Source organism: Pirellulaceae bacterium (genome assembly GCA_029243025.1).
Lineage (GTDB): Bacteria > Planctomycetota > Planctomycetia > Pirellulales > Pirellulaceae.
Map to the genome: position 1 here is coordinate 1 of JAQWSU010000004.1, position 95668 is coordinate 95668.

66 protein-coding genes and 1 tRNA gene are annotated in these 95668 nt (G+C 53.0%); 42 read left to right on the plus strand and 25 right to left on the minus strand.

Annotated elements, in window-relative coordinates; translation table 11 throughout:
• The 7 genes from P8N76_01370 to P8N76_01400 all read left to right on the plus strand — a co-directional run.
• A partial coding sequence (locus tag P8N76_01370; GenBank protein ID MDG2380300.1) for a hypothetical protein occupies positions 1–1066 on the plus strand: 1066 nt, incomplete at its 5' end.
• Positions 1063–2124: a hypothetical protein gene (locus P8N76_01375; protein MDG2380301.1), complete on the plus strand. Its 1062-nt coding sequence runs from the start codon at positions 1063–1065 to the stop codon at positions 2122–2124. The genes P8N76_01370 and P8N76_01375, both read left to right, overlap by 4 nt.
• 82 nt (positions 2125–2206) lie before the next feature.
• A complete protein-coding gene (locus tag P8N76_01380) occupies positions 2207–3424 on the plus strand; it encodes an NPCBM/NEW2 domain-containing protein (GenBank protein ID MDG2380302.1) in 1218 nt (405 codons plus the stop codon).
• Positions 3421–5232, plus strand: coding sequence for a trypsin-like peptidase domain-containing protein (locus P8N76_01385; GenBank protein MDG2380303.1), 1812 nt, complete (start codon positions 3421–3423; stop codon positions 5230–5232). Before P8N76_01380 ends, P8N76_01385 begins: the two co-directional genes overlap by 4 nt.
• A complete protein-coding gene (locus tag P8N76_01390; protein MDG2380304.1) occupies positions 5232–6347 on the plus strand; it encodes a S1C family serine protease in 1116 nt (371 codons plus the stop codon). Before P8N76_01385 ends, P8N76_01390 begins: the two co-directional genes overlap by 1 nt.
• Before the next feature lie 23 nt (positions 6348–6370).
• Positions 6371–8344 carry a PDZ domain-containing protein gene (locus P8N76_01395; protein MDG2380305.1) on the plus strand — a complete coding sequence of 658 codons (1974 nt, stop codon included), beginning with the start codon at positions 6371–6373 and terminating at the stop codon, positions 8342–8344.
• A gap of 100 nt (positions 8345–8444) precedes the next feature.
• Complete coding sequence (locus P8N76_01400) at positions 8445–8810, plus strand: hypothetical protein (protein ID MDG2380306.1); 366 nt, start codon at positions 8445–8447, stop codon at positions 8808–8810.
• A 73-nt stretch (positions 8811–8883) separates the two neighbouring features.
• On the opposite strand, the gene P8N76_01405 is transcribed toward P8N76_01400, so the two are convergent.
• The 5 genes from P8N76_01405 to P8N76_01425 form a co-directional block, all read right to left on the minus strand.
• Positions 8884–9720 carry a sugar phosphate isomerase/epimerase gene (locus P8N76_01405; GenBank protein MDG2380307.1) on the minus strand — a complete coding sequence of 279 codons (837 nt, stop codon included), beginning with the start codon at positions 9718–9720 and terminating at the stop codon, positions 8884–8886.
• A 152-nt stretch (positions 9721–9872) separates the two neighbouring features.
• The gene (locus P8N76_01410) at positions 9873–11651 is read right to left on the minus strand and encodes a Gfo/Idh/MocA family oxidoreductase (protein MDG2380308.1); all 1779 of its coding nucleotides are present in this window, start codon (positions 11649–11651) and stop codon (positions 9873–9875) included.
• 12 nt (positions 11652–11663) lie between these two features.
• Positions 11664–12512 (minus strand): DoxX family protein, encoded by an 849-nt coding sequence (locus tag P8N76_01415; GenBank protein MDG2380309.1) that lies wholly within the window; start codon positions 12510–12512, stop codon positions 11664–11666.
• A gap of 222 nt (positions 12513–12734) precedes the next feature.
• A complete protein-coding gene (locus P8N76_01420; protein MDG2380310.1) occupies positions 12735–14174 on the minus strand; it encodes an MATE family efflux transporter in 1440 nt (479 codons plus the stop codon).
• Positions 14175–14254: 80 nt separating this feature from the next.
• On the minus strand, positions 14255–14377 hold the full coding sequence (locus P8N76_01425) for a hypothetical protein (protein MDG2380311.1): 123 nt from the start codon (positions 14375–14377) through the stop codon (positions 14255–14257).
• 8 nt (positions 14378–14385) lie between these two features.
• Between P8N76_01425 and P8N76_01430 the strand changes: the two genes are divergently transcribed.
• Positions 14386–15447 carry a D-2-hydroxyacid dehydrogenase gene (locus P8N76_01430; GenBank protein MDG2380312.1) on the plus strand — a complete coding sequence of 354 codons (1062 nt, stop codon included), beginning with the start codon at positions 14386–14388 and terminating at the stop codon, positions 15445–15447.
• Positions 15448–15557: 110 nt separating this feature from the next.
• On the plus strand, positions 15558–16688 hold the full coding sequence (locus P8N76_01435) for a serine/threonine-protein kinase (protein ID MDG2380313.1): 1131 nt from the start codon (positions 15558–15560) through the stop codon (positions 16686–16688).
• Here the strand turns inward: P8N76_01435 and P8N76_01440 are convergent.
• Complete coding sequence (locus P8N76_01440) at positions 16685–17875, minus strand: LD-carboxypeptidase (protein MDG2380314.1); 1191 nt, start codon at positions 17873–17875, stop codon at positions 16685–16687. The two genes, P8N76_01435 and P8N76_01440, sit on opposite strands and share 4 nt — an antisense overlap.
• A 39-nt stretch (positions 17876–17914) precedes the next feature.
• On the opposite strand from P8N76_01440, the gene P8N76_01445 reads away from it, so the two are divergent.
• Together P8N76_01445 and P8N76_01450 are read left to right on the plus strand one after the other, a co-directional pair.
• The gene (locus P8N76_01445; protein MDG2380315.1) at positions 17915–18229 is read left to right on the plus strand and encodes a hypothetical protein; all 315 of its coding nucleotides are present in this window, start codon (positions 17915–17917) and stop codon (positions 18227–18229) included.
• Between the two features lie 152 nt (positions 18230–18381).
• Positions 18382–18654 (plus strand): hypothetical protein, encoded by a 273-nt coding sequence (locus P8N76_01450; GenBank protein ID MDG2380316.1) that lies wholly within the window; start codon positions 18382–18384, stop codon positions 18652–18654.
• Between the two features lie 564 nt (positions 18655–19218).
• Here the strand turns inward: P8N76_01450 and P8N76_01455 are convergent.
• Both P8N76_01455 and P8N76_01460 read right to left on the minus strand, forming a co-directional pair.
• The gene (locus tag P8N76_01455) at positions 19219–19824 is read right to left on the minus strand and encodes a hypothetical protein (protein MDG2380317.1); all 606 of its coding nucleotides are present in this window, start codon (positions 19822–19824) and stop codon (positions 19219–19221) included.
• Between the two features lie 179 nt (positions 19825–20003).
• Positions 20004–20447 (minus strand): hypothetical protein, encoded by a 444-nt coding sequence (locus P8N76_01460; protein ID MDG2380318.1) that lies wholly within the window; start codon positions 20445–20447, stop codon positions 20004–20006.
• A 125-nt stretch (positions 20448–20572) separates the two neighbouring features.
• Here P8N76_01460 and queG point away from each other — a divergent pair, with 125 nt between their 5' ends.
• Positions 20573–21688: a tRNA epoxyqueuosine(34) reductase QueG gene (queG, locus tag P8N76_01465; protein MDG2380319.1), complete on the plus strand. Its 1116-nt coding sequence runs from the start codon at positions 20573–20575 to the stop codon at positions 21686–21688.
• A 16-nt stretch (positions 21689–21704) separates the two neighbouring features.
• Here the strand turns inward: queG and P8N76_01470 are convergent, their stop codons facing one another.
• Positions 21705–22757: a tRNA-dihydrouridine synthase gene (locus P8N76_01470; protein ID MDG2380320.1), complete on the minus strand. Its 1053-nt coding sequence runs from the start codon at positions 22755–22757 to the stop codon at positions 21705–21707.
• Between the two features lie 255 nt (positions 22758–23012).
• Here P8N76_01470 and P8N76_01475 point away from each other — a divergent pair, with 255 nt between their 5' ends.
• Entirely contained in the window at positions 23013–23579 is a 567-nt protein-coding gene (locus P8N76_01475; GenBank protein MDG2380321.1) for a DUF2726 domain-containing protein, read from the plus strand.
• Positions 23580–23619: 40 nt separating this feature from the next.
• Here the strand turns inward: P8N76_01475 and zwf are convergent, their stop codons facing one another.
• The 6 genes from zwf to P8N76_01505 all read right to left on the minus strand — a co-directional run bounded on the left by zwf (position 23620) and on the right by P8N76_01505 (position 30306).
• Positions 23620–25068 carry a glucose-6-phosphate dehydrogenase gene (zwf, locus tag P8N76_01480; GenBank protein ID MDG2380322.1) on the minus strand — a complete coding sequence of 483 codons (1449 nt, stop codon included), beginning with the start codon at positions 25066–25068 and terminating at the stop codon, positions 23620–23622.
• Between the two features lie 16 nt (positions 25069–25084).
• A complete protein-coding gene (locus tag P8N76_01485) occupies positions 25085–25903 on the minus strand; it encodes an SDR family oxidoreductase (protein ID MDG2380323.1) in 819 nt (272 codons plus the stop codon).
• A 62-nt stretch (positions 25904–25965) separates the two neighbouring features.
• Positions 25966–27420 (minus strand): NADP-dependent phosphogluconate dehydrogenase, encoded by a 1455-nt coding sequence (gene gndA, locus P8N76_01490; protein ID MDG2380324.1) that lies wholly within the window; start codon positions 27418–27420, stop codon positions 25966–25968.
• 8 nt (positions 27421–27428) lie between these two features.
• Positions 27429–28295, minus strand: a complete 867-nt coding sequence (locus P8N76_01495) for an HAD hydrolase-like protein (protein ID MDG2380325.1) — start codon at positions 28293–28295, stop codon at positions 27429–27431.
• Between the two features lie 67 nt (positions 28296–28362).
• Positions 28363–29658, minus strand: coding sequence for a diphosphate--fructose-6-phosphate 1-phosphotransferase (locus P8N76_01500; GenBank protein MDG2380326.1), 1296 nt, complete (start codon positions 29656–29658; stop codon positions 28363–28365).
• A 315-nt stretch (positions 29659–29973) separates the two neighbouring features.
• Positions 29974–30306 carry a hypothetical protein gene (locus tag P8N76_01505; GenBank protein MDG2380327.1) on the minus strand — a complete coding sequence of 111 codons (333 nt, stop codon included), beginning with the start codon at positions 30304–30306 and terminating at the stop codon, positions 29974–29976.
• Positions 30307–30617: 311 nt separating this feature from the next.
• Between P8N76_01505 and P8N76_01510 the strand changes: the two genes are divergently transcribed.
• Positions 30618–30689 (plus strand) — tRNA-Cys (locus tag P8N76_01510).
• Between the two features lie 192 nt (positions 30690–30881).
• Positions 30882–31076 (plus strand): hypothetical protein, encoded by a 195-nt coding sequence (locus P8N76_01515; GenBank protein ID MDG2380328.1) that lies wholly within the window; start codon positions 30882–30884, stop codon positions 31074–31076.
• A 499-nt stretch (positions 31077–31575) separates the two neighbouring features.
• On the opposite strand, the gene P8N76_01520 is transcribed toward P8N76_01515, so the two are convergent.
• Positions 31576–32310 (minus strand): hypothetical protein, encoded by a 735-nt coding sequence (locus tag P8N76_01520; GenBank protein ID MDG2380329.1) that lies wholly within the window; start codon positions 32308–32310, stop codon positions 31576–31578.
• 639 nt (positions 32311–32949) lie between these two features.
• Between P8N76_01520 and P8N76_01525 the strand changes: the two genes are divergently transcribed.
• From P8N76_01525 to P8N76_01540, 4 genes are read left to right on the plus strand one after another with little or no spacing between them, the layout of a single operon-like run.
• Positions 32950–34026, plus strand: a complete 1077-nt coding sequence (locus P8N76_01525; protein ID MDG2380330.1) for a radical SAM protein — start codon at positions 32950–32952, stop codon at positions 34024–34026.
• Positions 34027–34072: 46 nt separating this feature from the next.
• Positions 34073–35083, plus strand: coding sequence for a hypothetical protein (locus P8N76_01530; GenBank protein ID MDG2380331.1), 1011 nt, complete (start codon positions 34073–34075; stop codon positions 35081–35083).
• The gene (locus P8N76_01535) at positions 35080–36135 is read left to right on the plus strand and encodes a hypothetical protein (GenBank protein ID MDG2380332.1); all 1056 of its coding nucleotides are present in this window, start codon (positions 35080–35082) and stop codon (positions 36133–36135) included. The genes P8N76_01530 and P8N76_01535 overlap by 4 nt, the downstream gene beginning before the upstream one ends.
• On the plus strand, positions 36126–37196 hold the full coding sequence (locus tag P8N76_01540) for a hypothetical protein (GenBank protein MDG2380333.1): 1071 nt from the start codon (positions 36126–36128) through the stop codon (positions 37194–37196). The genes P8N76_01535 and P8N76_01540 overlap by 10 nt, the downstream gene beginning before the upstream one ends.
• Here P8N76_01540 and P8N76_01545 read toward each other — a convergent pair.
• Complete coding sequence (locus tag P8N76_01545) at positions 37193–38380, minus strand: hypothetical protein (protein MDG2380334.1); 1188 nt, start codon at positions 38378–38380, stop codon at positions 37193–37195. The genes P8N76_01540 and P8N76_01545 overlap by 4 nt on opposite strands.
• Before the next feature lie 1220 nt (positions 38381–39600).
• Between P8N76_01545 and P8N76_01550 the strand changes: the two genes are divergently transcribed.
• From P8N76_01550 to P8N76_01575, 6 genes are all read left to right on the plus strand, one after another.
• A complete protein-coding gene (locus P8N76_01550; protein ID MDG2380335.1) occupies positions 39601–40587 on the plus strand; it encodes a hypothetical protein in 987 nt (328 codons plus the stop codon).
• Between the two features lie 80 nt (positions 40588–40667).
• Entirely contained in the window at positions 40668–41003 is a 336-nt protein-coding gene (locus tag P8N76_01555) for a hypothetical protein (GenBank protein MDG2380336.1), read from the plus strand.
• Between the two features lie 508 nt (positions 41004–41511).
• Positions 41512–41763 carry a hypothetical protein gene (locus P8N76_01560; protein MDG2380337.1) on the plus strand — a complete coding sequence of 84 codons (252 nt, stop codon included), beginning with the start codon at positions 41512–41514 and terminating at the stop codon, positions 41761–41763.
• A gap of 55 nt (positions 41764–41818) precedes the next feature.
• A complete protein-coding gene (locus tag P8N76_01565; protein MDG2380338.1) occupies positions 41819–42343 on the plus strand; it encodes a type 1 glutamine amidotransferase in 525 nt (174 codons plus the stop codon).
• Positions 42344–43167: 824 nt separating this feature from the next.
• Complete coding sequence (locus P8N76_01570) at positions 43168–44385, plus strand: MFS transporter (protein MDG2380339.1); 1218 nt, start codon at positions 43168–43170, stop codon at positions 44383–44385.
• Positions 44386–44479: 94 nt separating this feature from the next.
• Positions 44480–45376, plus strand: coding sequence for a sulfotransferase (locus P8N76_01575; GenBank protein MDG2380340.1), 897 nt, complete (start codon positions 44480–44482; stop codon positions 45374–45376).
• A gap of 9 nt (positions 45377–45385) precedes the next feature.
• Here the strand turns inward: P8N76_01575 and P8N76_01580 are convergent, their stop codons facing one another.
• On the minus strand, positions 45386–45889 hold the full coding sequence (locus P8N76_01580; GenBank protein ID MDG2380341.1) for a hypothetical protein: 504 nt from the start codon (positions 45887–45889) through the stop codon (positions 45386–45388).
• A gap of 127 nt (positions 45890–46016) precedes the next feature.
• Between P8N76_01580 and P8N76_01585 the strand changes: the two genes are divergently transcribed.
• Together P8N76_01585 and P8N76_01590 are read left to right on the plus strand one after the other, a co-directional pair.
• Positions 46017–47033 (plus strand): methyltransferase, encoded by a 1017-nt coding sequence (locus P8N76_01585; protein ID MDG2380342.1) that lies wholly within the window; start codon positions 46017–46019, stop codon positions 47031–47033.
• 223 nt (positions 47034–47256) lie between these two features.
• Positions 47257–48072 carry a hypothetical protein gene (locus tag P8N76_01590; protein ID MDG2380343.1) on the plus strand — a complete coding sequence of 272 codons (816 nt, stop codon included), beginning with the start codon at positions 47257–47259 and terminating at the stop codon, positions 48070–48072.
• A 15-nt stretch (positions 48073–48087) separates the two neighbouring features.
• Here P8N76_01590 and P8N76_01595 read toward each other — a convergent pair whose 3' ends face one another.
• Both P8N76_01595 and P8N76_01600 read right to left on the minus strand, forming a co-directional pair.
• Complete coding sequence (locus P8N76_01595; protein ID MDG2380344.1) at positions 48088–48810, minus strand: phosphatidylcholine synthase; 723 nt, start codon at positions 48808–48810, stop codon at positions 48088–48090.
• Positions 48800–50389, minus strand: coding sequence for a sodium:solute symporter family protein (locus tag P8N76_01600; GenBank protein MDG2380345.1), 1590 nt, complete (start codon positions 50387–50389; stop codon positions 48800–48802). The genes P8N76_01595 and P8N76_01600 overlap by 11 nt, the downstream gene beginning before the upstream one ends.
• A gap of 240 nt (positions 50390–50629) precedes the next feature.
• Between P8N76_01600 and P8N76_01605 the strand changes: the two genes are divergently transcribed.
• Positions 50630–51496, plus strand: coding sequence for an alpha/beta fold hydrolase (locus P8N76_01605; GenBank protein ID MDG2380346.1), 867 nt, complete (start codon positions 50630–50632; stop codon positions 51494–51496).
• Positions 51497–51517: 21 nt separating this feature from the next.
• Here P8N76_01605 and P8N76_01610 read toward each other — a convergent pair whose 3' ends face one another.
• Entirely contained in the window at positions 51518–52291 is a 774-nt protein-coding gene (locus P8N76_01610; GenBank protein MDG2380347.1) for a hypothetical protein, read from the minus strand.
• A 16-nt stretch (positions 52292–52307) separates the two neighbouring features.
• Positions 52308–52940 carry a response regulator transcription factor gene (locus P8N76_01615; protein MDG2380348.1) on the minus strand — a complete coding sequence of 211 codons (633 nt, stop codon included), beginning with the start codon at positions 52938–52940 and terminating at the stop codon, positions 52308–52310.
• A gap of 513 nt (positions 52941–53453) precedes the next feature.
• Here P8N76_01615 and P8N76_01620 point away from each other — a divergent pair.
• Together P8N76_01620 and dusB are read left to right on the plus strand one after the other, a co-directional pair.
• A complete protein-coding gene (locus P8N76_01620; protein ID MDG2380349.1) occupies positions 53454–56759 on the plus strand; it encodes an FG-GAP-like repeat-containing protein in 3306 nt (1101 codons plus the stop codon).
• Positions 56760–56818: 59 nt separating this feature from the next.
• Positions 56819–57886, plus strand: coding sequence for a tRNA dihydrouridine synthase DusB (gene dusB, locus P8N76_01625; GenBank protein MDG2380350.1), 1068 nt, complete (start codon positions 56819–56821; stop codon positions 57884–57886).
• A 58-nt stretch (positions 57887–57944) separates the two neighbouring features.
• Here the strand turns inward: dusB and P8N76_01630 are convergent, their stop codons facing one another.
• Positions 57945–60110: an alanine/glycine:cation symporter family protein gene (locus P8N76_01630; GenBank protein ID MDG2380351.1), complete on the minus strand. Its 2166-nt coding sequence runs from the start codon at positions 60108–60110 to the stop codon at positions 57945–57947.
• A gap of 271 nt (positions 60111–60381) precedes the next feature.
• On the opposite strand from P8N76_01630, the gene P8N76_01635 reads away from it, so the two are divergent.
• The 10 genes from P8N76_01635 to P8N76_01680 all read left to right on the plus strand — a co-directional run bounded on the left by P8N76_01635 (position 60382) and on the right by P8N76_01680 (position 71949).
• Positions 60382–61071, plus strand: a complete 690-nt coding sequence (locus P8N76_01635) for an ArsR family transcriptional regulator (GenBank protein ID MDG2380352.1) — start codon at positions 60382–60384, stop codon at positions 61069–61071.
• Between the two features lie 91 nt (positions 61072–61162).
• Positions 61163–61789 carry an NADH-quinone oxidoreductase subunit B gene (locus P8N76_01640; protein ID MDG2380353.1) on the plus strand — a complete coding sequence of 209 codons (627 nt, stop codon included), beginning with the start codon at positions 61163–61165 and terminating at the stop codon, positions 61787–61789.
• 50 nt (positions 61790–61839) lie between these two features.
• Complete coding sequence (gene sufC / locus P8N76_01645) at positions 61840–62661, plus strand: Fe-S cluster assembly ATPase SufC (protein ID MDG2380354.1); 822 nt, start codon at positions 61840–61842, stop codon at positions 62659–62661.
• 60 nt (positions 62662–62721) lie between these two features.
• The gene (gene sufB, locus P8N76_01650; protein ID MDG2380355.1) at positions 62722–64134 is read left to right on the plus strand and encodes a Fe-S cluster assembly protein SufB; all 1413 of its coding nucleotides are present in this window, start codon (positions 62722–62724) and stop codon (positions 64132–64134) included.
• Between the two features lie 104 nt (positions 64135–64238).
• Positions 64239–65552 (plus strand): Fe-S cluster assembly protein SufD, encoded by a 1314-nt coding sequence (sufD, locus tag P8N76_01655; protein MDG2380356.1) that lies wholly within the window; start codon positions 64239–64241, stop codon positions 65550–65552.
• A gap of 8 nt (positions 65553–65560) precedes the next feature.
• On the plus strand, positions 65561–66391 hold the full coding sequence (locus P8N76_01660) for an iron-sulfur cluster assembly protein (GenBank protein MDG2380357.1): 831 nt from the start codon (positions 65561–65563) through the stop codon (positions 66389–66391).
• A gap of 719 nt (positions 66392–67110) precedes the next feature.
• Positions 67111–69228 carry a hypothetical protein gene (locus tag P8N76_01665; protein ID MDG2380358.1) on the plus strand — a complete coding sequence of 706 codons (2118 nt, stop codon included), beginning with the start codon at positions 67111–67113 and terminating at the stop codon, positions 69226–69228.
• On the plus strand, positions 69228–70250 hold the full coding sequence (locus tag P8N76_01670) for an ATP-grasp domain-containing protein (GenBank protein MDG2380359.1): 1023 nt from the start codon (positions 69228–69230) through the stop codon (positions 70248–70250). The genes P8N76_01665 and P8N76_01670 overlap by 1 nt, the downstream gene beginning before the upstream one ends.
• Before the next feature lie 20 nt (positions 70251–70270).
• Positions 70271–71284, plus strand: a complete 1014-nt coding sequence (locus P8N76_01675) for a hydantoinase/oxoprolinase family protein (protein MDG2380360.1) — start codon at positions 70271–70273, stop codon at positions 71282–71284.
• Positions 71285–71286: 2 nt separating this feature from the next.
• The gene (locus P8N76_01680) at positions 71287–71949 is read left to right on the plus strand and encodes a hypothetical protein (GenBank protein ID MDG2380361.1); all 663 of its coding nucleotides are present in this window, start codon (positions 71287–71289) and stop codon (positions 71947–71949) included.
• Here P8N76_01680 and P8N76_01685 read toward each other — a convergent pair.
• Positions 71946–73301: a DUF1598 domain-containing protein gene (locus P8N76_01685; GenBank protein MDG2380362.1), complete on the minus strand. Its 1356-nt coding sequence runs from the start codon at positions 73299–73301 to the stop codon at positions 71946–71948. The two genes, P8N76_01680 and P8N76_01685, sit on opposite strands and share 4 nt — an antisense overlap.
• A 499-nt stretch (positions 73302–73800) precedes the next feature.
• Here P8N76_01685 and P8N76_01690 point away from each other — a divergent pair, with 499 nt between their 5' ends.
• Positions 73801–75813 carry a sigma 54-interacting transcriptional regulator gene (locus P8N76_01690; GenBank protein MDG2380363.1) on the plus strand — a complete coding sequence of 671 codons (2013 nt, stop codon included), beginning with the start codon at positions 73801–73803 and terminating at the stop codon, positions 75811–75813.
• Between the two features lie 39 nt (positions 75814–75852).
• On the opposite strand, the gene P8N76_01695 is transcribed toward P8N76_01690, so the two are convergent.
• Entirely contained in the window at positions 75853–76542 is a 690-nt protein-coding gene (locus tag P8N76_01695) for a TIGR04283 family arsenosugar biosynthesis glycosyltransferase (protein MDG2380364.1), read from the minus strand.
• Between the two features lie 1083 nt (positions 76543–77625).
• Here P8N76_01695 and P8N76_01700 point away from each other — a divergent pair.
• On the plus strand, positions 77626–95668 hold an 18043-nt coding region (locus P8N76_01700; GenBank protein MDG2380365.1), incomplete at its 3' end, for a hypothetical protein.

Here is a 95668-nt window from a genome sequence, read left to right on the forward strand (position 1 = left end):
GGGAGAAGGTCAGCAGGGAGAAGGTCAGCAGGGAGAAGGTCAGCAGGGAGAAGGTCAGCAGGGAGAAGGTCAGCAGGGAGAAGGTCAGCAGGGAGAAGGTCAGCAGGGAGAAAGTCAGCAGGGAGAAGGTCAGCAGGGAGAAGGTCAGCAGGGAGAAGGTCAGCAGGGAGAAGGACAGCAGGGAGAAGGTCAGCAGGAAGAAGGTCAGCAGGGCCAACAACAACAGGAAACCTTTCCCGGCCAAAAACGAATCGAGGCCGCTGAAGAAAAGATGCGAGAAGCTGAAATGCGTCTCGAAGAAGCAAAGCGGCAGGCAGCGATCGAAGAACAGGAAGCTGCTCGTCAACTCCTTGAGCAAGCCAAGGCGGAATTAGAAGAAATCCTACGACAATTACGAGAGGAAGAGATCGAGCGAACCTTGGCAATGCTTGAGTCACGATTTCGAAAAATGTTAGAGATGCAACTCAAAGTCTACGATGACAGCCGACGACTCAGTCAGATTCCTTTAGCGAAGCGCGATAATCAGACAGCAATTCAATCCGGTCGCCTCGGCGCCCGAGAATTGCGCATCGTGACAGAAGCTGACAAGGCACTTTTACTGCTCAGAGAAGAAGGATCATCCGTTGCCTTTCCTGAGGCGGTCGAGCAAATGCACGCGGACATGCAACAGATTGCAGAACGATTATCGCAAGTAAAACTTGACCGAATCACACTCGGCTTGGAAGAAGATGTCATCGCCGGCCTGGAGGAGATGATCGAAGCGTTACAAAAAGCACAACAAGACGCTGAACAACGTCGCCAACAACAACAACAGCAGCAGCAGCAAAATGGATCGCCGGAAGACCAGGCGTTAGTAGACGCTATCGCCGAGCTAAAAATGATTCGCGCCTTACAAGTACGAGTCAACAAACGAACTCAAAGATACGCGAGACTGCTTGACGAGCCAGACAATCCAGTTGGGCAAGCGATCGACACAGAGCTTGTTGAATCCCTCAATCAACTCTCAAATCGAGAGGAACGGATCCGACAAATCACGCGGGACATCGTTTTGGGGAAAAACCAATGAAACCCATTCGCACACCGATTTTTCTTGCATTAGTACTTGCGGCCGGCCTGCCGACTTTCGGATCAGATGATTTGGCCCGTCGAACATCCTGGAGCGTTCCAGCCTGGCCGATGTTGCAAACCCAACTCCAAGATTGGTTTGAAGAGAGAGAGACGACCGAAGAGCAGCAATCGGCTTTCGAACTTCTTTGGAGCGAGACCGAAACCTCACCCGACGAACAGCAAGCCCCCCAAATGCTTCTCGACCGCGTCATCCAATCCATTGCCGTCGTCAATCCGGCAGTGAAAGATCTATTGCAACAACTGTCCAAACCGACTTCGCCCCGAGGGAAGTTTGACACGGCAGTACTTTACGATAAAACCCTACCCGAGTGGGCACGCAAGAATCTTCAACTACGATATGCCCAATGGCTAGCGGACGGCAAATACTACAACGAGGTTCGTGAGCAGTTAGAGCCACTTTCGCCCGCGGATGTTGTCGACCCGGCTTCTCTACTGTTCTACCAAAGCGTGGCCTACCACCGTCTCCTCGCTAAGGAGGAGTGCCTCACCTCACTTAACCTGCTGCTCGAGAACGAAGCCACCATTCCGCAACGTTACGCAACGATCGCTAAGCTGATGAAGTCAGATATCGAACCCCTCAAGCCAGATTCACTTGACGAAGTGGCTCGCTTGATGGACAGCATCAAAGTGCGACTGGGTCATGGTCGAGCGGGAACGAGAGTCCGCAAAGAAGAAGATGACGTGATCGCAAAGCTGGATAAGATGATCGAACAATTGGAGCAACAAGCGCAACAATCGCGTTCCCAAAGCGGAGGCGGCCAAGGCAATTCCGCACCCAATGCTCCGATGGACCAGAGTGTTCCGGCAGAAGCCAAGGGCCCGGGAAATGTCGATCCGAAAAAGCTTGGAGCACAAACCGACTGGGGAAACCTGCCAGCCAAAGAGCAAGAGGAAGCACTCCAACAACTCGGCAAAGATTTACCATCTCACTACCGAGAAGTGATTGAAGAATACTTCCACAAGCTGGCGAAGGATGGCGTTCAAAAACAGCCCTAAATATTATTTAGCCCCCCAACCCAAGGTGAAACGATGAACAACAATCGATTCGCCTTCCACTTATCCGAAGAGGGACGAGAGGATGATTTACTTCGCGTTGTTTTTCGCCTTAGCGGGAGCAGTTAACGCTGAGTTGGAGATGCGTGATGGTCAGACAACGAGCATTGAGTTGGACCAACTGAATGAGTCAAGCATCATGGCAATTTCAGACGGGCAACCGAGAACGATTTCCGCTGAGGAAGTACGAGCTCTGCGATTCGCGCACTCGGAAATCAGTTCACAAAATAAGCTTATCGCCCGACTACGCAATGGAACGACTTTATTTGCGACGAACATCACCGCAAAAGATGGCGAGATCACGATCCAACTCGGCGTTGGCCCTGAATTAACGATTCCGAATCGCCTGATCGATTACGCTTTGCTCCAGTCAAGTAGCGTGGCCTTCGATTTGGAACGCAAAGAGATCCTCGCGACCAAGCCAATCGGCGACGTCATCATCATTCGTCGGCCAAACCAAAAGCTTGACTCGGTTGAGGGTGTGGCGGGAGACATCACAAATGATGCCGTCAGTTTCAAACTCGACGACGACTGGATCGATGTCCGCCGAGGCAAGGTCGACGGCATTTGGTTTTTCCAACCAACGGAACTGGCTCAGCCAAACCCACGTTGCAACGTAAAGCTGGTCGATGGCAGCGAACTGCAAGCTGCAAAGATCTCGAATACGCCCGACACCATTACCGTGACCACAACTGACGACCTGGTCTTCCGGATCCCTACGAATCGCATCCGTGCATTCGAATTTAGTTCATCAAAATCGATTTTCTTGAGTGATCTAGAAATCGAACGTGCCACATTGACCCCATCCCTGGACGTCCCCAGCCTTGCCAACGACTTATCTGAGCTTGGCGTGGAACAGCCGCTACTCCCCCAAGCCAACTCGAGTTTCATTGGCAGCACGTCTTTGAAGCTAGAATCTTCGGACGGTGTCATCAATGAGTACACGAAGGGACTGGCGATTCATAGCCGCACCGAACTTAGCTATCGACTAGCCGGCGAATACCGACAATTCCAAGCCCTCGCTGGCCTTGATCCAACAACTCGACGAACAGGATTTGTTTCCTTAACTATTCGAGGCGACGACAAAGAATTGTTTCGATCGGACATCCGCCCTGGTACGCCGCCGGCTGAAATCGACCTCGATCTAACGGGCATCAATCGATTAACGATCTTCGTAGATTATGGTGACACCTCGGACATCGCCGACCGCTTGAACCTTTGCGACGCGAGATTGACGAAATGACACGTGTATTTCTGATCTTTCATTGTTTGCTCATTGCATCTTCCGTGGCCGAATTAGCGTCCGCGGAAGAACCCTTATCGATTCCCGCACAGGTCATGGCCGCCCAACAGCAACGAATCGATGCGATCCAACGAGCCAGTGAGTCAACCATCTCGGTGTTCTCCGCGGGAAAAGCGGGAGGAGGTGGGTCAGGTGTCGTCATCACTCCCGATGGTTTTGCCTTGACAAATTTCCACGTCAGCAAACCCTGCGGCGAACATATGAAATGCAGCATGAACAACGGAGAGCTTTACGACGCGGTGATCGTCGGTCTTGATCCCACCGGAGATGTTGCTCTTATTAAAATGCTTGGTCGGGAAGATTTTCCTGCCGCAAGGATGGGTGACAGTGATCTGGTCCGTGTTGGTCAATGGTGCTTTGCCGTTGGCAACCCATTTTTATTGGCTACCAACTTTCAACCGACCGTGACCTATGGAATCGTATCCGGAGTCCACCGTTATCAATACCCGGCCGGCACGCTGCTGGAGTATGCCGACTGCATTCAAACTGATGCAGCCATCAATCCGGGAAACTCGGGCGGTCCACTCTTTAACGAGCAGGGACGACTAATCGGGATCAACGGTCGGGGCTCCTTTGAAAAACGAAAGCGAGTGAATGTGGGCGTCGGCTATGCGATCTCAATTAATCAGATCAAGCATTTTCTTGGCCACCTAAATAGTGGACGCATCGTCGATCATGCGACCCTGGGCGCCAACGTTTCCTCGGATGAAGATGGCAGCGTTGTTGTGACAAACATCCTGGAGTCTTCCGATGCCTATCGTCGGGGCCTTCGATATGGCGACCAAATTATCGCTTTCGGCGGCCGTCCGATCGAGACCGTGAATGGTTTCAAGAACGCCCTAGGAATCTTCCCGAAAGGCTGGCGAGTGCCGCTCAGCTATCGCCGCGACGGCGAACGCTTTGATGTGCACGTCAGGTTAGCCGGCGTGCATGGGGCGGGTGAACTAATCGCAAAAGTTCAGAGTGGCCCAGCAACACCACCGCTCCCAATGCCGAAACGACCAGACAAAAAAGAACCCGAGGGAAAAGAACCTCCCCAGCGGCCCGCCTTGCCAAAGCTAAAGTTACCGGAGTTGCCTTTGGTCAAAAAGCTTCCTGATTCAGTCAAATCCGTGCTGAAGACACGTCGCGGCTTCGCAAATTACCACTTTAACGAGGCCAACCGAGATCGCGTTTGGCAAGCGTTACGCACAAAGAGCGACTTTTTTGACCAACAAGCCACCTGGACGCTTCGCGGTCAAGTCACGGATCAAGGTTCGATGCAAATCACCTTGGATGACGATCAGACTCTTGCTCAAATCACAACGGGGCAGGGTGCCACCGATCTACTGATCGATATGACACAAAATCTCGAATCGCAATTGGAGCCGGCCGGCAGCGGTGGAATGCTGGTCGCCTTGCACCTGTGGCGTTACTTCATGGTCAATGGCCCCAACAAATTCGGCGAACTCTATTATCTCGGCAAGGCACCTTGGCCGGGACAACCCCAACCCGTTGACGTCCTAATCGGCACGCACGACGCGATTGAAGCCTGGTTTTATTTTTCCCCGACATCCGGTCAGCTTCTCGGCATGGAAATGTACCCCGACATCGGCGTTGACCCGTGCGAACTTGATTTTCGCGACTATCGAAAAATTGATGGCCAGGATGTGCCCTTTGAGATTGAGATTCGTTTCGGTGACACCCAGTTCGGCCTGCTGAAACTCGACAATTTTCAAGTGACCCCCAAACCGGAGAACGATGCTTGATGGACATTCGTGTGCTAACGGGCAGCTGGAACAGCCATCTGTCGACCCGCCCTCTCAACCCGAATCAAAGCAATTCGCCTTCTTTGGTGTCCGCAACTTGGGGATCGCTCCGAGGATGGGCAACAGGAACGGTGTTCGCATTGGCGTTACTCACGAATCTTACATCAGGACAACTGAATTTACCGGCCACCATCAGCGAGGTACAACCCAAACTGGTCAAGATCTATGGCGCCGGTGGCATCCGAGGCTTGGAAGCCTACCAAAGCGGCTTCCTGATCAGTGAAACAGGGCACGTGCTAACGGCGTGGAGTTACGTGTTGGATACAGACTACATCACCGCCGTGCTTGACGACGGGCGCAAATTCAAAGCGGAATTGGTAGGCGCCGACCCCCGCAGTGAAATCGCGGTTTTAAAAATCGATGTCAGCCAGGTTCCCTTTTTCGCTTTAGATAAAGAGGTTTCCAAGAGCAACATCGGTGATCGAATCCTCGCCTTCAGCAATCTGTACGGGATTGCCGCCGGCAACGAACCTGCCAGCGTCCTGCATGGCCACATTGCTGCGATCACCAATCTGCAAGCTCGCCGCGGAGTGTATAAAACCGCTTATGACGGCCCGGTTTATATCGTCGATGCTATGACGAATAATGCCGGAGCCGCAGGCGGAGCCTTAACCACCTTCCAAGGCGAGTTACTGGGCATCCTTGGCAAGGAACTGCGGAACGCCCAGACGAACACATGGCTCAATTTTGCCATTCCGATTACGAGTCTCAAATCGACCATCGAGGATATCCTTGCCGGTCGCGTGCGACGAGAGCGTGAAGCCAGACGAATCAAGCCTGAACAACATCTAACGCCAGCCCTGCTCGGACTCGTCCTGATTCCGGATGTGTTGCCGAAAACGCCCCCCTTTGTCGAACGGGTCATTCCGCATTCGGCCGCAGCTGAGAAGAGCATCCGCTCGGATGATCTGATCTTGTTTGTCGGCCCAAACATGGTGCAAAGTCGGCAGGAATTGATTGAAGAACTTTCCTACATCGACCGCCTCGATGAGGTCGCGATCACGGTGCTTCGAAATCAGCAACTCATGGAAGTTGAGCTGACAGCTCAAGACTGAATGACCTTGGAGTTTTTTACCTGATGATGCACAAGTATACCTTCCCCCTTGTTCTTTGTTTGGCCGTGAATGCGATCTTACAAGGACAAGCAACTTCGCTCGAATCGCTCGAACAAAAGGCGCTCCGTACAGCCGCCGAACAGATCGCTGACTGCGTCATCCAAATTGAAACCGTGGGGGGATCGGAAAAAGTCGGTAAGATCCTGGTGGGAGCCGGTCCGACCACAGGCTTGATCGTTTCCAAGGACGGCTTGATCGTCTCCGATGCTTTCAGTTTCGCCCAAGATCCAACCTCGATTCTGGTGACACTGCCCAGTGGCAAACGTCGCCCTGCCAAGATTATTTCTCGCGACAACAGCCGTATGCTCGTGCTGTTGAAGGTAAAAACCGAGGAAACACTTCCCGTACCGGATGCGGCTCCGATCAAAGACATCAAGATCGGCGAGTGGGCTATTGCCGTCGGACGCACCTTCTCTCCATCCAACGTCAATATTTCAGTGGGAATTGTCAGCGCCAAAGATCGGGTCTGGGGGAAGGCAATTCAAACCGATGCGAAAATCTCACCAGCAAACTACGGCGGCCCATTGGTAAATCTTCAAGGACAGGTCCTTGGAGTCCTCGTGCCGCTCTCGGTCGATACAGAACTGTACGATGCGCGGGGTAAGCGAACACCACTCGGCATCACCGCAGGGCACGAGTGGTACGACTCGGGAATCGGCTTTGCGATTCCCTTCGAAGATGTTTTAACTCGACTCAAACAGCTTCAAGAAAAAGAGCTATTTCGAGGACGAATGGGAATTTCAATGAAAGGATCCGGCATCGGTAGCCCTGCAGTGATCGCGGCTGTCCAGGTTAACTCGCCCGCTGCGGACATTGGTTTAAAACCGGGTGACCAAATCATTGAAGCCAACGGTGTGAAGATCCGTCGACAAGCCGAGTTACGCCATGTGCTCGGTCCTCTGTATGGCGGCGATACGGTCAAACTTGTCGCCATGCGAGGTGATCAGCGCATGGAATTCGATCCCGTCCTGGTGGACGCACTTCCCGTCTACGAACATCCCTTCCTGGGAATCCTACCCGTGCGGGAAGAGCCTGAGACAGTCAAAATTCGCTGGGTCTACCCCGGTGGGCCAGCCGAGAAAGCTGGACTGATGGCTGGAGACACGTTGGTTAAGCTCAACCAACAACCGATCCAAGGGATCAGCGAACTTCGCGATGCCTGTGCCAGCATTGAACCGGGCCAAACCGTCCAATTGGAATACACGCGAGACGGCGAAACCAAGTCGGCCGACATCACGCTCGAGACCCTGCCCACCGAGATCCCCCAGGAACTGCCTCGTCCAACTCACAACGACCAAGTCCCCCCCGCTGCCACCACCGGCGAGATCGAAATCGAGATCCCTGAAGAAGCGAATGCGTGCGTGGCATACGTGCCGGACAATTACGATGCGAGGCGACCCTACGGATTACTCGTCTCACTCCACCCCCCGGGAGCGCCCGACCACAAAGCGCCCATCGAGGATTGGAAAGCAGCTTGCCAAGCTTACGATCTCATTCTGCTGATGCCAAAAGCCGAGAAAGCCGAACGGTGGCAGCCCACTGAGGAAGCTTTCATCCGCAAAACGATCGACGAGTGCATGAATCGATACAATATTGATCCGACACGTGTCGTCGTAGAAGGCTATCAGGGAGGGGCAGCCATGGCCTATCTTTCCGCGTTCAAACACCGTGATCTGATCCGGGGTGTGGTCGCAGTCGACGCTGCTTTGCCACTCCGAATCGGACAACCTCAAAACAATCCGATCCAAAGACTGGCGATCTTGACGGCGATTGCGAAAAAGTCGAAGCTCTACGAACGATTCAATCAGGGAGTGGAACAATTACGAGAGATCAAGTTTCCTGTGACAGTGCTGGAAACCGGAGATGAGGCTCGAGCCTTAACTCCACAAGAGCGGGAGGATGTGGCCAAATGGATCGACGCTCTTGATCGGATCTAGCCCAACACCCGTTCAAAATCGGTACGAGGTGTGGCCAGGACACCCAAGCTTGCATTTTGCGAACACGTATCGTTACTCGTATCGCCCGTGAATCAACTCCATGACGCAAGAACCGAAAGCACCGATCACCGGCTGGCGGCGTCACGCAATGGGTACATCAGCATTGATTCTGCTGGTAGCAGGCTGTGCTTTTTTTGTCTGGCCTGTTGGGGGCGACTCGGGCGAGCTTGTCCAAGGCTCGCTGATCAAATCGGGATTGGCCCTCGGTGCCGCCTGGCTTGCCTTTCCTCAACTTGACCGCTTACCCGGCTGGATATTTGTGAGCCTGATCGGAATTTTGTTGGCAATTGCGATTCGGCCTCGTATCTTCATGGCTCTCTCGCGCTACTTAATTGTGCTTGCACCGCTGCTTTTCGTCATCTGGCTACTGCGACGCATTCAATTCAGCGATACCAAAAACCGCTGACAATTAATGAGTACGCCGTGGCATCGCCGACGGCACGATCACTCTATCTGGCAAGAACATGCCCAAGCCTTCGTTACGTTCGCAATTGCTCCAGTATTTCGACTGCTCTGCCAATTTCAGATTTTTGCCGCTCGGGTTCCTGAGGAATTTCCCGTTCGATAGTGAGCGGCCCTTCGTAGCCAATTTCATCGAGCGTCTTGATGTAAGCTGCCATATCGACTTGCCCTTCACCCAGCGCCACCTCCTGGCCCCATTCTTCGCCGGGTTTGTCGGCCCACAGCGCATCTTTGCAATGCACGCTGCGAACAAAGCTGCCAATCTTCTTGAGAGCTTCAATCGGCTCGCCTGTCCCATAGAGGATCATGTTGGCGGGATCAAAATTGACGAATAGATTGTCACGTGCCACATCGGCTAAGAACTGCAACAAACCATCCGCCGTTTCCTGCCCCGTTTCGAGATGCAAGTTTTGCTGATTCGCCTTGCAGTGATCGCAAATTTCCCGAGTGATTTTGATCACCGAATCATAGGCAGGATCCCCCATCGAAGCATGGGGAATGAAACCGATATGAAGTGCGACCACCGAACAGCCAAGCGCTTTGGCAAAATCGGCAATCTCTTTCATTTCCGCCGTCCGGGCGGCTCGCGTTTCCTCTGGAACGAGGCCCACGGTACGAACCGTGGTTGGGATATCCGCGTACGATTCACCTTCAAAACCACCAAATACCGCAGTAAGCTGAATCCCGAGCTCGTTCAATCGTTGCAAAAAACGCTCCGCGTTTTCTGGCGTTCGTGTCGATTTGGCGGGTGCGTGCAGCTGAATTGTCGGAACACCAAGCTCCTTGGCAACATCTAATTGCACTCCTAATCCCGCATCAATACTTGCAAATACGCCGATTGGCCACTTGTCCATGAGTTTTCCTATCGAATCCATCGCCTAACAGGGAATCACCTCGAAAGAGACCTTGTCCTCGAGGTCAGAGTGTACGAGAGCGTACAAGATTAATGGCGACGGACGCCAAATGCAAATCCGCCGCCAGTGTTTTTCTACGTCCTAACTCGGCTTTACGACTGGACGGGTTTGGAACCGTCGGGCGTTGCGTCACTGTTGATGTCGAACCAGGCCTCATCAAATTGCACGTAGCCGCCTTCTCCCTTCGCCGCTTTTTTCATCGCCACATTGCAGGTCAGGGCGATCACGGCGTCGCCGAGCGCCACTTCGGGCATGCAGCGGGGCTGGTTTTCCGGATCGGGGTTGCGGATGCACCAAGCCCAGTGCTCCATCTCTTCCGTATAACCCCGACTGATCGGACCCGTGTCGGCGGATTGTGCCACTGCGGCGGCCGAACCCGCTCCAGTTTCGTAGGAGTCCATTGTCGGTCCTCCCTTGTCATCCTTCACGGAAATCCGACTGGAGGTGTCTTCTTTTTTATAAAGCATGACTTCTTTTTCACGCTCGAGAACCAAAGTCCCCTTGGTTCCCAAAACCACTTCACCGTAACCACCATAGCCGTTCCCGTTGATGCTTGAATAAGTCATCACAATTCGTTTGTTGGGATCCGTTTCGTACGGTGCAATTCCCTTTGTCGCGTCAACACCCGTTCGCTTATCCTGGTAGCCATACGCCATCGGGTCATCTGGCTTGGCCTCGTACCCAGGCCCGGGGAACTCAAAGGTGCAGTAGACGTGATCATGAGCATCACGATCGACGGGGAAAATATGCCGTCCACCGACTGCGTGGACGCTGAGCGGATGAGCTTTTTTACCATCGTTGCGAAGTGCACTGATGAAAATCGAAGCCGCATCGAGTTGGTGACTGCCCAGTTCGGCCATTAAACCACCACCCGTTCGGTCCCAGAGTCGCCAACGACAGAGCTCTTCCATGGCCGACCGTTTACGTCCATCAGAGAGCGTCATCTGTTCGTAACCATAATCCTCAGGATTCATTTCACGATCGGCATTCCAGGCCGCCCATTGTGCGACCTGTTTTTCTAGCTTAGCAACCTCCTGAGGGGTCAAATCAGTCTTCTTAGACGCATTTTCCAGACGGTCCAGACGAGTTTTGATGTCGTCGCGCATCTTGCCATCTGCATACATCTCGCCTCCCGGCAATGGCTGTTTCCAGCTGTCTTTGCCCGGCAAATTACCCCGATGCCATTGTGCACGAATGTGATGGATTTCACCAAGCATGCCCCACTGCAGCAAGCTGACGGCATTGTCATAGAGCACGCTGTAATGACGTTGATGACCAGTCGCCAACAGCCTGTCTGTCGACTTAGAAACGCGGGCCATATCTTTGCAAACACCGACATCGTAGCCCATTAACTTTTCGGTAAGCACATGCTTTCCGGCGTTCATGGCTGCAATCGCAATTGGTGCATGCGTAAACAATGGTGTGGCAATCACCACGGCCTCAATGTCGGGATCCTTCAATAACTCGTTGTAATCCGTGTAAACACTGACGTTCTTCTTCGCTTCGTCTTCGGTTTTCCAATCGAATACTTCCATCAAACCCGGGCGGGCTGCCAAGGTCCCATCACTCGTCCAGTCGCCATGAAACGCGCGATGCCGATTGTAAGGGCGAATGTCGCAAATCGCTTTGACCTGCACATAGTTAGGATTCATAGCGCCGATCAACACGCTTCCCTCGTCGCCCGTGCCAATCACTCCCACTCGCACTGGGTTAGCCACGCTTGTCCCGTAGCCAAAGTACATCGCGCCCAAACCAGCACCCGAGACAACACCGGCCAACCCCACGCCCTTTAAAAAATCACGACGGTGGACACCCAATGCCTCGTAGTAATTGTCAGCGCCAATTTGCTTCTGCTCAGCAGTCAAACTCATCTTTATCGGCTCCTAAGTCTCGGTTGTCTTCGGTGGACAGCAACGCACACGGGCAGCGTAGACCAAAAAATCCAGTCCAGCAAAACGCCCCGCGTTAAAGGCCATCAATACAAGCAACGCAAGTATTTCAACCATTTGGTAATAGAAGTATTCCGTGTTGGCAGTGGCCACCCAGGGAGGCTGCGTCGACATGACCGACAGCAGAAAACCCATTCCCGCCAGGGCAGCGATGCGAGTGAACAATCCCAGTATCAGTAAAACACCGACGCCAATGACGACGTACTTGACAATCGTATCAACAAACATCTCCGATCGGTTAGTGATAGGAAATTCCCCTCGTTGGAGTTGCTCGTCGGTCGCAATTTTGTGGAAACCACCCTGCAACTGCTCGCCCAACATCTCAATCGATGCGAGCCAAGGTCGGACCTTTCCAGCTAACTCAGACTCTTTGGAAGCGATCCAATCTCGCTGGAACTCCACATTACTCATTGTATCCGCTTTCGCCTTTTCGAGGCGGTCACATTCCAACAAGTATTCTTGAATATCGGTACCGTTGTCATAATAGAACGCGGCAAGCCGTTTGACATAGCGATCACGCTCTTTATTGGCGCGCTTTTGCTGATCTTCATCGAAGCCAAAGTGCGCACCAGCTTGCGCGCTGTATTGCTTCCAAAAACCCTTCGTTTTTTCTTGATTCAGTCGTTCTCTTCCCTGCCGGTCGGGAATCATTGATTTGTAAAAGTCAGCGAGCGGACCTTTTGCGGATTGGAGAAAATAAACCGAAGTAAAGCTTTCCCCGTGGAACTTTTTGGCACCTTCCTTAAAGAAATGCCAGCCGGTTCCCAGTCGGAGCAAAAGCAACGAAACGAGGGCGAAAGTTCCGATTTGTCGAATGGGGGCTGTCAGGGGAATTCTCCTTCCGGCACGGAGGATTGGGGCAGGTGAAACCGTGCGGCTCAATCGTCAGAAAGACCGGCAGACCGCGCTCGTCGCAACTCCACTCCACCGATTCAGCCGATCATTATTATCGATTTCATGCCTTTTTCCAAGCTGACCTCCGCGCAACCGTTTTTTTATTTCGCGTCAGGGGCTCGGATTCCATTTTGTGATCGTTTCGTCAGGCGTCAAATCCAGCACGCTCATCTGTTTCCATTTCCCTTGTCGAAAGCGGAAAAGGTAAATCAGTCCTAGCATACTGATCCAACCGGTGATCACGCCCCAAAACGTGAACAGTCCCCAATTCCAAACGGTCAAGCCGAGATAAGCCAGCAAAACTGGAAGGGGTGACACGATCAGGGTGATCAACAAGACGAACCGCGTGTCGCCGGCCCCTTTGATGGCGCTCACAAACACGATGTGCATCATGTCCAAAAAACAGTATAAGGCCACGAATCGTAGTAAGACGGCACAAATGGCGCTAAGTTTGGCAAACTCAGCATCTGAACCCGCAGCATGCACCAACAGGAACAGTTTGGGGCAGGTGAGATAGAGCAGGGCCATGCCACCGACATAGACTCCACCGAGTAAAAAAGCCGAATAGGTAGCCCGTTCAGCCAACCTTGGTTTTTGGCGGCCCAGTTGCTGTCCGACAAGCGTGGTAACGGCGATGCCTAAGCCCAGCATTGGCACAAAGGCGAATGAATTGATGCTGAAGCCAATCGTCGTCGCTGCCAGGGGTATCGGGCCGAGTCGACCGATCAAGAACAGAAAAGCGGTAAACGCAAGCGTTTCGAGAAACAGCTGGATTCCGCTCGGTGATCCATACACAAGCAAGCGGCGCATTAACGGCCAGTCCAAGCGGCAGCCCTCGATAAATCGATAGGGAACACGAAACTCCGGCTTGCTGATGATCAATGCATAGGCGACCACCTTGGCCCACTGGCTGATTGTTGTCGCGATCCCCGCTCCCCAAATACCCAATTCAGGAAGCCCAGCATGACCAAAAATCAGTAAATAATCGAGTGACAGGTTCAGCAATGCAGCTGCCATATCGACAACCATCACAACACGTGAATTCCCCAAGCCCGTGAAAAAGGCGGAAAGAGCTGCCGAGATTACGGCCCCTCCTGCACCAAAGGCCAATGCTTGAAAGTAAACGGTCTCGAACTGGGCGATCTGCGGGCCGTGATTGGCTGCCTGAAAAATGGTGGGAGCCGCGGGAATCAGCAGCGCAAACAGTGGAATCGCCAAGGATCCCAACAGCACACCTTGCCAAATGATCGCACCGATGCTCTCCGGACGGGCGGCTCCGTAGTACTGAGCAACGAAGGTATTCACATAGCCCGCCAAGCCAAGCGGCAGACACAGCACGGAAAAATAGAGCATCCCGGCGGGCATCGCAGCAGCAATCGCCTCGGTGGAATGCCAAGTCAAGAAGACCCGATCCACGAAGTGCATCAGCGTCCAAGAAGCTGTTGACAACACCAGCGGTAAAGCGAGCTGCATTACATCGCGCCCGCCACAAGAACTCAGCCACCAGCGACGGATTAGCGAATGCTCAACTTGTGACGTCTGCTGGTTCATGAGAAGATCTAGGAAAGGGACGAGCACATCGCTGGCGGCCCTTGGGCAGGCGGGTTAATCACGAATCACAGTCGACCAGCTTACTCGGAATCGCTCATGGCGTTGAGTCCGTCGCGGTCAAATTGAGGGATGACAAATTGAATGCTGGCGGCACCCGTCGTGATTTGAATTCCTAGCCACCGATCGTCTACGAGTTCAAGCATCTCGCAGGATGACGCGACGTTGGAACAAGTTTACTCGATTCCTGAAATCCTCATCCCCACTCAAACTCATTCTAAAATCTATGCATCCGCAACACCAACGTATCGCTCTCTGCTTTCCAGTCACCATCGATCATGTAGGAAAAATTCAGGCTTGTGTGCCAGAATGGGAGGTCGTGGACGCAGGACAGGATCGGATCGCAACCGAAATTCTCGACGCGGACATTTTCTGCGGCCACGCCAAAGTACCGGTTCCCTGGCCCGAGGTGGTTTCTCAGGGAAAACTTCGTTGGATCCAATCGTCGGCGGCCGGCATGGACCATTGCTTGGTCCCGGAAGTTGTCGCTTCCGACATTGTCGTCAGCAGCGCATCGGGTCTTTTTGCTGACCAAGTCGCCGAACAGACGTTAGCGCTGCTGTTGGGGATGATTCGCAGCATGCCAACCTTTTACCGTGCTCAACAGCAAAAGGACTTCACCCGACGGCCCACCGATGACCTGCATGGCAAAACGGTTGGCATTGTCGGTTTTGGGGGCAATGGCCGGCGGATCGCCGAAACGCTCGCACCGATGAAGGTTCGAATTCTCGCAACCGATTTGTTTCCGGAAACTCCGCCCGCTGGCGTCGAGTCCATCTGGCCGGCCGACCGACTCCATGAATTACTCGCCGCAGCGGATGTCGTCATCTTGTGCATCCCCCTCAATCAACAAACTCGTCGACTTATGGGCCCGGCGGAATTCGATCGGATGAAGCAAGGATCTTATTTTATAAATGTTGCTCGCGGACAAGTTGTTGACGAATCAGCCTTGGTGGATGCCCTGACTTCCCAACATTTACGGAGTGCGGGCTTGGATGTTACCGAGACCGAACCACTCCCTGCCTCCAGTCCGTTATGGCAAATGCCTCAGGTCATCATCACACCCCACGTCGGCGCTCAATCCGCCGATCGGGTGGATCTTACGGTCGATTTCTTTTGTGAGAACTTGCTGCGATTTGCCGCAGACCGCCAAGTCATCAATCTGGTCGACAAACAACTCGGTTTCCCAATTCCTGAACATCGGCCCCCCCGGTAAAATCACCCCCAATCAGGTAACCGCAGAACCTGTCAGCCTTGAGAAGGATGGACGCGGATCATCGAGAGTCTTAAGATGAGGAGAGGTTGAGTCCTCCAGCTGGAACCGGAATGAACACCACACTTCACGACATCAACGCGACCGTCGCGTTTCACGACAATCTCGAAGCGGATGATTCCACGGCGGACCTGGTCGAGCGGTATTCGAGCGTTGTTCGGGAGCAGCGGCTTAGTTGGACAACCCATCAACGTTGGATTCGTCGCCTCGGCAAAGGCGGGCAAGGCGTTGTTTATTTGAGCGAACGCCGGGGAGCCGATCAGTTCACCCTTCCGATCGCCGTCAAAGTCTTTTCGCCGGCACGCTACGAGTCGAGCCGAAGTTACGAAGATGCAATGGAGCGAATCGCTAAAGTTGCAGCTCGTGTGGCTCAGATCCAACAAGACAACCTGCTTGATGTCCACAACTTTATCGATCGTAACCGCATCCGCATGATGGTGATGGAATGGGTTGACGGTTACGATCTGCGACAATTGTTGCAGAACGAGCGCGTGGAACGAGTAAGAGAACGAGTTAGCAACCGTCGATGGGAATACATCAACCGTGTGGTAATTTCCCCCGGGCCTGAGCAGCCTCGCATCCGCCCAGGCGTAGCGGTGGCTGTATTGCGCGATTGTTTAGTAGCACTTGCCGCCCTCCATCGTGAGGGAATCGTTCACGGCGATATCAAGCCAGCCAACATCATGCTCAAATGCACCGGTAACGCGAAGATCGTGGATATCGGCTCCGCGTTTCATGTTTTGGATCCACCGCCACTACGAACCTGCACTCCGAAATACGCTGCTCCGGAAGTACTAGAGGGTAGCGAGTGCACACCCCGAAGTGACTTGGCGAGTATTGGCTATGTTCTAATCGAGATGTTGTCGGGCAAACCAATTTTTGGTGGTTTGACAGCCTACAAAGATTTGCTCGAAGCCAAACGAATCCTTCCCAAACATCTCGACTCAATTCTTCCTGAAGAAGTCACGGTCAATGAGCTTTTAATGAATTTTTGCCGAGGGCTGATTGCACCTGATCCGATGCGTCGTTTCCCCAGTGCCGAGGCGGCTGATTTGGTCAAAGAAGGCGCAGCCGCCTTCCACCGTCAACTGGTGCTGATGAATCTTGCAGCGGAATACGAAAATGAAATCCGGCTTTGGATTGAAGAACTAAAAGAGATGGACGGACTGGCGGACAATCGTTAACGCTTCGCCCCCGCGGCAACGCGCCGCGACGAAACAGGGTTCTGCAGCACCGTGACCCGTCGTTGATCGGCATCAACTTCCACACGCGTTCCCATTGGCAAAGTCGCATTCGACGACACGTGCCCCGCTGGAAAGTTGGTAATTACCGGGTAGGGCACGTCGCCAAAATAATCTTTGAACACTTGCTGGAGGCTCAAACCCGCGTCGGCATCACAATCGGTAAATTGCCCGAGTATAACGGCCGCCGGATCTCGTAGTTTTCCTGCCAGTTTCAGTTGGCTGAGATAGCGATCAATACGGTAAGGAGCTTCCCCGACATCTTCAAGGAAAACGACTCGTCCCGTCGTTTGAATTTCATACGACGTACCCATGAGCGACGAAATTAGAGTCAAATTCCCACCGGTCAACCGCCCCTGCGCCATCCCCGGTCGCATCGCCCCAATCGGTGTCGAACCGGCGGGAGACTCGTAAATGATAGGCGACGAACTCTCACCATTCTGATCGGCAAGAATCGAACGCCAAAAATACTTTGCAGCGTAATCATTCATACCCGTTTCCGGTGCGAATCCGGTGCTGCCGTTCGGCGAATGAAAGGTAACCAGATTCGCTTTCGCGGCTAACGCCAAATGCAGAGCGGTAATATCGCTGTATCCAACCAAGATTTTCGGATTCTGGCGAATTACTTCGTAATCCAGTCGATCCAAAATCCGCGTTGCTCCATAGCCACCCTTCATCGGAAAAACGGCTGCAACGTCGGGCTGCCGAAACGCGGACATCAATTCCGCCGCGCGGCGTGCGTCATCTCCGGCAAGATAACCGTACTCGTTGGTCGCATCATCTTGCACGCGTATTCGATACCCCAAAGCCAGCAATTGTTCTTTCGCCATCTCTATTCGTTCGTCAGAAATCGATCCCGACGGCGCTACCAGCATGATTGTGTCGCCCTGCTGCAAGCCGGGCGGACGTACAGGTTTTGACGGCTCTTCAGCCAAAACAAATCCGGAGGAAAATCCTAGTACAAAAAGCAATCCGACCGCACGGAACACAGGCACAGCCCTCTCCATTATCTCAGCGTGAATGACCACCAGGACGCAACAAACGAGATCGTGCCACCATCCTACTCGCTTCTTATCGTAGCCGCAGGTCGCTTCTTTCAATTGAACGTACAAAATTGTTGTCGTCCGCATTGATCGATCCGCAACCTCATTTTGCGATGACCTCTTCCTATGACAACCATGCCCGACCTCCAAGATCAGAAGATACGCGGTAGCTGGATCCAGCGGTTTCTCATTACCGTTTTTTCATTATTGCTGGCGTTGCTCTTCCACGGATTACTGAGCTTCGTTATCGATGACTTGGAAAACCTTAAGCGTCCACTCTATTCTGACGTGAAGGCTCGAATGCTTTCATCCTCTATCATCAAGACGGAACCGTCACTCCTGAAGCAGATCACGAAACGCTTGCTGAAAGTCGAAAAACTCGACAACGGCTGCTCTGCGAAAGCACGAGCAGCTCACAAATCACGCTTAGTCAACTGCTGAAAATTCAACGGCTAAGTCTTCAAGAGTCCCAAGCCTCGCTTAGGGCTGAACACCAAGCCGCCTTAGCCACCAGCGAACGGCCTTTCCTTCGAAACCCAGGCAAAGGCCCGGAGCCAATCGAATCGATCGCCAAACAGAATGAAACTGTTCTCGTGCTGAAACAAAAGGTGCGAGAGTCCGAACAAGAGTTTTACGAGGCGCGGACAAATGTCCAAGCGCAATATCAACGCTTGGTAAAACGCCGCAACGTTCGCGTTGCCCTGCTAAAATCAGCGGTGATCTTCTCGGTTCGAGTCAGCGCCGCTTGGCTCTTTAGGCGGCAACGCAACAGTGTTTACAGCCCCATTATTGATGCATTCGAAGTCGCCGTGCTCCTCCCAACATTCGCCGTGATACAGGAGTCCCTTCTCGAGCGATTCTTCTAATATGTGTTGAGGCTGACATGCGTTATGAGCGTGCTCGAAGCTTTGATTTACTTATCGCCCAGCCAAGCTCTGTCTCACTCAGTAAACGATATCGAGAAGCGTACGAAAGGTTCTTCTGCCCAATCTGTCGATTTCCAATTCGAAGTGGACCGCTGAAATTGCCTTACTGAAATTGCCTTACTGAAATCGTCGCTTAATGAAATCGCTGAACCCAACCTCGCCCGTCAAGAGGACCGAGCCTACACCTGTCCACATGGCTGCACCCAGCACTTCAGAACCTGCTTGAAGCGGAGCCACCCGGCATTCGCGGCTGGCAGCGTGCACGCAATGCGGTCAGACGCGGTCCAGCGATTCCTGCTCCGAGGCCGCGCGTTAGTCGACCAGAATGCAATCTCGGCAAACGACAAAATGGCTGTCACGATCCATGCGACGGAAACGATTGACCGCCATTGGACCGATAATTCGGCTCAGCGGCTGAATCCAAAACAGACGAATGCCAGTGGAAACGAATGCCAGTGGAAACGAATGCCGAATTCGTCCAACAACTCAAAGCCGGTCGGTCGATCAATATCGATTCTGCCAAGCCCCTTGGGGAGACTGCGGTTGGACAGGCTGTTGATATCCGGCCGGTGCGTTGTAAGTGGTCGGCGGCGTGTAGGTGGGAGCCGGGGGAGTTGCGACTGGAGTCGCTTGCGTACCAAACGTGAGAGCCGGTGGACTCGGCTGTAGTACCTGACCGGGAGAAGCCCCCGGGTTCACCCCCGAACCGGTAGGTGCGGTCGAGCGGCCAATACGTCGGTCGGTTGGAATGGCAGGCGTCACTTGAGGTGAAGGATTACCCGGTTGGAGCGGATCATCGCTCACGGGCGATTGCCATTGCAGATTCGGGTTGGCAGCTGCCGGGTTGGGGCTCGTCGAAACTCCGGACGCTCCCCGCTGATCAGCAACAGCAACCCCATTCTGTTGATCCGAAGTGAAAACGCTTAGAGAATTTGGGTTCGTCGGTGCCGCGGCCCGTTGATAGTAAGGGTCCACTTTTCCGGCTGTTCCTGTGGGCGGAGGCGGAATCAAGGTAGGACCATAGGTCGAGAATGGATCGAACGAAGCCGTCGACTGTTTACAACCTACGCTTATTAATAGGATCAGCAGCACGCACCAGTGTCGCATCACTCCCGAACTCCTTTATGCGTAGTTGCCGACTACGCCCTTGCCCTCGAAATTGTTGGGGGAAGGATAGAGACAGAGGCTGGCGATGCCAAGGCCGCTTTGTAAAACAAAACAACCCCGCAAGCACAGCTATCGCAGCTTCTGGCGGGGCCGTTTCCATCAAAGCAAACCCGTTGCTAACGCTATTTGCGTTCAAAGGCGGCGTATTGAGTTGACAATTTGGACTTGAGTTCGGAGCGTACGAACGGATTGTCGATAATCTTATAGCTGGCCGTCTTGAGCCCGTTATCAATGGCTGGCTTGATAGCCGGCTTGGCTTCGACATGAGGATTCTCAATGACTTCAGCCATTTCCACCTCCGGGGTGCGCACGTGTCCGGGATAGGCATAGGGGCTGTACCCGTAGGTTCTTGGCACCGGCATGCTGTAGTAAACAGGCGGATGGAGCGAAAAATAGGGAGGCACTGGAATGAGACCGAGTGAATAAGGCGAAGATCGGTAGCCAAACCAGCCTGGATTGGGAAAGCCTTGATTGTCGCCGCATTGCGCCTTGGCAGACGAATCCGTGGCAAAACCGATCAAGATTGCTCCGAGGAAAGCCAAACAGATCAGACGAGCGAGTTTCATGTTGAATCCTCAAGCGCAATAATGCAGTGGGAAAAACTACCAGTTTTACACGGTAATTGAGAGGCCAAACGAATGCAAGTGATAACAGACTCGAAGCAAAAAGTGAGCAGACGCCGACGATGACCATGAATTTGACTGCCGAGTTAAAACAAGAAGCCCGACGCTTGGGTTTTGACCAGATCGGCGTCTGCCCGGCGGTGACTCCGACGGGTATTCATCGCTTTTACGAATGGTTGGCCGCCGGTTATTCCGGAGAGATGAAATACATCGGCGAGCGTGCTAAAGCCTATGAACACCCGCAACACGTTCTCGATGGGGTTCGCAGTTTAGTCATGTTGACAATGAACTACCGCACCTCCCCAGCTCCGACGGCGGAGCCGTTGACGGGTCAAGTTTCTCGTTATGCTTGGGGGAGTCGGGATTACCACGACACCATTCATGCACGTCTCAAAAAGTTAGTCGCGTTTTTGGGCGAAACAGCACCCGCAGCGAAAGCCCGAGGCGTGGTCGACACAGCCCCGTTACTGGAACGAGACTTCGCACGATTGGCAGGACTGGGCTGGATTGGCAAGCACACCCTCCTGATTCATCCCGAGCGTGGTAGCTGGTTTTTTCTGGCAGCTTTACTGACGGATATCGAATTGGAGTACGATGTGCCCTTCACCCTCGATCACTGCGGAACATGTCGAGCTTGTCTTGACGCATGTCCCACGCAAGCGTTTCCTCAGCCCTACGTCCTGGATGCAACGCGCTGCATCAGCTATCTGACCATCGAGTTACGCGAATCGATTCCAAGCTCACTTCGCAACTTAATCGGCAACTGGGCGTTCGGCTGTGATGTTTGCCAGGAAGTCTGTCCTTGGAATCGCCATTCCCAGTTGTCGACAGAAACCGACTTCACACCTCGCTCTGATCTTCGCCCGCTTAACTTGCCCGGTTTGTTCGCGCTGAACGATGAAACTTTTCGGGAACTCTTTCGCAAGACACCGCTCTGGCGATCCAAGCGGAAGGGTCTGCTGCGAAACGCCGCCATTGTGCTGGGAAATCAACGAGACGAGCAAGCCGTTGATGCACTTGCCTTGGGTTTACAAGACATTGAGCCGATCGTTCGGGCCACCTGTGCCTGGGCACTTGGACAAGTGGGCACGCCAGCGGCACTCAACGCGTTAAGAAAAAGATCAGCAGACGCGGACAGCAGCGTCCAAGCAGAGATCAAGCAAGCATTAGATCAATCAGAATAGTGCCCAATGGCAAGTCTTATCCGCATTCGCTTTGAACCCGATGGATCGCCGGATCAGGATACCGCCCGGGACCGTCCTCTTGATACCATTGGTCCAGTACCGCCTCCCAATCCTCCGGACAACGAACGCGGACAAACGCTTCCCGCAGCTCGTGGGACTGCGGGTGTAGAGCGGAGTACTTGATACCAAACTTGCGCATCTGCGGTCCACAACGCGAGCCATAGACATGCTCGGCCAAGCGGAAATGTTCACGAATCACATCGCGCTGATGATGAATTGACGGCGGAGGCGTTAACGGTCGCCCGGCTGCCAACGCTCTGGCTTGCTGGAAAATCCAGGGATTACCGATCGCCCCACGTGCGACCGTCACCCCATCAACTCCTGTTTGGCGAATCATATCGAGGCAATCCTGGGCGGTGAACAGATCCCCACTTCCCAAGATCTTATGGGTGCCCACATGCTGCTTCACCTCTGCCAGGAATTCCCAACGGCTCGGACCGATGTAACGCTGCTTCACGGTGCGACCGTGGACCGTAACAGCGCTCACTCCCGCCTGAAACGCACCGTCAAGGATTTCGAAAAAGTGATCTCGACTTTCTGTCGAATCGTCAATTCCTCGCCGCATTTTGACTGTGACCGGAATCTGATCGGGCACCACTTCCCGTGTACGACGAATAATCTCAAGTGCAACAGCAGGTTGTCCCAAGTGAAAACCGCCGCGGCATCGTCCCAACACCTTTTTGACAGGACAACCAAAATTGATATCGATCACATCAAATCCGGCTTCGACCAGCTTCACCGCTCCCGCCGAAAACTGCTCCGGCTCCGCCCCCATTAATTGACCACCAACCGGATGCTCCTCATCCCAGACATAGAGGAAATGTCGATTTTTCTTCCGGGCTTTGACCGCCACGAGAAACTGGTCGAGCATCACTTCACACAAGGTGTAAGACGCACCCAACCTTCGCGCAATCACCCGCATGGGAGCATCGCTGTAGCCGGATAGCGCGGCTTGCACAACCGGAAACCCAACCGCAACCGATCCGAGCGACAGATCTTTGAGGGCCATACCATTGCTAGGTTCATTCTCAGCCGTCGAAATTGAATTTAGATCAGTCATGGCAAAGCGAATCGATTAAGAATCGGTCAGTAGGTTTCCGATGGTGTCGAAAGGCTCATTCTGCAGGCATTGGGGCCGCGTGTCTACCACAATGAATCGCCCGGCAACGCCCCAGCAAGCGCAGAGAGCTGAGCGACCCCGGCATTCCCTCGTTAGCAAGCCGCCCGCTCCTACGATCCTCTCTTTGTTAAGATCGAGTACGGCATGATTGACCTGGTAATGCAAAACTGGCAGATCTTCGCGTTGGCAGCGGGGCTGATCTTTACGCTGCTGATTGTTCGCTTGCTGAACGGTGAGTCTTACTGCCCGTATGAGCCGCGAGAATCGCTACTCACTCGCAACGAACAAAAGTTTTATTTCGCCTTGCGAGAAGTCGTGCAAGAAGAATATCCCATTTTCGCCATGGTCCGGATCGCAGATCTGCTACGAGTCAAGCAAGGTGAACCCAAACGGCAGAGTTGGCAAAATCGCATCAACGCCAAACACATTGACTTTGTCTTGTGCGACGCAGGTTCCTTGGAACCCGTATTGGCCATTGAAGTCGACGACCGCTCTCATCAGCGAGCCGATCGACGCAAACGGGACGAATTTGTCAATGACGCTTTCGAGGCTGCCGACTTACCGCTGATGCGGATCAAAGCTCAAGCCAGCTATCCAACGGGGGACGTGCGGGCCCAGCTAAAATCAGCAGGACTTTCATTGCAGGCGAGGGCAGAGCCCGCGATTAAGCGGCGACGAATTCGACGACGGCGCAGCGACGCCAACATTTAGGATCACCAGCCGGCATTCAGCGAGGCCCCAATTCGGGACGCTACTGCAAAACGGGGCAAACATCAAACCATTCTCTGCCTTGGCTTCGCAGCCAATCGGTACAGCTCGTCGGCCCCCACTGCTGAACCGGATAAAGGTCCAAGGGGGGGGCTGCGGGACTCGCCCAGGCTTCTAAGATCGGATCGATAATTCCCCAGGCCAGTTCAACTTCATCGGAACGTGCGAAGAGGCTCGCATCACCTCCAGCCGCATCCAATAACAGCCGCTGATAGGAATCCGGGGGTGAACCCGAGTATTCGCGGTCAAAGCGAAAATCCAAGTCCGTCATTCGCATTCGCATTCCTGCATCGGGAACCTTGGTTTGAAAATGGAGCTGAATTCCTTCTGCCGGTTGAATTTGAATCACCAAACGATTCGCTTCATGCTGGTGTTTTGAGTCAAATAGCATGTGGGGGGGTCGACGAAATTGCACCACCAACTGCGTTGTCCGACACGACATGGCCTTGCCGCTGCGCAAGTAAAAGGGAACTCCTTGCCACCGCCAATTATCGACCTGCAGTTTAATCGCTGCAAAGGTGGCGGTTTGGCTATCGTTGGGCACATCCGCTTCTTGACGGTAGCTGTCGTACTGACCACGAAGCGTATCCTGTGCAAAATCAGCCCCCGTCATCGGCCGCACCGCCTGGAGTACCTTGACTTTTTCATCACGGACCAACTCGGCCTGATACTTGGCTGGCGCCTCCATGGCTGTGATCATCATTAGCTGCAGCAAATGATTCTGAAACATATCGCGTAACACGCCAGCTTTATCGTAGTATCCTCCTCGGCGCCCCACCGTCACTTCCTCGGCCACCGTAATCTGGACATGGTCGACATAATTACGATTCCAGACCGGCTCAAAGATGCTATTCGCGAATCGCAACACCATCAAGTTTTGTACCGTTTCCTTCCCCAGATAGTGATCAATTCGATAAACCTGCCGCTCTTGAAAGACTTGATGGACTACCTCGTTCAGCTCTTCGGATGACTTCAAATCGGTTCCGAACGGTTTCTCGATCACGATGCGACAAGCACCTCGTTGCTCGTCGGCCAAACCGGCCGCGCCTAGGTTCTCCACCGCCGTCTCGTAAAGAGTCGGTGCCGTCGAAAGGTAATAGACACGTATGGGCGAATCCGCATCACCATCCAACCCATCCAAGCGTTTTGCCAATTGGTGAAAGTCGTCGGTATTCTTTATGTCGACCGGTACATAATGGACCAGAGCCGCGAACTCAGCCCAGTCATCACCAAGGGGTTGCTTGGTGAATTGCTCGGTCGACTCCGCCAATTTTTCGCGCCACTGTTCATCGGTAAACGGAGTCCTTGAACAGCCAACAATGCGAGTCTCGGGGGGAAGTCGCTTCTCCTGAAACAAGCGATAGAGAGCGGGGACCAGTTTGCGACGCGTAAGATCACCCGACGCGCCGAAAATCACAAACATGCAGGACATAGGTCCGTCCAATCGTTTAGACGCCACTGAATGCCGAAAAACCGCCGTCGACCGGTACCACAATACCAGTGACGAATCTGGATGCGGGTGAAACCAACCACAGCAATGTACCGATCAGATCATCCGGATCTCCGAAACGGCCCATCGGCGTATGTTGAACAATTTGTTCACCACGATCGGTCAGCGTGCCGGATTCGGTGGTCAGGAGAAATCGATTCTGATCGGTGAGAAAGAAGCCCGGAGCGATCGCATTGACACGTAACTCCGGACCAATCTTTTGGCACAGATAAACACTCAGCCACTGCGTAAAGTTGCTCACCGCTGCCTTGGCGGCAGAATATCCCACCACCCTTGTCAGGGGCGTCATGGCCGCCATCGAGGAGATATTGACGATCGAACCGCTGCGTTGAGCGGCAATCGCGGCACCAAACACCTGGCAAGGAATCACCGTCCCCAAGGCATTCAGATTCATCACCTGCTGCAAGCCTTCATCGCTGAGATCAAAAAAGCTCAAATCGTCCGTCGCCGTTGCATCGGGACGATTGCCACCCGCCGAATTGACAAGCACGTCGATGCGATCGAAACGAGCCAAAATCAGCCCCGCAGCCGTCTCACAACTTTCGCGCGACGTGACATCCACCTGATAGAATTCGGCTTCACCGCCACCAGCACGAATCCGATCGACAACGGCTGATCCTTTTTCCGAATTACGCCCCAGCACAGCGAGCCGCATGCCTTCTCGGGCGAGCCCTTCGGCCATGGCACTTCCCAGGACGCCAGTGGCACCCGTCACAACGGCCACACGACCTCGGACATCAAATAGTTCACAGGGCATGGCCCAAGGCTCCTTCGCTGAAAGACTCAAAACTCGACACAGGCTTCAGTCCATTCCCCAGGTTACGCTTTGGGCTCGCGTCGCTCGTGTAACCAATCCGTGTGGAAATGGCCTTCCTTGTCCAATCGCTCGTACGTGTGGGCTCCGAAGTAGTCACGTTGTGCTTGCAGCAGATTCGCTGGCAGCCGTTCGCGTCGATAGCCATCAAAATAGGACAGGGCGGTGGTAAAGGCTGGGGCGGGTACGCCGAACTGAACCGCCATGGTGACCACCTTACGCCAAGCATCTTGAGCGTTGTGAACCGCGTCACGAAAGTAGGGGGCCAGTAATAGATTTTCCAGATTGGGATCGGTATCAAAAGCATTTTTGATGCGGTCTAAGAAGCGAGCACGAATGATACACCCACCTCGCCACAACAAAGCACAATCGCCATAGTTCAAGGGCCATTCGTGCTCTTTCGCAGCAGCCTGCAATTGCACAAAACCCTGGGCGTAGCTACAAATCTTCGAGGCATACAAAGCCTCACGAACCGCATCGATAAAGTGCTTGCGATCATCGCCTTGCATTTTTCCGGCAGGAGCTTCTGGCCCCTGCAACTGCTGACTTGCTCGCCCGCGTGCGTCTTTCATCGCTGACAAGCTGCGAGCATAAACGGCTGCCGTGACCAATGTGCTAGGAACGCCCAAATCAAGGGCCAATTGGCTCATCCATTTGCCAGTGCCTTTCGCACCCGCCTTATCCATGACCATATCAACCAAGTCATGATCCGTATCTTGATCACGAACACTGAAAATGTCTCGCGTGATCTCGATCAAATAGCTTTCCAATTCTCCTCGATTCCATTCATCAAACACGTCGTACAGTTCTACATTCGTCAAACCGGCGAGATGTTTGAGCAAAAAGTAGGCTTCGCAGATCAGCTGCATGTCACCGTATTCAATCCCGTTGTGAACCATCTTGACGTAGTGGCCGGCGCCGCGGGGCCCCACCCACTCACAGCACGGTATATCCTCGTTGGGCCCCACCTTGGCAGCAATCGCCTGAAAGATCGGCTTCACGAGCGGCCAAGCTTTCTCGGAACCACCCGGCATCAAACTCGGGCCTTTGAGTGCTCCCTCTTCACCGCCAGAGACTCCCGTTCCGATATAGAGTAGTCCCTTTTCTTCCACGTATTTTGTGCGACGTTCGGTATCGCTGTAGTGCGTATTCCCCCCATCAATGATCACATCACCGGGTTCTAACAAGGGAATCAGCTGATCAATTAACGCATCGACGGCGGGCCCCGCCTTGACCAACATCATCACTTTCCGAGGACGCTCGAGGCTAGCAACCAACTCTTCCACCGAATGGCAGCCGACGAAGTTTTTACCTTGGGCTCGGCCATTTATCAGATGATCGACTTTTTCCGTCGTTCGATTGAAGACGGCAATTCGATAACCCCGGCTCTCGACATTGAGCGCCAGATTTTCACCCATTACGGCCAGACCGATCAAACCAAAATCACATTTTTCACTCATTGTGTCTCTCACTCGCTGATGGGCCATGACGGCTTTTCGGGAAGGTAACTTTCGAATTCGGCAAGCAGTTTTGCTTGATATTCACCGGCAAACTCACCGTTCAGGAACTTGTCGATGCCCTCGTCATAGAAACGTTGCCAACTGACTTCTTCTTCGCCCGGATTGATCGGATAGAAGAGACAGTCATTCGCTACGGCCGCTTTGTGATCACCGGGCGCATCACCAATCATCAACGTTTGATCGGCAGGGTATTTCTTGGCATTTTGCAGCGTTTCCTTTTTGCTGCCTGACTCTTGACCGCAAATCGCTGCAACAAACTGCTCAATATTGTGTTCGGACCATTCCTTTTTGAGCGCCTCGTTGGGGGTTGCTGAGATGACCAGCATATCAGCAGCCGGTGCAAGCTTTTCAAGACTCTCGCGCACCTTTGGAAAGGGCGCGACGGCTCGAACGATTGCATCGACGGTTGCGTTGACCGCTTGCGACCAATCTAAGGCGAGCTTCAAGTCCGGGTCAGAAAAAGCTGCCACCTTGGCTTCGAGTGCAGGATTTCCCAATTTGGTCTCATCGCGAATCCATTGCTCCAAAGCCTCCGGAACTTGTATCTCGATATTGCGTGCCTTGACTTCAGGCCGTTTCTGCAACCATTGCAAAGTCTCAACAAGAGCAGGAAAACGATTAATGCCACGACTCTTCGAATACAAATTGACAAACTCCGCCGCTTCTCGAGCATACTTACTGACGCCTTGCAAGCCGTAGAAGTTAATCGTGTTGGGTATGAAACATTCTTTATGCTTCAATTCCATCGTGTCAAAGGCACACCCATCCGAATCAATGCCGACCAGAAACTCCTTTTGTGGAGTGATTTCATACATAAAGATTTTCCTTCAAACGTTCCTTCACCTGTGTATCAGTTAAGTCTTGCTGAATTGATCGATAAAATCAGGACTTTTTTCGATCTGCTTCGGGTAGATAACTCGCCAACTTCTGCTCGGCAAACAGCGGTTCGAAACGAGTCAAACGCTGTCGACCATCGAGCATGGGTAAACTGACCATTCCTTCGCCGACAAGCGGTTTGCAGTATTGAATAAAGTCGTCAGTCACATCCATCCCGTTTGCCGAAATCCAGTCTGCGGGAAACGTGCGTTCGCTATTCGCGACGTCAGGGAGGGGGACCTTGTCAAATCGAACGCTGTAAACGGGACTTTCGTTTCGTAAAATTGTCGCCATATTTCCCGTATCGCCGTTGGCAGCAAGTCGAGCCGCCATTTCTCCAGCATGAAAGGATTCCTCCAAATCAACGGTCGACGCATAGGCCATCGAATGTCGCTGATCTGTCCCCGGAACATTACCACGAGCCGATCCCTTGGTCGCCAAGCCAACCTCGTTCAAATAATTAACAACCGTCTGCCCGACGGTTGTCTTACTAGCGCTAAACTGGGCGTGACCAAATGAATCCCGCAGCACGCCAAGGTCGCCCACATCAAAACCTTCGCTAATCACCACGACGCAACGTCCGTCTCGTTTCAGTTGATCGTTGACGTTGTCAGCCAATTGAGGCAAGCTACAGGGGCTCTCGGCGAGGTAAATCTGCAGCGGCATTTCCCGGTGAGGGTCAGCCAAACGGGCCGCCGCCGGGATGTAACCGATCTTCCGTCCCATCGCCTGCATCACCAGCACTGGATCGGCCGGGCAAGAGCCCATATTCTCTTCGTTCGCGTTTTGAACCGCATGCATCCAATACTTGGCAGCCGATCCGTAACCTGGCGTGTGATCGATCAATTTGAATTCCGAATCCCCCACATCGTTATCGATCGTCTTCGGACCACCGATTCCAACGAGATCCAATCCTTCGCCTCGAGCCATCAAAGCAACTTTGTTGGCGGTATCCATCGAGTCATTGCCACCGATGTAGACGAAATATCCCACGTCGTGAGCCTTGAAAACTTCGAGAACACGGGCAAAGTCCTCGGGCTGATCGTCTTTAAGCTTGTAGCGACAGGTGCCGATCGACCCGGCAGCCGGCGTGTAACGCAATAAAGAGATTTCGTCCGGCGATTGATCCGAAAGGTTGAGCAGTTCTTCCTTCAAAACGCCTTCGATGCCATGCCGAGCACCATAGACCGTGCCGATCTCGGGCAAGTCGCGCGCCGTCTCGATGATGCCACGTAACGTGTTGTTGATAACGGGACTGGGGCCGCCGCTCTGGGCGACGACCAGATTCTTGGGTGCTGCCATGTTTGGAGTGCTCGCGATTTGCTCGAGAATGCGAAGAAGCTGTGAATCGAGAACCGGGACGAGTCCCGGCCGTCAAGCAAATCGCGAATTTTAGCTGAAATGGCCCTGTCCCGGTAGGTCCCGACCCCAGCAGAACTCACGCTGAAAAGCGGCAGCTAGCATCACCAACCAGAAAACGGCCGCAATCAGCTCTTCCCGCCGGCGCATCTCTTGCCTGACGCGACAGCTGCTCAAGAGGGAAAAATCCGCCGCGACCGCTCAAGAGAGCCCGTCCGATCCTGTTGCGTCTGCGACCCAGCAAACGACCAGCTCTCTCTAAGCAGCTCGCCGAAGAGGTTCCGTTGCCCGACGCATTCGGCTCACGTCTCCCAGCGTCCGATCGACCAACCGTTCACTGACAGCCGCAGCCACCAATTTCGCATGAACAAACGGAAAATCATTCAGTTCGGCCAAAACGATGCTCATTTCTCGTTCGATCACGAGGGCCGCACGTGCACGAATGTAACCTCGTGCCTCGTAGGGGGTCATTGACCAAGCACGCTCACGAACCCGTTGCCAAACCGCATGGTGGCTGCGGGTGACGACCCGGTCCACGATGTTGGCGATTTGTGTTCGATTGAGATAAAGACTCAGGCGTTCGAGCATCATGGTCAAGTGCATCCTTTCACTGACAGAAAATCGGGGGCGATAGCAAGTGGCCGCCTTACTAGTCCTTTGATCGATCGGACAGGCTGAATCACTTGATCCACGTCACACCAAATACCTGGTGTAACGTTTGGGCAAGACATTGCTGGAACAAGGAATTGACGAGTTAGCCGGATTACGTGAAGGATTAGGCAAAGAATTGCCGAGATATGACAACAGGAAACGAAAGGAATGCGGCTATTGTCAGCCTACTCCCCCTGACCTGTTCAGTCCTCTTGACCAACCGGTAAGGATTTCCTAATCTGCCCCAATCAGGCGCCGTGGCCAAGTGGCTAAGGCAGCGGATTGCAAATCCGCCATCCCCGGTTCGAATCCGGGCGGCGCCTCTTCTCTAAGTTACTACCACCAAGGCAAATTAGCTCTGGTGGTATTGCTTTGCGCTTCTTACGCAGAAAATTTTGTACGCCCGCTGTACGCCCGTTTCCAAGTACATATCGGGTTAGGACTGACGACTTCCCAGTCGCATGCAAAAGTCCCCCTTACGCCTAGTTTCGCTGACACGTAGGGAGTTCCCAAGGATGTTAACCACGACTACCCACAAAGCGGCTCAGTTGACGTGGTCTGAGGAGCGGCCAGAAGGCGCGGAACTGTACCAACACGGGTCGGGATACTGGGCCAAAAAGTACAAGGGCAAAACGCACTACTTGGGTCCGCACAAATACTGCACTTACGAAGCTGCGATGCTTCAACGCAATCGCGATTTTCCCCGGTAAAAACCGACGCAAATTTTAAGATTCGGATCCTGCCGCGGCTTGTTTTCGGGGGATCCTTGCCTTAGCTAGAAGAACCACGGCAGTGAACGGTGGTTTGCCTGATGATCTTTCAGCACCGATAGCCTGCGCCGATGGGGAGAGAAGACGCCGCAGCCATCGTTGGGCACGATCGGAAGGCTCAACGGCAACTAACACAATTAGCCAGATCCTGTCGTTACCGTGGAGCGACAACACCCTACGCGTTAAATCACCCGCATTGCAAGCCGGCGCGTCGTCTTACAGGTTCGCTAAACTCTTAACCGATCCGGCTCTGTCCTGTCGTGCAGCGAATGTGTCGGTCGCCGAAAGCGATCGGACGTCAGCAGCGATAACACTTGCCTTGAAATTCTAGCCGTCTTCTTCAAAGGGCCGGTCAAAGTGCTGGAGGATTCACCAACAGCTGAGCCGATGATTCACAGTGGCTTAGCTGTTGCGTTTGATGCTCAAGTTGATCGCTTCACTAGCCCGCTTTGCGGCGACGATTCCACCAGGTGCCGATACATCCAACGGTACCTAATAACATCCATGTGATCACTGAGGCAGGTTCGGGGATCACCTCGGATGATTCCTGAACGGTTAGCACTTCACTCATCCCGTACATTTTAGGCCCGCCGGAAGATCCGTCGTCATCCCAGAAATCGTCATGCGTGTATCTATCCGCGAAATTGATCCACTTATGATCTAGATAAGAGTCATACAACATGTAACCAAAGTTCGTGTAGTATTGCGCGGACCATATAACTCCAGTATGATGCGTCCCCGTAAGCACGGCATTAATCTCGACATCGCCATCCTCATTGTATTGAATCGGGGCTTGGATTGATCCGTCCCACAGGTCTCCGTAGCCATCGGCAACACGCTCGCCAATCAGGTTGTAAATCGGAATCATGGCTTCGCCTTGGGTGCCGGTGTTATCCCTTGCACTCATTTGAACGTCGTCCGAGTGATACGTGGAAGCAATCGCCTTCCAGTCCCCGGGCAAGATAGTATCGCCATAACCATCGACGAAATTATTGTAATCTTCAATGAAGTCTGAAGGTCGTATGCTCCCCGATGTCACGAAGACCAGGCGATACTCGTCTCCTGGAGACAGGTCCGTCGGTGTCGTGATGACCGACGCCTGCACATTGCCGGCCATGCCGACCAAAAAAGTGGCGACAAACGAATAAGCAAAGATCTGGAGTGAATGATGCATGATGATGTTTTCACAAGAATACTGAGATGATAAAGATCTTTATCTGCCGGAACCTAGGCGGTGCAGGGCAGTGGGTTGCAAACCTACACGTTAGTCGCAATCGAACCTATTGCAATAGAAGTCGATCGCAACCCACATCTGCCCTGCGCCTTCGCCGTCGCTGTGAATCAATTCAAATCTTGTAACCCATCAAACGATACTTAACACTTCGCTTAACACTTCGCTTAACTTCGCTTAACTTCGCTTAACTTCTTCACCGAGAAATGCGTTATGGCGATCTGGCCTCCGCGCGAAAGGCGGGACAGCACGCTATCATAAAAAAACACAGCAAGTATGATCGAACGAGGAGACGCTAAAAACCAAAGAGGCGTTTCGAAATTTCAAACCAGAACCAATCACCAGCTGCGTCTTCCGACCGAGTATGCAACGTCATCCTCACTTCCCTCGAATAAGCTGACCGTACCGGTTAAATCCCACTTACCCTATCGCCGTCTAATGAATCAGTTCTTCCTTCTGACTTGATGAACGAACACACGCCCTTACTGAACTTCAACAATCCGATCCGAAATAAGCTGCCATCCCGCGTGAGAACCACTACACTTTTTTGCGAAGGTCCAGAAATCCGTCAAAACGATTTTCATGAAGGGCCAGAGATCCGTCAAAACGATGTCACAGCAAACGATCAACGACGCGAAAACTTCGCCCGACAGTCACTCCAACGCCAATGTACAACTCCGGCTGCTCGCGCATCCCGATCGACTCACAGGCATCGCATCGGGTAATCTCGAAGCGCCAGTCATGGTGGACATTGATCCTGTTGACGGTGCCTGCAACCTGGACTGTGAATGGTGCTGCCAAGCGTCGAGTCGAGCAAGTCGGCCAATGCGGCTAATGTCAGAAACGACGATGAAACGCTTGGGTCCATTTTGTCGCGATTGGGGCATCAAATCCTGGCGAATTGCCGGTGATTCAGAACCTCTGCTCAATCATAAAATTGAGACATTAATTTCTGCAGGCGCCGAATCGGCAATCGACATGGGTCTGATTACTAACGGTGTTTTCCTCGAACGACTCACGAATGATGGGCTGAACAAATTGACGTGGCTTGGCGTTAGCCTTGATGCTGGTACGCGAGACACATGGAGCCAACTCAAGCGAAGCGACCCGCGGAACTTTGACAAGATTTTAAAAAACATTGCAAACATTCGAGAGCGAGTCCCGCAGCTTGACATGTCAATTAAATTCTTGCGATGGAGTTCTACCGAACACCTGAGCAAAAAAGACTTTCAACGAAATCTTTTACCTACCATTGATACCGAGCCAGTTGAACTCGACAACGCCGGCGATGTTGAGACGGTCATTGAACTCGCACACCAGCTCGGCGTAAGGGCAATCATCAAGGAGGCTTACCCCAAAAATTTTGCCGAAACTTACCGCTTCACAAAATGCCATGCGACGCCTCTTGGCGGTGTTTTCGACGCGAGTCACAATTTCCATCTCTGCTGTGACGCCAGAAATATCTACGTCTTAACCGATGATTACACTCGGGATCATTGGCAGGAACTCCGGCGTCTTTGGGGCGGTGATCGTCATCGCGAATTAATCGAATCGATTAAGCCGAGTCAATGCGCCGGCTGTGCGAAACATCAAATGAATGAGATCTTGGAATCTCATGTAATTTCCACTTCGCCATCTACTCAACTGAACTTTATCTGACCGGTCGGAGATGAACGCTGTGGAAAAGCATTCGCCACCGAAAGAAATGAAGACGTTCAGTTTCATTATTTGCTCGCGCAACGATCAGCATGGAGGAAATTCTCTGTGGCGCCTTGAGACGACATTAAATTTCCTCGCGTTTTCAGCCAACAAAACTGCCAGCCTGGATTCGGTTGAAATATTGGTTTGTGATTGGGGAAGCAGCCGCCCACTACGCAAATCATTGTCCCTTACAGCGGAAGCGTTAAAGATCACGCGATTCATTGAGGTGACACCGAAAATCGCGAATGAAGCAGAGGAGGACAGCATTTTCGCAGAGGTTTTCGCCAACAATGTTGCGATTCGTCGCGCGACAGGACAATTCATTGGCCGCATTGACCAAGACACATTAGTCAGCGAAGAGTTCTTTTCGAAATTCGATCGGCTCACGGCTGAAAAGACTGAGCCTTCACCTCAGACTGCGGTGATGTTCGTTGGGCGGCGCAGCATTCCGTTTTCGTTTGCTCGTCGGTCTCCCAATTTCGAAACAGTTCGCGACCTGATTAAAAGGTACGGTCATTGGTTACCCCGCGAAGGCACGATACAGGATCCTTGGTTTGACGCTCCCGTCGGAATCATTCTGATGCACAGGAAGCTCTGGGATGTCTGTCGAGGCTACGATCAAAGATTGAAGTATTGGGGATTCATGGAAACAGACCTCATCCTAAGACTGTTACCGCACTACCACGTGATCAAACTCGAAAAACACATTGGCTGTCATTTCTACCATCTCTCTCATAGTAAAAAGAGTCTAGAAGTAACATCCCGCCAGAAGAATAAACGCATCTATCCGACAGAACTAGCTCCCAACTCTTGTGACTGGGGATTGCAACACCTTCATCTTAAGTTGCATTCATCAAAAGCATTAGCACCGAAAAAAACAAGCGAATCCCCCAAAAGACATCCGATCTGTTTTAGCGTGGCGGCCGAATGGAGTTGGCAGCTCCTTCGCAGCTTGCTGTGTTGGATTCGAAGGTTGCTGATGGGGCCTCGTATTGAACTGGGACGCACCAAGTGAATCCGGCAATCGTATTTCTCGTTCAAAACACACCGCGCGATCCTCAATACGGCCGAGATTCTCGTACGCTTTTAGATCAAAGCCTGGAACTACTGTTCAAGAACTACAATGACCAATTCAAACACCCTGTCATCATTTTCCACGAAGGAGACTTTACTCCACAGGACCAGAAAGAAGTCGCGGCGGGCCGCCCTGAAATCTACTTCCACGAAATTCATTTCACGGTCCCCGAATTCCTTGCAGATGAACCGATCCCAATGGAATGGCGAGGTTTCCACCGATTCGGTCTGGGGCATCGACACATGTGCCGATTCTACAGCTTGCAAATTTTCGATGTTCTCGATGCGCTTGGCATTGATTGGTATTTGCGGATGGATGACGATTCATTCCTTCATTCTCCAATCCGTTATAACCTTTTTGAATTCATGCAAAATAATGGCTATGAATACGGATATCGGGTGAACGTAAGAGATGGAGTTGATGTCACGCGTGGATTTGGTGAATCGGTAATTGCTTACTTGCTGGCCGAAGATATTGATCCGGAATTTTTCTACGAGCACATGATCTGGAACCCGGGGCTGAAATATTGGGCCGATCGAAAACTTAACGAATTGAAGAACTTCGTTAAAAAGCGACTTAACAGTCGTGATCCATCTCAAACACGTTTACTGTGGAAATGGCCGTCAACTCCCGGTTTCGTGCGCCGTGCAGTCTACGACCGCAAAGGCTATTACAACAATTTCCACATCACGCGCGTGGGTTTTTGGAAAGCACCTCCAGTCCAGAGATTCCTGCAACATTTCGATCGACTAGGCGGCAACTACAAGTACCGATGGAACGATCTTGTGTACCAATCTGCCGCCGTTCAAATCTTTTGCCCCAAGATGAAGCTGCACAAATTCACCGATTGGACGTACGAACACGCCACCATTCGGAACGACAAACTTTTCTTTGGTGGCATTTACGAAGGAAAAGACGATCGCGGTTCGAGCGTCGTGAAAGAGTTCAAGCGGAAATACGGTCGCGCGCACACGAATCAGACATGGCAATAAATTCACGAGGAAGCATTCAATTGATGAACCAGAAGCCGCTACATATAATCTGCGAACGAGATGTTGGTCTTTTTTCGCTCATTCAACAGGTTATTGCCAATGTTCCTTGGGCGCTGACCAAAGGTCGAAAACCAATTGCATTTTTTCGAGATCGTTGCGCCTATTTCACGCCAGCAGGCTTTCGTGAACGGGACAATGTGTGGGAGTACTATTTTGAACCGCTGATCGCCGATTATCCCGCCTCAACGATCGACGACTCGATCATCAGATCAATTGACGAAAATTTCCCGAAGTGGAATAAATTGGGTCGGATGCATGAAAATGCCTTTGTCACTGCGAATTTCGGTGATCATCCAGAGCTCGCAAAAAAAGCGATCAGCATTCCCTACCTTTGGGATGACCCAGACCGTGCACTGAGGCAGACGACGGCTGAAATCATTCAACGATACGTTCGCCCAAGAAAATACATCAAAGACCAAGTCAAAACATTCTGGCAAGACAATTTAAAAGGCCACTATGTGGTGGGCGTCCATGTCAGAGCAACAGATTCTATTTCGTGTTACGAGCGTCGTGCACATCGTTTTGCTTCACTTTCGTGGAAGAAATACCTGAGTGCAATTTCTCAAATCATTTTGCAGCGACCTAACTGTAAACTCTTTTTGGCAACAGACTCGGAAAAGTATGTCGCCAAAATGACCAAGCATTTTGGCGATCGGGTTGTCACCTTCAACTCAGTGCGACACCAAGGTGGATCATCAGCCGGGTTCGGCCCCGACCAAGGTATCATGCCCGCATACATCGCTACCGATCGGAACGTAGCAGCGAGAAACGGTTACGAGGCCGTCGTGGAGTACCTATTGCTGTCTCACTGCAACGTGCTCGTCCATAACAGCAGTAGCTTAGCCCGCACCGTTTTACTAAACAATTTCGAACAACCACACATTAACACTCACTTGAGCCGGCGGTTTTTGGTGGGCAGCTTGCGGAACCTTCAAAAACATGTCCACCGATATCGTCGCTGGCGGGGCGAGACCGATCCGTTTCGGATCAACTGCGCCTAGCAGTTCAAAGGTGCATCCATCCAAAATCTCAAATTACCCTGGTAGTTGCGATATTGCGACCGAGGAATCATGTCAACGTATGGAATCAGGTGTTGGTGATGACCAATGCAAAGTAGCCATCCGAGCATACTGAATTCTGAATTCAAGGTTCCAATGAAGGCCTTGCACTGGCTTAAAAAATACAAATCAGCCAATGAACTCATGACAATCTGATCAATAATCTCCGGTTGCTCCCATGCAACGTCTTCGATGAATCGCGAGTCATTTGCAATCACCGGGAAAACACTTCGATCGTGCGGAAGCGAAAGAATACGATATTCCGAGCAAGCTTTTCGAGCCTGCTCAATTTCACTCGTGGATTCTGTACTCAAGTAAATCGTTCTAATGTTGTTAGTTGCAACAAGTCGATCCGCAGCGGCTAGGTAATCATTTAACACTGCGCTGCTTCGTGTTGTCTGCTTGAGATCCTCATCGGCAGCATCACCTCGTCGGATGTGAATACCTAAGACAGGCTCGTCTTTCGGCCAATCGATCATCGCTCCCCATTCGTCGATCCGTCGCTGGACAGAATCACTAAGATCAAAGATTTGTGCTGTGCAAATCGCCATTTCCAAAAGGGTGCGATGCCACGCGGGCAACTTTTCCCCCGAAGTGGTCATCAACTTAGGCTCGCCAAGATTGGTCGGGGGTGAATCCTTAAAATAAGCGTTCCATGACTCTTCAGGTAATGGATTCGCATCCGGGCCGCCGTTAGCTTTGATCAAATCTTTTGCCTTCTTGCCTCGGCTCCACAACCAAGGATGCCAATCACCCTTTTGTTGCGAGGCAAATAGCCTTTCTTCCCGCGGATTCTCCCTCGCGATTTCGAATGATCTCCCCATGGAGGTTGCATGATGAAGGGCCGTCGCGAGTTGGCGGACATTCTTTGTGATCGGCATATAGCTGAGTGGCACCTGCAAAGGAGCTGCGTTCGAAAACTGCTTCACTTCGCCAATCTTCTCGAGGTATGCCGTGCAATAATTCGCCTGCAGTTTTTTGACTTGATCGCTCGCCACGACCTCAGGCGTGTAGCTTTGAGGAAATTCCCATCTTCGAATCAAATGATACAACCAAGGAAAATTGCGATCGAGTTTCCCTGACCACTTGCGATCGACCAGTCGCTGAGGATTATTGAGACGTTTCATTGCGGCCCTCGTCGGGCATCATGAACCAAGAAGTTCGATTTATGGGTTTGCATTAGGAATGGATAGGCGACGCCGGTTCAAGGTTGATGGAAAAACTTTCCAGATAAAAAGATAAAAAACAGTAGTGAGATGAGATCGCCCACAATTGTGTGCATTTCCCTGCCGTACGAGTAGGCCAACTTCAATCAACCGCTTTGCGGCAACGGTTATGCCAAATGTCCAGACCGCCTACCAGACCGCCTACCAGACCTAGCAAGATCCAGATAAGGTCCGAAACAGGTTGAGTTACCGCACAAGAATCCAGCACGGTCATTGCTAGAAGTTAAAGCGTAATGAGGCAACTCAATCAATCACTCCACATCCTAGCAACCCAGCCACGTTCGTTTTGCCTGCCAGCGCGATGCAGCTTCCAACTATCGCAGTCCCGACAAATAAGCCAAATAAGCCAAATTCAAGCGAAACATCATGATCGACCTGCGGAAGCTGAAGACGAATACGGTGGCGTCAGCCGCAGTCACAGCAGAGCCCCCTCTTCGTTGAGCGCATTCTCGAAACAGACCCTTCCCAACAAGCCCGCCGGTCATCGCCGTCAGTCGTGAAAAGTTGCCCCTTGTCGCCAGCGCAAACCGCAGCTGGCACCCGAGCGTTCTCTCTCGCGTCTCACGTCGCCATCTTACCGATCACCCGATGGTCATGTCATTATTGATTCCATGAAATCGTGCTACCGACTCCGCTCGAGTGGATCAAAAGCATTGTAAATCTCGATTTCATCGGGCGTCTCGAGCGACCGTCATCCGTTCTCCAAACCGCCTGATAGGTGTCACTCAGGACGAGGCCAAGTTGGAGATGAACCGTTGCATCCGCAATCGCCAACTTTTTTGCACCAAAAAGTGAAAAGCGACTTAACAGGAGAAACATGTGAATCTGAAAAAATCAGCAGCCCAGCCAATCCCAGCCCACGATTCTTGGCAGATCGTCGAACACAAATTACCTTGGATCTTCGAGATAGACAGAACCGATGCGGATCCGTGTTGCGAATCGGGTAAAGATGGCCTAGATTTCGCGAGCAGCTACAAACACAAAACCGTCACAAAGCCAAATTTCACGCGAAGATCGATTCGCTTTTCGCAAGGATTTTCGACATCCAAGCGGGAGCGATGCGATCGCTCGTTTTGAACAGCAGAAAGGACACGGGGCCCTGTATCGTTTCCCCGAACGCCATGGACCACTCAAACGACGATGCGTTACCAATCGATGCTTGGTCTGCGGACATGCAGGCTGCAATCGCTGAGATCTGCGACCTTGGCCAAGCGACGCTAGCAAGGCATTCAACCTCCAGCGTTCACGCCGCCCAAGTGGCACAAGACTGGGAGTTATCGAAGCGACTGGAAGACGAACGGATTGCCCTTCGCCAACTATTTGACCATGCCCGCCAGATCATTGAGACGGTTGAGTTAACGCGTCAACAAATCGAAGACGATACGACCGCCACTGCTGACCTACATGAATCACTGCGAACATGCGCCGCCCTCATTCATAGCAGCGTTCCAGAGCTTGAGAAAGCCTTCCTGACGAGTCGCCACAGCGCGTTGGATTTGCTCCGTTGGACGCAACGTTCTGGCCATTTAGCGGACAGCGATTTACCAACCCAATATCGTGCCAGCTACGCTCGGCTCCTTGAATACACTCCTGTCTTCAAGCCCCGCATGGAAGCCATGCAACACGACCTACTCAGACTGCGACACGATGCGGGACTTCACGAGGATGTGCAACGGCTACTCTCAGCTTTGACTCGCTACAACGGCGTCACTGACGCAGCCCGACGTTTTGTCCAAAGCGTGGTAAAACCACCGTTGGATCTTGTTTTTCACGAGACGGCAACATTCGAATCGGATTGGCAAGGATTAACGCCGGACGTTCAGAGCGAGCTAGGGACGGAAATCAATGACTCCTGCCAATTACTCCTGTACGATCCGACCCGCTTTATTCAACAGGTCGAGCTAATGAAACCCACTTTGGCGGATGGCGTCGAAGCATCGCTCTACGTGCAATCCGTCGATTCATGGCGAATCTTTTTCACCGTCGATGAAGATCCGGTTTTCAAAGAGCTGCGGGTTACTTTGTTTCGAGTTGTCGATCAGAGAGATTTCGCACCAACCTGCCAATGGATTATCGAACATCTTTACCGTGATCTCACCGACGATTGAATCAACACAGCTGAATCAACGCAGTCATCAGCCATTTCCCAACCGCAAATCAAGATACTTCGTTAAGCGAGCACATTTTCATGACTGAGCTAAAACGCTTACTCGACGAGTTCGGCATCATTTACGATGCCTTAAAAAAACTTCCTGATGACAAATTGAAGCTCGCATTCCTGGAAGCGCTTGCCGAGCTTGAGGATAATGACTGCCACCGCACGAGAAGCTTCCCCAAAACGAGACTCCACCGAGTACGTGGAGTAAAACAGGCCATCTATCGCGCGGACATCACGAAAATCTCTGGTTGGCGCATCCATCTTCAATACGTTAACGGAAATATCGTTTTGAAAGATGTCATCGAAGGCAATCGCCATGATGACGTAATCAAAGTCATCAAAACAAAAAAGGGACGCTACGAGTAGCCATCCAACTGCGGCATCTCGATATCGAAAGCGATCACCGACTCTCATTGCGATCAACCCAATCCTCAGCGACCGCCAAAATTACTTAACAAGAACCTCGCCGACAACGAAGAACTGCGGATGCATCCCGATTAACCCGCCCTCGCGTCTCTCCCCGAGTTAGAGAAGGTGCCTCACCAAACCAGTGAGAAGAGCCGTACAACAGCCACCATTTCGGGGAAGAATCGTCCTCACAGGAAAACATGCGCAAGCTTTTCTTTACGCTCCTATCACCCCGTGCGTGTGATGTTGTCGCCGGGCACCGAATTCCAAGCGAGGGCCGATAGTTGTTTTACGGGACAAAAACTGAGCGATTGGGAATCGCGTCTGAACGGCCACTCATCCAGCGTCATTGCCCGTTTCAAGAACAGCAGGCGACTCGACCGACTCGTCGGCTGGCGCTCACATCGAGCCAATCGACAGCCGTCGAGAAGGATTGCTTGGCTGCCCCGAAAGAATCGGGCTATGCTTGCATTTCACCCAAATTCACGCCCGTAATCGGGTGATTAACGGTCGCCATCTTCTGCTCAAAAATCGAATTGCAATTGGACGAGAGCGAAGCTGGGACGGCGTCGGCCAGTTGGCCCGATTTCAAGAGGTGATCAATAGCAATACGATCGTGACATTCGAAAAGGTCAACCTGTTTGCACGGGGCAAATGTGTTAATCGGCAACGCCCAACGCGCCAGCAAGAGAAGAATCGCTACAATGAAGGGCGATAAACACACGACCTTACCATCGTGTTTGGCCACCCGACTACGATCAGGATAGAATTCAATGCTGCAACCACTTCAGGGTAAACAAATCCTCATTTTCGTGGGCGAAATCTACGAAGATCTTGAACTTTGGTACCCGAAGCTGCGTTTGATTGAAGCAGGGGCGACTGTTGTGGTCGCAGGGCCGAACGCGCAGCAGAACTACGCGGGGAAGAACGGCTATCCATGCGCTTCTGACGTGGCGATTTCCGACGTCAACACCAACGAATTTGACGGCTTGGTTGTGCCAGGCGGCTTCATGCCGGACAAACTCCGGCGTGATCCTCGTGTCCTGGAAATCGTCCAAGAATTCGACAACGCAGGAAAATTGGTCGCAGCCATCTGCCATGGCGGCTGGATTCCGATCTCAGCCGGAGTCTATCGAGGCGTCACCGTCACCGGATCCCCTGGAATCAAGGATGACCTCGTGAATGCTGGCGCGATCTGGCGGGACGAAGCGGTCGTGATCGATCGACACTTTGTGTCAAGTAGAAAGCCTGACGATCTTCCCGACTTTTGTCGCGGTATCTTGACGGTCATGAGCTAAATCAAGGAATAGCGACGAAACGCCACGGCTTCGCAAGCGAGCCTGTCGCAAGCCAAATTTGTTTCAAGTTTTGCGGAGATAAATTCTGCAAGATTCAAGGCTCGACGGATACCTCTCTACGGTGGGGCAAGTACCTCCTCTCATCTCACTGTCATTTCTAAACATAGGTGATGAATATGGGGCACCGTAAAACAATCGAACACATCGACACCAAAGGTAACCGACGAATTATCGTTTCTCACGATCCTAATGGGTTTCGAATCGACGAGTACAATCGCGAACACGATCGCGCACCCTGGATATTTCGTCGAAACTGGGTTCAAGGTCGGCCACGGAATGAAATCACCGAATTGATTTCCTCCCACTGGTAAGGTTTGAGTCAAAATCTGCCTGGCGAATTTCTAGCCTACCTACTTCATCCTCCCAAAAGCCGGCGACGGAAACCGTATTGCATCTGATCGGCATGCCGCTCAGCCGTCAATCCTCGAAATCGCTGCAAACACTTCCTGCCTGATTCCTATACCGCCCGCTCCGTGCAATTCGGTCGAAGCCTTTCTCCCCAATCCCAGCGTGGGCAACGAGGTGAAAATCGACGAAGCTACCCTTCGTCAGGCTATTCACTCCGCGCAACCGGTGATCGAACGGAGCCTGGCGGAGGGGAAAGCTGCGTAACGATCGCGAACCAATTGAGTGCTAGCCGGCTATCATCTTGACCAGTCTTGGGTAAACTGTGGCCAGCCCTTATGAGCACGCTGCCTTCGAACCAACCTGCGGTAACATCTGCCTCTTCGCAACCATCGCGACGATATTTTCTCGGCTGGAGAATGCTAGCCATCGCAGCAGTTGGTCAGTACATGTCTGCTCCCGGACAGTCTTATTCCGTCGCCGCCTTTAAAGATCCCATGCGGGAGGGACTCTCCCTCAGCGAGACCAATTTTTCGCTTGCGTACGGCTTCGCGACGTTTGTCAGCGCTTGCTTGCTGCCGGGAGTGGGACGTCTTGTCGATAAGTGGGGGGCAAGAATCATGCTGCCCTTGATTTCAATCGGCCTCGCCGCTTCCTGCTTTTTCATGTCGACCATCGACTCCCTGCCAAAGTTGTACGTTGCCTTCAGCTGCATTCGTAGCCTCGGCCAAGGATCGCTCACTCTTGTTTCAGTGTGGTTGGTGGGTGAATGGTTCGAGCGACGTAGGGGAATGGCAACGGCGATCGCGGGACTGGGGGGCGCTGCATCCGTGATGACCGTGCCGCTACTCAACAACTGGTTAATCGAGAACTACGACTGGGAGACCGCCTGGCAGGTTTTGGCAATCGCTGTCGCAGCATCCCTCGTCCTTCCTGGCCTGATCCTGATACGGGATAGACCGGAAGACGTGGGTCTGACCCCGGACGGCATCTTGCCCGAATCAACAGACGAATCAGCGAAACGAGGCCCAAAAATAGTGGCCCTGGAAGATTCCTGGTCCGTTAACCAGGTTCTGCGGGACCTTACTTTTTGGAAACTCCTCTCGGTACCGGCGACGGCGGCGTTGATTGGCACGGGATTGATTTTTCACCAGGTGTCCTTGCTGGGTAGCCGCGGCCTCCCAGCGAATTGGGCGTTGGGAATGCTTTCCATTCAGGCAGGTTTCGCCAGTCTGATGACCTTCCCAGCCGGTTGGGCAACGGATCGCATCGAAGGACGTTTTATTCTTTTGGCAGCCATGATTTTTCTCGCGCTCGCCCTAGTCATCGTCATTCTTATGCCCAGCCCATGGATGGTCATCCTGTATGCCTTGTTGCTGGGGGCCCAGGGCAGCATCTTTCGCAGTACAGGCACGGTGATTTGGATTAACTACTATGGCCGCGTCAATCAAGGTGCAATTCGAGGCGTCGCTTGGGCAGCGATGATTCTTGCCTCGGCAGTCGGCCCAATTCCACTGGCCCTCTCGATTGATCAATTTGAATCGTATCAACCCGCACTGCTGCTGTTTCTGCTGCTGCCAATTTTCTCAGCCGTTGCGGTCTGGTCCGCTCTGCCGCCGCGGCCCAGCCCCCGTTGATCGAGATTGACAGTGACCGGGAGATTTCAAAGAATCTAGAGGCAACCGGGCATTTAATCAAAATTTGCGCACTCACGTACTGAGCGGAGCAGGAATGGCTGACAAGGATCGCTTCTTGCCAAATCTGTTCATCCTAGGCGCCGCAAAGTGCGGGACAACTTCCCTCTGGGAACATCTTCAATCAAGCCGTGAAGTTTGCATGTCTCGTCCCAAAGAGCCTCTCTTTTTTGCCTGGGAATTCTCCGCAGGTTTAGCACACTATCGCTGCAAATACTTTCGTCACTGGAAGTATGAGACGACGATCGGAGATGCCAGTCACCGCAATTTGTACTTGCCCTACGTTCCAGAACGTATCCACCAAACCAACCCCCAGGCAAAATTGATCGTTTTACTTCGCAACCCAATCGATCGAGCCTATTCACATTGGTGGCATTTTGCCTCACGCGGACGCGAATCACACTCGTTCGAGGAAGCCCTTAAACACAATCAACAACAATTGGAACGAGGTGAACAATTCCGCGTCGAATCCGATTACCGTCAGATTCGACAACATGATGTTTCTGGCGGCAACAGAGGCACCTATTTGGATTCTGGTTACTACGCTCGACAAATCGAGCGTTATCGCCGCCTGTTTCCCGAACAGCAAATCCAGATCATTCTGTTTGATCAATTTGTCGCCAAACCGTTCCAAACGGTTTCGCGGCTGCGATCGTTTCTTGGCCTGCGGGGCGTCAACCGATGGACGTTTCGTCTTCGGCGCGCAAACCGCCAACAACGGCGCACACCGGATTGGTTGAGACAACTCGCACCAAACACAACATTCGGTAGCCCGATCGCCGCACCCGCCTCAAAAATACTACAAGCTGGCCTGAAGATTCAAGCACGTCCCAAAATGCAATCGGCAACCCGTGCTTGGTTATCCGAACATTACCGACCGCACAATCACCAATTGGCAAAAGAGCTTTCCCTTGACCTGACTCATTGGGACTAGCCGGTGCTGTCAAGGTTTCTTTGATGCCTTCTTCGGTAGCAAAGACGAATGATCGTGGACGATAAGCCATCGCCCGATGATTTCCCGAAAGACGAGCGTAAAGTTTCCCTCTAAATCACCCGCTTGCCTTCGTAGTGACCAACGCCCTAAAACGTAAGCTGCGTTTTCGCCCAGTGAAAACATTTCCAAATCACCGAAACTTAACTGCCCCATCTGGGCTGGCGTTGGGTATCGCGTTTCATAACGAAGCTTCGTTGCCTCCCAGCCCCGTAGGGTCTTGCCCCCCGAGCTAAACGTGAGTTGGTCCGAATTCCAATAAGATTCCATAAACCGACCCAACTCTCCTGCGTTCCAGGCCTTCGATTGCTCCGTTAGAACCCCAGTTAACACGCGTTGCAGTTCGACAGACAAAGCTCCGGGATTTTCTTCCGCTGAAACTAGCCGTGTGATGGAGACGAGGTTAATCGACCACAAAATACAAATCCCGATGGGAACATGATGAGAGAATCGCATCAGAGCAGCTCCGAAGAAGACAAACTGAGTCAAATTTGGCTCGTTGGTTGTACCAGCTTTTCAGGACGGTCGGTAGAATCCAGGTATTAACCGATCCCAATCAGAGCCACCTCGGAACAACCAGGCGATGCGTAACGAAAACCTTCACGAACAAATGTCCCGCATGATTATGGGGTACAGCATCTCACAGGCAATTCATGCAGCGTGCAAACTTAAAATCGCGGATCGGCTAAAACAAGGTCCCAAATCAGTTGCTCAACTCGCAGCAGAGGCAGAGGTCAACGAGGATGCTCTTTTCCGACTCCTACGGGCGTTGGCCAGTCTCAATATTTTTGCCGAGGGCGAGAACCGAGTGTTCGAACTAACCCCGTTGGCCGAACTTCTGCGAGCCGACTCCCCGGACTCTCTCCAACCGCTCGCGCTAATGATGGGCAGCGAGATTTATCGAACCTGGGCAAATCTCACAAAATCGATCACCAGTGGTCAGACCGCGTTTGATGAGATTTACGGCGAACCGTTCTTTGATTATTTAACCGGCCACCCTGACTCGGCTCGGATATTCGACGCGGCCATGACAGCGAGCCACGGCCACGAAACCGAGGCAATTCTTGAAGTTTATAACTTTGCCGACATTGGCGTACTCGCCGATGTGGGCGGCGGCAATGGGTCAAAACTGGCGAAAATACTCGAGCATCACCCGGCTCTTCACGGCATTTTGTTTGACCTCCCCCATGTGGTTCAACGCGCGACTGAAACCTTTCAATCCGCCGGGCTCAACGATCGTTGCCAAATTGTCGGTGGCGATTTCTTCCAATCGATTCCCGCAGGCGCCGACGTGTATCTGATGCGTCATATCATTCATGACTGGGATGACGACAAATCCCTGCGAATTTTGCAAAACTGCCACGCAGTCATGCCGGAAAACGGAAAGCTACTCGTCGTAGAAAACGTCATCTTGAGCGGCAACACTCCCTGTTCTGCGAAGTTCCTCGATCTCACGATGCTGTTGGTGCCGGGCGGCCGAGAAAGAACTGAACACGAATTCCGGGAACTATTTGCAAAAGCTGGCTTTGAGTTAACGCGTGTGATTCCTGGTCGACATAATTTATCCGTGATCGAAGGGATACGTCGTGACAAAACCTAATCCACAATGTCAAATTTGATTATTCGATCTCCTCCGCCGATGCAAGACGTAGAAGGGTCCGCACCGGCAGTGCGCACGGCAAAGACTGAGACACAATCCGTGCTCTGCTTGTTGGCAGCTTGAGCCACACCAAGTCCCCACAAAAGGTTGCCGGTACCATTGTCTCTTCAAATTGGCTGCATCCGCTACTCGCCCACCTCAACACGAAACTCTTGAATGCCCCATGCCACTCAATCCATCCACGGAAGACAGCCTACGTCGTCTCTTCTATCAAGGTTTTTCAGCACATGATATCGCCGAACCGCTTCGTTCCTTCGACGACCAAGCCTCGTCCGAAGAGGTGAAACAGTACATGCTGGAGCACAAGTACCTGGTTGTTGGCGTGCGCCATCGGGGCATGATCACTGGCTATATCGATTTGGCAGATTTATCAGCCGGTCAATGCCAGGATCACCTGCGAACTTTCGAGTCCGGCACGGTCATTCATGCCACGGCACCACTAATTGACGTCATCCATGGCTTGCAGGAAGAACAACGTCTCTTCGTAACGATGCTAGGGCAAGTGGGCGGTATTATCACGCGAACCGATCTGCAAAAGCCCCCTTTTCGAATGTGGCTGTTTGGAATGGTGACTTTAATCGAAATGCGATTATCTCGAATCATCGAGCAAGTCTGTCCCGATGATTCGTGGCAACAGTATCTCTCAGCAGGTCGTATTCAGAAAGCAGAAGCACTGCTAACGGAGCGCCAGCGCAGAAATCAACATCTCCAGTTATCCGAGTGCCTCCAACTTTCAGATAAGGGGCAAATTCTCGCGCGCAATCCGCAACTACGATCGGCCACACGATTTAATTCAAGACGTCAGGTCGAAGACGCCGTCAAGGGCTTCGAACGATTGCGGAACAATCTGGCTCACGCTCAGGACATCATTGCGACAGACTGGGACACCATTGTCGATCTGACCAACAACATCAACAACATTATCTCCGGCCCCGAACGTTGGAAACGTGACGAATCGCCCCAAAAGCCATCCAAGTAATGTTTTTCCCCCTCATCATCCCCGGCGGGCTATCCAGTCAAGGTAAAAGGAGCAGCCCACGTACAGAGCAGGGTAGACGCATGACAGTCCGAACCAGAGTCGACTTACCTCAGGATACTGAAGCACCATGACCAACAAAACGATCGCCCAAACCGCCGCGCCTCCTAAAAAGAAAGGCTTCCAACAGGGCGGCCGATTGGGATAAACAAATCGCACCGGCGCGATACTGAGTGCACTGAGCGCCAACAGAATGGCGGCAACCCACCACGATTCGGTCCCATCAAAAATGACCGCCAAGTAGAAGGCGACCACATTCCAATAAGAGGGAAATCCGCGAAAAAATCCCCGACTCTCTTCTTTTGCGCCTTCGTGAACAAAGGCCAACGAACTTGCTACCAGCGGAAACGCACAAAACAACCAGGCCGGCTCGGGCAGCCAGCCGGCTCGCCAGATCAACAACACGGGTAAAAACGTGTAATTCACGTAATCCACGATGTCATCAAGCTTGCGTCCGTCAATCCAGGGGGTGTGACGCCGCACGTCAGCAGCACGCGCTAGCGTTCCATCGGTGGCGTCGATCAGGACCGACACCATCATCGCCAAGAAGGCCATTCGGTAATCCTGATGCAAAATGGCAATCGCTGTAAACAAAGCGACGACGATGCCCATCGCTGTGTAAAGATGGACTCCCAGCGCCAGTAACACGCGCCAAGGCGAACTCTCTGGTTCACGATTCATCGGTCCCTCTTTGCTTGCCTGTTTCTTGAGTCACTTGTGAAACCACCGCAATCGTCGCCAGCGATACCAGCATGATCAACGTTTTCCAAGGAAGCCAGCCAACGGCCTCATTCAAAGCCTCCAGCGAGGCCGGCGCGAAACCCGATTCAGCTACATACATCACGCCCCTGAGGCTCAAAGCAAGGGCCGCACCGAGGGCCGCTGCAACCGCTGTTGACCGTTGATAAAAAAGGGCGATCACGAGCTGGGGAAATAACACCACATAGACGAGATCGGCGCAGAAGTACCAGAGCTGGTAGACACTATCAACACGGAGGGCCAAGGTGGCAGCAACCGCACCAATGACAACGATCGCAACTCGTAACACCAACTGTAATCGAGCGTCCTGTTTGTTGTGACCGATCCAAGGTCGATAAACATTCCAGGCAAACATCGAAGCAGAAGAAAGGATGGAAGAATCCACCGAAGACATCACCGCGGCTGCAATCGCAGTCAGGCCGATCAGCGAAACAACCGAGGGAACTCCATGCCGAAGCAAATAGGGTAAAATAATGGCCGCATCCGAGGGCTCTTCCACCGCGAGTGCATTCCAATCGAGACACGCCCCGCCCATTCCAATCAGCATTGGAATCAAGGCCACTAGCAAACAGGCCAAACCTGCGGTCACCGACATAACTTGAGCTGAACGAGCGTTCGCAGTTGCCAAAACACGTTGAAAGTAAACCTGCCATGGAATCCCACCGCAAATCAGCAACAAGGCCGCATCAACCCATTGCCATCCCCAAGGGTCCGGCTGAGTCCACGCATTCGCATCCGGAATAAGACGTGCCTTTGTTCCGTAAACGGCCTGGTAGTCACGCCACATTTCGGTCAATCCACCACACTGATGGATCACAAACGGCAGCGCGATCGACAAACCAACACAGATGCAGACAAATTGCAAAACATCAGAAAACGCGACGGACCAAAGTCCACCCATCACGGTATAAGTTACCACGACGGTCGCGGCGACTAACACGACCAGCGCCGGATCAATTCCGAACAGGGTCCCTAACGTGGCCCCCAGAGCGGAAAGAATCGCCGCCGTCCAAAACAAATCGCCAACCAGCGCCGGCAGATACAGAAAAGAAGCCATGCGTTTGCCGTAACGATCGTCAAACAGATCAAGCATCGTTCGATATTCGCGCCGACGCATCGGCCCCGCGAACAAGAGCCCCCCAACAACCAGGCTGAGTGCATAACACCAAGGCGCTTGACACCAGACCAACCCTCGCCCCGGATCGTAAACTGCCTCCGCAGTTCCATTAACGTATCCACCACCAATCCAGGTCGCCGCGAGTGAAATCCACGCTAAGCCCAGTGGCAAGTGCCGATTTGCGATCATTAATTCGGTAACGTCGCTTCGGCTCTTGATCCGGCGGCGTCCCAAAAAGCCAACCGCCAAAAAGGCCAACGATATCACCAGCAACACAAGCCACGTCATACCCGCGCTCTCAAGAAATGATTCAACACCATCGCCCCACCCGATCCAACGTGTCTTTCCCCACGGAATGTTGATCCAGCCAACGAATATAGCCAACAAGCTCCCCACGAAGTAGGTTAGGTCGAACGGAAAACGGGCTGCCGAACGACCGCTAACTACTAGAATGTGTGGCCCAGGTAGCTGGTTTCTGATCGCCGGCTACCCTTTTTGACATAAAACCGCCCAACTACCCACCGCTCACCAAAGCACAGCCTGAACTCATGCTTCGTGAAACTGAAATCTTACAGCTGAGAAAATCGTTCACGAAGCGAGCCGATTGACTAAAGAAGGACAACCATGAAAGTCGACTTGGTCCACACGCAAACCTCCGATGGAATGCGCCTTGATGGGGTGCTGCACGAAGTGAATTCAAACCCCACGTCCCAATCAGATCTGGACGCCATCATCTGTTTTTCGGGTATTGGCAGCAATTTCTATGGATCGAGCCTAATCGCACGCATTTGCGACCGTCTCGGAAGCCACGGCGTAGCGGCTTTGAGCGTGAACACCCGAGGCCATGATGGGATCAGTACGGCTTCGACAACCTTCGGCGGCAAAAGGCAGGGCGCTGCATTCGAAATCATTGATGACTGCCGCTACGACGTCTCAGCCTGGATCCAATTTCTGACGAAACAAGGCCACCGTCGCATCGGCTTGCTTGGACACAGCCTCGGAGCCATCAAAGTCGTTTATGCACAGGCATATGCGAGTGAAGCGAATGTCGCACGCGTGATCGCCCTCTCACCACCCAGCCTAAATCATCGTCGATTTCTCGACAGTAAAGACGCGAGCGACTATCGGCGTTCACTGGAGGCGGCTGAAACGTTCATGGCTGCTGGCGCACCCGAAATGCTCTTCCAGGCAACCTTCCCCTTTTCAATGGCCATGTCACCGGCAACCTATTTGGATAAATACGGCTCCGCCGACCGCTACGACATTCTACGCTTCGCCAACCAGGTCAATTGCCCACTGGCTTTCATCTATGGATCCAAAGAATTGCAAGCCGAACAGACGGCCTTTGCAGGGATCACTGATCAACTCGAACGACTGACTTGGCCAGCAACGGGACGGCCAACGATTGATGTCATCCCGGGTGCAAACCATTTCTATGCGGGAGTGGTCGCTGAATTGCTTGACGAAATTTCCCGGATCGTGACGAGCTAGTCCCAACCGATCACAGACAGATTACTTAAGAGGCGCTCGTTTGGCCCCGTTGGGCGACGACTGAACGGGAGCACGTTGTACCGATCGTGACTGATCGATGTAACGAATGAAGTGGGGTGCAGCGGGATCCTTGGGCAACTCTTTGGCGAGCCTTACGTAGCCATCTCGAATCCTCATTTTGGTCGTATCCGAAAGATTCTGAAAGCGTCGCACACCCAACACGTTCACCTCGGATCCCACCAATTGCACAATTTTGGCATTGATCGGGTCGTAACCAATACGAAAGGAACGCGCACGAGCCTGACCATCGCCGATGACCGGACGCATCGCCGATGTGGACGAACCGGAATGGGCCGCGCCCAGGAAATGGCCCAACTCGTGAACCAGTGCCTCCAAACGCTCCGGCTCTCGAATTTGTTTCGAGCTTTCTCGCAAAAGCACATGGGAATGCAAAGGGCCGCGCGTGCCACCCAGCCCGTTTCGCCCCTTGCGAAACTTGAATTGACTCGAAAATCCAATTGCGATCTGGCCTGACTTCGGCTCCACTTCCTGCTCGAATTCTCGCAAACTTCGATTTAAATCGTTGATGTGATTATCGGATTGCCAAGTACCAAATTCAGAAACCGAAAAACGGATGTCACAATACTCGTTGATAATGTCAGAGGCCGCATCCACGCGATCTTTCAACCGTTTCTGCCACAGCCGCTCAACCCCGGGCTCCTCCTCATCCACCATGACTTTGACATAGATGGTCACCGCCTCCGTAGGATGACCGATTAGCGAAAGAAACAACACGGCCAACAGAATCCAACTACACCAACCCCTTGCGGACGGCCCACACTGCAGCTTGCGTTCGATCCGATACGCCGACTTTCCGCAAAATGTGCTGTACATGTTCTTTCACCGTTTCGTAACTGATGCTGAGAGCTAACGCAATTTCCTTGTTCGTCAGACCTAACGCTAACTGTCGCAGCACTTCACTTTCTCTTTGCGTCAGAGGAACTTCCATGTCGGCCGAAAGTCTGGGAGTCGCCAACGCTCCGGTCACGCGACGCAACTCGTCTCTGGTCCAAATATTTTCACCATTCGCAACCCGGCGAATGCTCTCTACAAACCGCTCACAAGTTGAGTTCTTGAGAATGTAGCCGTTTGCTCCCAAAGCGACCGAGCGAGCGATGTAGGTCGGATTGTCGTAGGTCGAAAACATCAACATGGGCATTTCCGGCTGATCGAGCTTGATGCGACCCAGGGCAGTCAGACCATCTCCGCCTACCATGCGAATGTCCAGAACCACCAAATCAGGCTTCAACTCCATGCTCATCCGCACGGCTTCATCACCCGTGGTCGCCTCGCCCACCACCTCGATCTCAGTACCTTCCAGTATGCCTCGGATTCCCGTCCGAACAACCTCGTGGTCATCCGCAATAATCATTCGAATTGCCATAGCGAGCCTTATTCACCTCCCCGAAAACGTCTCTAACCACCGGTGCAAGGCAGAAAACCCCACTGTTGGGTGGACATCAAACGGCCCACTGACAAACATATCATCCCACAACAGATTCGGCAAGAAAACCGGCCGAATCAGGTGATAGAACGGAATCGAAAGGCGGAAACATTCGATCCGACAGGACAAAGCCCGCTTTGAAAGGCAGCTCACTCCCAATTCTTTCCGCGACAGGCTGGACAGCTGGGTCGGCTCCACCGCCGAGACCGCCCCACCTGACAGCGACTTCAGCAGATGCGCATCAAAAAAACTCGGACAAACGGCTTGGTTCAATCGGCAAAGCGTCTTTGGCTAGGTGCCCCGCAACACCAACTGTGGTTCGCCACTCGGGTCGCCACTCTGGTCGATCGCCGTGTGTCTGAACTAGAATGCCGTGAGGTTTCCGATCTTTGTTTCTGTTAACCCCCGGGTGTGAATAAAACCGTGTGGAGTTTCATCTCGAATCGCCGTTGGATGGCATACACATTTCTGGGCTGCCTCGCGCTGTCAGGGTGTGATGGCTGCCGTCGTCAGGAACTACCCCATCCTCCTGCCGCGTTCCAACCTTCTGCGGAGGCGATCGCGAAGCATAATGAGGCGGTCGCGTTAATGGGGCAATTCGACTATTCGACAGCCCACGACATTTTTGCGGAGTTGGCAGCCGCCCATCCGGAATGGGAGGCGGTCCAAGTTGATTTGGCGATCGCCACGCTGAATCGGCAACAAGTGGGCGATTCCGAGCGAGCCAGACAGTTACTCGGAGAGATTCTGCAGCAGCATCCGGACAATCTTCGTGCCTACTATTGTCGTGGCATCTTGGATCTCGATGGGGGTGATCCGGAAGCTGCTTCAAAAATGTTCCAGCATGTGGCCCAAGCGGATCCAACAGACGCCTACGCAGCCTATTACGCGGGCCAATGCCTGGCCCAGTTGGGCAAGCCCGAGGAAGCACTTCCGTGGTTTGTGAAGGCGATTGAGATGGACCCCTATCTTCGCAGCGCGTTGTACGGCGCATTTCAAGCCTGTTTGCGGCTCGACAAGCAGCAGCAGGCAACCGAATTTCGGGAGCTTTTTCAACGACTGGAGACCAACCCGCAGGCACGTGTGGCCGAAATCAAGTACACACGAATGGGCCCACGGGCCGAGGTGTCGTCAGCCACTTCCGATATCGCACCGGTCGGACCACCGCCGGGCGATCTGTTCCGAAAGTCCGTGGCCTTGCCCGGCACCGATGCCAAATTAAGCAGCCATGGCCAGAGAACTCCCAACCTCACGGTCTGCGACATGAATCAGGATGGACATCTGGACCTGTTCATCGCATCGGCCTCAGCCGTCGAACGGGAGTACAATACGGTCTTCTTCGGTGGCGAAAACGGCTTTCAACTGGCCAAGTCGCATCCCTTGGCAGCCGTCAGTCAAGTCAACACGGCCGCTTGGGGCGACTTTGACAATGACGGTGCGGTCGATGTCTATCTGCTGCGATCCGGCCCAAACAGCCTCTGGCGACAGCTTGCCGACGGCCAGTGGCTGGACATCACCGAAATGAGCGAAACCGGTGGAGCTGACATTAATTCGACGGATGGCATGGCCTTTGATGCGGATCACGATGGTGACTTAGATCTATTCGTCGCCAACGACGGCCCCAATGAACTGTTCAACAACAATCTAAACGGCACGTTCCGCCCGCTGGCCGAAGCCCAAGGGATCGCTGGTAATGGCGCAACGCGAGAGATTATCGCCAGCGACTTTGACCACGATCGTGACGTTGATCTGATCGCAATCAATCAACACCCCCCCCACGAAGTCTATCGTAACAATCGTCTCTGGAACTACGAACCAGCAACCGGTTTCGACGAATTCATTAAGTCGCCGATCCAAGCCTGCTTGGCAACAGATCGAGATGTCGATGGGCAAGTTGAATTAGTCACTCTTGGCAAATCAGGATTAGCCGTTTGGCGATCCGAGGATCAAGCCAGCTGGCAATCCACTCCGCTGGGCATTGCTCGCACAGATTTAAGCCCACCCTTGGCGACATCCGATCTCAATGGCAACGGAACCAATGACTTGATCGTGTCAACAAACGATAGTTGGCTCGCGTTGGCAGCGGACGGCAAGCGCGAATTAGCAAGATTCCCCAACAAAGCTCCCTGGCGACTGGCCAACCTCGACGCCGCCAAAGGCCCTTCAGTGATCGCGGTCAAACCGGATGCGACCCCGATCGTCTGGCAGCCTGGTCCCGGTCGCCTTCCTTTCATCATGCTCCAATTCACTGGCAAAGAAGATCAGGGCGAACAAATGCGTTCCAACCGTTCGGGAATTGGGGTGTCCGGCGCGGTTCGCATGGGAACCGACTGGGCCGCCTTCGACACATTTCGTGCCGACAGCGGGCCCGGGCAAAGCTGGCAGCCCATCTCGGTCGGCACAGGGGGTCGAGGACGGATTGATTACGTCAAAATGACTTGGCCAGACGGTGTTTTTCAGACCGAACTGGGCTTAACGAGTGGCCTGCGGCATGTGATCGAAGAAGACCAACGTCAGGTAGCAAGCTGTCCCGTGATTTTTGCGTGGGACGGCCAGCAATACCGGTTCATCACCGACGCACTTGGGGTTGCGGGGATCGGATTCAACGTCGGCTATGGCGAATATGGAGATCCGCGTCCTTGGGAAAATCTTCAACTACCGAGTAATCTGCTCAAAGCTCGACAAGACAAGTTTGAGATCAAGATTGGCGAACCGATGGAAGAAGTCTGCTACTTGGATGCGGCCCGATTGGTTTGCTATGATCTTCCACCGGGTTGGCAGATGGTCATCGATGAGAGATTTCACGTTCTCGGTCCTCCACCTTCCGGACAACCGATTTTTTATCGCCACGAACACCTGCCAATTGCTGCGACCAACGATCGCGGCCAGGATCTGCTTGCTCTCTTGAAAACGGCAGACTTTCAGGCTGCCCAACCGGGACAGCGCGATTCTCGCTTCTTGGGTTTGAACAAGGCGCATGACGTCATCTTGGAATTTTCGATCTCACTCGATCAGCCCGATTTATATCTGATGATGGATGGCTGGATCGAATATCCATATTCACAAACCATGTTTGCCGCCTGGCAAGCCGATGCGTCCTACGACGCACCAACGATCGAAGTCGAAGACACCGATGGAGTTTGGCACATCGTCACCGAACAGTTCGGCTATCTGGCAGGTATGCCTCGGCGCGCCCTGCTTCCACTTGATCGCAGTCGGATTCCAGCCGGTGCGAAGAGATTGCGAATCCGGACAAATGTCGAAATCTATTGGGATCGAATCGCCCTGATTCAAGCTGAGACAAATGACACGGTACGAGTCAAATCGATGCCGCTTCGCCAAGCTGTTGTCGACGAAGTTGGCTTTGCCCGTCGCACAAACCTGGCTCAGCATCGCCCACATTACGACTACAATCAACGCGCACCGCTGTGGGACACGCGACATCTCAAAGGCCACTACACCTCCTTCGGTGAAGCGACCCCGTTAGTTACAACCATCGACGATGCGGTTGCCATCATTGGGCCCGGCGAAGAAGTGGAGCTTCGTTTTTCCGATCAATCGGAGCAACTCCCGACGGATTGGTCACGGACGTTCGTGTTGGAACTAAATGGTTGGTGCAAGGACATGGACCTTTACACGCGCGACGGTGCCACCGTCGCGCCACTCCCGCGCCGCCACCCTACAAAGAATCCCGCAGAACTGCAGCAGCGTGACCAACTGCACCAGCAGTTTAACCAACGTTTCCGATCCGGTTTTTAGCGAGTTTCCATGCAATCCGGTCCTTTCAAACATCCCCGGTCGTTTTAAGCATCGAAGTCATGATCAATCCTTCCGTAAAACCAGCCGATCTCCGAGAGCCAAGCGTGGGCCCTCAAGCGATTGAGATTGGTTCAGTTCGTGTCGACCCACCCGTGTTGCAAGCGCCAATGGCTGGCTTCACCAACTATGCCTTTCGGCAAATCGTGCGGGACTACGGAGGCGCCGGACTTCAAGCAACGGAAATGGTCAACGCCAAAGGATTCGTCTGGATGGACGAGACGCGATGTGAACACCCCGATCGGCTCTGGGGTGTGAAGCAAGAAGCCCGTCCATTGGCAGTTCAAATCTGGGATAACGATCCGACCACGATGGCACGGGTCGGAGCGAGACTCGCCCACGAATACGAAGTCAGCGTCGTTGACATTAATTTTGGATGTCCGGTGCGGCAGGTGACTGAAAAGGCCCACAGCGGTTCTTATTTATTGCGTGACCCAGACCGGATGGGAACGATCATCGAGCGCGTGGTGAAGGCCTGCCATCCCGTGCCGGTCACCGCCAAGATTCGGCTCGGTTGTACGCGGGATTCCGTCAACGCCATCGAGATTGCGCAAGTCGTCGAGTCTGCAGGAGCCTCGGCACTAACGGTTCACGGACGAACTGCGGCAGATTTTTTTCGCGGCTCCGCCGACTGGGATTTAATCTCCGAAATCAAGCCTCATCTGCGACGAATTCCGCTGATCGGGAATGGTGATCTCGATTCACCCGCAAAAGTACTGACCGCCTTTGAACGTTACGCAGTGGACGGCGTCATGATCGCCCGCGCTTGTCTCGGCCGTCCTTGGCTTTTCCAACAAGTCTGCGCCGCCCTCAAGGGTCAGCCGATTCCCCCTGACCCCACCCTCGATCAACAACGAGAATGCATGGTTCGGCACTACCAACTAGTTGTCGAGCGATTCGGTGTAGAAAAGGGAACGATGTTGATGCGTAAATTTGCCTGCTGCTACGCCCAAGGCTTGTTCGGCGCCCGCCAATTCCGGACCCAAGTTGGTAAGGTTTCAACCCCGGATGAGTTTTACCAGGTCGTGAAGGAATACTTTCCGCGTGAGCGCCCCAACGGTAAATCCTGACGCTCGAAACCAGCAACCGAACTGCAACCGAACTCGCGTTCGAACCACCCAGCCAAACTTATTTGTAAGTCTTGAATTCTCCCGCCTTATAACGACGCCAATAATCAGCTAAATCCCGTTTGACTTTGGGAGATAACAGCACCACGCCGAGCACATTTGGAAAGGCCATCGAGAGAATCATCATGTCGGAGAAATCAAGCACTGCCCCCAAATTGACAATTGCACCAATAAAGACGCACGTCACGTAAATACAACGGTAAACGACCGTACTCCGCGCGCCGAATAAGCGTTCCCAACATCGCTCGCCGTAATAGCTCCATGAAATGATTGTCGAAAAGGCAAACAGCACAACAGCGACCGCAAGCACATAGGGAAACCATGAGATCTCACGCTCAAAAGCAACCGACGTCAGGGCTGCTCCTTGCAACCCTTGATCGACGACCCAAGGGTCGTAGTCCCAGGCGTTGGTGATCAAAATCACCAACGCGGTCATCGAACAAACCACAACCGTGTCGATGAATGGCCCCAACAAGGCGACCGCACCCTCCCGAACCGGCTCATCCGTTTTCGCCGCACTGTGAGCAATTGCAGCACTACCAACGCCCGCTTCGTTGCTGAACGCGGCACGCTGAATCCCCAAAACCATCACGCCAACGATCCCACCGCCAAACGCCTGACCGGTAAATGCCTGACTGAAAATGCTGACAACCAGCGCAGGAACATCGGTGATGTGCATCATGATGATCCACAGACAAGCGCCAATGTAGACCAGACACATGGTCGGTACGACCTTTTCCGCTGCCGCACCAATTCGCTTGATCCCTCCGATAATGACAAATCCAACAGCCACAGCGAGCACAATCCCGAAGATGACCAGAAATTTTCGCTTGAACCCGGACATTTCTGATACCAACGCCGCCCGCTGCTCCTCCAATGAAGCCAGTTCGTCAAAACTATCCTCGGCAGCAGCAGTCCGAATTTTCTCATTGAGATCGGACAATTGTTGAATCTGACCACTTTGAATCGTGCTAACCAGTTGGGCACCCGACTGATTGGCCTGGAACATGTTTCCGCCACCAAAACTGGCCATAATACACATCACCGAAAAGACGACGGACAAAACCAATCCCAACGGCCCCAACCCCAGCTCCTTGAGCCCCACATGCAGGTACTGCATCGGGCCGCCCAAAATCGTGCCGTCTGGTTTCACCGTGCGATATTTTTGGCCGAGCGTACATTCCACAAACTTACTTGTCATCCCGAAGACACCGCAAGCAACCATCCAGAAGAAAGCGCCCGGCCCCCCTAAGGTCATGGCAATCGTCACACCTGCGATGTTGCCCAGGCCGACGGTGGCAGATAGAGCCGATGCAAGCGCTTGCAAATGAGTCACTTCACCCGGTTCATTCGGATTGTCGTATCGCCCTCGAACAATCTCAACCGCGTGCCGAAATCCCCAAAAATTGAACCAGCCCATGTAGAACGTGAAAAATACCGACCCCGCAGCCAACCAGAGTACGACGATCGGAGCACCACCAAACTTCTCCTTCAGCAGATAGGGCTTACCAGCCACCGAATGCTGAGGGTCTGTCTTCAACCAGCCTTTGGCCGCCAGTGCATCAACCTGGTCCCAAGTCAAAACTTTATCGGGTTTCAACAACTCTCGTTTTCTCGAGATCTGCTGAAATTCCCCCTGGGGATGTTCCGCATTCTTGACCAAAACATATTTGTTCGCTTGGTCGAGCTCGACAACCACGTACTCGACTTGGCGATCACCAATCTTTCCGCGTCGAATCTCATTCGCTTCGTTCCCCAATACAAGCATGCCTCGGGCACCCAAACCATCCACTTGTTGAGGCGTCAGTTTCGCTTCGGGATACTCACCGTTGGGATCGTATTTCTCAAAATCTCCATGACTGCCAACGTCGCGAACATAGTCCTCCGCGTGGTCCATTTGGACGTACTCGCGATCGGTCGCAAACAATCGGCGAAATAAGACGGAGGCAATCGCGTCCACCGCCTTGGCAAATCCGGCGTCAACGCGTTCCATCAAACTCGGCTCAGATGCCGGCTCGATCGATTCAATGGCTTTCGGTGGAGCCACCACGGCTTTCGGTGGAGCCACCACGGCCGCTTGGCCATGGCACACAGACACCATCCAAATGGCAGATAGGATGACGATCAGACAAAACGCCAAAAATTTTTCGTCAACAAGCCTTAACATCCGCGAACTCCTTCCCGCCCGTCCTAGGCGGATTGCGTTTAAGTCTGGACGGTGCTTCTCACACCTCGACCGGCCGTCCCCGTCACCCGAAACCCGCCATCCCAACTGCCCAAACCGGTTCTGGCGGAACTTTTAGCCTATAACTCCTGTTATGTCAATTGTTTACGGTGCAGCACGGGGGCAGATACATTTTTAAAATATCCCGTTGTCTAAAATGTCGAAATGCTTATCATAGACTGGGGCAACCAGCCCGAGAGGTGAAACAGGTACCATGAGCGAGTTAGTTCCGAGCGACGTCACAATCCTCGATTTACTGCGAAAACGTGAATGGATGACGGTCACTGATTTCCGGTCAGCGCTAGGTGTGACCTCGACCGCAGTCCGGCAGCGACTCACCCGACTCCTTGCGCAGGGTTTTCTGCAACGTGAATTGATTGAAACCAACGGTCGTGGGCGACCGAGCCACCGCTACTGTTTGACTCCCGAGGGTCGCCGCCAAACGGGAGCCAATTTCGGTGATTTGGCCGTGGCCCTTTGGCAAGAATTACGTGCGATCGAAGACGTGGAGGTCAGACGCGGACTGCTGCAACGACTCTCCAGTCGGCTCGCCGAGTCCTACTCCGACCAAATCCAAGGCGAGACCGTTCAGGAACGAATGGAGGCCTTGGCCGCACTTTTTCAGCAGCGTCAAATTCCGTTTGAAGTCCAACAGGACGAATGCCAATTACCGATCTTGACGACCTTTGCCTGTCCCTACCCGGAACTCGCGGAGCAAGACGCGACCATTTGCGCCGTGGAGCGGTTGATGTTCTCGGAATTGCTAGGACAAAAAATGAATTTGGACCGTTGTCGACTGAATGGCGACACTTGCTGCAGTTTCCGCGGTTCAGACGGCCGGACGAAAGAAGAATTGAAGTCAAACCAGCGGCAGCAGCTACCGAGCTCCGACCCTAGCCAATAAGGTGCAGAAGTGCAAAGATATCGGGCTCCATTTTGTTCGGTCTGCTGACCTTTACTACTATCCCACAATTACGATTGACAGGACGATTGTCATGACGCGACCTTGGATTGAAGGACGCTTTGAAGAGAACGTGGTGACGACCACCGTTGAGCAAGCGATAAATTGGGCACGACAATCGAGCATTTGGCCCATGACCTTCGGACTTGCTTGCTGTGCGATTGAGATGATGGCCGCTGGAGCCAGCCGATATGACCTCGATCGGTTTGGCGCAGGAGCATTCCGCGCCACCCCAAGACAGGCTGACCTGATGATTGTAGCGGGAACGGTCACCTACAAAATGGCCAGCCGGGTCCAACGACTCTACAACCTCATGCCCGATCCCAAATACGTGATCGCGATGGGTGCGTGCACGGTCGGCGGCGGCCCCTACTTTAAGTGGGGTTACCATGTGGTGAAGGGGGTCGACTTAGTCGTACCCGTCGATGTTTATGTCCCCGGTTGCCCACCGCGACCGGAAGCGTTGCTTGAGGGCCTGATGCGAATTCAGGATAAAATCAATGGTCACCGAATTGCCAAGCAAACATCGGTAGAAGTCAAGGGCTTCCTCGAAGCCGGAGACAAGATGGAAGATGAGTTACCCATCCCTCATCATTCGGGATACGTGAAAGCTCCGGCCGACAAAGATCCGTTGTTGGATCACCAAAAAATTACCGGTTAGGTTACTAGAGGGTCTTGTTATTAGATCCGTCCTGCTCAGAGTGAAGGCAAATGACAGATACGCTTAAAGTCGAAAATCTCCATGTGAGCGTCGAAGGAAAAGAAATCCTTAAAGGCGTGGACCTGCAAATCAACCGGGGCGAGACCCACGCACTGATGGGCCCGAACGGGTCCGGCAAAAGCACGCTGGGCCTCGCTTTGATGGGTCACCCCAACTACGAGGTGACGTCAGGATCAATCCATCTGAACGATTTAAATCTACTGGAAATGGAAGCTGACCAGAGAGCACGAGCTGGCTTATTCATGGCTTTCCAACGGCCAATCGCCATCCCCGGCGTGAAGATGGCTGACTTCCTGCGTCATGCAACGACCAACGTGCGAAACCCGGACAGGCAAGAGGGTGAAGATTTAATCCCGATGCGTGAGTTCCGCAAGGAAATCCGTGACCGCATGGAGCAACTCAAGATTGATTCTGAGTTCGCTCGTCGGTACGTCAATGATGGTTTCTCAGGCGGCGAGATGAAACGAGCTGAGATTCTGCAACTCGCGATGCTGCAGCCGAAGTTCGCGGTGCTTGACGAGACAGACAGTGGGCTGGACGCAGACGCGGTTCTTCTCGCGAGTCAAAGCATCGCAGAGATTGGTCGCAAACAGATCGGACTGTTGATCATCACACACCATGACAAACTACTAGAACACAACCGTCCCGACTTCACCCACGTAATGCTGGGCGGACGAATTGTCGAGACAGGCGGCGTGGAATTAGCAGCTGAGCTGTACTCGAAGGGTTACGACCGAATCCGCAAGAAGTACCCCGAGGCTGATGCCGCCAATCAGGCCATGTTGTCGGAAGAGGCAGAAGCCACCGCCTGATTTCAGGAATCGCTTTGAGAAACGTCCTTCGAAAATTTTTAACGCAGTAGGATCGAAGCTATGGCAACGGATATCACCTCAAAATCGTCTGGGAATATCGGTGAGATTAACAAATATGATTTCCGGACCGATTCCAAAGCCGTCTTCAAGGCAAGGAAAGGAGTCGACGCCGAAATCGTCCAGCAAATCTCCGATATGAAGGACGAGCCGCAGTGGATGCGAGACTTCCGCTTGAAGAGTTTTGAAATCTTCGAATCGAAGCCGACACCCGAGTGGGGTGGCAGTATCGACATCGATTTCCAGGATATCTACTACTACCTCAAACCCACCGACCACCAAGGGCGGAGCTGGGATGATGTGCCCCAGGAAATCAAGGACACGTTTGACAAGTTGGGGATTCCCGAGGCAGAGAAGAAGTTCCTTGCGGGTGTCAAAGCTCAATTCGAAAGCGAAGTCGTCTACGGTTCTCTCAAGGAAGAGCTGTCGGAAAAAGGGGTGATTTTCACCGACACGGACACCGCCGTCAAAGAACACCCGGAATTGCTGCGGGAGTATTTCGGAAAGATCATCCCTCCGTCGGATAATAAATTCGCCGCATTAAACAGTGCAGTTTGGTCGGGTGGGTCATTCATCTACATCCCGAAGGGCGTTTCCATCGACTATCCGCTGCAAGCCTATTTCCGAATTAACGCCGAAAATATGGGCCAATTCGAGCGAACACTCATCATTGTCGACGAGGGGGCTCAGATCCATTACGTCGAGGGCTGCACAGCACCCATGTACAGCACCGAAAGTCTTCACTCGGCCGTGGTTGAGATCGTGGTCAAGAAGAATGCTCGTTGCCGCTACACGACAATTCAAAATTGGGCGAACAACATCTACAACCTCGTCACGAAGCGCGCCGTTGCCTACCAGGACGCAACCATGGAATGGATTGACGGAAATCTCGGCAGCCGTCTGACCATGAAGTACCCGGCTGTTTACATGATGGAACCAGGAGCCCGCGGCGAGATCCTGTCGATTGCGTTCTCCTCGGCAGGCCAACATCAAGACGCGGGTGCGAAATTGGTCCACTGTGCACCCAACACCACCGGACAAATCATCTCCAAATCGATCTCAAAAAATGGTGGCCGAAGCAGCTACCGAGGTTTGGTAAAAGTTGAGAAGGGAGCTCACAACTCCAAATCAAACGTCGTCTGTGATGCTCTGATTCTCGATCCGGAAAGTCGCAGCGACACCTATCCCTACATTGAAATTGCCGAACAAGATGTCTCGATCGGTCACGAAGCAAGCGTTTCTCGTATCGGCGAAGAACAGCTCTTTTATCTAATGAGTCGCGGGTTGAGCGAGGCCGAAGCCAGCACGATGATTGTTAATGGTTTCATCGAACCGCTCGTAAAAGAACTGCCGATGGAATACGCGGTGGAAATGAATCGTTTGATTCAACTGCAAATGGAGGGATCGGTTGGCTGATGCTCCGGCCAGAGAACGATCTACCTGCGATTTCACGACTGCCAATCGATCGACATTCCAACCCGATCAGCGGAAGTTTTCCTTTCAGAGCTTGAGTTTGTACGATGCCCCCAACAACAATGACGGCGACCGGATTTTCCCAAGAAGCTTTCGATGCATTTCTGCAATCGAGAAATGAACCCGGTTGGCTTTCAGACTTGCGTCGCCAAGCTTGGCAAACGTTTTGCGACAAAGATCTTCCATCGCGAACCGAAGAAGAATGGACGCGGACGGATATCCGTCTGTTTAAACTCGCCAAATACGGCATCCCGATGGAGGAATCGACGTCCGCTGCCGCCACATCGCTGCTCGATCAAGGTGTGGATCTTGGTGGCTCGACTTCCACCGTCAATGGCGTTCCAATCACTGGGTCGCAACGCTCAGAGTTGGCGGAGCAGGGGGTGATTTTTGGCAATTTGACCGATCTAATTCAAGAACACGGTGACCTGATTCGGAAGCATCTGTTTCAGCGAGCCGTTGATCCCCACCAAGACAAATTCTCAGCACTTCACGCGGCGTGCTGGACGAGTGGTACATTCCTTTACGTTCCTCGCGGAGTGGTTGTCAAACAGCCCTTCCACTCGCTCTCCTCGATCAACGGTCAAGGAGTGGACCTTGGACACACCTTGGTTGTCGTCGAGGACAATGCGGAAGTGACCTTCTTAAACGAGATGCGGTGCAACCAGGAAAGCGATTCTGGTCTACATTGCGGCGCTACGGAATTGATTATTGGTTCCAATGCGAGCCTCCGTTTTGTCAATCTACAGGACTGGTCCCAAAACGTTTGGCACTTTGCCCACCAAAGCGCAACGGTTGGTCGAGATGCATCCTTACAATGGACCGTCGGCGCTCTTGGTAGTCGGCTGGCGAAGGTAAATCAAACGGTAGCACTGACGGGTCTGGGAGCCGCATGCCAGGTCAACGGTGTGATGTTTACCGAAGGTAAGCAGCACCTGTCCTATCACACCATGCAACACCACGTCGCGCCACACTGCCGTAGTGATTTCCTCTATAAGGCAGCTTTGCAGGATACCTCTCGTACGGTTTGGCGGGGAATGATCAAGGTCGACGAAAAAGCCCAGAAAACAGATGGCTACCAACGAAACGATAACTTGCTGCTCTCCGGGCGAGCCCGTGCTGATGCAATTCCCGGACTCGAAATCGAGGCGGACGATGTACGCTGCACCCACGGAGCAACCACCGGACGTGTGGACGAAGAATTAATCTTTTATGCTCAATCACGCGGTTACACGCGACGCGAAGCGGTCCGCCTAATCGTTACTGGCTTCTTCCAGCAAGTATTCGATCGCATCACGATCGACAGCGTGAGAGATGCCCTTGGACACGCCATCGCACGTCGCGTGCGAGACTACGAATAAACGGATAGATGATGAGCGAATTCGTAAAAGTTGCCGACATCGGCGAACTCTCTGATCCTGGCAAACAACTTGTCGAGGCAGATGATCAACTGTTGGTCCTCTTCCATGTGGATGGGCAGTACTACTGCCTCGATGACGTCTGCACCCACGATGGTGGTCCCCTCGGGGAAGGCGAACTTAACGGCAAGTCAATCGCCTGTCCCAGACACGGTGCCAAATTTAATATCTGCACGGGCAAAGCCGAAACAATGCCAGCCACTGAGGACACACGCTCCCACCAAGTACAGGTCAGAGACGATGGGATCTACGTGAAAGTCAATGACGGATCACCGTCAGAAGCCTCGAGCGAAGTAGTTGAACCGAACCCAGCCAAAACGAATACCAGTACCCACTCGGCAGCAGCCATGCCAAGCCAACCAGCAAAGACCGAACCGACGGCCGGGGGAGAGCCGCCCGCACCGGCAAGCGAGGAGGCTCTGGATGCGACGCCCGTAACCAATCCTTCCACGGCTGCAGAATTCAAAACGCTCAGTGAAGAAGTGGTGTTCGAACAACTCAAAAAAGTGATCGATCCCGAACTTTTCGTAAACATTGTCGACCTGGGACTGATCTATACCGTCGAGCTGAAGGAAAATAGCGAAGGCCAAAAAGATGTCACGATCGAAATGACCATGACGAGCCCCGCTTGTCCCGCAGGACCTCAGCTCATCGCTAACAGCCGTCAGGTGGTTGGTCAACTTAACGGGGTTGCCGAAGTCGAAGTCAAGATCGTCATGGATCCTCCTTGGACACCCGACAAAATGACCGACGATGCGAAAGATCAACTCGGGATCTTCTAGCCGACCTGAAGATTGAAGCGGTTTCTCTCCCAAAGACGTCTCCCGGAGGAGGCAACGGAGACCGATTCTGCGAAATGCAAAATTCGTTGCTCGGAGATCCCGGGGAACGATCCGCAATGTTTGGCATGACTCTCCTCAGCTGCTCGATCAGATGTCCGGCAGACCATTCGGCGGCCAGCGCCCCAAGCCGCTCGAATACAGCTTTCACCCACGTGGTCGATTTTTGCTTAATTTCATTCCCAACCGCTTGGTTGGCACGGTAATAATCCTTTCGGCGCGCCTTATCAAAGGCAATCTCAGCACGGATTTGCTCGATGAACGGAACAGGTTGCTTCGAGATTCCTGGTCGGCAGCTGACTCATCCGTATCCGAAGGCGTTAGCGTTGGGGCCGTTTTTCAGTAGCGTTTCCGATCGAGAGCCCGTGTCGCACGCAGGCAGGAGGGCTGGGATCCACATCGCGTGATTTTGGGCGACAACCACTTTCCGCTTTTCTTGCAGGTCGAAAGTCGCCACAATAGCGACAGTTGCGAATTGCAGGGATGGTAAGGATTTCGCCCTCTGTCATTTTGGTCACTGACCGCTTCCCCGACGTGGGGCCCTATTTCCAGGCTTACCTTCCAAGGACTCACTGCTCTCGAGAACTCACACCTCCGAGCCGCAGTGCGGTGAATTCGCTGAACTCCACGGTTACCGAGCTGACCCCAAGGACTGGGCTTCCGTGATCAAGAATCCACTCTTGCACCCAATATCGCTACTCGTCGTCGGCTTGGCACTGTCAATTGGATGGGGCATTCGGGGCAATTACGGTCATGAAACGGGTGCGATGCTTCCAGGCGCCTTAGCGGCTATGGCCGCTTGCCTTGTTTCCGGACGCGATGATTGGTATCCGCGGATCATCTACTTTGGCCTTTTTGGGATGCTGGGCTGGGCAGTGGGTGGTTCGATCAGTTACATGATGATCATTGGCTACACTCACTCAGGACATTCCGCAACGCAACTTTTTGGTTATGGCTCGTTATTTCTGGTTGGATTTCTATGGGCGGGATTCGGCGGGGCCAGTACGGCGATACCGGCTGTCTTAACTGACAAGCAGCTGCGAGCGTTTTTCCTACCGCTCTCGACCGTCCTCGTGGTTTGGGTGGTCCTGTATTTTGTGAAGATTCCCGTTTTCGATTTCCTTCAAGCACGCTTGGAACTCGACGGCATTGCCACCCCCATGCAACGGCAAGAACGAGCTCTTTATTGGCTCGACAGCGATTGGATCCAGGTAAGCGTGATTTTGGCATCTCTGTTGATTTTTGATCTTGTCCAGCGCCGTTTTGATGAAGCTTGGTGGATCTTTGCCTATGCGGCAATTGGAGGGCTCGCCTGCTATTTATTGTTCTTGCTTTTGCATTTCACGATCGGCAACACGTGGCTGATCACTTGGTTCGTCCAACCTCAAGGCACCTTCGAAGATCGTTACACCGCTGATCAACTCGCAGTCACGAATTGGCCACCGCTTTTTTTGTATTTGGGCAGACGTGAAGGTTTGTTTTACTCGGGAGAATCTCTCGCCTTGCTATTAGGTGCTTGTCTTGGGGTGTTCGTTTACTTTGCTCGCTTCGGAAAATTCGCTCACGGTAGCGGGTTGATTGTTTGGATAGCGTCGGGATGGCTAATCAGTTTCGTTCTACTTCCAGTGCTTGGCAGCCTCTTCCTACCGCAATACGGTGGACTACGAATGACCCCACCCCGAGGAGACAATTGGGCGGGCGTCTTGGGAGCTTTGCTTGGAGGGCTAATCTATTGTTGGCGGCAAAATCAAAAGCTGGTGGTGATCGCTGGAATCCTCTCCGGGACACTGGGGGGCATTGCCTTCTCGGGTGCAACCTGGACCGAAACAATGCTTGTTTCATACGGGAATCGGAATCTGGCTGCTTCCCAGGAACAATGGACCGCATGGCAAGAAACGACGTGGCAACCGAGTTCTTGGACAGGCGGTGAACGGATGCCTTCGCCGGATTTTCTAGCCAGTGTTACCGCACCGCAAGGCTGGGAGGCGTGGCAGCATCAAAATTGGCACAGTTACGTTGAGCAGTCATACGGCTTTTTGAACGGAGTTGGGTTAGCCATCGCGTTAGGAATTCTGGCAACGCGCGTGCCGCGACAAGCTCCGGTACGCCCCGGTAGCCGTTGGATGCTTCTCCTCTCTCTCGTGTTGGTTCTTCCCGTCTTAACTTATGTCAATATGATCAAAAACTTACGAGACTGGGGGCAGGACTTTAACGGTCACCAAAGGTTGCCGGACATGATGGCCATTCCATGGACGCGGGTTGAACTCTCGTCGCTACATTGGTTCAATCTCGTCTTTCTTGTGGGAACATTGGCGTTTATCGCGGCAATCACAATCCACTGGCGCCGCCCCATCGAGCTCTTCGGCACCAACTGGATCGGCCGCGGACAATTGCTGTTCCTGACATTGATGTGGGTGTTCGTTGTCGGTAACTTCTCACGTGCACTTTCAGCCTTCACCGCAGGTCGTATCCTGACCGAAGGCATTCTCTATCTAAATGCAGTTTTGGCGTCGGTTTTAATCCTACTGCTGCCGTCCGCCCAACGGATGGCATCTGTCCCAGAGAAGGACAACCCAGAGAAGGACAACACGGGAAAACTCCTATTCATCTCGGCGACCCTATTATTGATTAGCGCGATCGCATTTCCTTCGCTCGAGTGGTGGACAACTCGCCGCGTGTACGGTGACACACACAGCGGTAAACGTGGCATGGATTTCCGCTTCGGCCCCAATGCGAATTGGAAACGGGCACCATTGATCAAAGGCGAGCACCACCGATAATGGGCCCTCGAACCGTCTTTCTTTACGAGTTCATCACCGCAGGAGGTTGGCATCACGTCGCGTCCGGTCCACCGGACGGATCGCTATTAGCAGAGGGTCGCGCCATGCTTGAGGCGATTGCGACGGACTTCGCCGCCCTCGACAATGTGAGTGTCAACCTGATGTGGGACACACGACTTGAAAGACCACCAGCGGGACAAATCGAGATCGCCAAGGTATGCTCAGCCGACGAGGAACTCAAAACGTTCGCGAGCTTGGCAAGCAACTGCGAGTGCACGTTAATCATCGCTCCGGAAATTGACAATTGGTTGTCTAGCAAAACGAGGACAGCTCAAGAACTGGACGCACTTTTACTCGGGCCGAATGTTAATTTTGTCGAGATCACAAGTGATAAGAGCCTGACTGCCGAAAGGCTACGTTCTGCCGGTGTTCCGACTCCCCGCACGGTCCGTTATCGCCCCGGAAATCCACTGCCATCTGAACTTGGTGAGAGATTGATCGTCAAGCCAAACGACGGTGCAGGATCCACGGATGTCAGAAAGCTGAACACAAGCGATTTGGAAGCTCACGTTTCGGGTGACCGTGAGTATTGCGTTCAAGAATTCTGCTCGGGGCGTCCCGCGAGTGTGGCCTCGATTTGTCGAGAGCATGATCGGATCATGCTCCCCGCCTGCTGGCAATCAATCGAACCAACAACCTTTCGCTACCAAGGCGGTCGAACTATCCAAGAGCAATCGATCCAAGACCGCCTAACTCAACTCGCACATGCGACTCTCGATACCCTCCCGCCAACTCGCGGTTATGTGGGAATCGATCTCGTACTCGGTGACCGTCTTGATGGGTCGCTGGATCGCGTGATCGAAGTCAACCCACGCCTAACCACCTCTTATGTCGGATTAAGGGCGACTGCGGACGGAAATCTGGCCGACGCCATGTTATCTGCTGTCGACGACAAACAGATCAATTTGTCGTTCCGTAGCGATGCTGTAGAATTTAGTGCTTGCGGAAATATTTCGAGTTGAGGAGCGGGGTGAATGGATCGATGAACTGGCTATCACTAGATATCGGCGGCGCCAACATCAAGGTGGCTGACGGAAAAGGATTCGCAGCTTCGCATGCATTTCCACTTTGGAAGAATCCCGCTGCTCTCACTCACGAACTTCGTCGTATCATCTCAGAATCCCCGGAGAGCGATCATCTAGTTGCGACCATGACAGGAGAACTGGCAGACTGTTTCACCAGCAAGGAGGAGGGAGTACAAACCATCCTGACCGCTTTGCAAGAGGCAGCAGACGGCCGGCATACACGCGTCTACGTTAACGATGGAACCATGGTCACTCCGCTTGTCGGCGGCCGTCGTCATTCCGAGGTGGCCGCGGCAAACTGGCACGCGTTGGCCAGGTTTTCAGGCCGCTTCATGGAGTTAGGTCCGGCCCTACTGATCGACGTGGGCTCCACGACCACCGATGTCATTCCGTTTCGTGATGGACTTCCCATTCACAAAGGCACGTCAGACACTCAACGCCTGATCACCGGAGAATTGGTGTATACAGGCATTCAACGCAGCCCTCTCTGTGCTGTCGCACGCCAGGTACCCTACCGGGATCACATGTGCCCACTGGCCCATGAACTCTTCGCGACGACGCTGGACGCCTATGTGATCCTGGGTGATTTACCGGAGGATGCGGCGAACGACTTCACCGCCGACGGACGTCCCGCGACCAAAGTCAACGCGCGAGCTAGACTGGCACGCTCGATTGGCGCTGATAGTGAACAATTCAATCATCGCGATGCGGTAGCCGTCGCGCAGGCGGTCGCCGAGGCCCAAGCCGAACTACTGACTTCCGCGATGGAACGTGTGCTACAACGTAACGATGAAATGCCTAAATCGATTGTGATCTGCGGTCAGGGTGAGTTTCTCGCCCGTCAAGCTATTCAGAATTTCGGTTTGAGCAGCACCGTCATCAGTCTCAAGCAACAACTCGGGGCCGCCATTTCTCGCTGCGCCACCGCTCACGCGCTAGCGGCGATCGCTCAAGAAACCGCAGGACCTTGAGCATGTCATTTCGCGTGGTCAAAGTCGGTGGCAGCTTATTCAAATCCAACCAAATCGGCACGGCAGTTGACCGTTGGCTACGACAGAAGTCAACGAAACCAACCGTTCTCGTAACTGGCGGTGGAATCTGGGCCGATCAAATTCGACGCCTCGATGCAGAAACATGCCTCTCGTCACACCAGGCCCATTGGCTGGCAGTTCGAGCGATGAGTTTGACGACAATCCTCTTGGCAAACCTGATGGAGCGATCCACCTGGATCCAAGAATACTCGGAACTCAAATTCTGGCTGGAGCATCAACAAGCAATTCAAGGTAAAAAACAAAGACAGGCGATTGCCGTCTTCGACACCGAGAACTTTTTGCAAGAAGTTGAACCGAGCGCCCCCGGTACTGAGTTACCGAAAAGTTGGGATGTGACCAGCGATTCGATCGCTGCTCGACTGGCCGAGGTGACCGGAGCGGACGAATTGATCCTGCTCAAGTCGATCAAAGCATCAGTCGACTGCCCTCAAACGGCCGCCCACGACGGAATCGTGGATAGCTACTTTCCCCAAATCGCGGCAGCTCTCCGAGCAAGAGCCGTACCGTGTCGCATTGAGACAGACAAACTCATGGCTCCAGCAACGAGTTGCGACGGGCCAACCGATGGAAATTGGGTGGATTAATTCCACCACCAGTTGTCAGCCACATGAGCATTGCGAGTCTTTGCTTCGTCAACCGCCTTGCTACCTTGTGAACGAGCTGCGTAGCGCCAGGAATCAATCTGAACTCCACCCGACGCGGTGATCAGATAGTCACGACCACGCTTGATGACACTGCACTCCGACGAAACCGTCTTCGGGGGATTCCAGGCTTCCATCGCAAAATCGCCATTGACGCCGGTCAGTGTCGGCAGTTGACAGCCCGCTTGTTGAAGTAATTGCTCTTTTTCGATCAGCGCTGAAATTACGCTCATGTCCATCAGATTACGAAGTTGTCCAAAAACAGCTTCTTCGCGAGACAAATCGTCATAATGACGCGTCATCTGATCGGCCCAGCGGGTGGCGATGGGGCTCTTCTTACCCGTTGTGGTGAACGATCCATCATCCGAAACCAACGAATCTTCGGTCATGACTTTGACACCGCGACCTCGCAGTTCCCAGGACAATCCGTCTTCGCTGCGGGCGAGTGGATCATAGTCGCAAGCCAGCCACCAACGAGGCATCATGTTCGTGATCTTCGTACGACTCTGAGCCATCATCTCTAAGAAGCTCGGCAGCTCGGGGACAGGTGACTTGTCCAACTGCATGGCGATTCGCTTCATGCGATAGTCCGCCGCGACCAAAATGCGAGCAAAATGACTCGTCTCGGGAACACCCGCAATCGTGATTTGCTGTGGGCCGAGACTCTTCGCAATGCCATCGACAACGGCCGAAGAGAACTGTTTTTGTTTTCGCACATACTGCTGCATCGCACGCGTTCCTGCTTCCGTCGGGTCGATCGAGCAAGAAATACCCGACGTGCGAGCTGTGCGAGCTGTCTGCAAAGCAACGAGCAAGTCTTCAAGCTTAATGACAGGCAATCCGGTTGTTTTACCAACAACCTCACCCCGATCATTAACCATCCAACCTTCCCCGGGCCCTGCGATCACCACATCCTGTTGCTCGGGATAGACAAACACATACTGAATACGTTGCAAACCGGCCAAGTAACGAATCTCGTCGGGCAACTGAGACAGATCGTGGTTTGGAGCGTTCTGCAAAGCAGCTTCGAGTTTCTTCAGCGAAATTTTTCGCAGTGAAATCTGCGAGTCCATGAGTTCGGGCACATCCTGTAAATCCGCCACGATGGCCTTGCGTAATCCATCGGTTGCCACCACAGTCGGCTGACTCAAGACTCCTTCGGCATTGATGGAAACGCCACCAACGGCACCGTTGCGGAAGCCATTGAAACCCGCATCCGCATCGCCGGGAACAAAGGCCATTCCAACGATTGCGATCGACCAAATGAGTCCCTGGTATTTAAGAGGTAATCGCATAACTCCGCTCCGGTTTGCTTTGGCAATGCTTAGAAGGAGAAACTGGCCTGCCAGACCGGTTCTCTAATGTCCCGTGATGGTGCTTGATTCTTGCCCCGCTTAACGCTGGGGAAATCTGCCTAAATACTACGCCTTATCTGCTTCTCTGCAATAGGTTTAGGATAACTAGGAAGACTTGAGGAATCAAGAAAGAGCCGAAAGCGTCAATTATTCCGATCATGAAGTCCTACAAACGGTACTCGAACCGTCCGATTCGGGCTCACAACCCGCATCGGCAACTTGCGTCTCGACCTGGAAAGCGACTAAGTTAGGAATAAGGGGATACGTAACGGCAAACTCCCGTCCAAGCGTTCAGCCGTCCTCGTGGCTCGATAGCCACTCCCTCCGCTGATTCGTGGTCGACAAGCCTCCTGGTATTCCCAGAGGTAACGGCTATTCCAGGAGTCATCAGCGTTCGGCAGTTCTGATTTTTTAGCCGCGGTCTTATCGAATTGACAGCATGCTCGCTTACCTCGTCATCCGTGAAGGTTCCAAATGGACCGATGTTTTTCGGCTTGTAGAAGGCCGAACCGTCACGATCGGACGAGCGCCCACCAATCAGATCGTCGTCAAAGATGAACGTTGTAGTCGTCACCACGCAGAGATTTTTCTGTCGGAAGGCGAGTGGATCTTACGAGACTTGGACAGCCGCAACGGCACCATGATCGGCGAAAAACGCGTCATCGGCGATCACACCCTCTCGGCCGGTGAGGTGGTACGAATCGCCCACGCTCAACTGGCATTCGTTCACGACTTGTCAGCTGCCTTTCCCGACTCGCCTGCTGAACCCAAACAAGAGGAAACTGTCATCGGCGAGGCCGACGATGACGATGTGCTCGAACCCTACGAACCCACCACCATCACCCATCGCAAGGGACAAACTCGTTTTCTCGAACGTCGGCAGGAAGACGACGAGGTTTCCACACCCAAAGTTGGCCAGGCAGCCGCTAAACTGTGTCGGATTGCCTTTGAATTGGCCAATGAACCCGATACGATTTCGGTTGCAAATCGAGCCCTCGAGGGACTGCTGGAGGGCACCCAAGTCAATGCCGGAGCCGTGCTGTTGATCCCGCGTGATTTCAAGGGAGCTCCCGCCGGATCTGATTTAGAATTGACCGCCTCACTGACGGAAGACGGCATCAAATACCATCGGGTCTCCAATTTTCTTGCCATGATGGTGATGCGAGAGGGAGAAGCCGTCCTCGCTCGTAACGTGGATGGAGATAGCACCCTCGGAAGCCGAGATAGCCAAGGTGAGATCCACGCGACCAGCGTGCTGTGTGCCCCGATACGCCAAGATGGAAAAGTCGTCGGACTCGTGCACCTCTACTCGACGAACACGGAAATCGTGCCCGATCCGGACGATCTCGAGTTTTCGCTTGCCGTCGCTGACAATGTGGCGCTCGCATTGAAGACCCTCGATCGACAGCAAGAACTCGCAGAGAATCTGAACGTCTCCCAGGGCGAAGTCAAACAGCTGCGACGCCAACTGGGGGCCGCCAGCGAAATCGTCGGCAGCAGTCCGCTGATGGATCAGGTCCAACAAGAAGTTTTACGAGCCGCTCCCAGCCGTGCCACCATTCTGATTCGTGGAGAAAGCGGCGTCGGCAAGGAATTGGTCGCGCGAGCCGTCCACTATGCGAGCCCGCGCAAAAAAGGTCCGTTTGTCTGTCTCAACTGTGCCGCATTATCCGAAACGCTGCTGGAAAGCGAACTGTTCGGCCACGAGCGAGGAGCATTCACCGGCGCCACCGATCGAAAAATTGGCAAGTTCGAAGCGGCCAGTCAAGGCACCCTGATGCTGGATGAAATCGGTGAAATGAGCCCCACGATCCAAGCCAAGTTTTTACGGGTTTTGGAGGGGCACCCATTCGAACGTGTCGGGGGAAGCAACGCCATCAAGGTTGACGTTCGGGTGATCGCCGCAACCAATCGTGATCTCGAAAAGGCCGTTGCCGAGGGAACCTTCCGACGCGACCTCTATTTCCGCTTGCGAGTCGTCGAAATCACCGTGCCTCCACTCCGTAAGCGACCAGAAGATATCATCGAAATCGCCAAGCACTTTCTACTCAGCTACATGGCCGACTCAGGTCGCAAATTACTCGGTTTCACCGCGGAAGCTAGAGACCAGCTGCAACAATATCGGTGGCCAGGCAATGTTCGAGAACTCAAAAACGTCGTGGAACGCGCCGTCGTCTTGGCTCGGCACGATTATGTCGACGTCGACGATTTGAACCTCTCGAATTTAGCAACGGCCGGCGACAGCGCGGTTCTACCCGTTGCTTTAAATACTTACGAGCCGCTCACACTGGCCGAGGTGGAGCGTCGGCACATTATGGCCACACTTCGCCAAACAAACTGGAATAAGAGCCGCACGGCGCGAACACTGGGCATCGAACGATCGACCCTGGACCGAAAAATCCGGAGGTACGGATTGGTGCCTGACGTCGATACAATTCGCGAGCCCAATTAGGCCATTCCCTTTTTCACTCGCGGCGAATCCAAACTGGCATCAACTGGCATCATGCCGGGGATAATATCGCTGTAATCGACGCGGCGAGACGCCACAAAAAAAGGCACTCAGTAGACACCAGTTGCGGACTGTTTGTGTCAAAACACCTTTTTGCTCCCAGCGTCGAGCACTCACCTGCAAGGGCCCCGGCAACAGCCTGGGACGGCCCAGTCGCCTAAGTCGTCGCATCAACACAACATCTTCCATCAACGGCTCATCCGGGAAGCCACCCACCTGCTCGAATGCTTCTCGCCGCACAAAGATTCCCTGATCGCCATAAGCCAAACCAAGCATTCGAACACGAGCCGCATTCCCCTTCGACAACAAACCGTACAACCAACCGTTGGCGTTAATTTGCTGCTCGAAAGCACCGAAGCTCACCGACGAATCGGTGCAAGCGATTCGAACTTGTTTCAGACAGTCTGAACTAAGTCGACAGTCGGCATGCTGGAATAACAGCAAATCACCGCCGGCCACTGCCGCGCCGGCATTCTGTTGCTTCGCTCGACCCGCTTCACTGGACAGAACGCGACTACCCCGGTCGGCCGCAATCTCTCGTGTTCCGTCCTGACTGCCACCATCCACGACGATGATCTCATCCGCTCCAGCTCGAACCGCCGAGTCGATGGCAGCACCAATCTGCGCGCTTTCATTCAAAGCCGGAAGAATGATGGATACCCGACACGTCATGTGAAAACTTCCGAATCCTTCTTGGCACCGACTAACCGAACATGCACAACTTAGTTCACTCACTGAACTCCGCCTGTCCGAAAAACATCCCCTCAACGAACGAACTTTCACACTCAAGAGTGCTGAAAAGCTCTGTAAATCTTACGAAATTCTGGATTCCAGACCAAGCTCGCGAACGGAACTGGATTCGGTCAGGATTCCGCGGTTGGCCTTGAGGCAACGAGCCGTTCAATGCCCCTCAATACCGCAAGCAGGCTTTGAGCTGAGGAGCCAATTCGAATTTCCTTCGCAAAGCCAAGACGCAAGTCATTCGAGATCTGAGCCGGTCTTGATCGCTTTCAACCCCTCCCAGGCGGCTCAACTTCCGCTTGATGGCCATCCTCGGCATCCAAAGATCAACTGAGTCGTTACCGAGAATCGATCTCCCAAAGCTGCTTTTCGATGTTCCATCATTCGCCAGCATCATCCGCCAACTGTTTGAGCCAACAGAATGACACAAAGATTGTTAAGAAAAGTCAACACGAAGCTCGCGAACCCAACAGCGTCAGCCCCCAAAAGAAGTATCCCCTAACGCAATCGGGCCAAGTAGGGTGTTCCGATGATTGCACACTTTGCGATGTACACAACTTGCGCAGATCAAAACACCGACACGCCTCACAAGGAAACGTAAGTTGGCTCGCGACCGCACACTCTAATCCGATGAAGATCAAGTGTAATTTTGCCCCTCAATTAATCGAGAGACATTATCAAGGAAGCTCACAACCCTCTCGTTTCGGCTGTCACAACAAACCGCTTCTAGCAGCCGCTACTATTTGCTCCCCGACCCGTTGCCTAGCTGATTAACCATTGGTTAACGCCAGCATTAGCTACCACGTCAAATCCAATCGTTGACTGCAACGATTCCAGCTACATTGAATTCGCCCTGGACGATCCTAAATCATGTACAACCAAAAATGGAATTCGATTCGCCTAAGATCTTGGGCGGAATCAATCTGCAATTCACGTCACAGGAGGCGCACTGATCACCAACACTCACTCCGGCGTAATTTGAACACCGGTGCCGAACGGCTCGAATACCGGTTGATGTTAACGACGACTTGTCCCGATGATATCACGCAATACATACCGGGGGATTATGAGCCCGATAAGAAAAGAGATGTCAGCATTGACAAGGCACTCTGTTATACGGGCAACATCACCCTCCAAGGCAAGGATTCTCTGACTGTTAATGCGGACATCATGAGCTCAGAGGGTACGGTTACCCTGGAGCTTTCCCACAAGCTGCCTAACTTCGATATCAGTGCTTTGGACCAGATAGCAGACCTCTTCTCTGCTTTAGTTCACGAATCCAGCATTACGATTGGATCGGAGACGACGGATGGCACGGACTCGACCGCTGTGCGAATCTCAGGTCATACAGGTGTCACCATTACGGCAGATGCCGGGGTCAATGACAGTCAGGTCTGGGATTCAGTTTGGAGTTCTGGTCTTTCTAATTTGATTCGAGTGGGACTGGAAGTGACGGAAAAACCAGACGTTTTTTCGCTACCTGTTACGGTTCAAGTCTGGAAACCAAACGCGACGATCTTGCTGGAAAATGCGAACATCGTGGCCGATCATGGTGAAGTCACAATCAAATCTGAAGCGACCGCAATCGCGAAAGGCAAAGCAGTTTGGAATCGCGTGCTTAAAAATGATTTGGGCTATGACAAAAACGCCTTCGCTGCCGGCGAGTTTTACACCGACGCCCAGGCAACGGTCGATGTAAACAGCACGGTTATTTCGGGGAATTCGGTTGAGATTTCAACGTCGGTTGAAAACGAAATCGAACTCGAAGTCGCTGCATTGCAAAACACCGGCATCAGTACGACTAATCCGAAAGCGATCGCCATCGGGTTAGGCTTTACAGAATTAAATACGACCTCCAAGGTGACAGTCGATGAAGATTCACTGATCAGTAGTGACGGTGATATTACCATCGAATCCGAGGCGTCGGCCGGCAGTGAAAACGGAGTCAAGGCCGCGGCCTATCGCGACGGCTTGGTCGGTGTCGCCTTTGGCTATTCCCAGGCGGGCGCCGAGGTTTCAGTCGACGTCAAAGGCCAAGTCACATCAACATCCAATGAGTCAACAGAATCTGATACCGCACTCGCTTCTTTAGAATTTAATCCGGCATTTCAGGTAGACTTCGAAACCAATCGTGTCAGCTACTCAGGACCGAACGATTTTGAGACGGGCGACGCCGCACGTTTCACAAGCTCGAATCTTGGCACCATTCCCGGATTGATTCCTGGGAATGTGTATTACCTGATCGTTGACACCGAAAACAATCAGTTACAGTTCGCGCATACGGCTGAGGAGGCGGCGGCTGGAGAAGCCATCTCATTGGGAAACAAGTTTCCGACGTTGCGAAAAGGTCCGAGTGAAAATCACATTGACGTACCGGTCACCCTTACCGCTGTCGATTCCAATCAACAATCCCTGATCTTGTTTGGCTACGACAAGACGCTCGATGGGAAACCTTTGTTCGAGGATGGAGATACCGTCCAATATCAACCTGCCCTTGAGAAATCTTTGGGCTATTTGAATCCACAGGGTGAACTCGTTGAGCTGGATTCGAAAAAAGATTATCGAGTGCAAATCGTTGAATCCGAGGTCAGCGGATTTCCACTCGCAATCCAACTGCAGGAAATGGACTCCACGCCCATTGCTGTTACCGGCGCTGCCTATCTGGAGAACCCGGTTACCGGGATCAAGTATCCGATTAGTGCTTACGACATGGGGTCCGGTGAGGTTGATCTCGGAGTCGCATCGCTCGACGCCTCGGGTGAAACGATCACGAAAGTTCCACCGTCCACCCCAGTCAAGCAGGGCGATGCCTTAAAGTTTTACCCGGGGCTGAACGAACAGGTCACTTCATTTCAACGGGGCAACACCTATTGGGCGATCGTTGATGACGACAAATCCGATCTCATCCGCCTTGCGGACAGTCTGGATCAAGCAACGGCAGCTGACCCGGCAATCCAGGCAGCCATTCCTCAGCTGACGGCTAATCGGAGTGGTACGCAGGTGACATTCCCAATTGGTACCTTTGAGCCGGGTATTGGACTGGTCTTTTCGGAGGATCCCGATCTCCCAGACCGCACAGCGGTGGTCTACCGCGAGGTCAAGGATAAGCCAATGGCGGGACTAACGGATGGTCAGACGTACTACGCCTTCAACGTGAACAATACGAATGCTAACCCGGCGGTTCCCCAATATGTATTGACGTTAATGGAATCAGCAGAAGCATCACCGGGAATCATGATGGGCTCCGATGCCAGTCGTGGCACCTTTACGCTCACCGTGCAAGTTACCGAAGAGGAAACTGCGACCACGTCGGAGTTGGCTTGGAATGCTTCGTCACAAGAAGTGGCGACGGCAATCAATGAACTCGACGTCAGCGGGGTAACAGTCACTGGTGCTGGAAAGCTGTCCGATCCCTGGGAGATTTATGGTCTGGATCCTTCGCAGCTCAATGTGGATAGTCTTCAATTGCTCGATAGCATCGATCAACAGACGAACATGCAGATGACCAGTGCCAATCAAGTGGAATTTACTTACGGACAAAGCCTAAAAGATCCGGAAAGCGGCACTATCTTTGAGATCACCGGCGCTAATATTGACAACGGTCAGATCAAGTTAAAGCTGTCCGACCCAGCTCCGGTTACTCAAGTAGACAGCATGAATCTGACGGGTGGTGAAGCGACATTTTCGTCGCTGGACGCTGGTGCCCTTCAAATGTTCTCCTTTGCGACCGAGGGTAGCTTTTCACTGACGGTTACTGACCGCAATGGCAATGCCAGTTCAACGGGGGCCCTGGCTTACAACATCGCACCAGCTGATTTGGCTGACCGTTTAAATGACCTGTCTGGAGTTGATTCGGTCTCCGCAATCGGCCAGGGCAATTTATTGTCTCCATGGTTGATCTCGGGATTGGAGCAGGATTCAGTTTCCGTCGACAGCAGCCTACTGACCTGGGATGGTTCGCCGACCAGTATGGTTACTGACGTCTTAAACTCCCCCGTCGACAAAGTCTGGACCGATGCCGACGGAGGTGACTTCACATTGACGTTATCGACTGCCGGACAGAGCGTCACAACGGCTCCAATCGCCTTTGATGCATCGGCCGCTGACGTGAATATAGCTTTGCGAGCTTTGTCAGGCGTAACCTCCCAAGTTACCGGTTCCGGTCAAGCCGGGGATCCTTGGGTGCTCCATTCTCACTCTCAACCGATCCTGACGGGAGATCCGCTGACCTTTCAGGATTCCTGGAATCTCCCGGGCATGGGCCTGCTCAATGGCGAGACCTATTACGCGGTGAACCCGGAACAGACCCTGGATCCTCAAACGCTGGTTATCGGTTTAGCGGCAAGCGTTGCGGATGCCAATACCACGACGCCGACTCTCGTCGATATGCGACCCTATATTCCTCTCACATCCGGACCGCCTACCTTGATGACAGGGGGAACTGTCACCCTCACGGAAGAACCCGAGCCTACAGGAATCACAGTGACAGCCAGTTTGGAAAGCGAGAACAGCGCTAGTTCCACTTCCACGCTCGGCTCCTTTCCTCTGCTGGCCTATTTCGTCAATGCAGGGAAAGAAGGAAAAAATAATTACGTTGACAGGAAATCAAAAATTGAACGGGAGATCGAAGAGAAGATACCCGAAGACTTCAAGCAAATTAGCAATTCATTCGAACTGTCCGGGGCCATCGCCGTGCAGAACGTCGATAACACGGTCGAGGCAAAGATCCGTCCTACAGGGAAAATAGCCAGCTCCGGCAACGTCACGGTAAAAAGTTATATAAACGAAAACGTTAGCACCCTTGTTGACACAGGACTGTCCAAGTCGGCAGTCAACGAGAATGGGAATCAAGGCGCGGTTGCTATCGCGATTGGTGTCGCGGTTGTCGAAAATACAAGCACAGCCGTAGTGGAGTCTGACGCTTTTGTGACAGGAGGTGACGCAGTCGAGGTGAGTTCAGAGATCGAATACGAACCACCTTGGTCCAGTTGGACCAACTGGAGCGAAAATGATAAAGAAGATAATGCCAGCAACGTAATCGACGTGATCAAAAACCTTGCATTTGGCGACGTTGGTTTCCTTAGCTCGGCCTTCAACACAACAGCCAATGTCGGAGTTCCAGGAAATCAGGAAAAAATGGATTACGTGGTCACAGGCAGTTTTACTGTGGAAACGATCACAAACACCAACTTGGCTCAAATCGCCGATGGAGCGCAGATCAATCAAACGTTCGACTTCCAACAATGGGATGCTGGGAATTCAACCCGCAAATCAGCTCCGCCTTTTGTGTTGAGCAACGAAAACACCGTCACGGTTCATGCGGAAACGACGGTCGAGCAAATCGGTCTTGCCGGTCAGCTTTATATTGCTCTGCCCTTCTTGTTCGACGGAATCAAGAAAGACGACAAGTTAAATAGCGTCGCCCCCTTTCAAAGCGCTGCCAAGAATGCCTTTGGAGGTTCCGTCACGTTCTTTGTCATGAAGGAAGACACGCAGGCACTGATTGGCGGAGCGTATCCGGACAACAGCGATGGGAGCCAAAACCCGACCAACATCAAATATGGCAACGGCGGTCTGAACGTTACCGCAGAAAGTCAAAGTACCATTGTGCAAATCGGTCAAGCCACCGGTAACAGCTCCAGATGGGGAGTCGAGGGGAGCCTCGCTTACTTGCTGATAGGAGAACCGCTAGATTCGGATGCTGATCGTGGCAAGACGGTCGGCGCACAGATCATCACGGAAAATTCACCCGTCAATTTAGTTGCGGTCGACGGCACGACGGGGGCCGTAGATGTTTCCGCCGAGGATACGAGCGACTTGTGGGCCGTTAGCGGAGCCGTCCTCTTGGGAACCACGAAGGGAATCGGCATCAGCGGTTCGACGGTAGAATTCACTCGGGATGTTGTGGCCGCGGTGGGATCGAAAACTCAAGGTGGCACCGCGAAAACATCGTCGCTCAACTCACCTGGAGATTTCACCATTGACGCCGTTTCAGACGGAACGATTGTGCCCTTATCGATCGTCGGAGTCTTCCCTTCTACACGCAATGGGGCCGAATTATTTAAAAACCACGTGCCCAATGAAAACCAGGATGCTGCTGCGAACAACAATCAAGGGAAATGGGGCCTGGGACTCTCAGGTGATTTTGCCGGAGCCTTTGTCGACGATCAGACCTACGCGTACCTGAATGATCGAGGCTCCGCATTTGGCAGCAAGTCTGATGGCGACAATTTCAATACGCTGAAAATATCGAGTTCAAACAACACGAGTTTGAATCCGATTGCAGGCCAAGCTGTGATCGCAGTCTCCGAAGGACTCGCAGTCTCCGAAGCAGACAACAAATCGTTAGCTGGTATCGCCGGATCGGTGGCCATGGCGGTCGTCGATTCAGATGTCCAGGCTTTCCTCGGAAATACCACAATTCAATCCTTCGCACTCGAGCTTGAAGCTCGCAACGATAAGAAAATCGGCTCCTGCGCTGCAGGCCTGCAGGTCGCAAGGCCCACGGGTGCAGATCTGCAAATTGCCGGCTCGGTGGTGGTCAATGAGATCACGAATACCACCCAAGCATCTATCGCAAAATTGACGGCAACGGACAACATCGGCGAGATCAGCATTACGGCGTTGTCGACAGATGAGATTTGGGGCGCCGCCGGTACGATCGCAGTCACGTTCGATCGGCGTTCTCTCGGCGAACAGGAGAATCGACCGGAAGCGAAAACCGTCTTCGGTGTCGGCATGAGTGCCGTCTGGAACGAAATCGACAATACGACCACCGCCGAAGTGACCGACAGTCCAATCTCGCAAAGCGACGGACGGGTCACGGTCGCCGCCGAAGATTTTACGGAAAGCCGCGTATTGAGTGCCGGCGTGGATGTCGTGGTGCCGGCCGGAACGAGTGTCGAAATCGGAGGAATGTGGGCGACGAACTTCCTCCACCCCACCACGACCGCTCAGATAGAAAACAGTTCAATCGAAAGCGTCTCAAAAAACACCGAGCCGCTTTTGGTAACCGCCGTGCTGGCTCCCGTCCTCCAGTCCTTCGCCGGATATTTTTCGCTCGATATCGGCAAACCGTTGTCACGGGACAATGATCAGCTTGGCATTGGAGTCGGTGCCGCCGTGGTTGTTACCCGACTCGGTGATGAGGAGGGAGATTCGGAAACGCTGGCTCAAATCAACGATTCGCCCGTCGCGTGGTCGGGCAATGTCACAGTCCAAGCTCATACCGGTGAGTTAAATCCAGACACCGAAAAGTATGTGCCTGATCAGAGCCAAGCGGCAGATTTCAGCGAAGACAAAAATGTCCATAGCTTGGCGATTGCCGGCAGCGCGCAGGGGCAAGATTCCGCTAAGAGCAAGTTTGAACTGGGGCTCGTTGTGAATGGAGCCGTGATCGTCACCGATTCTCAAGTCGGAACAACAGCATTGCTCGAAAAATCAGTGATTAAGCCGGCGGACAGTGAGAGTAATTCGAAACCGACGGTTGCCGTCTTGGCGACGAATCAATTGACTTATCTCACGGATGCAGGCGGAGTTGCCATGTCTGGTTCGATCGCAGTTAAGGGCAAGTCGGTCCAAATCGCCGTCGGTGGCGCGGACAATTCATTCACCTCCACCAATTCAACTTCCGCAACGGTTGAACAGGCGGAAGAAGTTACTGCAGCGTCGCTTCAAGTAGCAGCCACACTTTCCCCTGACATCGAAAACTACGCATTCGGTGTTGCAGTATCTGTCGCGATATCACCGGCGGGGGACGGCGGGGGGCTTGGTTGCTCGGGCGCGTTCCTTCAGCTGAACCAGACGGATACAGCAGAAGCCGGTATTACGAAAAGTACCGTTACCGTAGATCAATTCATTTCGGTTAAAGCTGACGACACTTCAACAGTGCAAACCAGCACCGGTGCCGGAAGCTTACAAATCTCCTTATCGGGTGTTGGAGCCGTGGCGATCGCACCGAGCGCGGTAACGAACAAAGTCACCTTAAACAATCAGGTGTTGGCCTGGATCGGAAGCAAACCGCTCACAGATAAGTCGGCTCCACTTGTCGATCAAGCGGCCAGTGATTCGTCTAGCGTGACGGCTGGAGGTATGATTACGGTGCAAGCGGCGTGCAAGCGAGACGTCGATACCGTGGCAGTTGCTGCCGCAGTCAGTGTCGCACTTGCCCCGGAATATAATAGCTTCGCTCTATCCGGATCTGGAGCATCAAGTAGCGTCACGACAAATGGTATTGTCAAAGCGGCCGCCAATGGCATTCAAAGTCTGACGTTGTCTGGCACAGATAAATCGACGATCTCTGCAAAAGCCGAAGGTACGGTCAACGCCTCCGTTGGATCCGGCGCTGGCTCGATCGGCTGGGTTGGAGGGGCGATCGGCGTATCCTTGGCCGAGATTCATAACAACGATCAAATTGTGGCGGAAATTGAAAATAGCCAAATCACCACCGGACCGATAGGAAGTCCGGTCAGCGTGACTGCAGCCGACAAGGTTCAATACAACACCAAGTCAGTTGCTACTTCACTGTCGATCGCGATTGGCGGTGCCGCTGCTGGTGGAAACTCGAACATCACCAGCAAGCCGAAGGTGGTCGCCGATGTAGGACAAGGCACGACCATCACCCCCACGCCGGACGGCATACCTGGAGAATTGACCGTGAGCGCCGAAGGGGCTGAAACGATCAACGCACAAATGTATGGTGGTACGTTAGGCCTTGGCTCCGTCGGCGGGTTTCGGTCGGATGTCCACAAGGATGGGTTAATCCGTGCTGGCGTCGGACATGCCAAAAACGGACTTGAGCTGGAAAATCTATCCGTCACGGCGAACAGTCATCATAAAATCGATACCTCCGGCTATTCGATCACAGTCGGAGGCCTTGCAGGATCAGGTGAAACGCATCGATTCGAATACGAAGACAAGATCATCGCCTGCCTCGGTGCGGACTTTGATGTCAACTCGGAAGACGATTGCAGCGCCGGCGATTCGATGGTTCCTCTCCCAAAGATCAATGTCGCGGGAGACAGCATCGTTTCGGCCACCGCCAATACCACCGCGTCATCCAGTGATACGGGCGATCCAGGCACCGACCAGGAAGGCTATAACATTGGCGGGTTGGGGGTCGGAGTTTTCAAGACTTACTCGACCTACAGTCCCGTCCTGAAAACGGTTGTGACGGATCTTCACTTGATGGGTGAAGGCGGTTTGGATCTTGAGGCGGTCGTGTCAGGAGAGAGCAACTCGCGGGCGGTTTCCGGATCGGGCGGCCTTATTGCTGGCGATGCGACGCACGCCAATAACACCATTGCACCTGAGGCATCTGTCATTCTTGACGGAGCGCAGATCGACATGATGAAGAACGGCGCCGACGCCTCGTTGATTGCACAAACTAATGTCAATTACGACACCTATTCCAACGCGATTCAGGCCTCATTAGCCGGCGGTAGCGGAGCCAGAGTCTACAACACCTTTACACCAAACGCAGAGATCACGTTAAAGAGTCATAGTCGTCTTACGAATCAGGGCCCCATCAGCCTTTGGTCCGACAACACGATAAAGCGAAAGCCCGATACGGACGATGCCAAAGTCGACAAAAATAACGTGTTTGGTGCACTCAACAGTGTTCGTGGCGGCGCAGGTGGCGTCATCGAGGGAGCGGGAGCCTCCGCCGATACCACGTATAACGGCACCGCAACAATTCAATTGGGATCAGCCGCGGATGATACGGCAGAGATAACCAGCAATTCAACTGATTCTTCTGGAGTATCCATCCTCGCCACACAGCAGATCCGATCGGAAGAATTCGTCGCTCAGGAAGTGGGTGGCCTCGTACCCATTGGGAGAGTAAACAACACACTCACAATCGAACTCACCAATAAGGTGGAGGCGAACAATGCGAACGTGAACGCCACGGGTGACCTGGCGATTGCCACCGCTGTCGATGTGGAAACGGTTACTGAGAGCCTCGCCCAAAGCCAGGGTATCGGATCTGCTTATTCGAATGCGTCGGTGGATGTGACGACGACTGAGACGATCTCCATTTCAGGGGACAGCGGATCCACCATCATTGCCAATGATGTCACGATTGCCGCAGGTGGACATCAAGCGCCCATCAAAGTGGGTATCTCGCCACAAATCAGTTCCGCTTCACTTGCATTTTCGCATGGAATGGTGCATTCCCATGATGCGGACATGACAATCAGTCAGGACAATTCGATCGAGATTGCGAAGGGAACCCATGTTGCCGCAACTCTCGATAACGTACGAATCGACGCGACGCCCGAATCGACAAGTAACTCATACCACCAAAGCGCCGGTGCAATGAGCGTCGGAGTGTTTGACCGCGCAGACATGAAAGCCCAGCCGGTAACACCGACGAAAAACTTGAAGGTGATCATCGATGGGATGGTTACCGCGGCATCGCCTCAAATGAGTGTCGATCTAAGTGTCGATGACATAAAAAATACGGTGAATCTTGACGTCAACAATCAGCAATATTCGGTCCCGATCGCGGCCGATGAATTTTCCGACCAACTGATTGCGGATCAGGGGAATGATCCGAGTAACCCATTTGTATCATTTCTCGCCGCCGCCAATCAAAGCACGAACGTCGACCTATCGAAGAGCGATCTCGATCCTGCAACGATTAAACAGATTAAGAGTCGATCTTCGCTGCCGGAAGACTTCCCAGCATTTCGACTCCAAAACATGATTGTTCCTCAGGGAAGCATTTTGGTGATCAGTGATACCATCGAGGGAACTGGAAGCCTGAATGCGAATATTTCTGAACTGACGATCAATAATCCAACTGACTTCTGGCTGATTCTGGACGGCATCAATAGTCCTGGTAATCCGCAGGCCGGCGAGATTGTACTTCGGAAAACCTCTGGGGAGATGTTTGATGACGCTCCCGATAAGCTTGATCTGCAACCTGCCGAAAACCCCACACCGACGATCACTGTCTCCTTGACCTCAAGTGACGACAGTCCAAACACACATTCCCCGCCGGGATTGGTTATTTCAGGCGCTCTCAATGCACCCTCCAGCGATGTCACGCTCTCGAACCAAAATGGTCCGATCATCGAACTTGCTCCGATCAATGCCAGATCCGTGACAATCAGTTCTCCCAATTCAGCTTTCGTCGTGGACATTCCCAATGCCTATTGGGGCGCCGGAGGTGATTTTGGCCCAGCATTTGAACAGGCTGCCAAATTAAACCCATTGCATCCGCCGGCAGATGATAACGCAAGTACGACGACTGCATATCCGCAATATCCGCAATATCGGCTTGGCAACACACCTTTTCGACCGGGCTGGAAACAACAACAACAAGGCGAATACACCGCGTGGGATGCTAATCTCTTGGCAACCGCCGCTGCGGATAGCCTGTATGCCGGCTCCCAGCCGAATGATTTGAGCGATTTCGCCAAGTTTCTCACCGATCAAAACGCAGTTCTTTTTGGCAATTGTCGTTACATCGCAGCTGGTTGCGACAATTCTTCCCAAGGAGCGGCAAGCCATGTCGGTAGCGGGCGCGGCTTTCTAAAAAATGAAACTTCTTCAACTTACCAAGCAAGCGACGGCACCGACTATCCGCTTGTCGTGCCCAGCTTGCCCGTTGAGGCGATGGGCTGGACTGAATCGGTCAGTCAGCAATTGACGGGTAGCGTCACCGCAGCCCAGCTCTTCATCAATGCGGAAACAATCGATGTCAACGCGCCCATCAACATCGGCAAGCTGCACAACCTATCGATCATCTTTGATGAGGCATTAGGCACAAAACTTGCTCTCTATCGCATCGACTACCAGATCGGACTCGAGCCCAATCCACTGTATGAGATCCCAGGCATTGGCGCGCAGGCGTCCGACATCTCAGCGACTTATGATGCGCGTACCAATGATATCACGCTCTCTGCTGTCAATTCAGCCGCACACATGACCGCGTTTTTAGAAGGGCAGATTATTTCTACCCTCGAAGGATCGCTGATCAATATGATGGGAGGCTTGGGACTGGCAAGTATTCAGAACAACTCAGGCATCCCGCTAATCCTCAATGATATTGACTCGGGAACAGCCGCAGTCCGAGCAAACGTAGAATTCCGTGATCATCTCAGCGGTATTAACACGCGTTACGAATATCGAGTCAATGAGGGAGTTGCGGTTTACACGACAACTGCCGGAGACAATTATCCAGAGACTCCGGACGCCGTCCAGCAATTCGACTCGGTCCAATATCAGCCGGTGCCAGGTACTCTCCTGTCCAACGTAGAAGAACAGGATGTGTTTCGCACTTTTGGCGAGCTCTCTGTTTCTGAGGACGGGGAGGATGAAGCCTGGAGTCCTAACGGAAGTTGGAACTTTGGCGAAGTGCATACGGTCGGGTTCGACGACTTTCTCTTCGTCAATCCGGCTCAAGAGAAGTCAAGCTCGGAGTATCCGCTTAGCTTGACGACGACCACCAACCAGGCCAGTGCAGCTTGGCTAACAAAACCGCTTGATATTACGCGAGATTTCACCGTTTCCTTCCATTACGAGAGCCAACCTGGCAATACCAATGACATCGCGGATGGCATCACCTTTGCCTTCCAAACCCAACAACCTAGAAACGACCTCGTAGGAAAACCGGGTGGCAATCTCGGTTATGTTGGTCTCACCGATCCAACGGCGGCCTACCAGATTAATCTTTTCGAATCGAATACCCGCGGCACCAATTTCGTGACGAAGAATACAAATGAATCCTATCAGAACACCTCTCCAGTCGAATTATGCTCAACCGACCACAAACATCGGACCCTGCAGGTTCAGTTGTACTACAACGCAGAGGAACACAAGGTTTATGAGACGCTAACGCAAGGAAGCAATGGCGTTTACACGAATTCTTACGAAGCAAATCTGCAAGAGACATTTGATAACAAGACAGTCTACGTCGGATTTACTGGCGGTACAGGAACGCAGGACTCGAAACAATCCATCAAGAATTTCCTGCTGGCTTACGACCCGTCTCACAGCAGTCCGAACATTCAGAGTGGTACGCCTTGGCAAGTGGGTGACATTTCCACCGTGCAGGGTTTCAGCGACTTCACCGCGGTCGCAGCAACACCTTTCACGGCCGATGTAAGAGCGGACTCGATTCAGCTTACGGATGGGGAGGTGGATACGGCAACCGCCGCTTGGCTGGATCGGAAAATACCAACCGGTTTTGGATTTACGTTAGATTTCACCTATCAGGCCGACGGTACGAAAGCCGCAGATGGAGTCGCTCTCGTCTTTCAGAATCAGGGCAAAAAAGCCGTCGGCAACTCCGGTGGCAGTCTTGGCTATGAAGGCATCACCGGTGAGACGGCGGCTTACAAGATCAATATTTATGAGCAGAATCAGAGCGGGACGCTGTTTACCACGAGCAGTTCGCCAAATAACAATTATCTGTCAACGGACCCGGTGAAACTCGCCTCTGGCAACCCGATTCAAATCAACCTCATTTACGATCCAATCAGTCAAACCATCACGGAAACGCTCGTCGATACCATCAGCAAGACCTCTTACCAACGCAAGCATCAAAACGTCGACTTGTCGGACGTGGGCTCCACGACTTTTATAGGATTCACCGGTGGCAGCGGCGGCGAAACGGCCATCCAAACGGTCAGCGACTTTCATTTGACGTTCCTGCAAGGATTTGATGACTTTACCGGTGGCATCGGCAAACCGTTTACCTCGGCAGCGGGTAAAAGCGCACAGGTCACTGCGACGGTCAACACCAACCAAATTGAGCTAACCAATGGTGAAGCGGTGATTGCAACCGCTGCTTGGCTGAGCCAACCCATTCCAATCGACAAAGATTTCCGGGTTGGTTTCACCTATGAGGGCAGTGGCGAATCAGACGGTATCGCCCTCGTCTGGCAAAACCAGGGGCTTAAGGCTGTAGGAAACAACGGAAGCAGCCTGGGTTTTGTTGGCATCACTGGCAATACAGCTGCCTACCAGATGAATCTTTACAATTATGCGCAAGGCAGTAACCTGATCACCGGCACGAACTTTGTCACGACCAATACTTCCGGCGATTACCGTGCGACCGGCGACGTCAAATTGAATTCGGGAAATCCGATCAAGGTTCAACTCGCGTATGATGCCGATCAGAAAAAACTGACCGAAACTCTCGCCGACCCGACAGAAGGCACGTCCTATCAGCACATCTATGACGACGTCGATTTCTCCTCGAGCTTGGGTGCCTATGAAGCCGTGATGAACGGCAATTTTGAAACGAATGCTGATCGTTTCACGGTGTGGCCCGGGTATATCGGCGGAGAAAACCCCGACGAAATTGCCGGTTGGACAGGCAGCGGACTCTATGGAATCAATCCCATTGCCGACGGTAACGCCCCGTTTCGTGATAACGGTAACAACAAGACACACGTCGCTTTTCTGCAGGGAGAAAGTTCACTCGAACAAACGATCACCAATTTCGAAGTGGGCACGAATTACACCCTGGGGATCGATTTCAATTCCCGAGAATGGGGTGGAGCTTTTCCAATTGGCAAGGTGTATGTGAACGATGTTTGGATTGGAAATCTTACCGGTGGGTCGAATAACAACACTCAGGTAATCCCCGTCGGAGGAAATAATTCCTGGTATAACGTCGACCTGCCATTCCCGGCGAATTCCGACGTAAACACGATTCGTATCGAATCGATGCCAAGTGACGAGGGTGACACAACCCTACTCATTGACAACGTCACGTTGACCCTTTCCACAAAAGCAGACAGCGCTTACCTAGGATTTACTGGCAGCAGTGGATCGGGCACGGCAAATCAGAAGGTTAGTGATTTCAGCTTGGCCGTCGACACCGATCCACTCGGCGATCTTGATCCGATCAACGGATTCACGAGCTTTAACCAAGGTATTGGCAAGAATTCGGTCAAGGCCAAGGTCAAGCCAAACCAGATTCAGCTAACCGACGGCACTCCGTCGATTGCGACGGCCGCTTGGCTGCGATCTCCGGTCCCCACCACAGAAAGTTTCGAAGTCGGGTTCACATATACGGCTGGTGGTGATCAGGCCGCAGACGGAATTGCGTTGGTCTGGCAAACCCAGGGGCTCAATGCGGTCGGAGCTGAGGGAGGCTACTTGGGTTACGTCCACGAAACTAATGCTGATGACATCTTCGGCAACAAAGCCGCCTATCAAATCAATCTTTACGATTATGCGCAAGGCACTGAGCTGATCACCGGCACGAATTTTGTCGTCGGTGATTACTCGATGAAATACAAGTCGACTGACAAGGTTAACCTCGCTTCCGGAAATCCGATCAAGGTCACACTGGTCTACGACGCGGAAAAAAACACCTTAACAGAAACCCTCCTCGATACCATCACGAATGAAAAATCTGAGCGTCCCCATGACGTTGACCTAGCTTCCGCGTTAGGACAGGACCGTGCTTACCTCGGGTTTACTGGCGGCAGCGGAGCGTCGACGGCGATCCAGGTCGTTAGCGATTTTCATTTCGCACTGAAATCTCAGGCTCAATACGATTTCCATGAAGATCTATCGGCTTCCCTGATTGGAGCAGCGCCGACCGTTGGCGTGCCCTATTCCAGCGAGGACATTGATCCCCAGAATTATCCCTTCCCTGAGGCCTACAAGACCCAACTGACAACGAGGGTTCGGGCAGATCATCCGATCGGAATCGATTTCTCGCAGATTCGAACGGGGAATCTGCAGATTGGAACGGATAGCGACTTAACGCTCAATGGTCGCATCCGCCTTCCGGGGAACGTACAGATTTCAAGTGGTGGTTCGATCGCAGCAGGCTCCAGTGGATCGGTCTCCGGGCAGAATGTGACGCTAATTGCCAAAGGGAACGATGCGACGATTGGTGCGGAGAATGCCCCGCTAAAGCTATCCCTCACTGACGGATCCCTGACCGCTGTGGGTCTACAAGGAATTTATATTTCCTCACCGGGTGATTTGCCTGTCAACTTAGTTGTGAATGAACCGGTCGTTGCGGGATTCGCAGAGGGAGCCGAAAGTTGGTCGACCGTCAACAAGACGCAACCGTTAACAGGTTTGCAGGACTTTGTGATCCGGGGGAACGCTACCTTCGTCGACGGAGAGTCCCTAACGCTGTCCGACAACACGATGGCAAAGGCTTCGGCTGCCTGGTATCCCCATGAGATTTCTACGGCAAAGTTCAACGTTTCGTTTACCTATCAGGCAAGCGGCGACATGGAAGCGGATGGAGTCGCCTTCGTTCTTCAGAACCAAGGCACCCATGCACTAGGTGAAAACGGCAGCAGACTAGGTTACGTCGGGATTCCGGGCAACAAAGCTGCCTACCAAATGAACCTTTACAATTATGGACAAGGCTCTGAGCTGATCACCGGCACCAATTTCGTGACGACCGATACTTCGGCAAGCTACCATGCGACAGGCGAAGTCGATTTAGCCTCAGGCAATCCGATCGATGTGCAACTGTTTTTTGATTCCGAACATCAGACGGTCATCGCGTCGCTCAAGGATACAGCCACCGACAAATCCTACTCCCACACTTATACCGACATTGAATTACCCTCCTTGCTCGGTAAGACAGCCTGGTTCGGCTTCACGGGAGCCACCGGATCTGGCACCTCGATTCAAACGATCTCCAATTTCGAATACCAATCTGAACTGCCATTGCTGTTTGGCCCGGAGTTGACTCTAACCTCTTCATCAGGAATTTCTCAACAGGCGAGTGCTGCTTGGCTGACGGAGACCGTTAAGACAGACACGCCGCTTCGAATCGAGTTTGTTTACCAGGCGGATGTCGAACAAGCAGGCGGCATAGGTGCGCAAGGCGGAACGGCATTGGTTTGGCAAAACGAAGGCCCCAACGCGATTGGAAATACCAGTGAGGCGAAATACCTGGCTTATCACGGTATCGTTGGTAACTCCGCTGCCTATCAAATTAATCTCGACGACAACTGGACCGTCGGAACCCAGTTCGCCACGAACGGCAAATACGGCTCCTATCAGTCAACCGGCGATGTCGATCTTGCAAGCGGCCATCCGATCAAGATTTCGTTGACCTACGTTCCGTCCACGAGCCATCTCGTCGAATCGCTGCTGGATCTGAAAACCGGTCAGAGTTGGCAGACGAAGCATTCCGTCAACTTGGAACAGGTTCTCGATGCGAAAGAAACCTATTTCGGATTTACCGCTGCGAGCAGTGAGCGTGTAGGCCAAAAAGCAGTCGATCTACTTGTTATCAACGATGTGGAATCTCTGGGCGAGATCGTTTTGACTGCCAAGGGCAACATCATTGCTCAAACTGACGATTCGCTCATCCGCGCCGGTGTCTTGACGTTGAATTCGAACAGCGGTGCGATCGGTACGAAGGAAGTCCCGCTGCGGGTGCAATTGGATTCGCAAACACTAGAGAATGGCACCATCCAGGGAGGCATTCTTAATGCGACGGCGCAGCAAGACATTACCGTGTTGCAGCCGACAGACGACTTGCGAGTCGGCAAGATACAAACGCCAGGAACCGTCCAACTAACGACGATGGCAGGCCGTATATTAGATGGACTCTCTCTTGATTCCGCAGAGCTTAATCGATTCGAGTTAACCCCAGAGCAGCGGCAGGAAGTTCTCGGATTTTTGAGCAGTAAGCCAGAGAATCCGGTCAAGGATAACGTCTCTAGCTTCGAAGCAGCTGTCAATGCGAGATACTTGATGTATTGGAGATTGACTCCGCCTGTAACGATCGACCCATCTCCCACGTGGAATGCGTGGGATCCGGGTGATTGGGGCGAGATCGTCACGATCACCGATCCACAGGGTATCTCCCGACAGATCTATCAGTTAACTTCGACCGGAATTGAAGCACTTCGCCCCGTGTATGAAATGGCAAGTGAGGAACAAATCCCGGCGTCGGATTCTGAGGTTCAGCAATGGGCCGACCTGACCTGGCAACAGTGCATCACTCGATTTGCCGACCCACTGGCGTTCGGACCGAACTGGGACAGTCGTCCTCAGTTCCTCCAGTACGACGGAGAGTATCTGTACAAAGCTTCCGACGAAACGGTCGCCAGCATTGCGGCTGCGACCGTCAATCCGGACAATCTAATGACGTTTGTATCCGAAGATGCCCTCGCCTCCCCATCAGTGATTCCACTGTTACCCATCCAAACGAACATTCAGGCCGGAAATCTAGAATTAAACTCCACGGATTCAATCGGTCTCTACCAGGAGACCATTGAGATCAGCCTAGATGCCATCGCAAATCAGGAACTGACGGTCGAAGAAAAAGAGATCCTGCGTACTGCCAGTAGGCCAGGCGAAATCCTCATCGTGGGTTGGAACGAACTCGGCGAAAAGGTTTATTACGAGGACCAACAACCGCCAAATAATGTCATACCAACGGCGTTACAAATTGCCTTTCATCGACCGCTCGTAACCGAGATTGCTTCTACCGGCAGTCTCTCCGCCACAGCAGATCAAAACATTTTGATCACGCAGCACAAGGGTGATCTCCAACTCAAGGAAGTCTCCAGCCATAACCAAGCACTCGTCCGTATCGAATCGGATGGCAACCTTGTCTCGTCTACAGGTGAAAAACCCGTAATATCCGCTGGCGACTTGAATCTGATTTCCGGCGGATCATTGGGAACCGCTGACGTCGCGCTCGATGTAGACGCTTCCGGACAATTCGACGCGGTTACCGAAGCCGATCTCTGGATCGCATCGAATTCGTCGCTCTCGCTGGGCGAGGTAATCGCCGAAGGCAGCTTAAACTTGCAGGTCGAGGGCTCCGTAACGGACGCTTTGGCATCGGAACGGAATTCATTCTCAGGGTTCAACGGAGATGGTACCGGCTGGACCGCCGATGAAACAGAAGGTTCCGTCGTCGTATCCGACGACACATTGGTTTTAACCAACGATGCAAACGCAGGGGGCGGGGATACGACCACTGGAAGTAATAGTCCCTACTCAAGCATAGCCAGCTTAGTAAAAGACGATTCGGTCAAGCTCAACGGCGACTTCCATATCGGCTTCATCTTTCAATCAGCAAGCCCAAGTCTCCGTTTCG

What these genes read in the sequence shown, in the direction of transcription:
- P8N76_01375 (MDG2380301.1), top strand. Translation starts at nt 1,063, where the DNA reads ATGAAACCCATTCGCACACCGATTTTTCTTGCATTAGTACTTGCGGCC.
- P8N76_01380 (MDG2380302.1), top strand. Translation starts at nt 2,207, where the DNA reads ATGATTTACTTCGCGTTGTTTTTCGCCTTAGCGGGAGCAGTTAACGCT.
- P8N76_01385 (MDG2380303.1), top strand. Translation starts at nt 3,421, where the DNA reads ATGACACGTGTATTTCTGATCTTTCATTGTTTGCTCATTGCATCTTCC.
- P8N76_01390 (MDG2380304.1), top strand. Translation starts at nt 5,232, where the DNA reads ATGGACATTCGTGTGCTAACGGGCAGCTGGAACAGCCATCTGTCGACC.
- P8N76_01395 (MDG2380305.1), top strand. Translation starts at nt 6,371, where the DNA reads ATGATGCACAAGTATACCTTCCCCCTTGTTCTTTGTTTGGCCGTGAAT.
- P8N76_01400 (MDG2380306.1), top strand. Translation starts at nt 8,445, where the DNA reads ATGACGCAAGAACCGAAAGCACCGATCACCGGCTGGCGGCGTCACGCA.
- P8N76_01405 (MDG2380307.1), bottom strand. Translation starts at nt 9,720, where the DNA reads ATGGACAAGTGGCCAATCGGCGTATTTGCAAGTATTGATGCGGGATTA.
- P8N76_01410 (MDG2380308.1), bottom strand. Translation starts at nt 11,651, where the DNA reads ATGAGTTTGACTGCTGAGCAGAAGCAAATTGGCGCTGACAATTACTAC.
- P8N76_01420 (MDG2380310.1), bottom strand. Translation starts at nt 14,174, where the DNA reads ATGAACCAGCAGACGTCACAAGTTGAGCATTCGCTAATCCGTCGCTGG.
- P8N76_01425 (MDG2380311.1), bottom strand. Translation starts at nt 14,377, where the DNA reads ATGCTTGAACTCGTAGACGATCGGTGGCTAGGAATTCAAATCACGACG.
- P8N76_01430 (MDG2380312.1), top strand. Translation starts at nt 14,386, where the DNA reads ATGACGCGACGTTGGAACAAGTTTACTCGATTCCTGAAATCCTCATCC.
- P8N76_01435 (MDG2380313.1), top strand. Translation starts at nt 15,558, where the DNA reads ATGAACACCACACTTCACGACATCAACGCGACCGTCGCGTTTCACGAC.
- P8N76_01440 (MDG2380314.1), bottom strand. Translation starts at nt 17,875, where the DNA reads ATGCGGACGACAACAATTTTGTACGTTCAATTGAAAGAAGCGACCTGC.
- P8N76_01445 (MDG2380315.1), top strand. Translation starts at nt 17,915, where the DNA reads ATGACAACCATGCCCGACCTCCAAGATCAGAAGATACGCGGTAGCTGG.
- P8N76_01460 (MDG2380318.1), bottom strand. Translation starts at nt 20,447, where the DNA reads ATGAAACTCGCTCGTCTGATCTGTTTGGCTTTCCTCGGAGCAATCTTG.
- queG (MDG2380319.1), top strand. Translation starts at nt 20,573, where the DNA reads ATGAATTTGACTGCCGAGTTAAAACAAGAAGCCCGACGCTTGGGTTTT.
- P8N76_01470 (MDG2380320.1), bottom strand. Translation starts at nt 22,757, where the DNA reads ATGGCCCTCAAAGATCTGTCGCTCGGATCGGTTGCGGTTGGGTTTCCG.
- P8N76_01475 (MDG2380321.1), top strand. Translation starts at nt 23,013, where the DNA reads ATGATTGACCTGGTAATGCAAAACTGGCAGATCTTCGCGTTGGCAGCG.
- zwf (MDG2380322.1), bottom strand. Translation starts at nt 25,068, where the DNA reads ATGTCCTGCATGTTTGTGATTTTCGGCGCGTCGGGTGATCTTACGCGT.
- P8N76_01485 (MDG2380323.1), bottom strand. Translation starts at nt 25,903, where the DNA reads ATGCCCTGTGAACTATTTGATGTCCGAGGTCGTGTGGCCGTTGTGACG.
- gndA (MDG2380324.1), bottom strand. Translation starts at nt 27,420, where the DNA reads ATGAGTGAAAAATGTGATTTTGGTTTGATCGGTCTGGCCGTAATGGGT.
- P8N76_01495 (MDG2380325.1), bottom strand. Translation starts at nt 28,295, where the DNA reads ATGTATGAAATCACTCCACAAAAGGAGTTTCTGGTCGGCATTGATTCG.
- P8N76_01500 (MDG2380326.1), bottom strand. Translation starts at nt 29,658, where the DNA reads ATGGCAGCACCCAAGAATCTGGTCGTCGCCCAGAGCGGCGGCCCCAGT.
- P8N76_01505 (MDG2380327.1), bottom strand. Translation starts at nt 30,306, where the DNA reads ATGATGCTCGAACGCCTGAGTCTTTATCTCAATCGAACACAAATCGCC.
- P8N76_01515 (MDG2380328.1), top strand. Translation starts at nt 30,882, where the DNA reads ATGTTAACCACGACTACCCACAAAGCGGCTCAGTTGACGTGGTCTGAG.
- P8N76_01520 (MDG2380329.1), bottom strand. Translation starts at nt 32,310, where the DNA reads ATGCATCATTCACTCCAGATCTTTGCTTATTCGTTTGTCGCCACTTTT.
- P8N76_01525 (MDG2380330.1), top strand. Translation starts at nt 32,950, where the DNA reads ATGAAGGGCCAGAGATCCGTCAAAACGATGTCACAGCAAACGATCAAC.
- P8N76_01530 (MDG2380331.1), top strand. Translation starts at nt 34,073, where the DNA reads ATGAAGACGTTCAGTTTCATTATTTGCTCGCGCAACGATCAGCATGGA.
- P8N76_01540 (MDG2380333.1), top strand. Translation starts at nt 36,126, where the DNA reads ATGGCAATAAATTCACGAGGAAGCATTCAATTGATGAACCAGAAGCCG.
- P8N76_01545 (MDG2380334.1), bottom strand. Translation starts at nt 38,380, where the DNA reads ATGAAACGTCTCAATAATCCTCAGCGACTGGTCGATCGCAAGTGGTCA.
- P8N76_01550 (MDG2380335.1), top strand. Translation starts at nt 39,601, where the DNA reads ATGGACCACTCAAACGACGATGCGTTACCAATCGATGCTTGGTCTGCG.
- P8N76_01555 (MDG2380336.1), top strand. Translation starts at nt 40,668, where the DNA reads ATGACTGAGCTAAAACGCTTACTCGACGAGTTCGGCATCATTTACGAT.
- P8N76_01565 (MDG2380338.1), top strand. Translation starts at nt 41,819, where the DNA reads ATGCTGCAACCACTTCAGGGTAAACAAATCCTCATTTTCGTGGGCGAA.
- P8N76_01570 (MDG2380339.1), top strand. Translation starts at nt 43,168, where the DNA reads ATGCTAGCCATCGCAGCAGTTGGTCAGTACATGTCTGCTCCCGGACAG.
- P8N76_01575 (MDG2380340.1), top strand. Translation starts at nt 44,480, where the DNA reads ATGGCTGACAAGGATCGCTTCTTGCCAAATCTGTTCATCCTAGGCGCC.
- P8N76_01580 (MDG2380341.1), bottom strand. Translation starts at nt 45,889, where the DNA reads ATGCGATTCTCTCATCATGTTCCCATCGGGATTTGTATTTTGTGGTCG.
- P8N76_01585 (MDG2380342.1), top strand. Translation starts at nt 46,017, where the DNA reads ATGCGTAACGAAAACCTTCACGAACAAATGTCCCGCATGATTATGGGG.
- P8N76_01590 (MDG2380343.1), top strand. Translation starts at nt 47,257, where the DNA reads ATGCCACTCAATCCATCCACGGAAGACAGCCTACGTCGTCTCTTCTAT.
- P8N76_01595 (MDG2380344.1), bottom strand. Translation starts at nt 48,810, where the DNA reads ATGAATCGTGAACCAGAGAGTTCGCCTTGGCGCGTGTTACTGGCGCTG.
- P8N76_01605 (MDG2380346.1), top strand. Translation starts at nt 50,630, where the DNA reads ATGAAAGTCGACTTGGTCCACACGCAAACCTCCGATGGAATGCGCCTT.
- P8N76_01615 (MDG2380348.1), bottom strand. Translation starts at nt 52,940, where the DNA reads ATGGCAATTCGAATGATTATTGCGGATGACCACGAGGTTGTTCGGACG.
- P8N76_01620 (MDG2380349.1), top strand. Translation starts at nt 53,454, where the DNA reads ATGGCATACACATTTCTGGGCTGCCTCGCGCTGTCAGGGTGTGATGGC.
- dusB (MDG2380350.1), top strand. Translation starts at nt 56,819, where the DNA reads ATGATCAATCCTTCCGTAAAACCAGCCGATCTCCGAGAGCCAAGCGTG.
- P8N76_01630 (MDG2380351.1), bottom strand. Translation starts at nt 60,110, where the DNA reads ATGTTAAGGCTTGTTGACGAAAAATTTTTGGCGTTTTGTCTGATCGTC.
- P8N76_01635 (MDG2380352.1), top strand. Translation starts at nt 60,382, where the DNA reads ATGAGCGAGTTAGTTCCGAGCGACGTCACAATCCTCGATTTACTGCGA.
- P8N76_01640 (MDG2380353.1), top strand. Translation starts at nt 61,163, where the DNA reads ATGACGCGACCTTGGATTGAAGGACGCTTTGAAGAGAACGTGGTGACG.
- sufC (MDG2380354.1), top strand. Translation starts at nt 61,840, where the DNA reads ATGACAGATACGCTTAAAGTCGAAAATCTCCATGTGAGCGTCGAAGGA.
- sufB (MDG2380355.1), top strand. Translation starts at nt 62,722, where the DNA reads ATGGCAACGGATATCACCTCAAAATCGTCTGGGAATATCGGTGAGATT.
- sufD (MDG2380356.1), top strand. Translation starts at nt 64,239, where the DNA reads ATGCCCCCAACAACAATGACGGCGACCGGATTTTCCCAAGAAGCTTTC.
- P8N76_01660 (MDG2380357.1), top strand. Translation starts at nt 65,561, where the DNA reads ATGATGAGCGAATTCGTAAAAGTTGCCGACATCGGCGAACTCTCTGAT.
- P8N76_01670 (MDG2380359.1), top strand. Translation starts at nt 69,228, where the DNA reads ATGGGCCCTCGAACCGTCTTTCTTTACGAGTTCATCACCGCAGGAGGT.
- P8N76_01675 (MDG2380360.1), top strand. Translation starts at nt 70,271, where the DNA reads ATGAACTGGCTATCACTAGATATCGGCGGCGCCAACATCAAGGTGGCT.
- P8N76_01680 (MDG2380361.1), top strand. Translation starts at nt 71,287, where the DNA reads ATGTCATTTCGCGTGGTCAAAGTCGGTGGCAGCTTATTCAAATCCAAC.
- P8N76_01685 (MDG2380362.1), bottom strand. Translation starts at nt 73,301, where the DNA reads ATGCGATTACCTCTTAAATACCAGGGACTCATTTGGTCGATCGCAATC.
- P8N76_01690 (MDG2380363.1), top strand. Translation starts at nt 73,801, where the DNA reads ATGCTCGCTTACCTCGTCATCCGTGAAGGTTCCAAATGGACCGATGTT.
- P8N76_01695 (MDG2380364.1), bottom strand. Translation starts at nt 76,542, where the DNA reads ATGACGTGTCGGGTATCCATCATTCTTCCGGCTTTGAATGAAAGCGCG.